The organism is Paenibacillus sp. JCM 10914, assembly GCF_001315105.1.
Classification (GTDB): domain Bacteria; phylum Bacillota; class Bacilli; order Paenibacillales; family Paenibacillaceae; genus Paenibacillus_AQ.
In genome coordinates, this window is the sequence record NZ_BAZR01000011.1 from 1 (window position 1) to 115,343 (window position 115,343).

Here is a 115,343-nt window from a genome sequence, read left to right on the forward strand (position 1 = left end):
ACCGGAATACTTTCAAGCCGTATGGAACGGAACGTCGCACCCTGTATGGGTGCGTGGATTGAAATTCTTTAACGTATGTACCTTGAGCGGTTTCTTGCTGTCGCACCCTGTATGGGTGCGTGGATTGAAATGTCTAAGTCTGGTCCGATTCAAGGAACGGTCGTAGTCGCACCCTGTATGGGTGCGTGGATTGAAATTCCAGAAATCCGTTGTAAGGCCTCATTACTGGCAGTCGCACCCTGTATGGGTGCGTGGATTGAAATCAGACTTCGTATTTGCCATTACCGCCACCCATGCCGCGTCGCACCCTGTATGGGTGCGTGGATTGAAATAGGAGGGGGCGAGGGTGAAGGGAAATCTAAAAAATGTCGCACCCTGTATGGGTGCGTGGATTGAAATGGGTAAAGTTTGCATACACCCAAGAGCAAGCTGCAGGTCGCACCCTGTATGGGTGCGTGGATTGAAATTTTGCGGCTGCTGCTGCTCAAGCAGAAACAACGGGTCGCACCCTGTATGGGTGCGTGGATTGAAATACATACTCACTTGAGTCACATATCAATCCGCGCTCGGTCGCACCCTGTATGGGTGCGTGGATTGAAATGTCAGGACTTACGAGACCAGAGAGACGGGAATCCTGTCGCACCCTGTATGGGTGCGTGGATTGAAATAGCATGTTCAGTAGTTTTTTCACTCACTTTTCTAAAGTCGCACCCTGTATGGGTGCGTGGATTGAAATCTCAACTGGAAATGTGAAATTCTCGTTGCCCTTGGTCGCACCCTGTATGGGTGCGTGGATTGAAATAAGCACGGCCTTACGGTTATGCAGTTCCCGGGCGGGTCGCACCCTGTATGGGTGCGTGGATTGAAATGATAAGACGGTCGCGGAACAATACGATTCCTTTGCGTCGCACCCTGTATGGGTGCGTGGATTGAAATTCCCCTGGTTTGTACCAATTTTCTGTGTGGATTTGGTCGCACCCTGTATGGGTGCGTGGATTGAAATCTTAAGTCGGTCATAGAGGGTCCGGTAATCGATAGTCGCACCCTGTATGGGTGCGTGGATTGAAATATGCCGATGAAACCACCGACAGCGACTCACCAGGAGTCGCACCCTGTATGGGTGCGTGGATTGAAATAAGTCGGGTGGTGATATGAATCATGTACGGAAGGTCGCACCCTGTATGGGTGCGTGGATTGAAATTTGGTCGGGCAGTTCCTGCGGGGAAAAGATCATCGTCGCACCCTGTATGGGTGCGTGGATTGAAATATCTGATTTCGCATGTCACCAAACTGTTGCTCAAGTCGCACCCTGTATGGGTGCGTGGATTGAAATATATCAACCTCTTGCTTATCAAGCCAACCGTAGGTCGCACCCTGTATGGGTGCGTGGATTGAAATAGTATGAGCAAGCGCAAAAGATATTGGGAGAAGCGGTCGCACCCTGTATGGGTGCGTGGATTGAAATTTTTGATCATACCACATAATGTTAAGTTAGAACAGTCGCACCCTGTATGGGTGCGTGGATTGAAATCTATGCACCCCTATAGTCATTAGATTCTCTATTCGTCGCACCCTGTATGGGTGCGTGGATTGAAATGAGATATCTTGGTTGACAGTGGCCTGGAATTCCGTCGCACCCTGTATGGGTGCGTGGATTGAAATTCACATTCATCGCTACCACCTCAATTTTCGGTAAGTCGCACCCTGTATGGGTGCGTGGATTGAAATATGTCATGAATAATTGTATTGATGGGTTTATAAACGTCGCACCCTGTATGGGTGCGTGGATTGAAATCACGGTTAGCCACGTAGAATGCAAGTGGAATCGTCGCACCCTGTATGGGTGCGTGGATTGAAATGTGCCATCTATACGTTCACCTCCGTTAGCATCGGCGTCGCACCCTGTATGGGTGCGTGGATTGAAATAGGAGCAGTATCTTGCGACCTTCTGACGCTGGATGTCGCACCCTGTATGGGTGCGTGGATTGAAATTTAATACGGGTAACGGTCCGATCCGGAGCAACTTGTCGCACCCTGTATGGGTGCGTGGATTGAAATAAGGATACCAGCCCGGCGACATGCGGGTAAAGCTCCAGTCGCACCCTGTATGGGTGCGTGGATTGAAATTCCCCTGGTTTGTACCAATTTTCTGTGTGGATTTGGTCGCACCCTGTATGGGTGCGTGGATTGAAATCTTAAGTCGGTCATAGAGGGTCCGGTAATCGATAGTCGCACCCTGTATGGGTGCGTGGATTGAAATACCCTCTGTCTGCTGCTCCTGTACCTTTGGCATAGGTCGCACCCTGTATGGGTGCGTGGATTGAAATATGCCGATGAAACCACCGACAGCGACTCACCAGGAGTCGCACCCTGTATGGGTGCGTGGATTGAAATTGCCCTCGGTCGTTTACATTAAACGGCTTGAGCGCGTCGCACCCTGTATGGGTGCGTGGATTGAAATAGTCCAAGATACTTAGCGATCCCAACAACGTGACCCGTCGCACCCTGTATGGGTGCGTGGATTGAAATGTTTGTTAATTTACCAGAGATATCAATTGTTTTTGCCAGTCGCACCCTGTATGGGTGCGTGGATTGAAATGTCTAATGCACTAGCCCAGCGTTCCAAATCACCAAGGTCGCACCCTGTATGGGTGCGTGGATTGAAATTGACGTATCAGCAATAACCTTTTCTTTGGAGTACGTCGCACCCTGTATGGGTGCGTGGATTGAAATAAAAGGTGATAGGAGATCCATCATGCTAAAAGGGGTCGCACCCTGTATGGGTGCGTGGATTGAAATGCATCAGGCACCAATATAAACACAAATGCAATTGAAGTCGCACCCTGTATGGGTGCGTGGATTGAAATATTTCAAACACACCACCGCCGAATACTTTCAGCGTTGTCGCACCCTGTATGGGTGCGTGGATTGAAATATCTAAAAGAGCGTATTGCTTTTCCTCACGTTCTCGTCGCACCCTGTATGGGTGCGTGGATTGAAATATTCGGCTCTCACCTCGTCTATGAACCGGTCAATGTCGCACCCTGTATGGGTGCGTGGATTGAAATTGCTGACCGGTTAAGACTGTCTTAGGTATCTGGGTCGCACCCTGTATGGGTGCGTGGATTGAAATTTGGAGATGACGGTAAGATTGTGGGGCTTGAAGAACGTCGCACCCTGTATGGGTGCGTGGATTGAAATATCTGCTATCTCTTTGGCAGTTTGCAAGAGATAAGTCGCACCCTGTATGGGTGCGTGGATTGAAATCTCCCACGGGAAAGAGAAGACAAAACGAATGATGTCGCACCCTGTATGGGTGCGTGGATTGAAATAAGCGATTGGTTTCGCAACTTGGCGAAGTCCTCTTCGTCGCACCCTGTATGGGTGCGTGGATTGAAATGTTGTAGCGCGTGACATATCCGACATGTCTAGGCGTCGCACCCTGTATGGGTGCGTGGATTGAAATAGTAGTATTGCAGGGTATATAAGGATTCGTATATAGTCGCACCCTGTATGGGTGCGTGGATTGAAATGCAGCATTAGCGTCGGCATAGAGGAGCGCACTCGTCGCACCCTGTATGGGTGCGTGGATTGAAATCCGATCCGAAAGCCGGGGGATACATCACAAGGAAGAGTCGCACCCTGTATGGGGTGCGTGGATTGAAATCAGTACATCGAGTAACAGAGGTAAAATGACGTAATCGTCGCACCTTGTATTGGTGCGTGGATTGAAATAAGCTTTGATATGGCGCTGCGTGACATATGTACCTTGTCGCACCCTGTATGGGTGCGTGGAATGTGCGTATGGTGATGCGTATGAACATTTCGTTTCATGAAGTGATCACCTTCGGGATTTCCCGTATGCATTACTGACCTACATTCATAAAATACGAAAATAATCCACTCCTAAGGTTTACCGTCTAAGTGGGTAATTTTTCTATGCTTATCATTCCCCTCTGTAGAGCTCAATAACGCAGCGAATATCATCCTTCATAACGATGGTTGTATTATTAGCATACAACCTCCTCAACAAAACACAACCCCAACCCAAAAAAACAAAGAGACCGCGCTGGCGTACCTTCTATAATGTAGGTTATTAGACATCGAGAGGGCGTGATGGGATGAAGCGCGACGAATGGATGGACGGTGCCGGACTTGAACAGGAACGGCCGGATGCATGGATACATGCTGAGAAGCGAGCGAACGATCATGTCCTGAACCGGCGATTGGCTTGGTGGCGAGAGGCTCGCTTGGGGTTATTCGTGCACTGGGGGCCTTATTCGATGATGGGCGGAATATGGAACGGAGCGCGCGTGGATGCGAATTATGCGGAGCATATCCAGCTGCGCGGGAAGATTCCGGTGTCGGAGTACGCGCAGGCGGCGGCCGGTATGAATCCGGAAGCTTTCGATGCGCGTGAGTGGGTGCTGCTGGCGAAGCGGGCGGGGGCGAAGTACCTCATCGTGACGGCGAAGCATCATGACGGGTTCGCAATGTACGACTCCAAGGTGAGTAATTATTCGCTGACCCGTCACGCAAATTTCCCGCGTGATCCGATCAAGGAACTGGCAGAGGCCTGTGAGGCCGAAGGAATCCGGCTCGGGATCTACTATTCCCATGCGATGGATTGGCACCACCCGGATTCGCAAGGGAACACGCTCGATTATCCGGATAACGTCGGTGCCTGGGATCTGCTGGAGGAATGGATCGGGGATGACGACAAGCGAGATCGCTTTGAGCGTTACCTGCAAGAGAAGGCACTTCCGCAGGTGGAAGAACTGCTGACGGAGTATGGCCCCATCGGGCTGATGTGGTTCGATTGTGGCCATAAGATCACTGACGAGCAGGCGATCTGGTTCCGAGATCGGGTTCGGCGACTGCAGCCGGATTGCCTGATCAACAAGCGGCTGCGGGATGATCGGTTTGCCGATTACGGCAATCCGCATGACAACCAGCTCCGGTTCCACCCGGTGCAGCCGGATTGGGAGTCGATTCACACCCTGAATGATTCGTGGGGATTTCGGTACGGCGATGAGAACTGGAAGCAACCCGAAGAACTAATCGACCAATTGCTGCGGGTCGCAGCGGACGGCGGCAACCTGGTGCTAAATGTGGGACCACTGGGGAGCGGAGCGATTGACGATACGTCTAGAAGCTTGTTTGAGACGATTGGCGCCTTCATGGAACGCAGCGGCGAGGCGATCTATGGCACGAGCGGAAGCCCGATCGGTACGCCGCAGTGGGGTTATTGTACGTGGAAACCGGAAGCAGATATCTTGTACCTGCTGGTCAGGGATTGGCCCCAGGACGGCATCCTGATATTACCTGGACTCGCCAGCGAAATTCGATATGCGCGCCCCCTGGGAATGAAGATGAACGAGTGGAATCTACCGATACAACGTTTGAACGAATGGGATTGGCAGATCGATGTGCGTTCGGTACATCCGGACGCTTATGCTACGGTGATAGAGCTGAAGCTGGACGGGGAATTGAGGACGTCCACAACACCGAGATTTATTTCTCAAATGCCGAATCTCTTCTGGGCATATGATGGGGCCATCGAGGGGGATGGACTGCGATACGACAACGGCAAGCGTGGTCATGATGCGTCAGTGATTGGACGAACCCCGACGCCGCGGTGGGCTGGACGTTTCGAACGGAAGAAGAAACGGCGATCCGATGTTATGTACGGGTCACCTATGCTGCCGCAGCGAATCAGGCCGGCGGGCAATTTGAGTTCTCGCTCGATCAACAGAAGCTGATATGTACCGTGGAGGATACCGGCCGGGACGACCAGTGGGGCGAGTTTGAAATAGGCTGCATCACAATCCCCGCAAGAGGTCTTCATGTTCTCCAGATTCAGGGAATCAGGCTGGCAACGGCCGATACCCTAATGAATTTACGTAAGGTTGCGCTCGTACCGATGGAAGGGAGTGAAGATGCGTGAAAATCGTATTTGATCCGGCACCGATAGCTGGCGGTTTTCGGATACCGGGTTATTGGGTTTGGTGCGGGAGCGTCGTTCACGGCGAAGATGGACGCTACCATATGTTCGCTTCGCGTTGGCCGACATCCTTGCCGATGCATCCCGGATGGCTTGCGGCTTCGGAGATCGTCCGGGCCGTCGCCGACCAGCCTGCCGGACCGTACCGCTATGAGGAGACGGTGCTGGGAAGCAGGTCACCGGCCTATTGGGACGGGTGCAGCGTGCATAACCCCCATATCGTCAAAATCGATGGTACATACGTGCTGTATTACATGGGCACCACCTTCCCTTTTCCTGTGCCGGACGAAGGGCAGGATCTGCGTCCTGATGATCCGCTCGCTATCGTAGCCAGAGCGAATAAACGGATCGGCATCGCCACGGCCCCTTCCGTAACCGGTCCTTGGACGCGCAGGAATGCCCCGGTCCTGCTGCCGCGCCCGGATCGGTTTGACAGCTTTTTTGTATCCAATCCGGCTCCTTACGTTCGGGAGGATGGGACGGTGCAGCTGATCTATAAATCGCGTCCTTATGTCGGCCGCTCCTATGGCAACATGCAGCTTGGCTTGGCCCGTGCGACATCCGCCGGCGGTCCGTACGTTCGTCAACCGGAGCCGCTCTTTCCTCCTGCCGTACATATCGAGGACCCCTTTATCTGGCGTACGCCCCGTGGGTACGAGATGATCGCCAAGGACATGGACGGCTCCATCTGCGGAGAGCGTTATGGGGGTATTCATGCTTGGTCTTCACACGGGGAGCGGTGGGAGATAACAACCACAACAGGCCATCCGGTATATTCGCGCCAGGTACAATGGGATGATGGACAGCTGCGGTTGATGGGGAATCTGGAGCGCCCGTTCCTGCTGATGGAGGGCGGACGTCCGACGTGGATGTTCGCCGCTACGTCCGACGGCAGTAACGGCTTCCATGATTGTACGGAGACATGGAACATGGCGATTCCGATAAGGGATATCATTTTTGAATGACAAATGAACCATCTACGAAGTCATATAGGGTGAAATTCTTATAGAAGCCTCTTGGTGTGGCGCGGCTAGTTACAGACGGCCGCGTACACAAGGAGCTCTTTTGTTAGCAATCGTAAAAAAACACATCGACAAACAAATGCCGCCATTGTTGGTACAGCCCTTCGCTTATACGATGAACAGGAAGGCAAACTTACAACGGGAGGTCCTTATGGCGAACATCAACCAAGCACGCGGCACGCATCTTCCGCTCGCAACCGGGAATGGTTATCCAGCTTTCGCAAATACAAGGCGATATACTTGATCTCGATTCCAGGCATCCTCTATTTTCTCGTATTCAAATACGTGCCGTTATTCGGCAGCGCGATGGCTTTTCAGGAGTACAACTTATTCAAGGGCATTTGGGAAAGTCCTTGGGTAGGACTGGATCAATTCTACCGCATGTTTCAGTACGATGAGTTCATTCGCATATTCTGGAATACGCTGCTGATCGGGATGTACAGCATCGTATTCGCGTTTCCGATCCCGATTATTCTGGCCCTGCTGCTCAATGAGATTCGAATCGTGTTATACAAGCGGGTGCTGCAGACGGTCATCTACATGCCGCATTTCCTGTCATGGGTCATTATCGGCGGGATCGCGGTAGGCATTCTGTCTCCCACCACGGGCATCATCAATCAGATTCTAATGTGGCTAGGCATGGAACCGATCTATTTCCTGGGTGAAGAAGGTTATATACGCAGCATTCTCATCGGTTCGGGTATCTGGAAGGAAGCCGGCTGGGGAACGATTATCTATTTGGCTGCACTGGCAGGCATAAATCCCGATTTATATGAAGCTGCACGCGTCGACGGTGCGAACCGGTGGCGACAGACCTTATCGATCACCATTCCGTCCATTCTGCCAACGATCATGATTCTGTTCCTGCTGAACATCGGTAATTTCCTCGATTTTGGATTTGAGCGGGTATTCGTATTCTTGAATGCGCTTAACGAGAGCAAGGGCGACATTCTGGATACGTACATTTATCGCGTAGGTCTGCTTGGACAGCAATACAGCTATACGACGGCCATCGGATTGTTCAAATCCCTCATTGGGCTGCTGCTCATTGTAGGCGGTAACGCGATCAGCCGCAAAACGACTGGAAATTCCTTATACTAGGCAGGTGACTGAAACCATGATAAAAAGATCGAAGAGTGAAGTCGTATTTGAAATGTTCAACTATATATTCCTTGCGGTTATATCGGGTGCCATGATCTTCCCGATCTTGCACGTAGCCGCGCAATCGCTGAGCAGTGATCTGGCGATATCCAGAGGGGACGTTGGGCTCTGGCCGGTGGAGTTCACCTGGTCCAATTATGCGGTCGTGTTGAATGATACGTCCGTATGGCGCTCCTTCATGATTAGCGTCCTTGTCACCGTGCTTGGGACGGCGATCAACCTGATCGCAACGGCTTCGCTGGCCTACCCACTGTCGCGCACTGAGTATAACGGGCGCAAAGCCATCCTGATGCTGGTGCTCATCACCTTCATCTTCAGCGCGCCACTCATCCCGAACTACTTGCTGATCAAATCGCTCAGTATGCTGGATACGGTATGGGCCTTGATGATTCCAGGCGCGATCAGTGCATATAACCTGTTCATCATGCGCTCGTTCTTCATGAATCTACCGAATGAAATCATCGATTCGGCCGGATCGACGGGTGCGGAGAGCTGCGGATTATCTCAAGCATCGTGCTGCCGTTATCGAAACCGGTCATGGCCACGATGGGATTGTTCTACGCGGTTGCGCATTGGAATTCCTACTCGTCCGCTCTATACTATATCAATGACCGAAAGCTGTTTCCGCTTCAGGTTCGGCTGCGTGAGATCGTGATTACCGATCAGATGGGAGAGATGGATACCACGTTCGATACTTTGGCCAACATGTCTCCGGAAGGGATCAAGATGGCGACGATTGTTATCGCCACGCTGCCGATCATTATGGTCTATCCGTTTTTACAGAAATATTTCATTAAAGGCATGCTCATCGGCTCGATCAAATCCTGATCGTAAAAGAACACAATCCATAATAAGAACGCCAATACGGAATATGGCCCTGATAAGCTAAGATGAAGTGGAAATTAAGAAAGCGCTTACGATAAATGAACCTGCTTGCTTATTTATTTCTGATAAAAAGGGGAGAGGTTGGATGAGGAAAGGTTTCACCGTAATGTTGATCGGCACGATGATCATGGCACTGCTTGCGGGCTGCGGCGGCAAGGAAGGGAGCACCGGGAACGACCATGCGACGAAACCGGGTTCCGTGGCTGCGTCCAACAAACTGGCATTCTCGATCTCCTTCTCCACCGGCGGTAACACCTACATCGAATCCTCACCCGACATTAACAAGGATAAATGGGTGCTCAAACTGGAGGAGATGACGAATACGGATCTCGATATCCGCTTGATGTCCCATAAGGAATTTGATCAGAAGATGAGCTTGATGTTTGCGGGCAACGATATTCCGGACGTCGTGGGGAACATGCGCGGGGGTCCGACCACAGGTTCTATGTCCGGCTCGGTGGAAGCCGGGGTATTCATGCCGCTGGACGATCTGCTTAAGGAGCATGCACCGAATCTGATGAACATGGTCACTCCGGCGGCATGGGAGGAAACATCGTATGACGGTAAAATCTACGGCATCCCGGCTTGGTTGGAGAATCCCTCACGCCGTGCGACGTTTATTCGCACGGATCTGATGGCGAAGGCCGGAATCAAGGAAGCGCCAAGGACGGTGGAGCAATACCTGGATATGCTTCGGGCGTTCAAGCAGCTGGGCGTGGAGCATCCGTTCCAATACCGGGAAGGCTTCAAGTATGCAGATACCTTCCTCGGGGCGTATGACGTGCTGCCCTTTCAGTTCATGGAGATGGACGGCGAGGTTGTGCCGAAGTTCTTCAACGTGGAGAACATGACCAAGGCCTTGGAGACTTATAAGACGCTGTATGATGAGGCTTGATTCCGAAGGATTTCGCCTCGCTCTCCCAAGAGGATTACGGCCGTAACATCAACTCAGGCAAAGCCGGCATGTGGGCCTCCAATGGCGAGGGGTTGATCGGATTCCGTGCGAAGCTGCTGGAAGTGGATCCTGAGATGAAGGTGGATATCTACCCGTCGCCTACCGGCCTGGATGGCAAGGGCGGTCTAGGTTTATACAGCTCGATCTCGACGGCGTACTACATCAATAACAAGGTTGGCGAGGAAAAAGCGATTGAGATTATCCAATTCCTCGATTGGATGTTGACGGAGGAAGCCGACATGTTCTTCTCCTTCGGCATCGAAGGCGAGAATTACACGCTGGACAACGGTGAGGTCAATTATCGGTGGCCGGTAAAGAAACAAGAAGTGGATGAAGCCGGCTTCCGAGCCAACCAGCTCTGGTTCGTGCATGAGTTGACCTACAATAAGAAGCAGACGGCACTGACCGAGGACGGCAGGAATGTGGTGACGGCTTTCAATGACGTATTAAGCAACGAGGGCCGTGGCGGCATTACGTTCACCACGAATCTGAACAGTTTCTCCAAGTTCCCGGACCTGGCCTCAACCGGCGATACTGGACCAAAATTCATTTTGGACAGCATGGTGAAGATGATTTACGGCAAGCAGCCGATCTCCGATTGGCCGAAGGTGCTGGAGGAATACCGAGCCAAGGGCGGGGATGAGATTATCAAGGAGGCGACCGAGCGTTGGAAGAACAAGGATAACGTCACGGATCGTACGCGGTAGCTTGATATTTTACAGTGAAGATAGGCTGCAAGACATCTCCTGCGAATCCGATTCTTCCTGTACAATAGGTCAATATGTAAGCGTTTAACTAAGTGAGTGATGTTGTAGAAAACTAAGGTATCCGCCGGTCGCGTCAGGTGTCCGCTGCGGATACCTTCTTGTTCAATTTCATGCACGCCTCATCTCTTAATCTTCTACATACAGGAGGCTACAATTATGCGGTTACTGATTGCTGATGATGAACCTGTCATTCGAAGAGGGCTGGTCAAGATGGCGGAGACGTATCGTATGCCGTTTGATGAGATTCATACGGCAGTGAACGGAGAACATGCGCTCTCCATGGTCAAGGAAACTGAGCCGGATGTATTGTTGACCGATATTCGCATGCCGAGAATGGGAGGCTTGGAGCTATGCCAGGAGCTGCACGAGCAGTACGGACATATCCAGATGATTGTCATCTCCGGTTACGGCGAGTTTCAGTATGCCCAGCAGTGCTTGGCATATGGCGTTAAGCATTATCTGCTAAAGCCGGTAACGGGTGTGATGCTGCACCAGACCTTTGATGCGATCATGAAGTATCGCAACAAAGGGATCGTATCCTTGGCTTCTTACGTGGATTGGATCGAGGATATGGGTCAAGAGATATGGATGCTGCAGACGGAGAGGCTCGATGAACTTCTGGTGGAGTGGAGGGTTCATCTGCAAGCCGCGGGTCTAAGTGTGCAGCAGCTTCAACAACTGCTGGACGATGCGGTGGGGATGATCTTTCGTCGACTCGTATCCAAAGGTTATATGGAAGTCTCGGTCATTGACCCGGTTGGCCATTATCCTACTCAGGAACAGTTGCTTCACGAGTATGAACTGCGAATCAAACAGATGACGGCGGATCTGGTGACCCAGCGTTGGGGAAATTTCAAAAATCCGCTGGATGAGGTGAAATCTTATATCGATACCCATCTGTCGGAAGAGATCACGCTGGATGAAGTGGCTGAAATGGCGGGTTACACGCCGACGTATTTCAGCGCGATGTTCAAGAAGATGACGGGCGAAACCTTTGTCAGGTACCGTATTCACCGCCGTATGGAGCGGGCGAAGGAACTGCTGGCGGTGCCTCATATGCGTATTATTGACGTAGCAGCGAACGTCGGTTATGAGGACTATCCCCATTTCACGAAAATGTTCAAGAAAGTGACGGGGCACACGCCGACGGAATATCGAACGATGCTGGGATTCAACGGATGAAAAACAAACTGTATCGGAGACTGTTCTTGTACTGCGTCTCCATTATCGTACTCTCTTCGCTATTAATCGGGGTCGTCACGTATTCTCGTTCCTCGGCTGAGCTTGACCGGCAGTTGGATCGCCATATGTCACAGATTGTGCAGAACGCGCTCAATCACACGGATCTGTACATCAAATCCTATGATCGGACGATGATTACGCTGTTGACGAATCGGGAGCTGAAGAAATTCGTCGACCTGCCGAATCCGGCGGATCATTACGATTATTATCAGATCAGCTCCACGATCAAAGACACGGTATTCCGGCCTTTAATGGATCGAGGACCGGAACTGCTGACGATGTACCTTATCTCAGGCAGCGGAAACGCGACGTACATCTTCGGCTCCGATTTCGCGACGCCAGTGTTCAGCGAGGAGGACCGATCGAAGCAATTAGCGGATCTTCGAGGTTATACCAAAGATGAAACCGGCCTTATGATCCATACCGAGAGCATCATTCCAGGTAGAAGCGGCAGCGTTGTGCGCATGACAAGAGAGATTCGAGGATTGTCCTCCACCGCCCTGAAGGGCGTGCTCGCCATGGAAGTCCGATCCGAGGAGTTATCGAGTCTCTGGCAAGGGATCGATCTGGGCGAGCGCGGTTACTTCTATATTGCCGATGTCAATGGCAACATGGTTTACCAGCCGGAGCATCTTCTGGATGATCCGGCTTCACCCGCCGAAGATCCGAAGCTGACCGCGGCTATCATGGGAGCCAGCGAGGAGTCCTTCAAATACACGACGGCCGATGGGGAGAACCGTGTATTCATGACGCGAATGTCTCCGTATTCCGGATGGCGTCTGGTTGCTTCAATACCGCTGGAAGAGTGGCGCGAGCCAATTGCCAATATTCGGACAACCGTCTGGACGATAGGCTTCATAAGCCTGGTCACCGCGTGTCTTCTTGCTTATCGGTTTACTCGTTCGATTACCCGGCCGATTCAGACAATCATTCGCGGGATGCGAGAGACGGAGCAGGGGCGATGGGTTCAGCTCAAGCTTCCGAAGCGAGATGATGAGCTGACGGAAATGATGCAGCGCTATAATCTGATGGTGACCCGCCTCTCAGAGTTGATTGAGCGCGTGTACGAGACGGAGTTGCAACAGCAGAAGATGGTGAACGAGCGGCAGAATGCAGAATTTCAAGCGCTGCAGCTTCAGATTAATCCGCACTTCATGTATAACACGCTGGAGACGATTGTCTGTTATGCCGAAGTGGAAGGCTCATCCGAGATTACCGAAATGGTGTCCTCGCTTGGTTTCATGATGCGCTATTCGCTGCTGACGTCGCTGGAGGAGATTACGGTCGCCAACGAACTGAAGCATGTCCTGAATTACATGACGATCATGAAGCACCGGCATGATATGGAGTTTGACCTTCGAGTCGAGGTTCCCCATGAGCTGCTATTATTCAAAATGGTACGCCTGACGCTGCAGCCGTTAATCGAAAATGCATTTCAACATGCATTTCCGGACGGAATTGAGGAATCGCAGCATATCACCATTTCGGCCGGCTGCAGCGAGGACGCCTTCTGGGTCAGCGTGACCGATAACGGAATCGGAATGTCCCCCCACCAGTTGAACGAGATCCGTGCACGATTATCTTATCAGGCGGACCATATCGATGTATCATCTGCGGCGTCTTCCCTAAACGTCAGTGGGACGGGGGGCATCGGGCTGTTGAATGTACACCGGCGAATTCAGCTCGTATTCGGCGACAGTTATGGACTTCGGGTCAGCTCGGAAGGAGAGGGTAGAGGAACCACGATCCGAATGCTCATGCCGCATCCGCGTCTCCATGTAAGGGGCTGATCTAGACTTTGGATCATTCTCGGTAACTCGGGCGAGCTTTCCATGGGCGCCCCTTTTCCAAGGAATCACACCTCCTCTGTCTGTGTTACGAAAAAGGATGCTTTTGTGCAGGCTTTTACATCGGAATTTATCCCTTTAGCAGAAAAAGATGCGTATATGCAGGTTTTGATCACCCATTTGACCGAATAAGCCCTTACTTGAGTTAAAAGCCTGCATATTTGCAGGCTTTTGTTAGAAAATTGCATTTTCGCCTCTAATTCCTGCATATTTGCAGGAATTTCTTTCTACTGGTGATCTATCGGGCATTCACGAAGTCTACTATCCGTAAGAAGTCGGCCCCTTAATTTATTTTGAATGCTAATCTGGTGTTACTTCATGCGTTAGATGGTGTGACAGGCGTCAGATGGATTGATACCCCACCGTATACCTTTAGGCGAACATGCAAGACATCTTCGGCACGAACGGATTGCGTATGAACTTCTAAGGGCGGGAGCTTGGACCGATATCGGTATTCATCGGGCTCCGCCTTCTCCGAATAAATCACGGCCTGATAAGTTCCCGTACCTTCAAGAAAGTCGAGCGGGATACTGGCATCCCGGCCGCCGGCCGCACAGATCGAGGCGATAAACCATTCGTCTCCTGACCTCCTTGCCAGGGTAACGAAGCGCCCCGGATACCCTTCCAGCAGGACGGTCTCGTCCCAGACAGCCGGGACGGCGGCCAGCAGCGGCTGCCCCGGATGATCAGCGTATACCGAGATAGCATCGGCATAATGCTGGATACCGGATTCGAAGAGGATGGATAGTGCCAGTTGGAGTCCTTGCGTCGTGCGCGTCTTCTTACTGAAGGTGACCGGCGTGAAATCCATCGAACCGATCACGTTCCGGGTGAACGGCAGCGTACACAGATGGACAGCGTTGGGTCCTTCGCTCTGTGCCCGGTAATATTCCGCGCCGTAGACGCCTTCTCGCGTCATGACATGTGGCCAGGTTCGATGCTCGCCGCCGGGCTTCGTAGAGCCATGGAAATTGACCATGAGCGGTGCCTGGCCGCTGATTCGGCAATGGCATCATAGATTTGAATCGTCTGCTGGTTATCGCTGTCGAAGAAATCCACCTTGATGCCAACCGCTCCCCAGGAAGCCCATAGGGCGAGCTTCTCCTCAAGCAATGCTTCGGTTGCAAGCCCCTTATAATGCGTCCATAGCCAGATGCCAACGCCGCGCTGCTTCACATAGGCGATGAGTTCAGGTACGTTCAGGACGCCTTCCCAGCCACCATCCACCACGCTGTATTCCCATCCCATCTCGGCAGCAAAATCCACATGCTGCCGCTGGGTCTTCATATCGCCGCATGTATCGCCTTCCGCATACCAGGACCATGCGGCTCTGCCCGGGGTAATCCAGGAGACATCTTCTATGATGGACGGAGCGCTCAGATGGGTAGTCAGGGAGGAAGCGACTAATGTTTCAAGCGTGCCAATGATCATGACGCGCCAAGGTGTAGTGAAGGGAAGTTGCGCCTGGACGGACGTAAACTGATCCGGCGCAAAAGCGGTTCGAAGGTGTCGGCCGTTATTAGCATCGACCACGAGGTGACTGGCACCATAATGGCCATGAACGGCAGCCTCCGTCAGGAGCATCCACTCATCTTCTCCAAGTTGAACGAGCAGCGGGAATCCATAGTGACCGCCCTTCAGATGCTCCGGCATGGCATGATCATAGGTTCGCTCGTAACAGCGCATGAACGGCTGTGCCCACACGTTGAGCAGCTGTGATGCGGGGAGATAGAATCCGGACTCTTCCCTTTCGATCTGCAGTTCTCCTTCCCCAAGCAGCTCATATCGGTAAGCGACGCATCCCGGAACATGCGAAAGCGAATGAGCATTTGTTGATTGTTGGCGGAAGCAAGAAGAACCAACTCGTTGGCTTCGTATGATTGCGAGGTTTGTTTACCGGTAATGAGCTCATAATCCTCGCTGATCGTGTTGTATTCGACGCTTGAATCCTCAAGCCGTGTTCGGAATGCCAGCGGTCTGTCGTAAGCCCGAGTGGGGAGCGGTCGAGAACGGGACGATTATGCTGCCATACCGAGTAATATAGAATGCCGCCGGACTCTTGTTCCAGCAAGAGCTGCAACAAACCGTCAGGCGATTGGAGCTGTATGTTGAACGGCTCCGATGGACTGCTTGATGGGTCATATACCATGAATGGGGCTCCTTTCCTGTTTGAAGGATGACGTATTTCTGAATCAGCCTCATTGCAACGACAAATAGATCCCGATGCATACGGCTTTGTTCGCTCTGGGTTGTGTTTTCTTAGGGTGCAAGAATCCATAAAAAAACACGTGCGCTCCGCAAGTTACGGCATGGTCCGGCAGGCAGCGGCTGGTTTAACATAGAAGCGATATCAGAAGCTATATGGAGGGGAGGCTGCCAGTTCATCACGGGTTGACCGTTATCACTACATAGTCAAAGGATGGGTGATCATAATGGATCAGTTGGGCAAGCGTGATAGACGAGTAAGGCGAGTTGGTGTCGTATTGCTGCTGAGTATGTTGCTGTTCTCGCTTGGGATGGTGCCGGTGCAAGGCGAGGATGCCGAGTTGGTTGAGGGAGAGCGGGTCAATCTCGCGTTAGGGCAACCGGCGACGGCGAGTTCTGAACTGAGCGGGCGCGAAGCCGGGAAAGCCGTTGACGGTAATCGCGATACCTACTGGCAGCCGCTGAGTACGGACCGTGAAGACATGTTGGTATTCGTTCAGGTGGATCTGGGTCACGAGCAGTCTTTGAATCAGGTCATTCTGGATTTGAACCGGGGTGACCATCTGGGAAGCATCGAGATCGACTACTCCATCGATGGTGAATCATGGAACCGTGCACATACGAAGGCTGGGGGGATCCGGTCGGACGGGCAAGAAAACATCATGTTTGATTCCGTAAGCGCTTCCCAGATTCGAGTAACGCTTCTGCTAAACCGGAATCTTAATGTTCAGCTTAAGGAGTTGGAGATCTATATGCAGGACGGAGACCAGGGGGTTCCTTCGGACGTAACCCAACTGGCTTTTGTAAGGCCGGATGGAACCGAGTATAACACCAATGATGAAATAACGCTGGGGGTTGGAGAACGATCCGCTTTGGAAGTGCGCGGTCAGCGGGCAGACGGGGAATGGGTTGCTTTGCCTGCGGGTCAAGTACAGTATCATGCGGTAGGGAACAGCGCTGCAGTCGATGCGGCTGGATCGGTAACCGGGGTCAAAGTAGGCGCGATTCGACTGTATGCGGACATCAACGTGAACGGGCAAAATCTCGCGACACCGGACTTCTGGGTCGTCGTACAAGATGAACACGAATTCGAGGATGCGAAGTACGTGGCATTCAGTTCCTTCACGCATCCTTCATTAGTCCAGAGAATCGGTGAGGCGGCCATACTAGAGGACGGGAAGACATTGCCGATGGTAACGATAAAGCCGAATATCTCAGGAACCGTCTCGGCCAGATGGTATAAAGATGGTCATGCCCGGGGCTCGCTTGGCAAGGTGAGGGCACTTCAGACGGGAATAGCACAGAACATCACGCTGCCCGGCGGCATGAAAGTACCGGGTACGTATGAGATTCGGATGACCTTGCACACGTTAGATGGCGAAACGTATTATGACAGCTTGTTCTATACGGTGATGCCTAAACAGGGTGTCCCGGAGGGGCAAAGCCAGATCGCCTATACGGGTCAAGACGGACGGATGATCTATGTGCCGGATTATAAAGGCAATCGCATCATCGATTTCTCGAACGTCGGTTATCAGGGCGGCGGGGTGAAGCTGCCCGACGTTCAGGCAAGAATCGCCGTCCAGCCAACCGGCGGGGACGACACGGCGATGCTGCAAGCGGCGATCGACGAGGTATCGCAGCTGCCGCGTGACGAGCAGGGCTTCCGGGGGGCGGTACTGCTGAAGCAGGGGACTTATCTCGTCGGCGGTTCGCTGAGCATTCAGGCGAGCGGGGTGGTGCTTCGCGGAGAAGGCAAGAGCGAGGACGGCACGATCATTCGCGGCACAGGTACGGCGGCCAGAAATTTGATCGTTGTGGGCGGTACGAATGGCCCGGCGATTGTGGACGGGACGGAGACGGATATTCAGGATCTGTACGTACCGGCAGGATCGCGTTCCTTCCATGTTCATGATCCTGCGAGTTACCAGGTCGGTGATTCCGTCATAGTCCGCCGAATCGGCAATGACCGCTGGATTCATGAGATTGGCATGGACCATATCTATATGCGGCCAGGGACCGGGGGGACGCAGCAGTGGTCCCCGTTTAATCTTGATTTTGACCGGGTCATTACAGCCATCGACGGTAATCGAATTACGGTGGATGCGCCGCTCGCCAATGCCATCGAGCGTCAATGGGGAGGCGGCAAGCTGTTCAAGGCAACGGATGAGTTGCGAATTGAACAGGTGGGCATCGAGAACATGCGGGCCATATCCGATTTTGACCCGAGCAAGACCGATACGCAGATGGATAACGATCAACTGGATACCCCGTATTATTCCGACGAGGCGCATGCCGAGCGCTTCATCATGATGAACAGCGTGAAGAACGCCTGGGTACGCGAGGTCGACGGCTACCATTTCTCCTACGCCTTGGTCCAGGTCGGGCGTCAGGCGAAGTGGGTCACCGTACAGGACAGCGAGATGTATGACATGGTAAGCATCATTACCGGCGGGCGTCGCTACAGCTTTTTCCTCCAGGGACAGCTGAACTTGGTGCAGCGCAATTACACCGAGACGTCCAGGCATGCTTATGTAATCGAGAGTCGCGTGCAAGGACCTAACGTGATGTATGACAATCGAGCGGCTCAGGAGTACAACACGAGCGAGCCGCATCATCGCTGGTCCACGGGCGGACTGTATGACAATGTCAGTGCGCGGATCAGCGTGCGCGACCGGGGCTGGCTGGGCAGTGGACATGGTTGGGCTGGGGCGAATTACGTCATGTGGAATACGGAAGGCGGACTGGTCGCGCAGAAGCCGCCAACCGCACAGAACTACGTCATCGGGCATATCCCGACCGAGGACGGGCTGAATGTGAAGCCGCTTGTACCGAATGCTTATGACGCAAGACCTCGTGAAGACGGCTATTGGGAGTACGCCGATCAACACGTAGCGCTGCCGAGTTTGTTCATCCAACAGCTCAAGGACCGGCTGGGCCAGCAAGGGGTAGACAATCTCGCCCGTATGCCTGTGGGCGGCGGCGTACTGGATATACCACAGCAGCCGTAGTTCAATCTAAATAGCGGGAAAAGGGGATATCAGGCATGACGCTGACCATCCCCTTTTCTAATGCAGAAGGAGTGTGTTGGACATGGAGAGGAAGACAGCAGCAGAGAGAACGGAGAAGCAGCAAGTCGGAGGAGGCATGCATGATCAAGACCGCGCAGACCAAGGCCTGCGCTTATGGTACACCTCCCCCGCGGCAGAGTGGAACGAGGCGCTGCCCATTGGAAATGGGCGACTGGGCGGGATGGTCTACGGCAAGACTTCGCTTGAACGGATTCAGCTCAACGAGGATACTCTCTGGTATGGGGGAGCGGGTCGAGGCAAGAACCCGAATGCTGCCCCGTACATCGACGACATCCGCCAGATGCTGCAGGAGGGGCGGCAGGCCGAAGCAGAGCACTTGGCCCGGATGGCGCTGACCTCTTCCCCGAAGTACGAGCAGCCGTATCAGCCGCTGGGTGATCTGCTGCTCAAGTTCTTGGATGCGGAAGAAACGGTAGAGGATTATCGGCGGGAACTGGATCTGGAACGCTCCATGGTTACCGTGACTTATGCTGCTCGAGGAGTTCAATATGGCCGGCAGTATTTCGTTAGTGCGCCAGATGGTGTGCTGGTGATCCGACTTTCGGCCGATCGGCCTGGTGCGTTGACGTTCGCAGCGAACCTGATGCGGCGTCCGTTCGATAACGGAACGGAATCGCTCGGTCATGACACCTTGCTCATGAAGGGAGAATGCGGTGCGGACGGCGTCAGCTTCTGTGCCGGGCTGCGGGCAGCAGCCGAGGGCGGAAAGGTGCGCACTATTGGTGATTTCATATCGGTTGATGGGGCAGACTCCGTAACTTTGTTGTTGTCCGCCCAGACCACATTTCGCGCCCGGCAGCCGGGGCAGGCGTGTATGGAACAACTGGATCATGCGGCAGGGATGACGTACGAGCAGCTCAAGAGCCGCCATCTGCAGGAGTACCGGGAGAAGTTTGATCGATTCTCGCTATCGCTTGGAAGTAGCGGCGACCCTGACTTATCATCTCTGCCGACGGATCAGCGCTTGAAGCAGTTACAGGAGAGGGTGAAGACCATGGGCGTTGAGGCGGAGGCGATCGATCCGGGTTTGATTGCCTTATACGTGCAGTATGGTCGCTACCTGCTGATTTCTTGCTCCAGACCGGGGTCGCTTGCAGCAAATTTGCAGGGTATATGGAACGATAGCTATACCCCGCCGTGGGAATCGAAGTACACGATTAACGTGAACGTTCAGATGAACTACTGGCCAGCGGAGCCGCTCGGCCTGGCGGAATGCCATGAGCCGCTGTTCGATCTGATCCACCGTATGCTTCCTAATGGCCGGGACACGGCACGGGAGATGTACCAATGCCGAGGCTTCACGGCACATCACAATACCAATCTATGGGGAGAGACGAGGCCCGAAGGCATATTGATCACATGCACTGTATGGCCGATGGGGGCTGCATGGCTGTGTCTCCATCTGTGGGAGCATTACCGGTTTGGCGGAGATGTGGCGTTCTTGCGTGAACGCGCATATCCCGTTATGAAGGAAGCGGCGGCATTTCTGCTCGATTATATGACGATAGATGAAGAGGGAAGACGGATAACGGGGCCATCGGTATCGCCGGAGAACCGATTCGTACTGCCGAACGGGGAAGTTGGAAGCCTGTGCATGGGGCCGGCGATGGACGCTCAGATCGCGATGGCTTTATTCGGGGCTTGCTTAACGGCAGGTCAGCTTCTGGGAGATGAAGAAAGCTTCCTTGACGAACTTCGTACGGCGATACAGGAGCTTCCGACGCCGCGCATCGGAAGGCATGGAGGGATTATGGAGTGGTTGGCAGACTACGAGGAAGCCGACCCTGGGCACCGGCATATCTCGCAGTTGTTCGCCTTGTATCCCGGAGAGCAGGTCGATCCTGTGCATACGCCGGAGCTGGCCGCGGCAGCTTATCGGACGATTGCGCGACGGCTTGGGCATGGCGGCGGCCACACCGGCTGGAGCCGGGCATGGATCATTAATTATTACGCCCGGTTGCAGCGAAGTGCCGAAGCACATGAGCATCTGGTAAACCTGTTGGCTTCTTCTACCTATCCGAATCTGCTCGATTGCCATCCGCCGTTTCAGATCGACGGGCAATTTTGGCGGGACCGCTGGCGTAGCGAGATGCTGCTGCAATCGCATTCAGGCGAAATCCGATTGCTCCCGGCGCTGCCCCGGCAATGGGACAGCGGCACAGCGAAAGGGCTGCGTGCCCGTGGCGGTTTCGTGGTCGATATGTGTTGGGAAACAGGCGAACTGAGCGAAGTGACGATTCGGGCTACGAGGGCTGGCCAATGCAGAATCTGGTCACGATCCACGCTTGTGCCTGCAGAGCAAGACATGCAAGGTATCAGCGACCACAACGCGAGTAAATCCCAAGCGGGGCATACCTACACGTTCTTCATGCAGCAAGATGCGCGCTGCAGCTTGCGGAAGTTGCGATAACGCCTCTCTATGAGGGCCGGCAGCTATGTTATAATGTGGGCTAATCGATTGAAATAAGTAGTGAATGGAGGGGAGGACCTTGAGTCCATCAGACGGCAAGGCACAGGTTGCAACATTTGCGGGCGGCTGCTTCTGGTGTATGGTCAAGCCGTTTGACGGGCTTCCGGGTATCCTTTCCGTGGTGCTGGGATATACGGGCGGCCACACGGAGAATCCGACTTATGAGGAAGTCGGCATGGAGACCACGGGCCATTATGAAGCGGTACAGGTTACGTTCGACCCCGCGTTGTTTCCTTACTCGCGGCTGCTGGATGTGTACTGGCGCTTGATTGATCCAATGGATGCGGGAGGCCAGTTCATGGACCGCGGGGGCTCGTACAGAGCAGCCATATTCGTACATGATGGGGAGCAGCGAGAACAGGCAGAAGCCTCCAGGCATGCCCTGAGTCTGAGCGGACGCTTTAAGGGTAAAGTCGTCACGCCGATTCTGCCGGCTGGCGCATTCTACCCGGCGGAGGATGTGCACCAGCAATATTATAATACCCATCGATATGACTATAATCGATATTATGAAGCTTCCGGTCGAGGCTCGTTCGCAGAACGGCACTGGAAGCAGTCGCAGGACAAGACGGCGCTGAGAAAGCGCCTCTCGGCCCTTCAATATGCGGTAACCCAAGAGGAGACGGATGAGCCGGCATATAACAATCCTTATTGGAATAACGCCAAGCAAGGTATTTACGTCGATGTCATTACGGGCGATCCCTTGTTTAGCTCTGCCGATCAATATGGTGCGGGAACGGGACTGCCGGCTTTCAGTAGACCTCTCCATGAAGGGTTTATTCGCAAAAAAGCGGATCTTCGCGGTGGGAAAGTACGCACGGCGCTTTATGGCAGGTTATCGGATGCGTATCTGGGCCACTTGTATCATAACGGTCCGCAGCCGGGCGGACTGCATTATCAGGTGAATTCGGCGTCGCTGCGCTTTGTGCCGAAGGAAGAATTAGTGCAAGCCGGCTATCAATCGTATCTGCCACACTTCGAATAGATTCGCACGAGCAGTAGCCCTTTTCGCTTCCATGAACAGCGGAAAGGGCTATTTCCTCTGCTGTTTATTTATCCGCATCCTCATACCAGTATCGAATCAATTCCCCGTCTGAACCGTACATCGCGGTGAGTCCCGGAATCGGCATAGGAAGCTCATCGTCCAGATAAGTCACCGGCAAATCCTTGACCTTCTCCCGATTCGCTTCGAAGATGGCGTCTTCGGCAGCTCTGCCTGCGAGATCAGGATCGTCGTTCTTGGTAACGCCTCGCTGTTGAATAAGGATGGTAAGATCTTTCTTGATCACAGGGTTTAAATCTTGATCATAGGACAGATAGGTGTTAGGGACCGAATATAGCGGCAGGATTTGCTGAATGTCTTCAGTCAGGCGGTCGTGGATCGCGGCAGGTCCAGCCTGTCGGCTGCCTGGTTCGCTGTTGTAATAGATCATGGCTGCAATCATAAGGGCTGCCAGAATGACAATGCCGCTAAGTTTTTGAAGTTTGGACATCTTTACCACCTTCTAAGTTGCTTTTGTTTTGTTGAATTAACGATTGAGGGAGGAAGATGGTTTTACAGGGGATAAAGAAATCATTTGATTTCTTTATCCCTTATAGGGTGATGTCATAGACAAAAACAACCGATATCATCATAGAGGCCATCTTTTTTTGTCGACAATTCAAATTTCCACCCGAAAATTACTACTGATTATCATAATTTAGTAGATTTTGGATTGTTGGCAACGAATGCATTTGCTATGATTTTCGTACTAGGCATAAAGAAATAGAACGATGGGGGTCAGTGATTAATGAATCGTAAATTTATCCTTACTACAGCCGCGTCATTATTGGTCGGTGTAGTTGCAGGCACAGGCATCATGATGAATGACCAGGCTTATCAGTCGGTGAAACAGGCTGTTGGCGGAAGCGCAACGAATAATTCATTGGGTCAAATCGATCTGTCCAGCTTGGACATTGAGTCCGCATTGATGGCTGTTCAGCAGCAGCGCACGCAGATGCTGGATGCTCAGCTGAATGACCAGATTCAAGCCGTGCAGAAGCGCAATGAGGAAATTGCTAAGAATAATGAGGTCATGGCAGGGATTAACGGTGCGCTTAGCAGCGAAGCAGTAGACGGAAAATATGTGATCTCGGATGAACTCGCCGGGAAGTTGGCAGCAGCAGGCGTTGCAGACGCTAGCAAGAAGGACTACACAGCTGACGAACTTAACCAAGCGACACAAAAGATTAAAGGAGATATTGATAGTTTATCCAATTCGCAGCAGATGGAGATGCTCCGATTGCAGTCCATGACCAACAAACGTAACGAGGCTTTTGATGTGATGAGCAATTTTATTAAGAAAATGGAAGAATCACGCAGCAGCATCATCGGAAATATGCGATAATAGAGTCGTTACATAATGAATAGAGAGGAATCTGCCGAATGGCGGATTCTTTTCGTCTATGGAGAGAATGTAGATGACGATGATGGCAATTGATTTTATGCGTAATCATACGCTGTTTCGCGGGGTGCCACTGCATGAGCTGGAAGGTGCTGTTCAATCCATGCATGAGGAGCACTTTCGCGATGGGGATCATCTGATTGTCGAGGGAAGCTACGGCAATTCCTGTTATTTCATCATGAGCGGACAGGTGCAGATCGTATCCCGTAATCTGATCGGCCATACGATCACCTTGGATGTTCTCGGCGAAGGCGCTTTGATCGGCGAGGTGTCTTTGTTTCTTGAGGAAAAAAGGACTTCCGGCGCGCAGGCCATCGGTGAGGTGAAGGCGCTTCGATTGGAGCAGAACGCGTTCAGTCGGTTAGCCGCCGCAAGCCCGATGTTTCACGAGAGCTTATCTTTCTCGGCCCGGATTCGCACGATGCATGCGATGTTAAGCAAAGCGACGATCTGGGCTGCGATTCCGAATGCAGAACTGCGCGGGCTGGCGGAAGTAACCGTCAGGCGCAAAGTGTATAAAGGGGACGTCATCGTAGCCGAAGGCACCATGGCAGACCGTTTCTATATGATCGCTGAAGGTCGGTTTGAGGTACGCAGCGGTCGGCGGAAGAAAGCGATTTATAAGCCTGGCGATTATTTCGGGGAGATGGACTTGCTGAGCGGTGAAGCTCATACGGGAACGGTGACCGCGCTTGAGAACGGCGAGCTGATGGTGATGGGACGGGATGAGTTTCATTTTGTCTTGCAGCAATACGAACCGGTCAGACGGCAATTCCATGAGGTGCTCCGCATTCGCAGACCCGACCTGTTGAAGGATGAGGTCATGGCGAAGCTGCACCACACCGCAACGGATGTTGAAATCCCGAACGTTCCGGTAGAAGCGGCGGCTACGGTAGAGACCGTCAGCCTGGCACCGCCGAAGAAAGACCGCTGGATAGATATTTTGCTGGCACTTGGCGGTATCTTCGTTGTATTCACGGTGCTGGCCATCTGGCTGAAGCAGCCTCTATGGATTTATGCAGCCTTGATCTCCGGCGGCTTGGTCGGACCGGTGTCGTTCGTCGCTTATTTGCGAAGCTCCCAATTGCTTGGTTTTAAGCCGATCAGACTTGTCACCGTGTTCGTTGCCTCTGGTATCATTGCGGTGCCGATTGCCTGGATACTGGAACGTTTATGGTCGATTGGCAGTGGACTGGAGACGACGACTACGGAGCATATTCAAGCCGCGCTCATGATCGGGGTCATCGAAGAGATCGTGAAGCTGATGGTATGCTTTCTGTTCCTTCGTGGACGCAAACAGCGGTTCCTGATGGATGCGGTCGTATTCGGAGCCGCAGCAGGCATGGGCTTTGCGGCGATCGAGAGCATGCTGTATGGCTTTATGTACCTGCAGCAGCAAGCGACCTCCGGCATGCTGGCTGTATTATGGGTCAGGGCCGTACTGTCCCCGTTCGGACATGGCACGTGGACGGCAATCGCGGCTGCCGGGTTGTGGTACGGCTTGCGAAGCGGGTCTTTCAAGCGATCCTCACGTACCAAACGAGCGGTGAATTCGATGCTGGTAATGACAGGTTTGCTGCTCCTCAGTATCCTGCTGCATGCGGCATGGGATTATCCGTATCCTTCCGGCTTATGGAAGATGACGGGAATGGTGCTCGTTGGAGGCATTGGCATTGCGCTGCTCTATCTTCTAATCCGGCAGGGTACGCAGGAGGAGAAGATGATGCATAGGGCCGTCAACCCGGCCCAGCAGGTGGAAGAACGGATTCGGCATGCCGTGGGCACCCGTTCTTCAATAAAGGATGCCAAGAAGCCAGGCACAGTTCAGTCGCTGACCTGCCAGGCTTGCGGCACGGTGTCGCCTGCAGGGACCAGGTACTGCGGCCGCTGCGGTCAGGCTTTGCAGCTGTAAATACAAAAGGGTTAGGCATATGCCTAACCCTTTTTCCATAACTTCACGTTCCGATATTACACTTGCTGAACCTTGATCAGATTCGTGTTGCCGGATTGACCGATTGGCACGCCGGCGGATAAGACGATAATGTCTCCTTGCTCGATATAACCAGTCTTGATCGCATTGCGGGTCGCGGACTCGAACATTTCATCCGTGGTTGTCACCTTGTCTCCTTTAACCGGGACGACGCCGGAGAGCAAACAGATCTTCGCTAGCACCTCTTTATGCTGCGTAACGGCAATGATCGGCGCCTTCGGACGGTATTTGGATATCATTCGTGCCGTAAACCCGCTCTCCGTCGCCGTAATGATGGCTTTGGCATTCAAGACAAGCGAAGAGCTGACGGCGCCCTGACTGATGACCTCCGTAATATCGGCCACCTGTTGTCTCGACTTGAAAGCGAATTGGTCTTTGTAATCAATCATAGTCTCGGCACGACGGGCAACTGCCGCCATCGTCCGTACGGATTCAACGGGATACTTGCCAGCCGCGGATTCTCCGGAGAGCATGACAACGTCGGCTCCCTGAATGACGGCATTCGCCACGTCGCTTACTTCCGAACGGGTCGGGCGGGGATTAACCTGCATCGATTCCAGCATATGTGTTGCTACGATAACCGGTTTGCCGGCCAGATTGCATTTATCGATCATCTCTTTTTGCATCATCGGTACTTCTTCAATAGGGACTTCGACGCCAAGGTCTCCACGGGCGACCATGATTCCGTCGGAGGCTTCAATAATGTCATCCAGATTATGCATGCCTTCTTCATTCTCGATCTTCGAGATAATCTGTACATGCTCCGCACCGCGTTCTTTCAGAATGCTGCGGATCTCACGAATGTTATCACCGCTGCGCACGAAGGAGGCGGCGATCATCTCGACGTCGTTCTCCAGGCCGAAGCCGATATGCATGATGTCACGTTCGGTGACGCCCGGCAGGGTGGTTCTGATTCCCGGCAGATTTACGCCTTTGCGCGGTTTGAGTATGCCGCCGCTTAGGATTTTGCAATGAATATCCTGGCCGTCGACATGCAGAACGTTCAGATCCACGAGTCCGTCGTCGATCAATATTCGATCCCCCGGTTTAACGACTTGATTCAACTCCGCATAATTGACGGAGATGCGCTTGGCGTCACCCAAAATTTCCTCCGTGGTCAGAATCAATTCCTGACCTTGCACCAGTTCGCAGGAAGCATCCCTCAGCTTGCCGATTCGTACTTCAGGGCCCTTTATGTCCATCATGATGGGTACATACGTATTTAATTCAGCCGCCGCTTGACGGATATTCCGGATACGAGTTACGTGATCTTCCAGCTCCCCGTGCGCCATATTCAAACGGGCAACCGTCATACCTTCCTGAATCATGCTCTTTAATAGATCAATAGAATCGCACGCAGGTCCCATGGTGCATATGATTTTTGTCTTTAACATGGTAGTTCCTCCTGTAATTTCGACATCTCTAATATCATATTGTAGCTTGACTTGTCGAATCATCATATGAACTATAGTACAATGATTGAAATATAGTATTGCCAAGGAGGCGGCGGATCATGATACCTTTGGAAGTACAGCGAGTGAGCGGGATTGATTGGTACGAGGAATCCGTGCTGGAGCAGGATGTCTGGCGCTTGAGTCTTGTAACATACGGTACATGCGTCTATTGGGTGAAAGGAGAGAAACAGATTATAGAGAAGGGCGAGGTGCTGCTGATCCCGGCAGGAGTGCCGTATTACGGCAAGAACATACCGACCATAACCCACACGCAAATGATGGTGTTATGGACGGAAGATAAGACAATGGGCTTATCGGTACTCGAACGAGGAGAGGCACTAAGATTAAAGCCTGGCTCCTACGAGTTAATTCATGAGCGAATGAAGGCGATCTTCCAACAGTGGAAGGAACGTCCGGCTTATTATGCCACTATGATCGGTGCATTATTGATCGAGGTGCTCATTTATCTCAGTCGCGAGTTCGACAGAGGCGTGATTCCACCAGAAACGCACCGACATGTTGAGCGGATGAAGCGATACATCGAGCGACATTACCAAGAGAAAGTAACAAAGGTCGAGCTGGGTGAGGAGATCGCCAAATCACCCAACTATGCGGCCTTGCTGTTCAAGCATGTCACGGGGCAGACGATCAGCCAGTATCTGCACGCACAGCGCATGAAACGGGCAACGTATCTGTTAACGGAATCGCAGCTGACCGTACAGGAGATTGCAGAATATCTCGGTTATCAGGACCTCTCGTACTTTTATAGAATTTATAAGCGTGAGATCGGGAGCGTGCCTTCGGATTTATTACAGGAACGACCGCGGATGATTTAGTCGAGCAAGTCCCTCGCGCGTGACTATTCGGCTTCAATTGTATTCGGACCGATATCGGATGCAGGTGCAGATCACTTTTCCAAGCTTATTTCCTTCCTTTGTACGTGGGACAAGGGAGGGCTTGCATACATATAGATAAAAACCGAAGGAGAGCGTTTAAATGGAAGATAACACGCTTGGAATCATCCTGACGCGCCGTCTGCAAGAATGTGGGATATCGATGCGCAAGCTGGCTTCCTTGACCCAAGTAGATCCTGCGACTATATCTCGTATCATTAACGGAAAAACGAAACCAAAAGAGCAGCTTCTGGATCAAATCGCCTACCACTTGGAGCTAGATCCCATCACCTTGTTTGTTGCTGCAGGGTACGGTCAAGATGAGCTTAACCAATTTTATAAGTCGATTGAGAAGATGGTCCGAGTGCTGCTGTCGTCAACGACCATCAATTGGGTGGCCACGACCGAGAAAATCGAAAGCACACTGGTCGAATACAGGGAGTTTGCCAAGACGCCGGAGGGCGAGAGGATCATTCAAACGGAGCTGAAGGCCAAGCTGCAGAGGATCAATGGTCAAGGACCGTTCATCGAGAAAATCGAGCAGATGCATGATCAATACCTCAACCGCTCCCTGTCGCCCGGGGCCTCCTCCATCATCGGTAGTGCGCTGCTTTATTTTATTCTAGAGAAGGACATTATCCCTGACAATTTATTTCCGCTTGGATTCATCGACGATGCCTTGGCCATTCAGCTGGCCCTGGACCAAGTCAATGCGATGGAATAGTGGAACCGTGGCTTGCCCATGCAACAAATAACATCATTTTATTTAGATTGTTGCACATTTCTGCAACACCTCTCATAAGATACAGGGAATCATAACAATTATGGGAGTGTGGTCGAAATATGACAGTATGGATTATCATTGCCCTGCTTACGTTGTCCTCCAGCATCGATAACTTGGGGGCTGGGCTTGCCTACGGAATTCGGAATATCCGGATTCCTGTCATGGCCAATTTGGGGATTGCGTTGATCGGCTTTATTTTCAGCATGGCTGGGATCTATTTTGGATTGTGGTTATCCTCGGTTCTTCCTGGGGTATTGCCGGCTGTATTAGGGGCTATCTTCTTGTTCCTGATCGGTCTGCGCATTGTATTGTTGGCCAAAAGCGCGAATGATCCCACTGTCATTTCCAAGATCGGCTTCGGTGAAGCATTATGCTCGGGATTGCGTTATCCGCCAATGCGTTAACTAACGGTGTTGGCGCTGGACTTCTCGGATTCCCACCGTTAGGCATATCACTGCTTGCTGCTGCGGGAAGCTTTATCTGTGTATGGGGAGGGGCCGCTCTGGGAATGCGCCTCAAAGAAATTCGCATTGGTTCCTATTCTCTTGGCCAGTTCGGAACCGTCATCAGCGGGGTGCTGCTGGTTGCTGTCGGAGTTTCGATATTTTTCTAGCCAATTCAAGCAGAAAAAGGGAGGGCATATGCCCTCCCTTTACTTGCAGTTTATTGTAGCGTGTCATTTTCGAATAACTGCTTCACATACGCTTGCAGTTTATGTTTATCGACGCCCAGCACCTGTGCGCGTCCGACCTTCTCGTTGGACAACAGTGAGAACGGAGGAAGCTGCTGCTCGTCGATTTTGTCCAGATTCACGTCAAAACCAAGCGCCATGAGCTTCAGCATCTCTTTCGGGCTCAGATCGGTTTCGATGTAAGGAGCGATCGCATCCAGGATGCCGGGAAGCTTGATAAGAGAGCCGGTGGTCTGCATTTTCTTCGCGATTTGGGTGATCAGAATCCGTTGTCGTTCCGTACGTCCAAAATCAGATTTCGCATCGTTCCGGAATCTTACGTATTGGAGTGCCATTTTACCGTCCAAATGCTGCAGTCCTTGCTTTAAATCGATGTCGTACATGTGTTTGTCAGCTTTGCTTGTATAGTACATATCTTTCTCCACATCGATGTCGACGCCGCCTAATGAATCGACGAGCGCTATGAATCCGACGAAATCCGTATAAACATATTTATGTATGGGCAAATCCAGCAAATCGCTGATGGTCTGCCTCGTTAATTCGATTCCGCCATAAGCGAATGCCGAGTTCAGCCTTCCTTTACCATGGCCGGGAATATCCACGTAAGTATCTCGCAAGAGCGAGAATAAATGAACTTTCTTGGAGACAGGATCGATGGAAGCGACCATCACCGTGTCGGATCTTCCGGCGTCGTCTCCCCGGGAATCTCCTCCGATCAGGAGAATATTAACCCGCTCTTTACCCTCCCACTTTGGAATTTCGATCACTTCATTCTGATCCGTATCGGTGTTCGTTGGTTCAGGCTTCGTAGCCGTGGAAATATGATTTGAGAATTGTATGATAGAGTAGGTATAGTAGGAGACGATCCCCAAGATTCCAATAGATAATAAGAGCATGGTATACTTTAACCATTTTCTTTTCATAATTTGTTTAACATCCTTTCTGTCTGCTTTTGCCCATTTGCCCATTCTAGCAAAATACCGAGGAAAAATCATTTTTTCTGATAGAGACGGTGAAGTCGTAAGGAATCGCGGTGATTTGGCATGATGGCCGTTCGGATATTTGTGTTGACAAAATATCTTGAAGCGATTACATTGTAATTGTAAACACGTGTTCACGATTCGGTGAGGTAACATGGTACAGTTATCACTGATATATGCTTACAGAACCTTGTTTACAAACTGCTATGGATGATACAGCGTTTATTACATACACGCTCGTTATTGAACACGTGTTAATGAGGTGGAGCCCGATTGAGAAAGTCTGAAATTAACAGCACGGAGATCGCCAGGATGGCCGGCGTTTCTCGCAGCACAGTAAGCAGGGTCATCAACAACTACCCGAATGTTCCCCAGGCTACGCGGGAGAAGGTCATGCAGGTGATCGAGCAGTATAACTATGCACCGAACTTCTCTGCCCGTATTATGTCGGGGAAGCGAACGTCGACAATCGGTTTGTTTATGGTTTCGCGTGAGGAAGTGTTTAACGATTCGCTTACTAACGCACTCATTACCCGCGTAATTGAGAGCGCATCCAAGAGAGGGTATTACGTGTTAACCTACATTATCCGCAATACGAAAGACGACGACATTATGCGAAATGTGAAGAATACGTTCTACCAGCAGCGGATCGACGGCGGTATCTTTATCGGTGCAGCGAATCACGAGCCTTTCATCGAGGAGCTGATTGCGGACGGCTTTGTGGTTGGTGTGGTCGATCAGCATTTGGAGGGGCGCAGGGAGCCTAACCGGGTGATCAGCAATTTCAACAACATGGAGGGTATGCGGCAAGGCGTAGACTATCTCTACAGTCTGGGGCACCGCCAGATCGCGCATATTGCCGGAGACCCGCTGCGCTGGTCCGGTCCAGAGAAGCTGGAAGGCTTTAGGCAGGCAATGGAGGCCCATGGCCTGCAAGTCCGTTCGGATTGGATCATTCCGTCGAACTTCTCGGAGCGAAGCGGCTATCAATCTGTACAGCATTGGCTTAATACGACCAAGGATTTACCCACGGCCATTTTTGCCTGCAATGACAGTGTGGCTTTCGGAGCGCTGCGCGCATTGCATGAGGCAGACATCCGCGTGCCCGGCGATATTTCGTTGATGGGCTTTGACGATCATTTGTTAAGTGCACGGATTCATCCTGCGCTGACCTCCATTCACGTGAATTTCTCCGACATGATGGATACGTTGACCGACAGATTGATTGAAACCATCGAGATCAGTTCAGCGGATTTCAAACGCTATGTGGGAACAACCGCACTTGTGATCCGAGATTCCTGTCAGCCGTTGCTGTGATGCAATGCTGTTATGATCGTGTATTTGCCGGAAAACCATCGATTCCTATTTGATCCAGGAGGCCGCTTACAGAGGTAAGCTGCTTTCTGATTCAAAATAAACACGTGTTCACAAAAAGGAGGGCAGCGTAATTCGCAACCAATAGAGATATAGGGAGACGAGAAACTTATCCTAAATGAAAAGAGGGATTGGCCAATGAAGAACAGGGGATGGGTCTTGCTGTTGACCGTCTTATGCTTCAGTCTCGTTTTTACTGCTTGCACAGGTGCTTCTGAAGAGCAGAATGCAGGCGGGAATCCATCGAATGGAGGTAAATTAACGTATTGGTACCCATGGGGCGGCGATTCGGAGAAATGGGATCAGTGGCGGATGGACGAATTCACGAAAGAATATCCGGACATCGAGTTTAACGCCACATATGTTCCGCCGGATGGCGGTATCTCGAACGGTAAGCTGCTGGCCGCCATTTCCGGGGGCAATCCGCCGGATGTGGTCATAACGAATGAATATGCAAGCGCATACGCGCTGGCTGCCCAAGGGGCATTGATGTCGATCGATGACCTGCTTGCTACTACTGATTTTAAAGAGGATGAAATTCTGGATGCCTATCGCGATCTGATGAAGGTGGATGGCACGACGTATCTGTTCCCCCAGGATTCCAACGTGAATCTGCTGTACTACAACGTGGAGCTGTTCAAGGAAGCGGGTCTTGATCCCGATCATCCACCACAAACAATTGCGGAACTGGATGCTGCGGCCGAGCAATTAACCAAGCTGAACGGTGATAAAATCGATCGGCTGGGCTTTATTCCTTGGCTGGATGCTGGGGACGAGTCATACATGTGGGGTTATATTTTCGGTGCAGATTATTATGATACCGCTTCCAAACAGGTTAAGCTGGACGACCCGCACCTGGTGGAGATGTACAACTGGTTGAATACGTATGCGAAGAAATACAATCCCGAGAAAATCAAATCGTTCTCTTCCGGTTTTGGCGGGGCCTTCTCCCCGGATCACCCGTTCTTCTCGGGCAAGGTTGCGATGACCATCAACGGCAACTGGTTCAGCAACGCGTTGAAACAATACGCTCCGAATGTGAATTATCGAGTTGCTGCTATTCCGGCACCGGAGGGAGGGCGGAAGAATTCGTCCAACTTCGGCACGAATATCTTTATGATTCCCAAAGGCGCGAAGAATCCCGAAGCGGCTATGAAATTCATTCTGTTCGGGGTGAAACCGGAAATCATGGCCGACAACATCAACCAGTGGCGTTCGCTCTCGATCTACAAAGAGCCGAATGACGCGATCAAGTGGGATAAAGAGGGCGATGAAATATATAAAATCGTGCGTGAAATCGCAAGCTCCCCGGACTCCGGTCATCCGGCGCTGACCGCGGTTGCCAAGGAGATGTCCAATGAGCTTACGCTGCTGCGTGACAGTGTGATTTACAACGACAACGATCCGCAGCCATTGCTCCAGGCTGCCCAGAAGAAGCTGCAGGAAGAAGTGGATAAGAAGAAGTAAGGCGGCTTGATCCGGTCGTTATGAAGTCGTAGGCACATGTCAGCCGGACATTCCGGTTAGAAGAAGTGTGAGGTGGTTCCGATCGGCACCAAATACAAAGGACAGTCTCTTGAAACCTATGTCATCTATATCATTCTGATCTTGGTTGCGCTTGCTTATATCATCCCATTTCTGTGGCTGATATCCGGGTCGCTGAAGAGCAATACGGAGCTCTTCGCGGACCCGCCGGTTTGGATCCCGTCCGAGCCGGTATGGTCCAACTATGCAACTGCCTTTCAGCAATTCCCGTTCTGGCTGTACTTCAAGAACACGCTCTACATCTGCGCGATGGCGATCCTTGGCGGAGTATTAGCCAATACGCTGGTTGCCTACGGCTTCTCCCGCATTGAATGGAAGGGCCGCGATGCGCTGTTCATCGTGGTGCTTATGACGATGATGCTGCCGTTCCAGGTGACGATGATCCCGCTGTTTGTACTGTTCCAGAAGTTTGGCTGGATCGGGACGTTCAAGCCGCTGGTGGTTCCTGCCTTCCTCGGTAACGCGTACTTTATCTTTTTGCTGCGGCAATTCTTTATGGGCATTCCGAAGGAGCTGTCCCAATCAGCGAAGGTGGACGGTGCATCGGAATTCCGGATCTACTGGCAGTTAACGCTGCCGTTATCGCTGCCCGTCATTATCACGGTGGCGATCTTCGCCTTCACGGGAGCTTGGGGAGACTTTATTGGTCCGCTGGTTTTCCTGAGCGATAACAAGCTGTATACGCTATCGCTCGGTATCCAGCAGATTATGTCCGTCAACGATCCGCGCTGGACGCTGCTGATGGCTGTAGGCGTGAGCATGACCCTGCCGGTCTTGGTGATCTTTTTCCTGCTGCAAAAATATTTCATCCAGGGAATTACCTTCTCGGGAATTAAAGGGTAGAGGGGAGATGGGGACATCATGTCTTCCAAGACAGACCGTAAAAATCTGAGGAATGGGCTGCTGTTCATTTCTCCTTGGATCATCGGGTTCCTGTTGTTTACGGCCTATCCGCTATTCAGTTCGCTATATTACTCGCTGACCGATTACAACATCATCAATGAGCCGGTGTGGGTGGGCCTGGACAATTACGTCAAGCTGTTTACGGGGGACTCCTTGTTCTACAAGGTGCTGTACAACACGCTGTTTATGATCGTGGTCGGCATCTCGGTGACGACGGTCGGGTCGGTATTTATCGCGATTCTGCTGAATAACCGGCGCATTCGGGGGTTGGCTTTCTTCCGGGTGGTGTTCTTTCTGCCGACACTGGTTCCACTTGTCGTACTGTCGATTCTCTGGATCTGGGTGCTGCAGCCGGACAACGGCGTGCTCAACACGATTCTCGGATTCTTCGGGATCGAGGGACCCGGCTGGTTCTCCAGCCCGTTCTGGGCCAAACCGGCGTTTGTGCTGATGGCACTCTGGGGCTCAGGGCAGATGATCATTATTTACCTGGCCGGACTCCAGGGCATCTCTGATTCCCTCTATGAAGCGGCTTCGATTGACGGAGCCGGCACATGGAGACAGGTGCTCAATATTACGATTCCGATGCTGAAGCCGGCGATCGTATTCAATGTTATTACGGGCATGATCGGGACGCTGCAGTCTTTTGCGGAATCCTTCATCATTACGAACGGTGGTCCAGACGGCTCCACGATGTTCTATTCCTTGTACCTGTATCAAAATGCCTTCCAGTATGCCAAGATGGGCTACGCCTCGGCCATGGCCTGGATCCTGCTCGTCATTGCGCTGCTGATCACTTTAGTTTTATTCAAATTATCCAACGGGTTTAAAGCGGAGGAGTGATGAAACCTGCCCCGCATTTATATACCAAGCCATCAAACTTTATCTTAGAAGGAGATCTGGAGAATATGGAGCATAGTATGCTGGGAACCAAAGTCATTACACAAATCGGAATTATCGTGAATGACATCGAGAAGGTGGGCGAGAGTTATGCCAAATTTTTCGGCATCGAGCCTCCGACATGGTTTTGGACCGATACCCGGGAAATCGCGCAGACCGAATATAATGGAGGTCCGTCGGAAGCCCGCGCGAAGCTGGCCTTCATCGACTGCGGCCAACTGCAGGTGGAGTTGATCGAGCCGGATGAGTTCCCGTCGACGTGGCGCGAATTTCTGGATACGCATGGTGAGGGGGTTCACCACGTTGCGTTTGTTATTGAGGGAATGAAGGAGAAGCTTGAAATCCTGAATGGCCATGGTATGCCCCTTATTCAGAAAGGGGAATATACAGGCGGTCGATACGCTTACGTGGATACGTCCAGCGAATTGAAGGTGCTGATCGAGCTGCTGGAGAACGATAAGTAATCTCGGGGGAGTGATGCAGCGTCATCTAAATCTAGTTATCTGCGATGAAGGAGAGAAGCCACATGAATCATATGGAGAACAACCACTTGCTCAAAATGGGAATTATCGTTAATGATATAGAAGTGGCAGCGCGGCACTATTGCGATATATTCGGCATGGAGATGCCGCATATATCCATACCCGATCCGGATGCTGCACCGGAGTCAACCGAGGATTCGTATACTTGGCAGCGGGGGGAGCTTCGCCCGACCCGAACGAAGATGTGTGTCCTGAAGATGGGACCGATGGTGCTGGAATTGCTGGAGCCGTATGATGAGCCGAGTCCATGGAATGAATACAAGCAATCCCGCGGGGAGGGCGTGCATTTTGTGATGTTCACCGTAAACGGTTTCAATCAGCATATCGATTTCCTTGAAGGAAAAGGGTACCCGCTGAATCATAAGGGCGAGTACGGGGCAGGGCGTTACTGCTATTTTGATTCCGAAGATAAACTCGGCGTGACGCTGGGACTGCAGGAGCTTGGTCCGAAACAGGACTGAATGAATTGGCAGTTGGCTGCACTCTTTAATATGAACAAGAAAGGTGGTGTCGTCCTAATGAATATAGTCATTACCGGCGCGAATAAGGGGCTGGGGCTTGAATTAACGAGAGAGGCCTTGAGGCAGGGCCATCAGGTGGCAGCAGGAGTGCGCAGCGTGGAGGGAGACCATCCTGAGCTTCGCGCACTGCAATCCGATCATCCTCATGCATTACATATCGTAGCGCTTGATGTTGATCAGGAAGCTGCGGTAGCCAAGTCGGCAGAGGTTATAAGCGAGCTATGGGGACAAATAGATGCGATCATCAATAATGCGGGGATTTTGCTAGGGCGCGATCAATCCATTGAAGAAGTCAGCTTCGAGGATGTTGAGCGGAGCATGATCACGAATCTGTACGGTCCGATGAAGGTGATCAAGCACCTGCTCCCGCAGCTTCGTAGAAGCTCAGAGCCTGCGATTATCAACGTGTCATCGGAGGCAGGCTGTTTCACCGGGGCTTATGGTGGCGACTATGCCTATGCGATATCCAAAAGCGGGCTAAATTTCTTCACCGCCCAGCTTCGCAAGCTCCTTGCGTCTGAAGGCTTCGCCGTCTATGCCGTTCATCCCGGCTGGATTCGTACGCCGATGGGCGGGGAGCAAGCCCCCGGCGATCCGGTCGAGTCTGCCAAGGGACTGCTCGATTTGGCGCAGCGGCGAATTATCCCGGAGAGGGATGCCTGGATGATCAACCATAAAGGCCAGCCGATGCCTATATAACAGCATGTCCTGGCGAGTGTAGATGAAGTAAACGGTGTAAGAAGGAGGAATGGAAGTTGTCTCAGCATATTTTGGCGGTTGTCGGTGACTATTATCATGATCGGGAACTTGCCCGGAGATCGCTGAATAAGATATTAGCCCCCTTTATTCAGGAGAAGAAGATCCATTTGTATTATGCGGATGTAACGGAATTAGCCGAACGACTGAAGCAGCGCCCCGATGCCGTGATTCTGTTCGCTGAGGATCGGCTTGATCCGCAGCATCAGCCCGAGAAACGCTGGATGACACCCGAGATCGAGCAGCAGATCGAATCCTATACGAGTGCAGGAGGGCTATGGCTGGCATGGCATTCAGGCTTGGCCTCCTATGCTGAGGATGGAGCGTATGTGACGATGCTGAGGGGATGCTTCGAGCATCATCCGGAGGTCCACCAAGAGGTGACATATTATCCGGTTCCCGGTACCCCGCTTGGAGAACTGGGACGTCATTTTTGTTTCTTGGATGAGCATTACTTCGTAAAGTGCAGAGAGGAGGAGACCGAAGTCTTTCTTCGTTCTGAATCGGTGAATGGCAAGTCCATCGCCGGCTGGTATCACGATTACGGCAATGGCAGCGTTATCTGTATTACGCCTGCTCATCTGGCGGAAGGGCTATTGAATGAGGAGTTTGTCCATCTGATGCGGCAGTTGTTCGCTACCGGATTACAATGGGCATAGCGGCATCTATCGGCGTGTATGGAGGCGAACAAAAATAGAGAGCACCCCCGATGTTCTCTTGGTTCAGGTTACGACAACCACAGACCACGAGAAGGAGCACTCCTTATAATGTATTCTATGACAGGGTCGATATTCCTTCCGATCAGAGCAGACATCATTTTTTTATATAACCTGGGGTATTCGCTCAGTGGAGGGATCCCCGGGTTTTTGGCCCGACATTCAATCTTGTAATTCGTGGCTTATCGTGATAGATTCATAGGAATCTATTGACATATAGGTCGGGGGTTTATCGATAATGACAGGCTTGGCACTTGCACTTGTCTTAGGCTCGGGTTTCCTTCATTCGGTGTGGAATTTGTACACCAAGAAGAGCATTAATAAGAACGTCTTTTTGTGGTTTACGCAGTTGATGGGTTTCCTGATATTTCTGCCGTGGACAATGATGGAGTGGGATAGCTCCAGGCTGTCCGGTCCGGGACTTTGGTTTCTGCTGGCTTCAGTGGTCTTGCACGGTCTGTATATCGTGTTGCTGGCGGCGGCTTACACAATCGGTGATCTGTCCCAGGTGTACCCAATTATGCGAGGAACGAGTCCGTTATTGGTTCCCCTACTTGCAGTAATTTTCCTTCATGAGCGGTTGTCTGCCGCCGGCTGGCTCGGAGTCATCGCGATTGTACTGGGGATTGTCTTCATGAGTGATATGAATTTTCGAAGATCCCGCCAAGCACCCGTCTCGTATAAAGCACCACTTATGGCCTTGGCAGTAGGGGGGTGCATAGCCAGTTACATCATTGTGGATAAGCTGGCTTTGAGTTATGTATCGCCTGTGGTATTGATTGAAGCCACGAATATCGGGAATATGCTGGCTCTTTCATGGCTCGTCCTGAAATCGGGTGGGATTAGACTTGAGTTGAATTCCAACTGGAAATCCATCACTTTGGGCGGACTAATCGCACCTGGCGGATATTTATTGTTCTTGTTCGCCTCGTCGCTTGCACCTGTAGCGCAGCTTGCCCCGATGCGGGAAATCGGGACGGTGTTCGGAACGTTCATGGGCATTTTTATATTGCGGGAGAAACAAGGGGTAAGGCGGATCTTCATCTCACTTTTGATAACGCTGGGTGTGATCGTCTTGGGTTTATGGGGATAAGCGTTTTGGTGAAAATTCAGAATAAGACCCATTCCAGCACATGGAATGGGTCTTGTTTGCATGGTCTTGAAGTTAGGTCCAGCGCGCAGCCCACAGCTTCATTTCCTTGCAGATGACATGCAGATCCATGCCTTTGGGGGTCAAGGTATACTCGACGGTCACGGGGACGGTTGGGAATACTTCCCGTTCCAGCACGCCTTGCTCTTCCAGATGGCGAAGCGTTGTGGTCAACGCCCGTGGACTGACGTTGGGGATTTGCCGCTGTAACTCGCCGAACCGTTTCGTGCCCCCGAAGAGCTCACGGATGACGAGAAATGCCCATTTTCCGCCTAAGACGAGCAACGTTTTTTCGATATTGCATTCGATATGTTCGGGTGTTTTTGGAATATAGCTGCTTGTTTTATTCCCCATTTGAAAGGCTCCCTCCGGTATTCTATTAACTATACTCAAGTATATTAGCTATCCTAATTATAATATAGTGAAGAACATTTCACTTCTTCCCTAGGCATAGGAACTATTTTAGAATAACAGATGTGGAAGCCAAAGTATCTCTTACGAAGGAGGAATTGCAATGAAATATAGAAAATTAGGACGTACCGGCCTTAAAGTCAGTGAGATCAGCCTAGGAAGCTGGCTTACCTATGGGGGTTACGTTGAGCGTGAGAATGCGGTGAACGCAATTAAGACCGCATATGATCTTGGCATCAACTTCTTTGATACAGCGAACGTATATGAAAAGGGTGCGGCCGAGGTGCTGGTCGGTGAAACGCTGAAGGCCTATCCGCGCGAATCCTATGTCCTAGCTACGAAAGCGTTCTGGCCGATGGGCGACGGTCCGAATGATCGTGGATTGTCCCGTAAACACATTATGGAGCAAGCGCATGCCAGCTTGAAGCGTCTGGGTCATGATTACGTCGACATCTTCTACTGTCACCGTCATGATCCGGAAACGCCGCTTGACGAAACGCTGCGCGCAATTGATGATCTTGTTCGCCAAGGGAAAGTGCTATATGTCGGTGTAAGCGAATGGCAGGCTTCACAAATTGCTGAGGCGTTGACGGTAGCGGACCGTTATCTGCTCGACCGCATCGTGGTCAATCAGCCGATCTACAATATGTTCGAACGTTACATCGAGAAGGAAATTATGCCGCTTAGTGAGCGCTCCGGCATCGGTCAAGTCGTATTCTCACCGCTGGCACAAGGGCTGTTGACAGGTAAATATACCTCCGCTTCCGATATTCCGGCAGATAGCCGTGCTGCGAAGCTGGAGTGGATGCGTAAAGGGATTACCGAGGAGAAAATCGCGAAGGTTCATGAGCTTGAGAAGATAGCTGGAGAACTGGATGTCTCTGTAGGGAATCTGGCGCTTGCTTGGATCCTGCGTAAACCGAACGTTGCCAGTGCACTTGTCGGTGCAAGCCGTCCAGAGCAGGTAACCGAGAATGCGAAGGCATCCGGGATTGAGCTCAGTGAGGATGTTCAGACTCGCATAGAGGATATCTTGAAATAGAGAGTGATGGACCATCCCATTATCATGATTGAATGACCATTTATATAAATTAAGACAGTCCGGACGCGAAGTCCAGGCTGTTTTTATTTGTTCTACCCGTCGGCGCTGCGTCCAAGCCCATGGGATGATCGTCCATTTATTATGGCCAACGAAGAACTGTACGAACTTGAACTTGGAGGGTAGAATTAGAGACTGGAGTTTATACATCAAGATGATCGTGTTCTTGAATGGAATCAAGGGGGAACTGATGGGAAAGATCATAAAGAAAATGGTCATAGTGACTGTAGGCATTCTATTGAGTTTACTAATCGTCATCATGACGATTAGCTTCATCAATCACAGAATTCAGCTTAGTCAGGAATCTGCACTGCTGCAGCCGGTCGGGACTATCGTGAATGTCAACGATCATTTAATGCATGTTTACGCCGAGGGTCATAACCAAAGTCCCGTGACACTCGTATTTATGTCAGGTGGAGGTACTTCCTCACCGGTCCTGGACTTTAAAGGGCTGTACTCTCAATTGTCGGATCAATATCGTATTGCAGTCGTAGAAAAAGCAGGCTATGGCAATAGTGAGACGGCCTCTGTGCCCCGTGATATCGATACGATTCTGGAAGAGACAAGGTCGGCTCTATCTTTAGCAGGTGAACAAGGGCCGTATATTCTGTTTCCGCATTCCATGTCGGGGATCGAGGCACTCCACTGGGCACAACAGTATCCGCATGAGGTGAAATCAATTATTGGACTTGACCCTGCCGTACCTGAAGCATATAAGGAGTATCCGCTTCCTTCCAATATGGTTATGAAATTAACGAGTTTTGCTGCCCGTATCGGGATAACGCGTTGGGTGCCAGCGATTGCGGATGCTTCTGCTGCCATTACTGAAGATCACCTGACCGATGATGAGAAGGATATCTACCGGGCCATGTTCTATAAGAATACGCAAACCTCCAACATGATCGAAGAGGTCCGCAAAATATCGAGCAATGCAGCAGTCGTATCCGAAGCGGGTATACCCGATGTACCCATGTATTTCTTTATATCGAACGGAGAGGAACTGCCTCTGAATGATTGGCCAAATATGTTAATCAGCTACGTCGAGGATTCCCCGGATGGGAAGTATATGCTTCTAGACAGTGGTCATTACATTCATAACTATGAAACTGAGACCATCGCGAACGAGAGTAAGATATTTATTAAGAGCATTTTGGAACAATAAATATCTGTGATAATAAGTCATTGTAATAAAGAAGAGGGTGTCGCAAAAGATCTTAGATCTAGCGAGATGCCCTTTTGCTGCTGGGAGACGCTCCACGTACGAATCGTTCCTCCCCTCGCTGTTTCTCTCCCATTTCTTGGAATGGTTCTAGGCAAGGATGAAATGTGAGAGCAAAGCATATGCTTCCGAAGTAGCTTTCCTGTGGAAAGCTTTTAGGCGACCGCTCTCGCTTGTCCGGAATCGATTCGCCCTCTCCGCTACGCCGTGCAGATGCCCTACTTATAAGACGCAAAGAAACGGTTCTTAGGCAAAATGGAGGTACCAATTAGATCAAATACACAAAATGACAGCGCAGGGATAGCATCCCGGCGCTGTCATTTATCAATAAAGCACTTTCTTCCACATCTAACTGTCTTAACCGAGACGATATGTAGCAAATGGCTTGCTATGAACGAAATTCACGCTGATTTCATCCAAGCTGGCATTCAGATCCTCGCCCATCTCAATCTCGAGGCTCTTCAAGTTATCGTCCAGCTGTTCCGTCTTCGTAGCGCCAACAATGACGGTGGAGACGGTGGGGCGGTTCATCAGCCAGGCAAGGGATAGTGAGCTTGGAGAATGTCCGTGCTCAGCGGCTAATTGACTGACTTGTTCGCCCAGCTTGATATTGTGGTCTTCGAGGAATCGTTGGAAGTTCGGATCCGTTTCCGCTCGTGAACCGGTAGGTACGCGGCTTCCTTGGTTGTATTTGCCTGTAAGGATACCTCCTGCGAGCGGGAAGTAGGGAATGATGCCAACACCTTGATCCAGACAGAGGGGTACGAGTTCTTGTTCTGGCGTGCGGTCTGCCAGTGAATAGCTGGTTTGTGTCGATACATACCGGACATATCCTTTCAGCTCGCTTATTCCAATCGCCTTCATAATTTCCCAGGCTGCATAGTTAGAGGCGCCAATATATCTGACTTTTCCGGATGACACCATATCATTCAGGGTGCGCAAGGTTTCCTCGAGAGGGGTCTCCGGATCAAAGGCATGAATTTGATACAGGTCCACATAGTCGGTCTTGAGTCGCTTCAAGCTGCCCTCCAGCTCTTGCTGCAGATGATAGCGGGAGGATCCCCGTTCGTTCGGTCCTTGACCTTTCGGCAGGCCGGCTTTCGTGGCCAGTACAACGTCTTGGCGTTTGCCTGCCAATGCCTGACCGATGATTCGCTCCGATTCGGTATTGGCATAGATGTTGGCGGTATCAATGAAATTGATGCCATGCTCCAGGGCATGGTCGATGATGCGTGTCGATGTCTCTTGATCGGCTCTTTTGCCAAAAGCATTCGTCCCTAGTCCGAGCTCCGAGACTTTAAGTCCGCTGTTACCTAAGCGGCGATAGTTCATAATGGCTCACTCCTTATAAGTAGGATCAGCTTCTAATATTATTTAAACATGCTTGGGAATTCCACACAAACAACGTCTAAAAAAGTAGAGCATCTGCACGGCGTAGCGGAGGGGACGAATCGATTACGGACAAGCGAGTGGTCGCCTTTGCTCTCACATTTCATCCTTTCCCAGAATCATTTCAAGAAATGCGAGAGCAACAGCGATGGGAGGAACGATTCGTACACGAAGCGTCTCCCAGTATTTCGCAAGATCCAAGGTCTTTTGAGACACCCTCTACTTTATTGGCTCTCATGCGCTAGGTAGAATCCTTGCGACAAGAGAAATATTACGTTACGATAGTTACGTTCAAATAGGAAGGGGAAATCACAACATGAATGAAGCATTATTGAATCAATTGGATTTTGCAAGAGCATCAACGGTTCGTACTATTCAAGATCTAACCGAGCAAGCAGCGGATATCATACCTGATGGGTTCATGAACAATATCCGTTGGAATCTGGGGCATATCTACACGGTACATGAGCAGTTCGCTTTTGCTACTGCTGGCGAGCTTGTCAAGTTGCCAGAAGGGTTCGAAGCATGGTTTGCAACAGGTACGAAGCCAGCTGATTGGACATCGGAGCCGCCTGCACTATCCGAACTGATTGAACTACTGCAAGAACAGGCCGCGCGCATTCGTGAAACCTTCTCGAATCGATTGGATCAGGCTTCGGCTCATCCGATGACGATCGGACCATTGACACTTCAAACCGTGGGAGAGTTTCTCGCGTTCAGCATGTATCATGAAGGCATGCATACCCAATCCATCAAATCATATAAGAAATTAATTCGATAATTAACACAAAACGATAGAGTAGTACCCGTAACGGTACGCTCTATCGTTTTGTGGTTTGTGGCTATGCCGATCGATCCTTATAATGGAGCTGTAGGATTGGATATAGGAATGGAGGAACTAACGATTATGGCCATGGAAATCGAACGAAAATACCTTCTGGACGAATACCCCGAAGCCTTGATTAATGATGGGATCATTATGATCGAGAAGGAGCAGTTCATCGAGCAGACGTATCTGGCACTCGACGGGGATCAGGAGCTCCGGGTTCGTAAAATAACGGATTCGGGTTCAGGAGAACTTACATTTACTCATACCTTCAAGCAGGGCTGGGGGATTGCCAGAGAAGAGGTGGAGATTAGCATTTCTGAAGGGCTTTACGATCAGGTGATCAAGGCACATGGTGCCATACCGTTGACCAAGAGAAGGGTAACGGCCAACTGGAACGACGTCATAATCGAAATTGATGATTACGCGCAGGTCCAGATGCTTGTGCTTGAAGTAGAGTTTCCTTCGATAGAAGCGGCAGATCGTTTTGTGCCGCCAGCCTGGTTCGGACAAGATATCAGTACGGAGAAACAATACAGCAACAAAAAGATATGGCATGATCTCCAAGAAGCTAAGCAAGCCTGATCGGCGTATGAACCAAGGACAGTAGGAGTTTACGATGGGGCTTGGTATATGACCCGGTGGTGTCTAACTCCTGGTCCCTTAAGCGGATACATCGCACGCTTGTAAAATGACATAACACTCGGGTTCCGCAGCATCTTTGAATAGGTTAAAGATGGATTGACATTGATTCCTTCCGCTCTTGTGGTAAATGACCACGTCCGGTTACGTTTCTCGTCTGATCCATCTAATTGATAATCGATCGATACCGTGTAGCAATGATCATATTGTAATATTTCCTTTGGGTACAAAAACAAGGTGTCCCGGGAAACCTCCGCAAAAAACGGAACGCCAGATCCGTTCTTATCTGTCATTTTGGCTTGGTGCCATTGGATCGAACCGGTCGCGGTAGCCGATATAATATAGCCGGACTGGGCTGCATTAAACTGGAGCAGTGGATTGGGATTCTCGAAGCCATAGAATCCGATCCCGACATTCTTCATGCCATCGTAAGGGTAGAGCGCAAGGCCGCCATCAATTGCTGAAGTGCCGCTGCCGGCAAGATTCACAACGGCTGTCCCATTAACAAGTGCGATGCCGATCTCCTGATAACGCGGGCTGAGAATGAGCTGTCGGTGGTAAGCCGTATCCAACCAGCCGTTCATGGCATCCATGCTATTCTTCTGTCGGAAATGCATGACTTCACCATAGCCATAACCATAAGGAGAAGGTGATACGTAACCTGCGGCAGCCAGCCGTTCTTTAACGGTAGTGCCACGAAAGCCCGGCAGGCCGGCCTGCTCGTGATGGGCACCCAGATTCGGCGCAATATGGTTGTTATTGAAATAGTGGGCATGTAGCTCGGCCGCTTTGGTTATTTGCGCATTCATAGAAACGGCAGGGAGCCCGGCTTTGATACGAATTGTATTCAGATAAACGAGTGCATCGAGTTGATCCTGTGTATAGGAGGGAAGTTCAAACCTTTCGGAAGGGCTGGCGTACGCCGATTGGACTCCCCACTGGAGAAGAAAAGCGTAAAGAATGGCAGTAAGGAGACCCAAGAGCAGGATTCGGCAGACTCTCTGCATGGGATGCTTCGTAAGATATGCTGGTTTACAACGGGTATGATCAAGGTAATGCATGCATGAATTCTCTCCTCTCAGCCAATGGATCATCGAGAATGGATTCGATGAGGATTCAACATATTCCTGCTAGATACAAAAAGCCTGTACTCTGGATTAGTACCAGAGTACAGGCTTTTTGAGTTGAAGCAACTATAACACTGGAACGTTCGGTTCCTGCTGCTGCTGACAAAACGTTTAAGATTACTTATTCAAATTAGTGATGAAGTCCTCCGCGATAGGTCTTATAATACGTTTACGCGTGTCCAATCAGAAAGGAGAGCCTTATGAAAGTTTTATCCCCCCTGCTCAGTAAGCTGCGACTGTCTAGATTTCTGTCCTTCCCCTCATCTTTAAAGTCACGCCTCTATTTGTTGATGTTAATTAGTTCCACGATACCGATTATATTAATTGGCAGCTTGTCCATCTATTCGATATCTTCGATTCTGGATAACAAAATTGATAGAGGGCTGTTGAATCATCTGGGGCAGGTTAGAAGCAGCCTGGTGACCATGCTGAACAATTTGGATTACTCATCCCAGCAATTTACGATCAACGGCTTGATTGGCAGTGATCTGGCCAAGTGGCTGGAAATCGATGATCTGCACGAATCATTGACGCTGGGAAGCGAAATACAAAAAAATATCAATCTGTTGAATTTCACCAATCCAACGGTTGGACTCACCATGTATTACGATCGGAGCAAAGGCGAGGCCTTGATGTCCAATCAGCTTGTCAAGCCATTTCATCCCGAGGAACTATCGCTGTTGACGAGTATTGACGGAGCTAATTACTACGGCCCTCATTATTCCAACTACAAATATAGCGATACGAATATGGTCTTTTCGATCATTCGCCGGTTTGATATCGGATCAAGCTCGAACGAAACATCGAATATCGATATTTATGTGGAGACTAACTTCAAGCTGTTTGAGAGAATACTCAATTCTGCGCAATACGGGATGGAGGCTTTCCATGTTCTTATTGACAAGCAGGGTAAGATCGCCTATTCTCAAAATTCTGATCTGCTGCCTGCAGGCAGTGTGTACCCGAGCGAGGAGCTAAGCCAATATATTGCCTTTGAGGATGCCGATCAAAAGGATCTACGCTTGGTTGTCTTCGTGGATCGCGGAGATTACAGCAAAGAGTTTGTGAAATGGATCTGGTCCTTTCTGCTGGTTATTATCCTTTCAATAACCGTCAGCATCATTCTCGCAATTATCATCCGCAATTATGTATATCGGCCGCTGCTCAATATTAAGAATGGCATCAGCCTCGTATCGGTCAACAATTTCAGTAAACGACTCCAGCGCCATGGATTATTGGAATTTGATTACATTATTGATCAATTCAATAATATGAGCGTCAAGATCCAGGAATTGATCGAGCAACTGGAAATCGAAGAGAAGATGAAGAGGGAGACGGAGGTCGCGAAGCTGATGGCCCAGATTAACCCGCATTTTCTGTACAATACACTGAACACGGTGCAGTGGCTGGCGAGAATGAAAGGGCAGACGGAGATTGATCATTTTATCGCGAGCTTTACGAAGGTACTGAGCTACAACCTGGGCAAGGACGGCATTATGGTCACCCTGCGTCAGGAAATGGAAGCGCTTAAGGACTACATTACACTTCAGCAGGTACGGTACGATTACCAATACGATATTCAGCTGCACATTGAGGAGGAAGTGATGGAGACGCCCGTTCCGCGGTTCCTGCTGCAGCCCTTAGTCGAAAATTCACTCTATCACGGTCTTGGTGATGTAGGCGGGACGATTGAGGTTATCATTGAACGAACGGATCAGAACAAACTGAATATTCTAGTCCGCGACAACGGCGCCGGAATTGACCAGGAGAAAATTGATCAGTTGCTCTCAGGCAGTATCAACCGGTCAGGCCTTGGAATAGGGCTTAACTATGTTTATAAGACGGTTAAAATTCATTACGGCCCGGAGGGCGAGCTTGTAATTACTAGTCAAAAGGGAAAAGGAACGTCGATTCAAGTTATTTTACCGATGAAAGGTGAGGGGAACGGCCATGATTAGAGCCTGTGTTGTAGATGATGAGAAGTTGGTTCGCAAAGGGATCATTACGATTATGCCGTGGGAGAAGTTCTCAATCAAGGTGGTGGCGGAGGCATCCAATGGACTGCGGGCGCTGGAGGCGATGGCTGAGCAACCGATCGATCTGCTGTTTACGGATTTGACGATGCCGGAAATGGATGGCATCCAACTTATCCATGCAGTCAAGGAGAAGTATCCGAATATGCAGTTTGTCATTCTTACCTGCCATCCGGAGTTTGAATATGTGCAGGAAGCACTGCGGTTGGGAGCTATTGACTATATTTTGAAAACGCAGTTGGAGAACGATTTGATGGAGGATGTGCTCAGCCAGATTGCAGCTCGTTATCATGCGCGGTTATCAGTCTCACAGCTGCAAAAACCGGTGAAAGAGCTTGAGCAGATTACCCAGGGCAGGTATCCCAATGATATCGTTCAGGCGATCAAAAGGGCGATAGCCTACATGCAAGAGCAGGAAGAGATGGCTTTTACCCAAGAAATGATCGCGAAGGTCGCTAATATGAGCAGAGGTTACTTCAGCCAATGCTTTAAAGACATCGTAGGCACTAGCTTTCATAAATACGTTAAAGATCTGCGTGTGGCGCGAGCAAAGGAATTGCTGCTTGCAACGAACCGGCCTATTTATGTGGTCGCTCAGCAGACGGGATTTAAGGATGAGAAATACTTTAGTCGGCTGTTTTTGATGGAAGTGGGCATGCTTCCCTCTGATTTTCGTCATCAGGGAACGAACCATAGTTGAAAAATGTTGCTGATACTATGAATTTTGTCTTCTCCATCTTGTATGCGGTTACAAAAACAAGACACTTTCCCGGCAGAAGTCTAAGCCGGGATTTGCTGTGATGGGGCTATACTTAACGGGAGCAAGGAAACAACAATTTAACAATGGGGGGAAGTCCTGATGATAGGAAAGAGAATGAAAGCGCTGCTATTGATCGTGCTCTGCACAACTTTGGCGGCATGTTCAAGCGGGGGAAGCGGAAAGGAGCCGGTTAATACCGAGAAGCCTGCAGCTGCTGTGCAGGATCCGTTTGGTCGCTTTGACGAGACGGTCACGATTAGTATGGGGAAAGGAATGTCTGTTGATATTGATCTCCCTCCCGGCGACTCGCAGGAAAATAATGAATACGTCCGTTACATTGAAAATGAACTGAACGTGAAATTTGATTATGCGTGGCAAACCGCTGATGGTGATCCTTACAAGCAAAAGATGGATTTGGTCATCGTCAGTGGAGCGGTACCGGATATGATGATTGTTGATGAAGCGCAGTTGAAGCTGCTTGTTGATGCCGATCTTGTTGCCGATCTTACGGAAGTATACGATGCTAACGTGTCCCCGGAACTGCGTGAAGTATTCGAATCCACGCAGGAGCTTAGCTTGGCCTCGGCAACTTTCGACGGCAAGCTGATGGCGATTCCCAACTCTTCGCCGGGCGCGGATGCAATGAACTCGCTGTTCATTCGCAAGGACTGGCTCGATGCGGTAGGCCTGCCGATTCCAAAGACATTGGAAGATATTGAAAATGCAGCCAAAGCGTTCATCGCCAACGATCTTGGCGGCAGCAATAATCAGACGATCGGCCTGATCGGCCAGCAGGATATCGTCAATGTAGGCAACAGTATCTTCGGCTTTGATACGATCTTCAGTTACTACGATGCTTATCCGGAGATGTGGATCAAAAATGATGAAGGTGTAGTCGAGTATGGCTCGATCCAGCCGGAGACCAAATTGGCGCTCGCCAAGCTGCGCGATATGTATGCCGACGGTATCATTCATAAGGAGTTTGTTGCTGAGACAGGTGGAACCAGTCGTGAGAAAGTCATTGCGGGCCGTGTCGGCATGTTTTTTGGTCCATTCTGGATGCCATCATGGTTGCTCATTGACAATCTGAAGCTTGATCCGAAGGCGGAATGGGTGACAGTCGCAGTGCCGCTCGATAAAGACGGAAAATTTAAGACACATACGATGTCGCCAACATCAAGATATTTGGCTGTTAGCAAAAAAATGGAAAATCCAGAGGCGATTATTCGTATCCTGAACCATGAGTACATTATTGACCAGACGCGCGGAGTGGAGTTCTATCTCGATCAAAACGTGAGATACAACCGAGTTAATCTGCCATTTGGCCATATGATGGCACCGTTCGATGAGAAGGAAATTGCCGTTACTAAAGTTGATGAAGTGCTGGCGGGGACGAGAGAATACGAGACGCTGCTGACGCATGAGAAGCTACAGTATGACCGTATCGTATACAACGACGAAAACCCGAAGAAAGACCCGATTGCTTGGGCGAGCATGATGTCGGTTGCAACCACCAGAGAGATGATTCAGGACAATGTCGTGAAAGTAACAGGGGCATTCTATGGCAAAACTCCGACGATGAATCGGAAATGGGTCAACCTGAAGAAGCTGGAAGATGAAACGTTTATCCAAATTATTATGGGCAGTAAACCAATCGATGCCTTTGACCAGTTCGTTGAGGATTGGACGAAGCAGGGCGGAGATGAAATTACGAAAGAGGTCAATGATGCAGTCAAGCAATAACCATTAACAAGGGGATTGGAGCGGCGATATGAGATCAACACGTCATGTATGGAGCTATTATTTAATGCTCGCGCCTCCGATATTGCTAGTGCTGATATATGAAGTATTTCCTTTGTTCGGCCTAATCATCGCGTTTCAGGATTTTGTGCCTGGCAAGGGCATGTTTGGCTCTGCTTTTATTGGATGGGATAACTTTAAGTATATGTTTCAATTGAAAGAAAGCTCGCAAATTTTCTACAATACGATATTTATCGCAATTTCCAAAATCGTGCTGAATTTGATTGTGCCGCTAATCTTTGCCCTCATGCTCAATGAGGTTGTCCAGGTTACATTGAAGCGCTGGATTCAGACGATTGTGTATTTGCCACATTTCATGTCATGGGTTATTCTGGCAGGCGTGCTGACCAATCTGCTGTCAACCGATGGCATTGTTAACAGCGTCGTTTCCGCATTCGGCTTCAACCCGATCTTTTTTCTGGGCAGCAACACGTGGTTCCCTGTCGTCATCATCGGCAGTGATGTATGGAAGGAATTCGGGTTTAACGCGGTCATCTTCCTGGCAGCTTTGACAGCGATCAATCCCAGCCTGTACGAAGCAGCCCAAATTGACGGCGCTTCCAAGTTTCAGCAGCTCAGAAATGTAACTTTGCCGGGAATCGCGCCGACGATTGTACTGCTCGCTTGTCTCGGCGTAGGTAAAATCATGAATGCGGGCTTTGAACAAATCTTCAATCTTTACAACCCATCGGTCTATGCATCGGGTGACATCATTGACACGTATGTGTACAGAATCGGTCTTACCCAGCATCAATATGGTTTGGCTACTGCCGTAGGCACCTTGAAGTCGGTTGTCGGCTTTATCCTGGTCGTACTTTCCTGGAAGCTTGCGGACAAATGGGCGAATTATAGGATCTTTTGATGAGGGGGTACGGCTATGTTTAGCAAGCAACAAACGTTTGGTGAGAAAGTAGGGTATGTGCTGCTGCTCACGATATTAATTTTAATTACACTCGCTTGTCTCGCTCCTATATGGCACATGGTAGCGCTGTCGCTCAGTGACAATTCCGCCGTATCTGCCGGGTTAGTGACGTTTTTCCCGGTTGATTTTACCTTAACGCCCTATGAGTACATCTTGAAGGATGAGCGGTTTTTCCAAGCCTTTGGCGTTTCGATTCAACGCGTATTATTGGGGGTTTCCATCAATTTTATTATGACGGTGCTGGCAGCCTACCCGTTGTCGAAGGAAACTTCGGAGTTCCCTGCGCGCAACAAACTGATGTGGATCTTTATTTTTACGATGATGTTTAACGGCGGACTCATTCCATGGTATATGACTGTGAAAATGACGGGGATCATGGACAGCATTTGGGCCTTGGTATTGCCGGGAGCGGTGCCGGTGTTTAACGTCGTGCTGCTGATGAACTTCTTTCGGGCGATACCGAAAGAGGTTGGAGAAGCGGCCAAAATCGACGGGGCTGGCGCCTTCACAACGATGTGGAAAGTGTATATTCCGATGTCTACGGCAGCGATTGCTACGGTGACACTCTTCAGTATTGTGAATCATTGGAATGCGTTCTTCGACGGCATGATTCTCATTAATTCGCCGTCGGGTCAACCGCTGCAAACGTACATTCGGTCATTAGTCGTACTGCCGGCTTTGTCGGACATGACTTCAGAAAGTTTAGAGGAGCTTATGAAGCTTTCAGAGAAGACTTTTAATGCAGCCAAAATTGTTGTTACCATGATTCCGGTATTAATCGTCTATCCATTTCTTCAGAAGTATTTTGTTTCCGGCATTACATTAGGGTCTGTGAAGGAATAAAAAATGAGTGGGAAAGGCGGAAACAGCCGTGACAAAAAAAGTACTTATAACCGGTGCAGACAGAGGATTAGGGTTTTCGTTCACCAAGCTGCTGCTTGAACAGCAGTATACAGTGTTTGCAGGCCAATTTATCGAGGATTGGCATTTCCTGAGCGAACTGAAGCAGCAATATCCGGATACATTGGAGATCGTGCCGATGGATATCGGAGATGATGCAAGCGTGAAGCGTGCTGCGCGTCACATTGCCTCCAAGACGCAGCATCTGGACATCATTATTAACAATGCCGGCATTGGCGGCCATGGGGATCATTCTACTTTTCTGGTTGACCTTGATTTCGAGCTGATGCAGTCGATCTTTAACGTCAATACGCTTGGGGCACTTCGGGTAACGAACAGTGTCATGGGGCTGCTGCTGCAAAGCGAAGATAAACTTGTTGTCAATATTTCATCGGAAGCGGGGAGCGTGGCCCGCAATCACCGGATTGCCGGATACGGCTATTGTATGTCCAAATCCGCGCTTAACATGCAATCTGCCATCGTTCATGAGCACTTAAGAAAACTGGGCGGTCAGGTGATGGTATTTTATCCGGGCTGGCTGCAATCGTATATGAGCGGGACACTGAACGAGAACGCGCCCACCCATCCGGACGAATCGGCCGCGAAAATGATCGGCTTGATTGGCCAGCGGGAACAGTACGCAGGCGAACATCCGATATTCCTGGATATGGATGGAACGGTGTGGCCCTGGTAAAATAGAAACGACTAAAACTAAACTAGAAACCGGTGGAGGGATTAGATATGCCGAAATTTAAAGCATTGGCGCTAGGTAATTATACGGAGGTTAAGTATCATCCGTTCGAGAAGGTAGACCGTGAGATCGAGACGAGTCTGGAGGAGGTTGCGGAGGTAACGAGTACGGGGGATTACAGCGTCCTTAATAAGGAGACGCTAAACGGCTATGAGCTGTTCATATCCTATACGGAGTTCTCGCAAGAGCCGCTGTCTCAGGAGCGTGTAGCGGCATTGCTGGAATATGTGGCAGGCGGTGGCGGACTGCTGGTCATTCACAACGGCATCTCTCTGCAAAGGAACAAGGAGCTAATGGCGATGATCGGTGCCAAGTTTACCGGTCATCCGGAATTCACCACGCTGCCTGTGAGAAGCACGCAGCCGGATCATCCGATTATGCAAGGTATCGAGCCCTATGCAATAGATGATGAGCCGTATCGCTTCGATATGCTGCCGCACTTCGAGACGACGATTCTTGCCGAGTATGAGCATGACGGTCAGCTGTGGCCTGCAGCCTGGGCACATGAACATGGATTGGGTAGAGTCGTCTACTTAATGAATGGCCACCAGTTGTCCTGTTTCGCGGTGCAGCCATTCCGTCAACTGATCAAGCAGGCTGGTCTATGGGCTGCTAAAGTAGAGTAGGGTAAGCCGTTGTCGACACTAGAGGGTACTAAACAACAGGCAAAGACCATCTATCCGATTCTGGGCCTTGTCAGCGCAGCCCATCTGCTTAACGACTCCTTGCAAGCGGTCATTACCGCTTCATATCCAGTATTGCAAGAGGCGCTGACTTTATCATTCACACAGCTGGGTTTTATCACATTTGTCCTTTATTTCTCATCATCCGTCATGCAGCCTTTCGTCGGCGCTATTGCCGATGCCAGACCGACGCCGTTCATCCTGCCTGCAGGAATGCTGATGGCCATGCTGGGCATGTTCGGCCTTGGATTGGCACCGGCCTATTGGGCAGTGCTGGCCGCGGTGCTGCTCGTCGGCGTAGCATCCGCGATGTTCCACCCTGAAGGGGCAAGAATTGCTTATATGGCCGCAGGTCCAAGGCGGGGTCTTGCCCAGTCGATCTTTCAGGTAGGCGGCAATATGGGTAGTGCGCTGGCACCGATCATGACCGCGTACATCTTCTATCCTTTTGGACAGAAAGGGGCGTATTGGTTCATCGCACTGGCGGCGGCGGGCTTCATGATTCAGATGTTTGTCGCACGCTGGTACAGCAGCCAACTGAGATTGATGCCTCCGCCTGCTCCGAAGACAATCAAGAAGCAGGGGGATGCAAGCCAGGACAAAGCCGTCAGAAAATCCATTCTCTACGTCATCGTATTGGTATTTGCCCGCTCCTGGTTCAGTGCAAGCATTGGCACTTACTTCGTCTTCTTCTTAATGGAGAAGTACGGACTGTCGATCCCCAATGCGCAGATGTACATCTTTACGTACATGGCCGCCGGCATTATCGGGACCTTCTTCGGGGGGCCGCTGTCCGACAAATACGGCAGAAGGAATGTTATTCTGCTCTCCTTGCTGGGGGCTGTTCCGTTTGCGATTGCCCTGCCGTTCTCCGGCCTGATCGCAGCTTATCCGCTGCTGTTCCTGCTCGGACTTATTAACCACAGCAGCTTCTCCGTGACGGTCGTCTACGTGCAGGAAATGGTGCCGGGCAAGGTCGGCATGGTATCGGGCCTGATTACCGGTCTCGCTTTCGGCATGGGAGCGCTCGGCTCCATGGTGCTCGGCATTGTCATTGACTTGACGAGTGTGACGACAGTGATCATCGCGTGTTCCTTCATGCCACTGCTTGGCTTGATCGGTTTTCTGCTCCCGCCTGACAAACTGAAGGGCAACAAAGCGGCATCGGTATAATATCACAATTCATTCAGGCACATAGGATCTTAAATGAACAGTACCCTATCGAATAGACATGATAAGAAAGTCTATCGATAGGGTACTTTTATTTGTTAGTGGACCGATATCTTCTTGAAAATTTCATGCAAGCCGAGCGTTGCGGCACCCATCGCGGAGCCGTATTTTTTCCAGTGTGAGGCCACGACAGGCGTCGGACCGTGCGGCGAGTTTTCACTACGGTGGATAGCTTGCACAAGCTTCTCGAAGAACAGACCGTTGTTCGTAATCCAGCCGCCGAGAATCAGTTTTTGCGGGTTTAGCATTTGCAGCATTTTGCCGCAGTAATCGGCGATAATGCCAATAATCCGCTCGGCCATATGGTCGAAAGGAGCCGTTCTCTCCAATGCCAGTTCGACGAAGTTCGAAATCGTTTCTTCCGGTGACAATTCACTAAAAATATCAGGGAAATCCTTTTTCAATTGGTCGGAGAAAGGGTGGATGCAGAGCGAATCAAAACTTTGAATCCGGCCGGCCGTACCCCGGGAGCCATGGTAAATTTGATTATTCAACACAAGCCCCGCTCCTGTGCCCCGTTCAATGACAATAAAAATGGTCGTATGATCTCCCTTTGCTGAACCGCTGAACCGTTCTGCAAAACCAGCGGCGTCAAGATCATTCGTCAGCAGCACGGGAATCGACATGGCTTCTTCCAGGTAAGAAAGCAGCGGAAACTCCCGGACTTTCAAATAGGAGGACGCGAGAATGACCCGCTGTACATCGTCCAGCCTTCCGGGAATTGAAATGCCGATCCGCTTGACCAGATGCCGAGGGATTTCCTGCTTCTCCATAAAGTCGGAGATATGTTCGGGCAGTTCGTAACGAAGCTGCTGCTCCCCAGTCAGCGGTTTCAGACCTTGGCTTGTAATGAATTCCCCGTTCAAGTTCAGGAGAACGCATCGCGCCGGGGAGGTGGAAAGGTCCAGGCCAATGACATAGCCTCCTTGCGCATTAATGGCAAGCATCATCATCTTCCTGCCGACTCCGGTGCCGGTTGTGCCAATTTCATGCACAATGCCTTCCTGAATCAATTCCTCGATTAATACAGAAACGGTTGTCGGACTAAGTTTGGTTTGCCGTGACAAGTCAACCCGTGAAATCGGGCCATTAAAAAACAGCGAGTTAAGCAGCGTCGATTTATTAAGTTCTCTGAGCATTTGTTGATTTCCGATTTTGTTCATCATTAATCTCCGGTTCCAAGGATGTTTAAGAATGTTGTACAACTCACGAGACGGACTGATCTTCACCGCGCATAGACGGTAAAGACCAATTAATTTTACTTACGGAATAATTAATATAAACCAATTATTTACTATTTCAATTATAGGCGGGTTTATCTATACTGTCAACGGCGTGCAATAGCAGTGAAGCAGCAGGGGATAGCGGTTTGAAATTTTATTTAGTGTAAACCAAGAAATAATTAAAATCCTTATATATCAAGGAATTATCAACATATATAGTTGATGATTAACTCGCGTGTGAGAAATCTTATAGAATTATCGTTGACAAATATTAGTACGCTAAATATAATGAACTTAATTTATTGAAAGCGCTATCTTTTATCCATTTAATTAATTTATCCGGCGGACAAATTAATTAAATATCAAGTGAATAACCTATTGAGGAGGTGGTGAGTGATAAGTGAAGGGGCAGCGCATTCTCAACTGTGAACCAGAAATCGAAAGATTCAAGCGCAAGATTGGAAAGGAGGAGCGCTATGACATCATGGTTTAAACAGGGTGTCTTTCAACAAATCAGAAAGTATAAAATGCTGTTCTTCATGATACTTCCAGGCGTAATTTACCTGCTGATCAACAATTATTTACCAATGTTCGGCGTGGTTATTGCGTTTAAGGAAATGAACTTCGCAAAAGGCATCCTTGGAAGTGATTGGGTGGGGTTTAAAAATTTCGAATATCTCTTCAAGACAGACGATGCCTATATTATCACTCGCAACACCATCTTGTATAATATCGTATTTATTACTTTGAATTTGGTCATCGCGGTTACCCTGGCTATTTTATTGAATGAACTGAAGAATCGGGTGTTCTCCAGAGTGTACCAAAGCGTGGTGCTCCTTCCGTATTTGATCTCCTCGGTCATTGTCGGCTATCTGGTGTTCTCGCTGCTCAGTATGGAAAGCGGATTTATGAACAAAAGCATTCTGCCTTTGCTGGGCATAGAGGAGATTATGTGGTACAACGAGCCGAAGTATTGGCCGTTTATTCTGACACTCGTCAAAATATGGAACAGCGTCGGGTATTTGTGCATTATTTACTTCGCAGCCGTGGTGGGGATTGATCCAGAATACTATGAGGCTGCAACCATCGACGGGGCGAATAAAATGCAGCAGATTATCAATATTACGATACCTACTATTACGCCCATTATTATCATTATGACACTGCTGCAGATCGGCCGCATTTTTTATGCCGACTTTGGCTTGTTTTATCAAGTGCCGCTGGATTCCGGTGCGCTGCAACCTACGACGAATGTTCTAGACACGTATGTATATCGCGCATTACTCAAAAACGGCGATTTCGGAATGTCCTCAGCAGCAGGGCTATATCAGTCGGCCGTCGGGTTCGTCCTCATCATCCTGTCCAATTACGTGGTCAAAAAAATCAATCCGGACAACGCATTGTTTTAAAGGAGTGCAGGTCAATGAAACCAAACAAATTGGAGCAAGGGATCATTCACTTTATCTTCGTTGTCGTTTGCAGTCTATGTCTCATCCTTTTGTGCTTCTCATCTCGGCCTCTTTGACTGATGAAATGGCCATTATTCAAGAGGGCTACGCATTTATTCCCAAGGAATTCAGCCTGGAGAGCTACAAGTTTTTGTTCAGCGATCCATTGATGATCATCAATGCCTATTCAATTTCTATCATTGTGACGCTGATCGGAACGTTTGCCAGCTTGCTGATTATGGCGTTATTGGCGTACCCGCTCTCGCGTAAAATCATGCCGATGCGTAACTCGCTTTCCTTCTTCATTTTCTTCACGATGCTGTTCAACGGCGGATTGGTCCCCACTTACTTGCTCTATACCAACTTTTTTGACGTGAAAAACTCGCTGCTCGCGCTTATTGTGCCTGGTTTGCTGGTGAATGCCTTTTATGTCATCCTGCTGAGGACGTTCTTTCATGTATCTATCCCTTCAGCAATCATTGAATCGGCTTATATCGATGGAGCTGGAGAGTTCAGAATTTTCTGTCAAATGGTACTGCCTTTATCCATGCCTGTACTTGCGACAGTCGGCCTGTTCCAGATTATTAATTATTGGAATGACTGGTTTAACGGACTGATCTATATTACGGACAGTTCATACTACAGCATTCAGATCTTGCTGAACACCATTTTGCTGAACGCGCAATATTTGATCGATAATGTGCAGTACTCCACCGAGATGGAGAATGCAGGGACCATACCGACGCAAGGCGTACGACTGGCGATTGCGGTCATCGGTGTTTTTCCGATCCTCGCAGCGTATCCCTTTTTTCAAAAGTATTTTGTCAAGGGGCTTACCATTGGTGCGGTAAAAGGATAGCGATGGTTCGAAGAAATCATTAAGGGAGGATATGGCAATGAACAAGGGGCGGTATCGAGTAGGGTTGGCTTTGATTGTGATCTTGGTAATGATCGTATCAGGCTGCGGCGCCGGATCGAGTGGTACGAAATCTGCTGGCGGCAAACCGCGCACAGAGACTGACGGCAAATTGCCGCCATATGAGGTTTCGATTTTGTTCTATGGCACAAATCAGAAAGATTTGAAGCTGGTGGAAGACGAGATTAGCAAAATCACGAAAGAAAAAATAAATGCTACCGTCAAATTGAATCGAATCGAGCCGGCGGCATGGCAGCAGCAGCGAACGCTTATGTTGGCCGGGAATGAAAAGGTGGATTTGATCTTTACTGGTGAAAATGAGTTTATCACCCAGGTCGCGCAGCGGCAATTGCTGCCACTTGACGAGCTGTTAACGCAGCACGGGCAAGGCGTAATTGACGCCTTTGAACCGGATGTGCTTGCAGCAACCAAAATCAATGGCCAAACGTACGGCTTGCCCAGCATTCGCGATTTCGGGGCTTATCCTACGATCATGATGCGTACCGATTTGCTGGAAAAGTACAAATTGGATGTAAGCAACATTAAGACGCTGGAGGAGCTTGGCCCGATTTTCAAAACCATCAAAGAAAATGAGCCCAACCTTAACCTATTAGGCAAGTCCGGTTCCTCTATCGCTTACAGCGTCATTGTATCGACGGTCGATACGCTGGGAGATTCGCTTGGCGTACTGGCCAGTCTTGATGAACTGAAGGTTGTTAACCTGTATGAAACACCGGAGTATATCCAACTGTTGAAGACCATCCGTGAATGGTATGAAGCCGGATATATTCCAAAGGATATCGCAACGACGACACAGACGGGGCGGGATTACATTCAGGCTAATGTCGGTTTCGCAACGATGAACAAAGGCAAGCCGGGGGCAATGACCCAAACCTCGCAGCGAATCGGAGTTCCGTTGACCGAGGTGAAATTCTTCGAACCCAAAACCGATACGATGTCGATTACGAATGCGATGTTTGCGATCGCATCCAATTCAAAGGATCCAGAGCGGGCGATGATGGTGCTTAATTTGATGTATTCGGATGAACAGATCGTCAATCTGTTGAACTGGGGCGTTGAAGGTAAGCACTATGAGGTGAGACCCAACAATACGGTTGGTTTCCCTGAAGGCGTTGATGCCACGAGTAGCGGCTATAACTTGCGCCAAGGCTGGATGTTCGGCAATCAGCTATTGTCTCATCCGTGGGAAACCGATGAACCGACCCTCTGGGAGCAGATGGCGGAATTTAATAAAAATTCGAAGAAGTCTGCAGCATTAGGGTTCTCGTACAATCCTGACCCGGTAAAAACCGAAATTGCGGCGCTTAATAATGTGGTGAAGCAGTACGCCGTTGGTCTGGAATCCGGAACCGCGGACCTGGATGAAACGCTGCCTAAATTCATTGCTGCATTAAAATCGGCCGGCATTGATCGTGTTGTCGCCGAGAAGCAGAAGCAGTTGGATGAATGGGCCGCGAACAATAATAAATAAAGGTATTGCAAAGGCCAACCGGTCGCAGTGAACCCAACGTCACAGTGGATCTGGTGAAAGGGGGCTCGGGTGGTAGAACGTGCAGCAGATTAAAGACAGGGAATATAAATTGTAATTTATGGAGGGATACCAAGTATGACCATGAAAATATGTATCGGCGGGTTCTCGTTTTTCAATACCATGAACACAGGAAAGATGGATACGTTCGGATATTTGGAAACGTCCAGATATCGATATAACTTGAAAGAAGTGGACCTGTGGAACGGTACGTTTGCAGGATGCCGTGAAGATATTTTCCGGCTGCCGGAAGAGGATTATATCCGCAAACTGCGGGAAGCGCTGGACGAGAAAGAGATGAAAGTCATTAACATTGCAGTCGACGGTGCTCACTTCTGGGATGAAGATCCGGATAAGCGCAAGATGCTGTACAATAATGCGCTCGCCTATTTGCAAGTGGCTAAGACACTCGGCGCGCAATCGCTTCGTGTCGATGCGGGAGACAAGAACTCGTCAACCGACAGTGAGGAGCAGTTTGAATACATTGTCACGCAGTTTCAAGATTATGCCAAGAAAGCGGCCGATCTCGGGCTTATTGTCGGACCTGAAAACCATATGGGAGCATCAAAAAGTCCGTATTTCCTGAAAAGGGTGGCGGAAGCGGTAGATCAGCCGAACTTTGGACTGCTGATTCATATGGGGCGCTGGTCTGAAGGGGAAGATGAGGGGGAACGGCTGCTTGCGCCATGGACGTATCATACCCATTTTGACGGACGCACGGTGGGGACGGCTCAAGGTTTGGAGCTTGTCCAAACGCTGCAGGATGCCGGTTATAGCGGCTATTGGGGCATTGAATACAATGCGCCTGAGAATCAGTACGCCGAGATGGAATGGGCGATTGCTTCCGCTAAACGCACACTATATGCTGCGAAAAACAAAAAATCTTAATTGGAGAGGGGTAGGGGAAACATGGGTAGAAAAGTGAGAATTGGTGTGATTGGTGCAGGGTTGATCGGTAAGGCGCACATGAGGAACTATGCACAAATTCCGGACGCGGAGATCGTCGCGATCTGTGATATCAATCAGCAGGAAGCGCGGCTGGTCGCAGAGCAATACAACATTCCCGACGTATATTCCGATTATACAGAGCTGCTGTCCCGGGATGATATCGAGGCCGTAGATGTCTGTCTCCATAACAATTTGCATGCGCCGATCACGCTTGCCGCACTGCGGGCAGGTAAGGATGTCTATTGTGAGAAACCGATTGCCGGTACCTATCATGATGGCAAGGTCATGGTGGATGCCGCCAAGGAAACGGGCCGGAAACTTCACATCCAATTGGGCACATTGTATCGCAAAGAGACGAAGGCAGCCAAAGCACTCATCGACGAAGGGATGCTCGGCAAGCTTTATCACGCCAGAGCAACCGGGCATCGTCGGAGAGGGCGTCCGTTCATCGACGGCTACGGGACCCCGGCTTTTCTGAACAAACAAATTGCCGCCGGCGGCGCCTTGATTGATATGGGGGTATATCACATTGCCCAGATGGTTTATCTGATGGATGTACCCAAAGTACAGCGAATTTCCGGCAGAGGTTACCGTGAGATGGAAGTAGATATCCGGCGCGCCGAGCAGGCGACGTTCGATGTGGAAGAGCTGGGGCTCGGCTTCGTGAAATTCGAAGGCGGCGCAACGCTGGATGTGTGCGAAGCGTGGAGCATTCATCTGGGCAGCATCGAAGGATGCAGCGTCGTCGGCACCAAAGGCGGAATCCGCATGCCCGCCTACTCTGACCAAGCCGTGCTTGCGCCATTCAGTTACCATACAACGGTGTGTGATATGGATCTGAACTGCACAGTAAACCTCGATGAAATGGACGGTCGCTGGGGTCATCTGAAGGAAAACTATGATGCCTATCAGTCTTCCCAGCATCATTGGGTTGCAGCGCTGCAAGGCAGAGTGGAACTGCTGCCGACTGCAGAGATTGCCCTGCAGACTATGCTGATCAGCGAAGGAATCTATCTGTCTGATCGCTTGGACACCGAAGTGAGTTTTGATGAGATCGTCGCTCACTCCCAGTCGACCGCCATTCCGATCTAGGCAATGGTCTTGAGAAGAAGCAATGAATAACGAGGAGGGGGTTTGCTTCACATGACAACTCCTGCAGCCAAACCAAGCGGCAAACCATTAGCAGTCCTGAAGCGATTCAACTTTTTTCTGTACGGTACGATAGCTATCTTAACGTCCTTCTTCCCGCTCTATTTTCAGGAAATCGGACTGAGCAAAATCGAAATTGGGATGATCATGGCCGGCGGTCCGTTTATCTCGATCTTTGCTAATCCGTTCTGGGGATACTGGAGTGATCGACTGCAGAATGTGAAGAAAATTCTTGTTTTCCTATTAATAGGAAATCTAATTATGACCGTGATTGTTTTTCAGATCAGGGAATATGCGATTATCTTTCTTCTGATGATGGTCTTTTTCTTCTTTAACAGCCCGACGTTCTCGCAGAGCAACAGCTTGATTCTGAATGCGATTGAAGGGACCAAATATAAGTTCGGCGCTTTCCGCCTCTGGGGATCGCTGGGCTGGGCGATTATTGCAGTTGCTGCAGGGCCGGTCATCAGCCGAACAGGCATTTTAAATCTGTGGGTGCTGTATGGCATTCTGATGGCGGTTACCTTGCTCTTTACGATCGGCTTGCCAAGAGGGAATATCAAGACCGTTAGTCCGAAGGGAGAGCGACAAAGTTATTGGAAGGTGATGTTCACCAGCAAAGTTTTCTTTATCTTTGTCGTACTGGGCGTGCTGATATCGGTGCCGAACTCGATCAATCAGACATTTGTCTCCTTATATATTACCAACTTGGGAGGCTCCAAAGAATTAATCGGCTGGTCGGTATTTCTATCAGCGATCTTCGAGATTCCGGTATTCCTGCTGTTTGACCGCTACTTGAAGAAATCGACCAAAGTGATGTTCGCATGTCTTGTTGTCATCAGTGTGCTGTTCACGCTGCGCTGGCTGCTGATGTCGATCGTCACCGGACCGGTGCAAATCGTCTTTATTCAAATTTTGCACTGCATCACTTTCGGCGGCTACTATTATGTAGGGACCAGCTTATCCGCCCACCTGATACCCGAGCAGTACCGAGCCACAGGACAGGCGATTTACGCGCTCACCTGGGGTGGCATTTCTGGTATTATTGCCGGACTGTTCGGCGGCTGGATGTTCGAATCGCTTGGACCGCGCATGATGTATGAAATTGGCGCCATGATCTCCATCGCCGGCGTAGTAGGATTCCTGGTGATGTGGTTATGGCTAAGAAACACGGACAAAACAAGCCGGAGCGATGCTGAAGCCCCAGAAGCCGGTTCCAAAGCAACATCTGCATCTTCCTAATCTCCGCGCGCGAAAATTAGGAATCAAGAGAAATAGCGGTGGGGAAGAGACTCCCACACCGCTATTTGTTATGCAGCCATGATTTATTTCGTTCTTCCGTATTGCTTGCCGTAAGCGACGGCGCGTTTGTATAAACTTTGATCTTTTAAATATTTGAGCGGATAGAATTGCGGACGGGTGTTGACCTCAAGAATCCATGGTCTGCCCTTGGAATCAATGGCCACATCCAAGCCGAGTTCCTTGAAACCTTTGTAATGACGGTCGAAGTTGTGTCCGGTGGCAACCCCCAATTCCTTCAATTCCGATTCCATCTGCTGGATGAAAGAGCGTCGAAGCCTGCTCTAGCCATGGTCCTATTAAATGTGCCGATGGTGCCGCCTTGATTATAGTTCGTAGCTACTTTGCTCGGATTGCCGATTTTGGTGAACAACACCGTGCTGACCCAATTTCCTTGCGTAGTCTTCTGCACCATCACCCGGGTGTCGAACGGTTTGCCGTTGCTTTTGGCTAAGCGGATTCCTTTTTGAAGCAGGTAAGGACGGGAACCCGCATGTCGGTTTAATTCTCGGAACAACTGATCGGTATTCTCGTAGGTGGTTTTCTTTGTATTCAACTGTTTTTGATAACCTTGGTCTGTTTTGCGAATACGAATAATGTTGTTACCGCCAGATCCGCCCGTCGGTTTGAAATAGACATTCGCGTAATCAGATAGCATGGATTTTAGGTTTTTCTTACTGAATGGTAGGGTCGCCGGTATATATTTCCGGAAGTAAGCTTCTTCCATGAGCCACTGGGTTTTCTTCCATTTGCTTTTAATAGAGCTGCTTTTGTATTTCATAGCAGAAAGGCTCACCTCTTCTTTTTTTGACAGCATATGCCGAAAAAGTAGACGGAGCCTCCACGATGGCCTTAAATGAAATTATTTGTTTGAAAACAATTTTTTATCGAAGAACAATATGATGATAAATAACACCGCAGCGATAAGCAGAATCGAAGCTGGAATGATAAAGCCTAGCAAGGTTGCTGTATTCTGCATTTGATAATAGAGCAGCATGCCGATTGGCATCAGTCCGCCACCGATCATGCTGGTCAAGAAGTGAAGGGAAGCCGTCTTCTTCATACTGAGCTTCTCTCTAAATACATAGTAGAACATACCGTAGGCGAACAAGGTCAGCCAGCCGACTACCAGAATATGGGCGTGTCCGGCTACCATGCTGTAACTGCTTCTGCCTGCCATGTCAGCTCCGATGAGAGCGCCCATTAGCATATATATAGCTGCGATACGCATCAGCCATTTACCGTAATTCAACATGTTTGAATCCCCCCTGTACATGAATCCACTTCAATATACAGGAGATATATGAACGGAGCATGAACAAACTTTGTACAGCAATTGAACAGGCGGATACCATTTACTATAATCAAGGTTGAGCCATATTAAGGAGTGAATGTGTTATGCGAAGTCCGCTCATTGCCTACTGCCTGTCGAAAAAAGCCGCTACCGAGGATTATCCTTTCGGACCCGAACCACTTGTGATGAAGGTAGCGAACAAGATGTTCGCGTTATTAGTGATAGCTAACGGAGAGGTCAGTCATATTTCCCTCAAATGCGATCCATTGATCGCAGAGAATTTGCGTGAGCAGCATGACGCGGTGCAGCCCGGGTATCACTTGAACAAAAAACATTGGAACACCGTGACGATCGATGGTTCATTAACCGAATCCGATTTGCACGATATGATTGATCATTCATACGATCTGGTCGTGAAGAGTCTGCCGAAAGCGAAGCAGTTGGCGATCAGCCAACGGTTAGTGTAGCCTAGGAGATTTACAAAGGCCTCATGCCAAGCGTGCCCACTCTATGAATCTATTCGGGTCTATCATTTCATAATATAGTTAAGCATTGAATTCTATCCGCGAAGAAGGTTAACTGACATGGGATTATGGGTACGTGAACGTGGTTTTTACAAACGCTTTTTCTGGTTGACACTTATAATCGGGATGCAGAACCTGATATCGGTCGGCGTGAATTTATCGGATAATGTGATGCTGGGAGGGTACAGTGAATCCGCGCTCTCGGGTGTAGCGCTGGCGACGCAAATCCAGTTCTTGCTGCATATGCTCGTCATGGGTGTGTGCGAGGGGCTCGTCATTATGTCGTCCAGATTCTGGGGAGCCAAGGACATGGATTCCATCAAAAAATCAGCCAGCATCGGCATGCGTCTCACCATTGCGCTTAGTTTGGTGATGTGGGCGGTTATTTTCTTTCTTCCGCACGAAGTGCTGTCCATCTTTACGAAGGATGCGAACGTGATCGCGGCCGGGGCTGAATACTTGAGCATCATCTGCTTCTCCTACGTGTTCTTTGCGATTACCAGTTCTCTGCTGGCCACCCTGCGAAGTGTCGAGACGGTCAAAATCGGCTTTGTTGTCTCGCTGTCCACGCTTATCATTAATATTATTCTGAATTATATTCTCATATACGGCTACTTGGGATTCCCGGAGCTCGGCGTGGCGGGCTCGGCGATTGCAACGCTGACGGCAAGAGTCATCGAATGCGTAATCGTCATACTGTACATCAAGCGGTTTGATCGGAAAATCATGTTGAAGCTGCAGGACTTCCTGCAGTTTGATGCTGCACTCTTCAAGCAGTACATCCGCGTCGCTCGCCGATTCTAATGTCCAATGCGATATGGGGGCTGGCGATGGGCGCCCAGACGGCGATCCTCGGGCATATGGGTGAATCCGCGATTGCCGCCAATAGCATCGCCAATACGATCTTTCAGATGGTGACGGTTATCGTGTATGCATCAGCCAGTGCAACCGCCGTCATTATAGGTAAGACCATTGGCGAGGGACGGATGGGTACGATCAAAACTTATGCCAAGACATTGCAGCTCCTGTATGTGCTGTTAGGCCTGGTTACGGGTGCGGTGTTGTTCTTCATCAAGGACTACGTCCTTGGACTGTACGCGATTTCCAGTGAGGCCAAGACTCTTGCGCTTCATTTCATGACCGTCCTGTCGATTACCGTTGTAGGTACGGCTTATCAGATGCCGGCGTTGACGGGCATCGTGCGCAGTGGGGGCGACACCCGATTCGTTCTATATAATGACCTGATCTTCATGTGGCTTATCGTACTGCCCTCTTCGGCCTTATGCGCTTTCGTGTTTGATCTGTCGCCTCTTACGGTGTTCATCTGCCTGAAATCGGATCAGATTCTGAAGTGCTTTGTGGCCATCGTGAAAGTGAATCGCTTCCGCTGGATTCGAGCGTTTGCTTCATAGGGATATAACATAATCAGGGGCTGTTGTCGGCACGGTGTCAATCACCCACCGAGAACAGCCCCTGTTCCGGCTTTATATGGAAGGCAACCATTCAAATCCGCTCAATGAGACTGATGTTTGCTCTGCTTCATCTAGAATCAGATAAGTCGCTTGATAACTGCTTTGCGCTGCGCAGAGCTTGCCGCCGTTATGATTCTACGCCTGTTGCAGGTGTCAGAAATGTTGGATTAGACAAGGTATATATTTTACGAGGTTGTTCCCTGAGAGAACGGATTCTCTCAGGGAACAGTTTTTTTAAATACAAGTAATTATATAGGAAATTACGTATTTTGTTGTTCGAGGATGATCGATCTGATACTAAAATGTTGACAATTTCCGAACATTATGGACTGAAATCAATCCTATTGTTCTGTGATATCTGCAGTTATCCCCCAAAATTTTGCTAAAAAACACATTAAACTACATAAAACGCTAAATTTTTTACTTTGACATATGCTCACGGATACCATACGATATGAGTATAAAAATAGTGTTTTTTATAGGAGGATAGGGTCAGGAAATGAAAAAGACATGGTCAATTCTATTAACACTCGCATTATCCGTAGGGCTGCTAGCAGGTTGCGGTGGCAACAATGATTCTACTGACAATGGTACAGCAACTGGCGGTACGGACGGATCTCAAGATAAGAAGAAACGCATTGCACTCGTACTCCCCGAGAAGATAGGTGTGAATCCATTTTTTGCTTTGATGGATGAAGGCATTCAAAGGGCGGCTAACGATTTTGACGTTGAAGTGAAGACGATTGAATCTACCGATCCAGCTTCGATTGAACAGAATTTGCGTACAGCGGTTGCCGAGAAGTATGATTTGATCATTACCTCGACTTTCCAGATGGAGGATGCACTCAGGAAGATCGCTCCGGAGAACCCGGATGTGCCATTCGCCATCATTGATACAGTAGTAGAACTGCCGAATGTCCGCAGTGTCGTGTTCCGTGAGCATGAAGCAGCTTATCTGCTGGGTGCGGCTGCAGGATTGGCAACACAAACCGACAAAGTAGGTAACGTCGTAGCTGACGATATTCCGATCATGCATAAATACATGACTGGTTTTGCTGAAGGTGCCAAATCGGTCAATCCTGACGTAGAAATCTTAGTCAACTTCGTAGGTGGATTTACAGATCCAGCCAAAGCAAAAGAGCTTGCGATTCTGCAAAACTCTAAAGGTGCTGACTTTGTAGCCGGTTTATCCGCAGTAGGTGACTTGGGGATCTTTGAAGCCGCGAAGGAGAACGGATTCTATTCTTCCGGACAAGACACGGACAACACCGGCATCGATCCTGATCACGTCGTTCTGGCCCAATTGAAAGGTGCGGACGCTGTCGTATACGAAACGGTAAAAGACTTCTCAGAGAACAACTACACATTCGATATTCGTGACTACGGCCTGAAGGAAGGCGGCGTGGGTCTCACTTATGTAACGCATGAGAGCGAGACGCCGCTGAATCCGTTCATTGGACAAGAGATCGTGGATCAGCTCAAGGTGATTTCCGAAGATATTATATCTGGCAAGATTAAGGTAACCAACGCTTTGGAACAGAATTAGTTCTCACTTGAGACCGGCTGCACATAGGCAGTCGGTCTTTCATTCAGAAGGGAAAGGAAGGCATGACGGTAATGCTACTCCAGATGGACAGTATCACGAAGAAATATGGCGAATTCAGCGCAAACCGCAGCATTGATTTTTCGCTTGCGGCCGGTGAAGTTCATGCGATTGTCGGAGAGAACGGAGCAGGCAAAACAACGTTGATGCGGATTTTGTACGGCATGGAGCAGCCTACATCCGGTACGATTCGGATCAATGGCAAGGAAGTATCGTTTGCGAGTCCGCTGGATGCAATTCGAGGCGGAATCGGGATGGTGCATCAGCATTTCATGCTCTTTCCTTCCTTTACCATCGCTGAGAATATCGTCATTGGCAACGAACCGGGCACGGGTGCAGCGTTCAATCGCAGGGAGGCTATTAAGACAGTAGAGGGACTGTGTGCCCAGTACGGAATGAAGGTCGACCCAAATGCCGTCGTAAGCAGCAGCGCACCTGGCGTTCAACAGCGGGTCGAGATCTTGAAAGTGCTCTATCAGGGCGCAGAAATCATCATTCTCGATGAACCGACCGGCGTGCTTACCCCAATTGAGGTTCAAGAGCTGCTCCAAGCGATAAAACAGCTCTCCAAGCAAGGTAAGAGCTTTATCCTGATCAGCCATAAACTGAGCGAGGTGCTGGATGTTGCGGATCGGATCACCGTTCTTCGGGACGGGGCCGTGACCGGTGTTGTCAATAAGCAAGAGACCGATGCACATCAATTGTCCCGGCTTATGGTCGGACGTGAACTCGCCGAGTTGGATCGCGTTCCGATTACGCCGGGCGAGAAGGTGCTGGAAGTATCGGATGTGACCATTAACGGCACTAAAGGCAAGCCAGTACTAGATGCCGTTAGTCTGGACGTGCGGGCAGGCGAGATCGTAGGCATTGCCGGTATTTCCGGTAACGGACAATCCGAATTGCTTCAGGTGATTTCGGGACTGGCTCAGGCGGACAGTGGCCGTCTCGCCGTTGCAGGCAAAGATGTCACGGGCATGTCAACAAAGGAGATTCGGGAGCAAGGTCTGGCTCATATTCCCGAGGATCGCTATGTATGGGGAGCTAACCGGACGGCAACCGTGATGGATACGGGTCTTATGGGTCACCAACGCCGATTGCAGCAGAACGGATTCTTGAAACTCAAGGATATTCGTAAGGTTGTATCGGGCTGGGTACAGAAGTTCTCGATCAAGACGGGGTCGCTGGAGACCAGCACGCAATATCTGTCCGGCGGTAATCTGCAGAAGCTGATCGTGGCCCGGGAGCTTGAGCAGGGAACGCCGTTTCTGATTGCGGCTGAACCGACGCGCGGTGTCGATATCGGTGCGATGGAGACGATTCACGGTGAATTGCTGAAACGGCGCGAATCGGGAACAGGTATTTTGCTGGTCTCATCTGAATTAACGGAAATATTAAAATTATCCGATCGGGTTCTTGTCATGTATGAAGGACGAATCGTTGGGGAGTTGCCAGCGAAGGAAGCGACAGAGGAACGCGTAGGACTGCTGATGGCGGGAGGAGCTTAATTCATGAACAGATGGACCAAACTAACGCTTCCGCTCTTGCAGCCGATTGCGGCGATTATTGTCGCTTGCTGGCCGGAGCGATTGCGATCGTTATTGCAGGCGGGGACATCCTGCAGACCTATGCTGAGATGTGGAAGGGCGCATTCGGTGGCATGTATTTCTTCACGAATACGCTTGCCCGCGCCACGCCGATTATTCTGATTGGTCTTGGTGCGGCACTCGCATTCCGTGCCGGTTTCTTCAATCTGGGTGCAGAGGGCCAAATGGTATTCGGTGCATTATCCGCTGCTTTGGTCGGGTTGTACATGCCGGGACCTGGCTGGCTGGTCTGCATTGTAGCCATCCTGGCCGGTATCATTGCTGGCGGATTATGGTCTGTGATGGCAGGCTACTTCGATTCGAGATTCGGGGTTAACCTGCTGATCTCTACACTCCTGCTCAATTATGTGGCTGTATTATTCGCAGGCTATCTCGTGGCTTATCCCCTTAAGGATCGCTCGGGCTCGGCGGCGATGGCACAGTCCGAAATGCTGGATAACAGCGTATGGCTGCCCAAGCTAATTGCAGGTATGCCGCTTCATATAGGTTTTGTTCTGGCTGTGTTGGCCGCCCTGATTATATTTATTCTCTTGAAGCGTTCGGTTGTTGGTTATGAGGTCCGGATGCTCGGAGGTAATCCGTTGTTCGCGCTGTTCGGCGGCGTGAAGCGCGGGCCGATGATGATTGGGGCCATGTTCGCTAGCGGAGGATTGGCTGGCCTTGGTGGTGCGGTCGAGATTCTGGGCAGCCAATATCGTTATATTGACGGGGCGCTGTCGAATGCAGATTATGCGTGGACAGGCATCATGGCCGCGCTTCTTGCCGGCTCACATCCCATCGGTACATTAATGGCGGCAATCTTCCTGGCCGCATTGCAGACAGGCGGCATGGGCGTGGAGCGCAACACCGAAGTCCCGCTGGAAGTGGGAGCTATTATTCAGGCTGTGTTGATTCTGTTCATTTCCGCCCGCTTCACCTACAGCTTCCTAAAGCGCAGAAAGGGGACCAAAACCGATGGAACAGCTGTTTGATCTTGCGTTAATCAATACGGCCCTCCGCGTAGTCACTCCGATATTGCTGGCGGCCCTCGGAGGAGCGCTCTGCGCACGCGTCGGTTTGTTCAACGTTGGTCTGGAAGGCTTCATGCTGCTCGGGGCGTTTTCCGCTGTGGTGGGCAATTTCTATTTTGGCAACGTGATTTATGCTATTTTGTTCGCTATCGTTATCGTGTCGATATTTTCCTTCATCTTTGCTTATCTTAGTATTAACCTGCAAGCGAACGTCATCGTCGTTGGTATCGCAATGAACGCTTTGGCTGCAGGTTTGACGACATTCAGTCTGCGGGCTATCTTTGACGTCAAAGGTGCGTTCTATGACAATACGATGGTTGGCTTGCCCAAATGGAACATTCCGATTATTGAGAACATTCCGGTTCTCGGACCGATTTTAGCTGGTTTGACGCCGCTCGTGTACTTGTCGTTTTTGATCGCCGGTCTGATGTGGTATTATTTCTATCGCACGAAGAATGGTTTCCGTTTCCTGGCTGCAGGCGAGAATCCATTAGCAGCCAAAAGTGTAGGGATACGCGTACGCCGTTATCAATATGGGGCGGTGCTGGCAAGCGGCGTGCTGTGCGCGCTTGCAGGCGCGCAGTTATCGCTGGGTCAAGTGACGATGTTTACGGAAGGCATGACCGCCGGACGCGGTTTCATTGCGCTGGTTGCTACGATGCTGGGACAATCGGGTCCACTTGGGGTTGCCGCGGCAAGTTTGCTCTTCGGGTTCATGGATGCGCTTAGCATCCGGTTCCAGGGCCTGGCCTTGCCGACGCATTTCACGCAGATGCTGCCTTATGTTGTGACCATTCTGGCCATGTTCTTCTTCAAAGATAAAACCTTTCAGAAGGATGCGCTGAAGCAAGGCTCAAGCTCCAGATAATAGGCGCCTATGCCGCGCCACTGGCTTCATGTGCATGTGAACACCATGACGTTAGGCGACAGGTGATAATCAAGCGTAGAGGAGATGAGTGATCAGATGCATAATAAAGCGGAACGATTGAAGAAAATGAAGCCGGTGTCTGCCGGCAATCTGACCGATGAGCAGCGTGCGAAACTGCCGCCGGGGCAGACGTTGACCGAGAAGTTTCCGATCTTGCATGAAGGGGAAGTCCCTCAATACGACATGTCGCAGTGGACGCTGCGCGTGTTCGGTGAGGTGGAAGAGGAGCAGACCTTTACCTATGATGCGTTAATGGAGATGCCGACCGTAACCGTGAATGCGGATATTCACTGCGTTACGCGCTGGTCCAAATTCGATACGGTCTGGGAAGGCATTTTGTTCCGGGATTTCCTCAAAGGTTTGAAGGTGAAGCCCGAAGCGAAATATGTGATGTTCCACGCCGATCCGGACTATGACACGAATGTACCGATTGAAGATTTGTTGAAGGATGACGTCCTGCTGGCATATCGTTTCAATGGAGAGCCGCTGACGGAGAAGCATGGCTGGCCGCTGCGCACGGTGGTTCCGCATCGTTACTTCTGGAAGAGCGCCAAATGGCTGCGTGGCATTGAATTTATGACGGAAGACCGACATGGCTTCTGGGAGCGTAATGGGTTCCATAACGAAGCGGATCCGTTCAAGGAACAGCGGTTTAGCGGTGAAGCGTTTGATATACCGGAAGACGAATGGACACGTAAGGAGTTTGATTGAAATGTTGATGCCTATTTTGCAAGTAAACTCAGAAGATATACCCGAGTTTGTTATCGTGTGCGGTGACCCGAAGCGGGCGGAAGTGATTTCTCGCAAGCTGGAGGGTGCACGGGAGCTCGCATTCAGCCGGGAGTATCGCACGTTTGTTGGAACGTATGAAGGCGTGGAGATGGCTGTAACGAGTCACGGCGTAGGTTGCCCCGGCGCTGCGGTCTGCTTCGAGGAACTGATTCGCGCTGGTGCGAAGACGTTGATTCGGGTAGGTACCGCCGGTTCTTACCACGCGGATATTCCCGCGGGCAGCCTCGTGGTTAGCACGTCCGCCATTCGGACGGACGGGTTAACGAAGCAGCTCGTGCCGGAAGGTTTCCCCGCTGTGGCTGATAGTGAAGTAGCCGAAGCATTGTACGCTTCCGCGTTATCGATGGGAGAAGGCGTCGTTCGTAAGGGAATGACGGTGACGCTGGATGTGTTCTTCAACGGCGTGGAAGAAGTGCCGCATGCGAAGTATAAGGTGCGGGCGCGCTCGGGGTGGAGATGGAAATCTCGGCACTGTACGTGGTTGCCGCGATTCGCGGCGTACGCGCAGGTGCGATTCTGGCGACGGACGGCTTCGCAGATGCGGACCTGGCGGCTGAGTACGATCCGAATACGAACGTCGTCTCGGACGCAGTGGAACGCGAAATCAATGCGGCCTTGAAAGCGATGGCAAGCTTGGCGAAGTAAGGTTAAAGTGAAAAAACCGGAAGTGCCTGTAATACAGGAACTTCCGGTTTTTTTTGTTGGGCGCAGCTTGGCGCCGAAATCGGCACGCGCAGCTCGAGCAAGTCCCTGAGAGGGACTTGTGTCGCTGAAAACGGCACGTGCAGCTCGAGCAAGTCCTCGAGAGGGACTTATGCCGCCAAAAACGGCGCGCGGAGCCCGAGCAAGTCCCTGAGAGGGACTTGTGTCGCCGAAAACGGCGCTCGCAGCTCGAGCAAGTCCTGAGAGGGACTTGTAGCGCCCAAAGTGGCGCCCCCTACTCTTTTGATGGCTGAACAATGAAGAAAGGTAGTTTACGGGCGCCAACGGAGCGAGCATAGGTAAATAGCTGCCCTTTATGGTGGATTTCATGGTCTATCATATTACTAAGCCATACTTTGCCTGGGGCAATAAAGCCATTAAAATCCAGTGGCTGCTCCAAATGCTTGTCGGACAGCTCGGCGAATACGGCCGTTCCGGATTCCGTAGATTGCTTCACAAGTTCCTTCAGGTCATCGATCGTTTCGTACGAACTGCCAAGGGCTGGCGGTGTAAAAGCTCCCTTCGTAATCGAGCGCAGAAACATATCCGATGAGGTTGCGATATGAACAACGAGCGCTCCTAACGAATAGGCGTCCGGCCAAGGTTTATAATCAAGCCGCCCGGGATCGAGCTCCTCCAGCAACTGTTGAACGACCCCACGATGCTGCAACCAACGATGGGATTGCTGCCCTGCTTCACTCATGATTTCTCCTCCTTTAATTCATGACCATCAAATGATAAGGTACACTTGAATCAATTCTGATAAGAACATGGAAATCCTGCCGGTACACGTAATTTTCAACGATCAGAAAAAAAATTTCAAGAAATCCATCAGTTTGGTTTCCTCAAACGTTATATAAACAAGAAAGACAAAACGACAGTGAGATGTGAGCGAGGTTGGCTATGGAAGTATGGGATCTTTATGAGAATCTGAAGGAAGATCTTCACCGCTATGCCAGATCGATAGCAAAGCAGACTTACGATGCGGACGATCTGGTGCAGGATGCATTCATGAAGGCAATGAAGGAACCTAACCTGGCAGAACTGCCGGTTCATAAGCAGAAGGCCTGGTTTTTCAGAGTGATCAAAAATCGCATGATCGATATAAGCCGACGTGACAAAAGGCTCGTATCGTGGGAGGAAGATCTGGAAGATGGCCTATTCCTTAGTCCCAGCCAACCCTTGGAGATGGCGGAATGGCTCGGGAGGCTGCCGCAGTCTCTAAGCGATATTGTGTTCAAGCGTTACTGGCTGGGCATGTCCAGCCAAGAGATTGGCGAACAGTTGGGCATGCCGGCAGCTACCGTCCGGTATAAATTGCAGTCCGCGATGAAGAAATTAAGAACCTTATGGGAGGAAGATATGATATGAGCAGAGTCATTGGAAATGTAGGCATGTTGGATTTGACGGAAGCAACGGAGGAACGTCTGAGAACGATTGAGCGGATCGGGAATATAGGCGTGGTTGTGTATCGAGCCGACACGGCGCATCTGCTGCCACTACTCCAGAATGCAGGCAATATCGGAACGACGATGGAAATTCCGGAGGGTTATCAATTTTACAACGGTACTTTGAACTTAAACGAGGCATATCTTACACAGCTCGAACAGCCGCAGCATATATATGTCAACGGTTCTGTGGTCATTGATAAGAGCGTAACACAGGAAACTTATAAGAATCATCAACTGAACCTGAAAGTGAATGGCGATGTCTATGCACCTGAGCATATCGCAGGTCTCGTGACGGCTTCACTCCTGCAATCGGGAGGATCGAATGGTCAGGTGCATGCGTATCGTTCCGAACCGCGTTTTGATACAGGCAAAGTCTTGTTGACCAACGCGTACCTGAACGCCATCAAAGAGCCGCTGAACCTCGTATTAAACGGCGTTCTGCAGCTTGAGAAAGATCTCGATATGGAGCTGTTCACAGCTCGGATCGAGGGCATTCGATTGAACGGCAAGGTTATTATTCAAGAAGAACAATCGGCGTACCTGAACGAGAAGCTGAAGACATTGAATGGTGTGATTGAAGTTATCCCAGCCGGATTTGATCATGTAACCAAAGTGCTCAAGCTGAACGGACGTCACATTCGCAGATTTCAAGCACAGCGCTTTTACACCAAGAAGCCGATCCTGATTGATGCTGATGTGACTCGCGAAGCTTTCAGTCAGGCCGTATCGGAGATCCGTTCCACCTCGTTTGTCGTGTGCAGCGAGGAGATTGAGGATTTGGTATGGGAACGCTGTCTGAATCTGAACACGGAAGTCGTTAGTTACGACCAGCAGTATGTATACATTGGCGGTGAAGAGACTTGGGGGGAAGATCAGTTATTGGCGATGGGGCCTCAGACAAACTTCATAGTGGAAGGAACCTGGAAGCTGGAAGACGATGTTACGGAGGAAACGCTCAAGCGAACGTTGAAGACGATCGATCTCTTCGGTGAGATCATCGTAGGGGAAAAAAGAATTAAAGGCATTTTATACCCTTACCTTAGAGTGAACAATGGCAGTATGATAGTGAAGGGGACGGAAGAGCAGCTTGCGGGTATTGGAAATGTCGGAATGTTATCGTTATAAAAGAAAAGAGGAATCAAACCATGAATCTAAACAATGAAGATATTGCCAAACTGCATGTTCTCGAACTCCACCGGGAAATGGAACGATGCAAGACGGCAACGAAATTACGCTCAGAGCATAACGCAGCAACACAAACAAAACCAGCTGTCGGCAAACTACGCAGACAATGGAAGTCGGTTCTTGACACCATCGCCATGATGGGCAGAAGAATGCTCTAATCTTGGTCACGTTGACCAGGAGAGCACATAACATTATTCATTCTCAAATCGCCGATGCGAACAAGCATCGGCGATTTTTATGCGCGGGGATGTTTGCTCTATTCTGATAGGATGGAATAAACGAGCATGGTGGCTTCTATAATCGGATGTGCTTAATGGATGTTGAATAATCCACGGTAATGATACGAGATTGCAATCATATATTGACATCAAAAAATGGAACATGTTTAAATAGAAGGAGTGTTAGCACTCTGACTAACAGAGTGCTAAAAGAAATTTCGTTCAGATCGGAAGGGAGATTAATTCATGGCGAAACAACAGTTTAAAGCGGAATCCAAGCGGCTGCTCGAGATGATGATCAACTCCATCTATACGCAGCGTGAAATTTTCTTGAGAGAGCTGATTTCGAATGCAAGCGACGCAATTGACAAAATCTACTACAAAGCGCTGACAGACGATAATCTTGTATTTAACAAGGAAGACTATTTCGTGAAGATTACCGCGGATAAAGAGAGCCGCACGCTCACGATTACCGATACAGGCATCGGGATGACGCAAGAGGATCTGGAGAACAATCTCGGCGTTATTGCCAAGAGCGGATCCTTGGCCTTCAAAAGCGAGAACGAAGCGAAGGATGGCCATAACATCATTGGCCAGTTCGGCGTAGGCTTTTACTCTGCCTTCATGGTTGCAGATGTCGTTACGGTCACAAGCCGGGCCCTCGGCAGCGACGAAGCATTCAAGTGGGAGTCCGAAGGTGCGGACGGATATTCCATTACTTCTGCCGATAAGGACTCGATCGGTACCGAAATCGTACTGAAGATTAAAGAAAATACCGAAGACGATCAGTATGACGAGTATTTGGAAGAATATCGCTTGAAAGCGATCGTGAAGAAGTATTCGGACTTTATTCGTTATCCGATTAAGATGGACGTTAAGACTCAGCGTCCGAAGGAAGATGCCGAGAATGAGTTCGAGGAAGTCCAAGAAGAGCAAACCATCAACAGCATGGTGCCGATCTGGCGCAAAAATAAAGGCGAGTTGACGGACGCCGACTACGAGAACTTCTACAACGAGAAGCGTTACGGTTTTGACAAGCCGCTCAAGCATGTCCACGTTAAAGCAGACGGAGCGGTTGTATACAACGCCATCCTGTTCATTCCAGAGAACACGCCGTTCGATTATTACAGCAAGGAATATGAGAAAGGTCTCGAACTGTACTCTAACGGTGTTCTAATCATGGATAAATGTGGTGATCTGCTGCCGGATTACTTCAGCTTTGTCAAGGGCATGGTTGATTCCGAGGATCTGTCGCTGAACATCTCCCGCGAGATGCTGCAGCATGACCGCCAGTTGACGCTGATCGCCAAGAACATCAAGAACAAAGTGAAAAGCGCGCTGCAGAGCATGCTGAAAGACGAGAGAGACAACTATGAGAAATTCTTCGAATCTTTTGGCAGAGGCCTGAAATTCGGCGTCTACAACGATTACGGCATGAACAAGGAAGATCTGCAGGAATTGCTTCTGTTCACCTCTTCCAAGGAGAAAAAGCTCGTCTCCCTGGATGAATACGTATCCAGAATGCCGGAAGACCAGAAGTACATCTACTATGCTTCAGGAGATTCCATCGATCGGATCGAGAAGCTGCCACAGACTGAAATGGTACTGGACAAAGGTTATGAAATTCTGTACTTTACCGATGACGTGGATGAGTTCGCGATCAAGATGCTGACGAAATACAAGGAGAAAGAATTTAAATCCGTATCCAGCGGTGATCTAGGGATTGAATCGGAGAGCGACAAGCAAGAGTCGGAAACGGAACAGAACGATAACAAGGAATTGTTCGAATCCATGGCAACCTTGCTGTCGGGCAAAGTAAAAGCAGTCAAAGCTTCCAAGCGACTGAAATCACATCCGGTGTGCCTGTCCACGGAAGGCGATGTCTCGATTGAAATGGAGAAAATCCTGAAGGCGATGCCAAATTCGCAGGATATCCAGGCCGATAAGGTGCTTGAGATCAACACGAACCATGATGTGTTCGCATCGCTGAAATCGCTGCAGGGCGATGAGGACAAACTGAAGCTCTATACGAACTTGCTGTACAATCAGGCGCTGTTGATCGAAGGTCTGCCGATTGCGGACCCGGTTGAATTCACGAACGATATTTGCAAGATCATGGTGTAACGTAACGCCAAGCTGCACTTCGAACGAAACCGGCCTGCTATAAGCAAGTTTCAGTTCATCGAGGTACCAGATACGCTGTGAAAATAAAGTCATAGCAGTGCTCAGGATGTGATTACGGGACGACAGTCCCTTCCTGAGTTGCTATGGCTTTTTTGTGGTTTATTTAATTACATGTCCGGTCTGTGTGCAGGGACGGAGGGGGCTTTTACAAAAGGATGCATATGTGCAGGCTTTTTGGTTGGAAATTCCCCTTTCAGAGGAAAAAGATGCGTATATGCAGGTTTTTAACACCTGTTTCTGCGAATCTCCCTGAACGGGGCTGAAAAGACTGCACTTTTGCAGCCTTTTCGAAATTAAGGCAATTTAGGCATGCAAATTCCTGCATATTTGCATGAATTTCTTATCCGAGAAACTCTTGCGAGGTTTCATAGCTCTGTAATGCGAGCAGTGCCTTGGGTTCCCGCCTTGCGCCCACTTTGTTCCAGTTAACCGGCCGGGCGTACAAGCCCCGATCAATGTCTCGCTCGCTCCAGCGCGAACTAGCATTTATCAAAGCAGACCGCCGCACTAAAGAGGTTACGCGATATTCGCCGACAATAACGATATAGGCCCGTTCTCGGTGGCGATGTCTTGCAGGTCATACACCGAGATCGGGAACATGGGGATGCCGACGTAGTACGGGGTAATTGCGTACAAAGGATAGAAGATCACGAGCGCTTTGTCAGCGAGATAGAAATCCTGGTCCGAGGACACGGTGGCATCGCTGTCTTCCAGAACAGGGAGGTTACGCTCCTGGAGTTGACGCTGTACCTCGGCCGTGAGCACGGCTGGTAATTTGAGCCCGGGCGGAATAGCTCATGCAAGGCATAAGCGTGGCCGTTAGCTATGTTAAACGTGAGGCCCTTCGCTATGGTATAGCCATGAGCCATGTGCTCGGAGTAGGTATAATTGGTCAACACGAGACTGAGAATGCCCCGTTCGTTGGTTTTGATCTCGAACGTGACGGTGGTCTGTGGGTTCGTCCCCGTCTGAACTTGCTGCTGCATGCGCTCCATTTCATGAAGCTGCAGCAGAATTCGCTGGTTTATGGCTTCCTGGGCTCTGGGATTGGCGAGACCGGACACCTGCGGATAATGAATAACGACGCCGGGAGTCGTGTAGGTAAGCGTGCGGATATTTGCCGGCGGAACGTATTGTGCCATGCTTGATTCGCCCCAATCTGACATTAGATACAACAGCCTATTCGGAAGGGGCGAAGGATGTTACGGGGTGCCGGAGCGTATCTGGGGCACGTAGGAAGCGCTCCTTGTCTCATGGTGATTTTCTATAGCTCTTCACTTAATGGGATGTATTTGTTCTATCAGACGTCACTCGGAGCAAGCGGCGGACAAATAACGTGAAGATGAGAAACGATACCAAGACCGAAATGGCCGTGACCGTGAATAACACGGAATAGCTCGAGAATTCCGATACCCATCCGAGTCCGATTGCGCCAAGTCCGATGCCAAGATCAAATGCGGTCATGAAGGAAGCGTTGGCAGCACCCCGTCGATCGTCAGGGGCAATGCGCAATGTGGCGGCTTGGAGTGCAGGCTGGGCCGAGCCGAAGCCGACGCCGTAGAGAATCGCGGCTGTAATGAGCCCGAACCATCCGTTAGACAAGCTGAGAATTAGGAGTGCCGCAGCCGTTAGGATAAGCGATGGCATAATGACCTTGGCTTCTCCGAATCGATCGGACAACTTGCCGGCCAACGGCCTAACCAGTGTCAGGGCAATGGCGTATACAAGAAAGAAAGCGCCGGGATTGACGTGGATGGAGGATGCGAATAAGGGCAGGAAGGTCGTGATTCCTCCATAGGCTACGGCTAAGAAGAATAAGGCAACGGTAACCGGCAGCACCGATTTCTCCAATAACTGGATTCGTCCGGTTGACGATTTGGCTTGGAAGGGTGCCTTGGTGATGTAGGCTAGGATGAGGGCTACCATGGATAACAGGAATGCTACAAGAAAAAGGGTGTGGAAAGAATATCCCTCCAGGAGCGAGGTGCCTACCAGGGGACCGATAGCCATCGCAACCGTCATGGCCATGCCGTACCATCCCATGCCTTCTCCACGCCGGGAGGCGGGGATCAAATCCGTAATGACGGTGCCAACCGCTGTGGTGGAGAAAGCCCAACTGACGCCATGAAGCATGCGCAGGGCAAGTAGCAGGAAGATACCGGTCGCCCAGGTATAGGAGTACATACAGATCACGAACGCAATCAATCCCCAAACGTAGAAGATTCGTCGTCCATGCCGATCCAGCATGGCGCCGACAAAGGGACGAAAGACGACAGCCGCTAGCGTAAATGCGCCGGCCGCCAGGCCGACTTGAGATTCGGTGCCGCCTAGTTCCTTGATGTATAGCGGCATGGTCGGCAGCAATAAATAAAAGCCTGTGAACAGAAATAACATACTAACCGTCATCTGGATAAACGGCTTGGTCCATAAACGTTCCATCTCATTGACCTCCTGTGCTGATTGTGATGCATGAGGTGCTATTCATGTTCAGATTGGACATGGTTGATTTCTCGTTTGATCCACTCGATGTTGGCCATTCCCATGATCTTTCGATGATCCAGCACTCTTATCAACTGAATGCGTTGTGGTTCCGGCTCCGGCTTGTAGAACATGATCTCCGCTTCCAAATCCGTCACATGCTTCAAGCCCGTCTCCAAGTACGTCAAGTATTGATGGAGACAGGCAAGGCGAACTTCTTTGCGCACATAACGGAAGTACACCATCTTGAAATGGAAGAGATGTTCGGTATCTGGGTTGTATTCGAGCGGTGCCTCCATCAATTCATGAAACTGCGACCGTCCGCTATCGGTAATCCGATATCTCTTACGCGGCCTCTTACTAGCGGCATGATCGTCCAGTTGGAGAATCCATTCTTTATCGACCATACGGGAGAGCAGAGGGTAAAGGGTGCCTGAACTGATTTGCCGGTAAGGTCCGCCTGCATTTTTCAATATTTCCTGCAGCATGTAGCCATGCTTATCACCCGTCAAGAGCTCGCCAAGCACAAATAATTCGTACATAAGCACCTCCATTATATGTCGTATCGATATAAATATATGCCGTAACGATATATTAGTCAATCGTTTTCATGAATATGTAAGCACGTCGAAGAGGGATAGAAGGGGATATCCCTTCCATCCCTCATGATGGTGCTAGGAATGCTGGTTGGCTGACGCTGGTTCCAATTTCAATTCATCTACGTATTTCATATGGCCAAATCCCCATGTGCACATCGCTTCTAACACCGAGCCGAGCGTTTTGCCATGATCCGATATGGAGTACTCGACCTTAGGGGGAATTTCCCGATAGATGGTACGAATGATCAGTTCATCCCTTTCCAGTTCACGAAGCTGATTCGTCAGCATACCCTGCGTGATGCCCGGGAGTAAACGCCGTAATTCGCCGAATCGCTTCGTTCCGTCCTCAAGCAGAATAAATAAGATCAGCGGTTTCCACTTACCGCCGATGAGCTGCAATGTTGTTAGAATTCCACCGGTCTGCACGAAACCCTGATGATGATCCTGCATAATCTCAACTCCTCGTTATCGATAGATCAGGAACTGGGGGAAAGTTAATGTAACTGTAGCACAGTATCGGGATGAATTATAGAACGCTTCTAAATCATACTTAGTACGATTTATCGTACTATGCAGCATAGCAATGGGTACTATGGGAAGAACTATGTACTTTAAAACTGCGTACTGTTCAAATGCTTGGATCTCGCAGCATAATGGGGGGGATTCAACAAACCAATGGAGAACAGGAGAGATACGTATATGAAAACCATGATTATCATTGCCCATCCCGATCTGGAGTCCTCTCGTGCCAATCGGATTCTGATGCAGCCCTACAAAGATAAGGAGGATGTCGTTATCCGGGATTTGTACAAAGAATACCCGGATTGGAATATCGACGTGCAGCGGGAACATGCACTGTTGGACGAACATGAGCGGGTGGTGCTTCAGTTTCCGTTCTATTGGTACAGCAGTCCGCCGCTGCTTAAGAAATGGTTCGATGATGTTTTCACTTATGGATGGGCGTTCGGAAGCGGAGGCCATCACCTGCGGGACAAAGAGTTCATGCTGGCTACAACCGTGGCAGGTTCGGAGCATGAGTATCGTGCCGGTGGCGGGAACTTGTATACGATGAGCGAACTGCTGCGACCGATACAAAGGACCATTACCCGCTGTGGTGGTACATTTCTGCCCTTTTATGCTATTCATGATGTCGATAAGGCCGGTGTCAGTGATGAGGTCTTACAGCAAGAAGCTGTGCGGTATGCAGAAATAGTAGCAGCTCCAGCCATTCCACTTGCTCATTAATGGTTGCTATCATCGTCGATACAGGGCATGATGATATCAAATCATAAGGTATATGGGGGTGGCAGCATGATCGATGAAACCACTCATCTCGAATCCTACAATGCACATTGGCGCGAATGGTTCCAGGACGAACGACAGAGACTTATTCAACGAATAGGCGAGCATACGGATAAAATCGAGCATTTTGGCAGCACCTCCGTACCGGGCATGACAGCCAAGCCCATAATTGACTTGCTCGTTGGCGTGAGTGCCATGCACACAGCAGAAGACATCATTCCATTGCTGGAGTCCGCCGGATATGAATATTTGGGGGAGGCCGGGATACCTGGTCGGCGCTATCTTCGCCGAAGAGGGGAGTATGACTTCAACGTTCATATTATGCAGCATGAAGGAAACCTGTGGAATGATAATCTGCTGCTTCGGGATTCCGATGAGAAGCATGAGTTCGTCAGACAATTGCTGGACCGGGCCAAGGACCGGGCCAAGGTCTGGTCGGGCAAGGAAAGAGATGAAACTAAAGATAGTTGAGGATTAGCGTCCGTCACTTCATGGCCTTACTCTGCTTTCGGAAATCCGAAGGAGTAAGGCCATGAAATTTCTTGAACGTTTTGCTGAAGTGGACATAATCGGCGAAGCCTACGCTGTACGCGGTCTCTTGTGCACTCATGTTGGTGTCCGCCAGTAATTCCTTTGCTTTTTCCATCCGAATCCGTACCAGATATTTCACGAAGTTCGTACTCGTCTCGCTCTTAAAAGTCCGGCTTAAAGAAGTTACCGACATCCCGAGCGAATCGGCCACTTCTTGCAAGGACAAGTCCTCCCTTACGTAATGTTCCTCGATATACCTCTTTGCTTTCTGGACATTGTGTAATGCGCCATAATTCCGCATGCTCTTGATAACTTCCATCAATTCCGAAATCCTGCATAGTAGCAGATGGTAGCAAGATGGCTCATCCGCAGGCCATTCCTGCTCGTGAAGATCCTCAGGCGGTGTAAGCCCGCGCGTTTCCAGCTCTTGCAGCAAGTCTTGCATCAGCATGTCGGATAAGCTGGCGCAGCCAATCTCCGCAGGCCGATTCGCTTCGAAGTGGCCGATGATCTCCTGGGCCTTAGCTAGCGCCTCCGCTTCTTGAAGCGCCCAGATGTGCTCGAACAGCTTTTTACGGTCGCGTTCTTGCGCCAAAGTCCACTTTACCTGCTTCGAGAAGCGCTCGGTTCGGTGATCGAGCTCCCTGCAAGCATTTGCTAGTGTCTGCTGAAACTGCTTCGGATCCAGCGGCTTCAATAAAAAATCAGAGACCCCATAGCGCAAAGCCTGACGGGCAAACTCGAAATTGTCGTGCCCTGACAGAATAATAAAGTGAATATGACGATGAAGTTCTCTAACCTGTCGAATAAACTCCAATCCATCCATTTCGGGCATGCAGATATCCGTCACGATGATATCGGGAACCGCGTCTTGCACCATGTCCATCGCTTCTGCGCCATCTTCCGCTTCTCCAATAATCTCGAGCGCTAGGCCTGAGGACTCTATCAGGGTTCTCATGCTTAGATGGATGGCATATTCATCGTCAATCATCATCAATCGGTACATACCGTAGCCTCCTCCATTGTGTGATTCGGTAGACGAATCTCGAAAGTCGTTCCTTGGTCAGGCTCAGAATCGAGCAGATACAATCCGTACTCCGTCCCGAAGGTGAGCTGAAGCCGTTCGTGAACGTTCAGCAGTCCGATTCCGCTAGTGTATTCATCCGGCTCCGGCTGTGCCGAGGAATCGGACAGGGGCACCGACATTTCGAGCATCGTCCGGATGCGATGCCGGGTTTCGGATGTCATGCCGACGCCTTCATCCATGATTCGGATGGCCGTGTAATCCGGAGTTCGGTATGCACGAATGCCGAGATACCGCGGTTTCTTCCCGCGATAACCGTGTACGAACACGTTCTCTACAATCGGCTGCAGCGTAAGCCGGATCGCACGAACGCGGTCGAGATCGATATCCTCGACGTCCATGTCGATCGCCAGCTTCCGGAAGCGGGCACTTTGCAGCTCCAGGTAGGCGCTCACGTGAGACATCTCTTCCCGAAGGGGTACGACGGAGTCGGCGTTGCTGATGTTGTAGCGGAACATATGGGCAAGGGCGCGCGTAATTCGGCTAATGTCCATATGATTGTCCTTGATCGCATATGAATTAATAATCTCCAGCGAATTGTATAAGAAATGAGGATTGATGTGGGATTGCATCGAACGCAGCGCGGATTCCTTCTGTTTAATCATGAGCTCGCGTTCTTTCAACTGGGAAGTGTGGACCTCCTTAATGAGTCGTTTTAATTTATCCGTCATCTCATAGAAGCTCTGAAACACGGAGCTCATCTCCGCGTTGCGGAATTTATGCATGTTCATGGGGAGGACGAAATCCCCCTGCTCGACCCTGGCCATCAGCTTTTGGAGCATAGACAACGGCCGCGTCAAGGACAGGGAGAATCCGCCGACCAGCACCAGTGCGATCAGAATAAGCAGCGCAGCGGCGGCGAGCGAAATATTACGCTGCATAAGCAGGTCGCCAATGAGGTTCTCCAGCGGCAGATCCGCAACGATGGTCCAGCCGGTTAGCGCGGACAACTCGTGCAGTACGATTTTCTCAGGAGCCGACGATTCTTGATGACGGAAATAGGACGATTCCTGTGCCTGGAGCCGAGACAAGAGGCTTTCTTCGACGCCTGTGCCAATAAGCGGGGTATCGGGATGATATACCACCCGTCCATTCGTGCCCATGATCCAGACATTGAAGCCGCCCAGCGAATCATTGCTGCAGATCGCGCCAATCTGCTGCAGGCTCAAATCGACGATGAGCATTCCCCTGTAATCGAAGGTGGAGTTGTCATATAGTTTTCTGGCAACGGTAATGGCAGGCCGGTTAGCAACCTCGCTCATGCCGAGTATCTGAAAATCCCTGAGCTGATCACGCTTGGATTGATAAGAGAAATTCCGTTTGCGAATCGCGTTCATATCTACGATCTCGTTGGTAATGCTGAAATCGTTGATCTGTCGCTTGTTATCTCCCAGCAGCGAGATGCCGATGATGTCCGAGCGGCCATACATCATCGGGGCGAAGAGATCCTCTTCGATTTTGACGTTTAATTTGAAATAGGAATAGTCGGACAGGGGCGCGGGAGACAGGAATTGACCGATTTGCGGATTGTGAATAAATGGATAGGTGGTGTTCTCCAGATTGGAAATATAGGTATCGAGCGAGAGTCGGGTCTGCTCAATGATCCTGCGGTTGGTATCCACGGCAAAGTCTTCGATCGCTTCCGTGGACGATTGATACCAGTAGCCGCCAAGCAGTAAGAAGGGAAGTCCAATAAATAGAATGATCAGCACGAACAGGCGCTGATTAATCGTCAATCGGCCAAAGGATAACCTCTGCAATCTCATGGATTTACGCCCTCTTTCTGATAAGGAGTGAGGAATGTAAGGAACATTTTAGCAAAAAAACACAAGTGCGCCAAGAAAGTACATGGGCCTAGGAGATTGTATTCATTACAATGTAAATCATACATTTACCATTATATCTATGGGGGGCGAGCATTGTGGGAAGACGAAAAGCAATATATCCATGGTTGTCGGTGCTGTTGCTGTTAGCTGTGTTTGCAAGCGGATGCAACGGCGGAGGTAACGGGAGCGCTCCTGCCGCAGGGGGGAATGGGGAAGAGAAGGTGGAGATTCTGCTCGGATACTATTCGGCGGATAACTCCGATGCCAAGATGAAGGAATTAATCGCGCAGTTTGAAGAGAAACATCCGAATATCAAGGTGAAGACGCAAAGCGCGCCATACGGGCAATTCTTCCAGAAGCTCGATACGCAGATTGCCGCTGGGCAAGCTCCGGACGTATGGCTGTCCGATGGTGTATATGTCATGAAGTATGCGCAGCGCGGGGCTGCGAAGGATCTGACGGAATGGATATCGCGAGATTTGAAGGCGGACGAATATTACGGGCTGGACTTTAATAAGGACGACGAGGGGCGATATTGGGCAGTTCCGCAAGGCATCCAGGTCGGCGTTCTGTTCTACAACAAAGATATGTTTGATAAGGCGGGCGAGCCTTACCCAACGGAGGATTGGACCTGGGAGGACCTGAAGGAAAGCGCAGCCAGACTGACGCTGGATGCAGGCGGCAAGAACGCGACGGAGAGCGGCTTTGACCCTGCAGGGGTGAATCAGTTCGGACTTACCTTCTTCAGCATTACCGAAGGCTGGTTCTCGGTGCTGAAGTCGTATGGCGGCGGAGTGCTGGATGAGAAAGCGCAGAATTCGATCATCAATACGCCGGAGAACAAGCAAGCGTTCGAATGGATGGTGGACGGAATGAAGCGTGGAATTATTACCGATCCGGTCGATCTGAAGAGCTTCCAGAGCAATGCGGCCGTATTCATCAGCAATTCTGCAGCGCTGCGGATCGGCATCTATGCCCGCGTGCAGGCGGCTAACGATGCGGGCATCAACTATGATGTAACGCTGCTGCCGAAAGGGCCGGACGGTAAGCGGGTGGCACCGGTGATCGCCAACTCGTGGGTCATCAATCAGAAGTCCAGCGACGCCAAGGCACAAGCGGCTTGGGAGTGGATTAAATATTGGGCCACCGAAGATGAGGTGCAGAAGCAATGGACCGAGCTTGGCGAAGCCGTGCCGGTGAAGAAATCGGTAGCGAATTCGGACGTATTCCTGAAAGCGGGGGATAAGCCGGCCAATCGCCAGGCCTTCCTTGACAGCCTGGAATTTGCCGAGACGCTCCATAGCAATGCGGTTTGGGAGGAGTGGCTGGGCAAGTTCAGTGAGCATGTGGACCGGGCATTCCTCGGTGATGTCAGCATCGATCAAGCTCTTCAGGATGCGGATACGGCCGTACAGAGCGTGCTGGATGCTTTCTATAAAAAATAAAGTAATGCAAGAAAGGCGGGATCGGGATGCAGAGTATGCCAAGTCAACCAACCCATGTTCAAGCAGAACCGTCGTTACCGAAGAAGAAGCCCGCCGGCAAAGGTCGACTCAGCCATGAAGGGAGATGGGGGCTGCTCATGGCCTCCCCCTATCTTCTGCACTTCATCATCTTTATGGCGGGCCCTCTTGCCGCCTCGCTCTATTTCAGCTTCTCCGATTATGACATGCTGAACCCTCCGCAGTGGAGCGGGTTAGAGAATTTCAGCCGCTTGATGGGCGACTCCATGTTCTGGAACGCGCTCTGGAACACATTATATTTTGCGATATTGTTCGTGCCGTTACAGACGTTTCTTGCGCTGGTGCTGGCCGTCGCCTTGAATCAGAAGCTGAGGGGACTGAAGTGGTTCCGGATGGCGCACTTCATTCCGGTCATCTCTTCATGGACGGTCATCCTGTATGTGGCCGATGCGATCTTCAATCCGCGGTTCGGATTTGCGAACAGTCTGCTCGCCAAGCTAGGTTTAAACCCGCAGAGCTGGCTGCAGGATTCAAACCTGGTCATACCGCTGCTCGTGTTCATCGCGGTATGGAAGGGAATCGGATATATCATGGTTATTTATTTGGCAGGACTGCAGAGCGTGCCAGGCGACCTGTATGAGGCAGCGGAGATGGATGGAGCAGGGGCGCTGCGCAAATTCCGCTTTATTACGATACCTCTGATTTCACCGACCACATTTCTCGTGCTCATCTTGAGTACGATCTCAACTTTTCAAGCATTTGAGCAAATCTTCGTGCTGACGGGCAAAGGGGATATCGGTTCGGCCGGTGGACCGAACAATTCCTCGATGGTACTCATGCTCTATCTGTACCGGGAAGGATTCACCTACATGCGGATGGGATATGCCTCAGCGATTGCGTGGGTATTGTTCATGATTCTGTTCCTGTTAACCCTGCTTCAGCTCAGGGGACAGAAGAAATGGGTCCATTATGAATGACCGTCACCATTGGAGAGGAGGAGCTTGTCGTGCAGAGGAAGTGGATGGGTAGAACGATCGGATACGTATTAATCGGAATCAGCTCTCTTATCATGATCGTGCCGTTTCTAACGGCGCTCTTGAATTCATTGAAGACCTACAAGGAATACACGACGGTACCGCCCCAGTGGATACCGGACGTGATGCAGTGGTCCAACTATGCCGCCGTATTTAAGCTTGGCAACATCGGGGTTTATACGATGAACAGTATGATCGTAGCCGTCTTGTCCGTATTGGGGGCGTTAATCTCCTGCTCTATGGTCGGGTTTGCATTCGCGCGCTTGAGGTTCCCGCTGAAGAATGCATTGTTTGTGATGGTGCTCGGGACGATGATGATTCCGGCGGTGGTGATCATCATTCCGCACTTTATTATCTTCAATCGGCTGAACATGCTGGACACGCTGACGCCGCTCTGGATTATTGAATGGCTGGCACAGCCGTTCGGGATATTCCTGATGCGCCAAGCCTTCCTCAACATTCCGCGGGAGTACGAGGAGGCCGCCAAGATGGAGGGCTGTAATCCGTTCCAGGTGTATATGCGCATCTTCATTCCCATGACGAAGCCGACATTGGCAACTTTGGCGATCTTTACATTCATGGGCAAGTGGAACGAGATTCTGACTCCCGTCATTTACTTGACGACCAATGAGAAATATACGCTGCCGATCGGGGTCTTGTCTCTATCGGGACAATGGAGCGGGAATGAGCAGCTGTTAATCGCGGCGGCACTGGTAAGCTTGGTTCCCATTCTGCTCGTCTTCCTGTTTGCGGAAAAATACTTTGTGCAGAATCACAGTATGGCGGGGATCAAATAACCCTGGCTCACGGCCGAAGAAAGGATGGATGCCAAGATGTTGAGATTAGCGGCGTTCAGCGGCGCATTGATCGATTACAGTATTCACGAAGCGATGGCGATCACGGCGGATCTAGGCTTTGATGGCATCGAAATCGCTTGCCGGGAGCCCCATCTAAGTCCGGCGTCGTCGCTGGAACGTGTACGCGAGATGAGAAATATAGCGGAAGGATACGGGCTTGAGATTCCCGTATTGGCAGGGTATATGGGACATTTTTCTACAATCAGCGATGCGGAATGTGAGGTCGCGTATGATCAATTTCAGGCCTTGCTCGAGCGAGCTGAGATTCTGGAATCGAATATGGTCAGGGTATTCCCTGGCGGACCGAACGCTTTCCTTGCAGCCGATTACCATTATGAGAAGGCGGCCTTCTGGATACGGAAATGTGCGGAACAGGCCAGCGCCGCCGGCAAGCGAATCGTGTTAGAGATTCATAATATAAGCTTGATCGAGACGGAAGTCAGTGCACGGAGATTGATCCAGATGATCGATCACGACAGCGTGGGATTGATCCACGATGCTGGCAATATGTACATTACGGATACGGAGTTCGGCGAAGAATCGGTGCGTGGGCTCGGGCGAGATCTGCTTCATGTGCATATCAAAGACGAGAAGCGAATCCGTGAAGGAGGTGCGCCAGGTTCCTTCAAGAACGTGACGCGGCACGGGAATGAATTCTTCATGCAGTGTCGCCTTGGCGAGGGAGATGTAGATCATAGCGGACTCCTGAGAGAGTTGAAGGCGCAAGCGTATGATGGCTGGTTGACGCTGGAATGTGCGGCTCCTTATCCGCCCAAGGAACGACTCGCTTATGACATGAAGATTATCCGGGAGTGGCTGCAGGCTGTGGAGGTGAATGAAGGGTGACCATACGGAAGTTTGGCATTATCGGCTGCCAGCATGCTCACATCGGACTATTTATCGAGGAGATGTTGGCACTTGGTTATGAATGCACCGGAATCTATGAGCCGGATAACATGAAGCTCGCCCGAGCGATGGCAGATCAATACGGATTGCGCATACTCTCGGATGTAAAGCTGCTACTAAGTGATGAAGAGGTGTCCGTGATTGGTTGTGCCTCTATTAATAACAAGAAGATCGACGTAATTGAACTGTGCGAGACGCATGGCAAGCACATTATGGTCGATAAACCGGCGGTGACGAATCGGGAGGGCTTGGAGCGATTACGCGCCGTCTTGGAGAGAGGTGCCATCGAAATCGGAATGATGTTGACCGAGCGCTTCCGGCCCTCCCTTCATACGGTTCGGCGGCTGATCGAGGCTGGCGGCCTTGGCGATATTGTTCATATTTCACTGCGTAAGCCGCATCGATTAAATCCGCAGTCGCGTCCGGCCTGGCATTTTGACAAACAGCAATCGGGCGGGATTATCAATGATCTGTTCGTTCATGATTTCGATCTGCTTCGCTGGTTGACGGGGCGCGAAGTAGAGTGCGCTTCGGGGTATCTTGCCAAAAACATCCTGCCACAGCATCCTAGCTTTTACGATACGGGCGGCGCCAGGTGGTTATGGCAGACGGTATCACGGCCCAGCTCTATGCAGACTGGCACACCCCCACAGGCAGCTGGACTTGGGGGGACGGACGAATCTTCATTACGGGCACAGCAGGGATGGTCGAAATTCGTCTGGAAGGGGATCCCCTGTTGGAACAAGACGAGGTGGCCTTGCTTGTGACGCACGATCAGGAGTTGAACATGATTCCTTTAGAAGAGCCACCGGTTTCTCTGGCCCAGGATTTCTTGAACCGGATGGCGGGCAGGGGGGCGCATATCGCCCATACGGATATTTATAAAGCTTCAGAGGCTACTGTCATGCTGGATGAGCAAGCTAGAGTCATCGTACGGAATCGAGAGAGTCGGCACATTGCAGACATGAAATGAAGAGGGGTGCGAACATGGCGAAGGACAGCTCACCAGTCCGGTTCGGTATCATCGGCTGCGGCATCATTGCGGATATCCACGCGCAAAGTATAGCGCACATACCGGAAGCGGTGCTTGCAGCCGCATATGATACGAAGCAGGAGGCCGCGGTTAGACTTACAGAGCAATACGGCGGAGAGGTATGCGACAGCATGGAGGCACTGCTGGGCAGGGCGGATGTGGATGTCGTCTGCATCTGTACGCCCAGCGGCATGCATATCGATCAGACGGTGCTGGCTGCCCAGGCAGGCAAGCATGTGTTGGTCGAGAAACCGATGGCGATCCGGCTTGAAGACGTGGAGCGGATGATTGAAGTCTGCAAGGATCACAACGTATTGCTCGCTACCGTCTTCCCTAGACGGATGTCGCCGCAAGCCCAGTATGCGCGGAAGCTTATTCAGGAAGGCAGGCTGGGCAAGCTTAGCCTCTGCTCGGCGTATGTCATGCTCTATCGCGATCAAGCCTATTACGATAGTGCTGGCTGGCGGGGAACATGGGCGATGGATGGCGGCGGGGCATGATGAATCAAGGCATTCATACGGTGGATATGCTGCAATGGCTTGCCGGGCCCGTCACATCCTTATCTGCCAAGGCCAAGGCGGTATTGCGGAACATCGAGGTAGAGGATACGGTCACGGCCGCGCTGGAGTTCGCCAGCGGCGCGCTTGGTATTCTTGAGATCACAACCACGGCGCTCGACGGGAAGGGACAACGGCTCGTGTTCCATGGAGAGAAGGGCAAGTTGGTTATAGAGGAAGATACGATTGTAGCCTTGCAAATCAATGGCGAAGATGTGGAACTGCCTTCCTTCGAGCCGTTTAAGGTCATTCCGGACGGCCATCGGCTGCAGATACAGGATATGGCGGTCGCCGTACGGGATGGTCGCGACCCGGTGATCACCGGCGCTGACGGTCGCCATTCGCTGGAGATTATCCTCGGGGCTTATGAGGCTTCGAGGCAGCGTAAAGAGATCGAGCTGCAGGTATAAGAAGGATGAGGTTCATCTCGTCGTTATACGCAGGAAGAGCAAGGGACTATCCAATATTAAGGTTTAACGTGCTTGAAAACAGCTCGATGTGGAAAAAAGTGATTATTTGAACAATGACGGCGCTATGGGATGCTATCTCAGCACCGTCATTTTGTGTATTTGTCCATCATCTCTATCAGAAGTCCTCTCATGCAGTCAACGAGCTCCTTGGGTTCGGTCACGGTGGCTTCATTACCCAAGCCGATAAAAAACTTGGCGAAGTAAGGGATTTCTTTGGTGGGTATGTCTTGATTGAGTATTCCAGTTCCATCATGATCCATGTCAATGTGGGGGGCGTGCCATAATTCGGATTCGCACCGCTGAACCCCTTCTCGGCTAAGTTCGACGGACATTCGGACATAGACGAGTGATTCCGAGCCGAAATCTTCCCAGTTTCCGAGGTGGATATGACGGTGATCCAGTGGCTCGATTCCTGTATGATTATTGGATATGGACAGGATGCGATCACAACGGAACAGTCGAAAGTCTTCACGAAGAAAACAATAGGCCGGACAATACCAGAACCCATTGCTGGCATAGATGCCGACAGGCTGAATATCCCGATTCGAAGAACCGTTCTTCGTTTCATAAGCAATGGTCACGACTTGCTGCTGCACGGAAGCATCCAGAAGATCGCCCAGAAACTCGGATTTTTGCTGCCGGGTATGGGTCAGGAAATCCACTCGATTCTTCATCTGGTCAATCCGGTCTCGAACGTCGCCGGGCATATAATAATAAAATTTCTGAAGTGCCGCAGATGATTCGGCTTCAAAGGGAAGAAATAAGTAGTGACGCAGGGCATGACTGGCAAAAAACATAGCGACCGCTTCTTCCTCACTGAAGGCGATCGGTGGAAGGATCCGTTCCTTGAGTACCTGATACCCGCCGTGGGGACCAACCTCGGAATATAGAGGGACCCCGAGCTCGCTTAGCTCCTGCAGGTCACGCAATATCGTACGTGAAGAAACGCCGAATTCATCAGCTAGTTCCTTCACCGTGAATTTTCGCATCCGGTTAACGGTCATCATCAGTTCCATAAGACGTTTGGATTTGGACATAGGATCAGCTCCATTTCGTATGATGACTATGACAATAGTTGTCACTATTATAGACTATACTATCTTTAGAACCTAGATACACCTCTCAACCACATATTCGAGAAATGGAGTGAATGAACATGAATGATTTGAATGGGCTGAAGCAGCTGTTATTTGAGGAGCTTGAACTTATCGTGAGGACAACGACGAATCTGATCCATAAAATTCAGGACGAGCATTGGGGATACCGGCCAGCCGAGAACATGAGGACGCTGCAGGAGCTAGTCCACCATCTTGTTTCCGTACCAGCTACGGATTTGCTTATTCTACAGGAGAAGAGTGAGGCGGAGATCCGGGAGCTTGAAGCAAGCATTAACGCTGACGGCGTTGAGAAGGACAAGCTGATCAACTGGATGACAAGCGGACTCGCAGATGTAAAGTCTTATATGAGTAGCCTGACAGATGAAGAGTTTATGCAGAAGAAAACGAAGCCCTTCTACTTGGAGCACGGATCATCCCAAGCCAAGTGGCTGATTGAGATCGTTACGCATGCTCAGCATCACCGGGCGCAGATGTTTAATTATCTCAAAGAGCAGGGCTATGAAGTAAATATGTTTGATTTATACTAGAACAGAATAGGTACGGGGAATGTAGCGAGAAGGAGGGAAAAAGATGCAGCGGAATGCACGGATGAAATCGCCGAAGCTCCCGTTAACGGATGAAGAGCGGGCACAGCTACGGCTGAACAGATTAAAGCTAAGTGATATTGCGCGTATGGATATACAACAATTATCCAGCGTGCTTGATATCGCCGATAGCCGTGCCGAATATATTCGCGGACTGGCACAGTTTCAGACCGTTCCATCGATTGGTCCCAAAGTCGCTGAACGTGTAGTCAAGATGGGGTACTACGCGTTGGATGAAATCAAGGATGAAGATGGCGCCGAGTTAACTGATCGGATGGAGGCAAGCCTTGGAACATGGGAGGATCCATGCGTGGAGGATTCGTTCCGCTGTATCATTCATCATGCCAATCATCCGGATAGCGAAAAGCTGTGGCACGACTTCACCGAGGAGCGTAAGAGATTCCGGGAGAAGCACGGCTACCCTTCAACCCGTCCTACCTTATCCTGGTACGACAAAACATCCCCTCATATGTCCGGTTGCAAGAGTTCTCCAGACAATTAGGGGATGTTCACCAGCTATATTCGGTTAATGAATAATCAAGAAGGATAACAGCATTCTATTCAACTGGCATATTCTCGGATGAAGCGGAGGATCTCATATACTGTGGCGGACTTACGTCATCAATAAGTAGAATGCCATCGTATTGGTCACGGGCGACTAAGCTTTCCGGTATCATGCCCCAGCTGTAGGCAAAGCGCGGCTCGAACATCCAGGAGTTGCCGGACTCACGGTTTTGGTAACGAAGATCCATGAATGTATACGGTGCACCTGCAGCGGAAAGAATCGATTCAATCGATCCGGGTTCCAGTGGCAGAACATCATGTACATTGCCCAAGTTATCTGCGGTTTGCCCGCTGGCCGGATACAGGCCTAGTATATAGCTGTATTTTTTCATCTCGTCCGACAGCATTTCCCCCAGTAATGGAACTGGATATGGGGAGCCCATCACTTCGGTTTGAGCTTTGCGAATGTGGTCGTTGTGTCCCCAAACGATGAATTTCTCCGTGGGGTATACGTCGGTAGCCAGCCACATGAGATTATCATGCATCGCCTGATCCCGCCATTCCATCGATTCAAGGAATGGGGCATAATCTCCGTTTTCCATGCCGAGGGTCGACTTGATGGAGATCTCGACAAACTCCTGGGCTACCCGAATTCGGTCGTTCAGACTTCGCTCCAGCAGCATGGATAGCTTAGGGTTGTCCGGGTATAGCTGTTTTACATGAGCCTTGTTTGCCTCGGTTTTGATAGATTTCAGAGCATCTTTATATACTTGAATCAGTTGCTTCTTCTCTTTGCGATAAGCCTCAAGATCCGTACCGATGGAGTATTCGGATAATTTCTGCTCGGCTTCCGCCAGACGCTTAGCCATGGCCTCATCCTTCAACCACTGTCCGTCGAACAGCGGATACTGCAATTGCATGTCAAAACCGGTCAATATGAGCGGCTGCTTACTTTTTTGAGCTGTTTTTAAGTATTCGAATAATGGCATGATTTCCTTGGACCACCAGACACCGAAGATGGAATCCTTCATGGTCTGTTCCGCGCTCTGTTGCCCTGCTTTGCCGTAAGCCAAGGATGTATTCCCAAGGCCGCTCTCAAAAGCCAGTACATTGTATCCCATCTCCTGATGCAGGAATTGGATCAATCGGGTTTTGGCCAGATTGAACTCGGCCACGCCGTGGGAGCTCTCACCCAGGAATACAATGCGCTTGTCATGCAGCAAGGGCTTCAGCATGGCCAGATCCTTATATTGGCTAGTTCCGTTGCCGGGATTGGAGGGTTGAATCGTATCCAATCGGTACACATGGTCTTTGGCCCAGTTCTCCCATTCGGCAATTTTTTCATCGGATGTTCGAGCGGTCTTAACTTCAGTCACCTGGCCTTGAATGGCATCTGGACTGGAAGCGTATGCTTTTCCGTCAGGGATAAGCGTGCTCCCCAGAATGGAAGCGGTGAGCAGGAATGCGGTGAATGCTTTTCTTGTTTGATGTGCTGGCATGATAGAATCGATCACTCCTTAAAAGGTACACTGTTGTGCATGAACCGGAATTTAATGAACATGCGTGCAAGAATTTCGTTGGAAGCTTCCGTACCTGGAATCGGTGGTATCACCTCCTTCACATCGTCACGGTAATGGTCTAGTTAAACTGAGAACAATCTTACCAGCCTAGTCTTCGTCCCAGAACAGATCATTGAGAGTACGTGATAGTGCCTTGCAAATGGCCACGCACAAGCTGAGGGACGGATTATATTTGCCAAGCTCGATCAGGCCGATGGTTTGCCTGGAGACACCGACAATCTGAGCCAATTCTTCCTGTGACAGATCCTTCTCGACCCGGGCCATCTTCAATTTGATGTTTTTCATGCAGGTTCACCTTCATATCCCTTTCTAAGAATCCAACTGATCGTTCTGTGACATTTTCTGACTTACTCTGTTGGCACCATGGTGGATCACCAAATTCACGCCAACGAAGAGCGGGATATAGAGGATCAGTGAAACGAAGAAAACCATGAAGAAATATTTGATTTCGGTTGAACTGTTGTCATTTCCGAACAACACGGCACTGCGGATACCGAAATAAAGAGCGAGTATGATCCCGATAGCCAACCCCCAGAGCGCAGTACGCTTACTGAATGACATTTTATTCCTCTGGTCATGGACCTCCACCTCATCCGAATAAATTCCCAGCGCCACGCTGCGGATGCCAAAATATATGCTCCCGCTAAGCATAATCAGTAGTTCCAGCCATACGGATTCCGTTGGGTGCAGCGCAAAAGATTTAATGATCACAGAGATGCTGCAGATGATCATGATCAAGATATAAACCTCTTTATATATTTTGTTCTTCAAATTGACGATGCGCTCATCCTCAGCAGAGTGCTTCTTAAACCATTTCATGATAATCACTCCTTCCATTTGATTAAGGATTCATACCAGATGCTTCCTATTTGTATTGTAATATTATATACGACACTTTGCAATATATATATGTCATTAAGATTTTTATATACGTCTTTTTTAATGAATAAAGGCGTGATTTTCAGCTCTAGCAACATCATATCGCAGGAGAACCATTTATTCTTGATCCGTTTTGCTACGGCGGGGCAGTAGGGCGGGCGGTGTTACAACTCGTGCCCGTGTGCTAGAATGGGTATAGGGCATCTTGTCCGAGTTGATAGCAGGAGCGTGTTGTCTCGTGATCCATTTCATTCGTTTACGTTAATGGAAGGTACAGAATCAGGTAGGCTCGGCCCTTTTTTTAACACGGCGGCTTGAGTTTATTTATCTGTGCCTTTTTCATTGCGCATATCGAATGAAAGGGTGATTTTTGCTGTGTCCAATAATGAAAAGTTATTAATAAAAGCACGATTGCTATCGAGGTATGAGAAAATGTTTAACTGCCCGATCTGTGGCAACTCCATGAAAGTTGAGCAGTCTGTCAGCTTGGTATGCGAGAAACAGCATTGTTATGATATATCGAAGCAGGGATATGTGAATATGTTGTTCCACACCACCAAAACGAAGTATGACAGGGCTCTGTTCGAATCACGAAACATCATTAGCCGCAGTGGATTTTTCGATCCGATGCTTGAGGGAATTTCGAATCGAATCCTTCAAGCACAGGGAGCAGATAGAGGCGGCGAGCTTAAGATACTGGATGCTGGCTGTGGAGAGGGCTCCCATCTGATGGAAGTCGTCAGCCAACTCGAGGAGCGGCAATCGTCACATAAAGTGCTTGGCGTAGGCGTGGACATTGCCAAGGAAGGCATTGTTATGGCTTCCAAGGCGGGAGCTGACCAAGTCTGGTGCGTGGCAGATTTGGCGCACAGCCCATTTGCCGACAGACAGTTTGATTTCATCATGAACATTCTATCTCCTTCCAATTATGCGGAGTTTAGGCGACTGCTTGCCGATGATGGAATGGTCATCAAGGTGATCCCGGGGGACGATTATTTACAGGAGTTACGGAAGATGTTCTACAGTCAGACAAGTAAAGAGAGTTATTCCAATGACCACACGATGGAACTGTTTAGTCGCCACTATGAGCGAATCGATTCCGAGCGGATTCAGTACCGTGTCGTATTGGATTCTAAACGGATGAACCATTTGATCAACATGACGCCGTTATCCTGGGGCGCGTCCCCTGAGACCTGCGAGCAGACGATGGGTGATGAGATGGAGGTTACGGTGGACTTCACGGTTTTATATGGTTGGAATTAAATAAAATAAGTCTAGCGTTCGAATTAAATACCAGAAGCCCTGCCGGATTTACTGTCAGGGCTTCTGGTATTTACTGTTGGATCGAAAATTCAGGCTCTCGTCGTGTTAAGCACGAGCGACGTCGCACCATTATAAATCTGAACATGCCCCGCCGGGCTTGCTACAAGTGGGTCGATAACAAGCGTCGTGCCGCTTACCTTAACCTCGATCACTTTTTTGCTCTGCTCGGCTGAATCCAACGGGGCAAGGAAATAAGAGTCCACCTGGAATTCATACAGATTAAGCAGTTCGATTAACATGCATTTTTTGACTTCAAACAGCATTTAAAATATCATTATGTCAGTAACCTAACAAATACTAACATAAATAACGCGCTGTAACAGCATTACAAATTCGCACTTAAGTAGGTTGATACAATATGAAAACAAAGGTAACAATTCAGGAAATCGCGGATTTCACGGGCGTGTCCAAGTTTGCAGTATCCCGGGCACTGTCGGGAAAGTCCGGAGTAAGCCCGCAGACAAGAGATATGATCTTAAAGGCGGCTGGACAATTGGGATACTTCAGGGATCAACCGGAGGCCAACTCCAGGGTAAGAATCAGCAGCTGCAAGAGCCGGAGAACCGAAAATGGTCCGGAGCTGTGTTAGTGCTCTTCCCGAATGTCCGGTATCAGAATCATGAATCTTTATACTGGGGTCCCGTATTCGATGGAATATCCGCCCGTCTTAACCAGAAAGGGTTGGACATCTTAACGTTGACCGAGCCCTCCAATGACCACATGTTCTCTCTTCTGAATCCGCAGGGGATTCTCGGAATTATCACGGTTGGATCTGTATCCACGCAGAATTTAATGGATATAAAGAAACTGAATATCCCGGTCGTCATGGTGGATCATATGGATCCGGCATTTCAGTCCGATATGGTATTCACCGATAACATATACGGCATGAGACAGATTATGACCAAGCTAATCAGCAAAGGATTTAAGAGATATCAATTCATTGGGAATATTGAGGATGCCCAGAGCTTCTATGAACGCTGGATCGGTTTTATTTCTGCTCTTAATGATTACAAGATTGGACATCAACAGCTTCCCGCTCTGAACGGACCTGAAGTTGAGAATTTAAGGGATACTTTAACCGCATCCGTAAATGAACACGGTCTGCCCGAAGTGTATGTGTGCGCGAACGATACAACAGCCATGTTCGCCATCGACATACTTAAGGAGCAGGGAATCGAGGTTCCGAGAGGAGTCCACGTGACGGGGTTCGATAACATGTATGACAACCTGCCGATCTTGGCAACGGTTAATATCGATAAGGAATTACTCGGAATGAGAGCAGTCGATCAATTGCTGTGGAGAATCTTGAACCCTGGTTCCAATTATGAGAAATTACTAATTCAAGCCGATATTATTGTTAGGGAGTTAGGTAACCGGGATAGTGAAATGAAATAACGAGTCTGGATGAAATGGAATAAGCCTTGATGTTTTTTTACATCAAGGGCTTATTTTATCATAACATAAACTAACAAATTTCATTTGGTTCGCCAATCGGGTCACGGCGTTATAATGTTATGATTACAGCAAAAAAAAAAGTTGATATTGAACATCGTGCAACATTAAGACCTAAGCGATATCACTAATAACATTTGATTATATGAACAATATTGTTATGTTATTTGTTATTATTATAATAATTAATATTGACGTGTGTAGAATGTGGTGTTATATTTTTTGGCAAAATACTAGAGATGGCAAGGAGACTATCATGGACAGAAACTTATTGACACTAAGAGAATGGAAATTCAAAGCCTGCAACGAAGCGGAATGGCTGCCGGCCGTGGTACCTGGTTGTGTACATACGGATCTGATCAAGAATAACAAAATTCCAGATCCCTTCTATGGAACGAATGAACATGATTTGCAGTGGATCGATAAGCAGGATTGGGAGTATGAGACGTCATTTGATCTGAATCCAAGCTGGATGAATGAATCTAGGCTCGAGCTCGTGTTTGACGGGTTGGACACGTACGCGGATGTATCGATTAACGGGACGAAAGTATTGTCTGCGGATAATATGTTCCGCTCGTGGCGCGTAGATGTAAAGGCTTTGCTTCAGACACGCGGCAATGTCATCAACATTCGCTTCCGTTCTCCGATCCAGGAGGATCTGCCGAAACTTGCGGCATTGGGATATCCATTACCTGCTTCCAACGATCAATCCGAGGTGGGCGGCATGGGCGATCAGAAAGTCAGCATTTTTGCCCGTAAAGCTCCTTATCACTATGGTTGGGATTGGGGTCCGCGCTTTGTCACCAGCGGCATCTGGCGGGAGGTACGCATCGAGGCCTGGTCCGAGGTACGTATGAGCGACTTGTTTATCCGTCAGGATGAAGTAACAAGCAAGTCGGCAAGGTTAACGGCTGTCGTTGCGGTGGAAACGGAGCGAGCATGGCAAGGTGTAATGCGTCTGAAAGCAGCAGGCGATGTGTGGGTGCAGGATGTTCGGGTCGAGGCAGGAGGCAGCACGCTGGAGTTAGCGTTTACGATTACGAATCCAAGGCTATGGTGGTGTCGGGGTTTGGGTGAAGCCCATCTATATGATTTTCATGCAGAACTGGTGGAAGCTGGGGAGGGCTCGGAGAGTGGGAGTATAGTCACCACGAAAAAGGTTAGAACAGGTCTTCGCAGCGCACGGCTCGTGCGGGAACGTGATGATCGGGGCACGTCGTTCTACATCGAGCTCAACGGCACGCCGGTATTCGCCAAAGGCGCGAACCATATTCCGAACGACAGCTTTATTACGGAAGTGACGACAGCGCGTTATCGTCATGAGATCGCTTCGGCGGCAGAGTCGAACATGAATATGCTGCGCGTATGGGGCGGCGGCATCTATGAGCAGGACGTATTCTATGAGCTGTGCGATGAATACGGCATCATGGTATGGCAGGACTTCATGTTTGCGTGCAGTATGTACCCGGGCGACGAAGCGTTTCTTGAGAGTGTGAGGCTGGAAGCCGAGGAGAATATCGTGCGTCTTCGCAATCATCCAAGTATTGTGCTCTGGTGCGGCAATAACGAGATCGATTCGGCGTGGGCTCATTTTGACGAGAACGGGGGCTGGGGCTGGAAGCGTCAGTATACGCAGGAGCAGCGTGAGAAGATCTGGGACGATTACAAAAAAATCTTCCACCAGGTGCTGCCCGGTGCCGTTGAGGCCTATGCACCCGGAGCCGATTACTGGCCGTCATCGCCGATGGTGTCGCTCAGCGACGATATCCATCAGCATGCCAGCTCATCGACCACAAGCGGTGATATCCACTACTGGGGCGTATGGCACAATACGGAACCGTTCGATAACTATAACGTGTACGTTGGACGTTTCATGAGCGAGTACGGATTCCAATCCTTCCCGGAACCGAAGACGGTGCGCACGTATGCGGCCGAGTCGGAGATGGAGCTCGAATCCAAGGTTATGCTGGCTCACCAGAAGAACGGAGCCGGCAATCGCCTGATCAAGACGTATATGGATCAGTATTATAGTGAACCGAAGGATTTCGAGGCCTTCCTGCATATGAGTCAGATCCAGCAAGCGGAAGCCATGAAGATGGCGATTGAAGCCCATCGCCGCAACAAGCCATACTGTATGGGCACGCTGTACTGGCAGATGAACGATTGTTGGCCAGTCGCTTCCTGGGCGGGTATGGATTACCTCGGGCGTTGGAAGGCGCTGCAATACGTGGCCAAGCGCAGCTTCCGTCATGTGAGCCTGTCGGTGGAGTCGAGGGAAGAACAGATTCGCGTTCATCTCATCTCCGACGTGTCCGAAGTCGTGGATGGCACGCTGAAGGTACAATTGTTTGATTTTAGCGGGACCGAGTTGTTTGTGCATGAACAAGAGGTCCATGCCGAGGCGCAAGGCGCGGTTGTCGTGTACGAGGCTACCGCCGATGAATTGTTGGCGGGACGGGCTGCTGCCCAAGTCGTGCTGCAAGCGCAATTGGAGCGGGCGGGTCAGATCGTAGACAGTAAGACGTTCTACTTCGTGAATGACAGGGATCTGGCTCTGCAAAGCCCGACCATCAGCTTGAAGGAAGTTGAAGGTGAGGGTAATGGCGCTACAACCTATGTGGTGGAGAGCAATGTGCTCGCCCGTCATGTGTGGCTGTCCGCGGAAGCCGAAGGCTTCTATAGCGATAATTACTTTGATCTGATCCCTGGTCAGCCGGTAACCGTGACGTTCCAGCGCAGGGATGCGGGAGATCAGCCGTTCGTGGCTGGACATCCGGGCTCGGTGGACGTGTTGTCGATGGCGGATTGGCTGGATCCTGCCAAGGTCGTAAGTGTTTAAATGAAGTTGAACCGCTTCTCGCTAGGTGCGAGGGGCGGTTTTTTTGTTGGTAAAATAAACATATACTGACCACTAAAAATATATTTTTTTCGACAGCGTAATCTGACAGCTTACGCCTCAATGCCTAATATATTTTGATTTATAGGAATATATTGGGTGGTGGTGTCGGGATTCGAACCTTTCATGTAACAGAAATGCAAAAACAAGAGGTGAAAGCTTTGATTGTGTATTGAGATATTTAAATAGGTCAAAATTAATAATAGTAGATGAAGAGGAGATTGAATATGTTTAAATATTCTAAAAGCTTACATTGGATAGGATATTTAAGGAATAGAGCTACTGTGTATTTTTTTGTCGTTATATTTTTTTTTATTATCAATAATGTAGCTGATGCTAGTTCTGAAGGGACAATGAAGAGGTTAATTAATGATTTTTCGAATTCTAAGGTTGAAACCACTTCAAATACTAACAAAGGACAAGAATTAATACTAGAGAGGGATGCATTTAGTAAAACATTCCAGAATCCAGATAAGACTTTCACCACAACAATTTCTAATGGAGCTATGCATTATAAAGTAGGTGAAAAATGGGAAAATATCGATACTAGAATTGTTAATGATCAGTCCGAAGCAGGTTTTGATCTAGGAGTAAGTAAGAATATTTTTAAGGTGAAACTCAATAAAAATAGTAGTAAGCCAATAAGAATAGCCTATGACAACGCGGCTATATCTTATCAAGCATTAGGAACAAACTCAGTCGTAGGCAGGTTATTCGACAATAGTGTTATTTATGAGAATATGTGGAATTATACAGATGTATCCTACACTGTAAATTCTTCAGGTGTGAAGATGCTCATTCATTTGAAAAATGTACATAGTCCTAAAGAGTTTCAATTTCAGATTAGTCATCAAAATTTAAGCAGTAGACTTAATGATGACGGTTCCGTAGATTTCACTAGTGTAAAAGGAGACATACAGTATTCTATACCTCCCATGTGGGTTAGGGATGATTCTAGTGAGAATGTACGTTATGAACCAATAAAACTGGAGTTAGGCTCTACTAAACAGGGCAGCATTCTAACTATCAAGTTGGATGATTCTGGCCTTGAATACCCTATTCTTATCGATCCTACCACGGATGTCAGTAAAAATATGCCCCATAGAGGAGGTCAAACTCGAAACTTGTCCACGGGTTTTCGTTACGGCATACCGTCAAGTCATATTCACCAAATTAAAATTGACACACATTTAACCTGTAAGGTTGATACTGGTGGAGAGTTTGATACGTGGCCATCTCGTTCTAGTTGCAACACGGGCCTATATGTAGCTGATCTTGATATGCAGGAGCGTCACGTTCGTACATATTCAGCTATGGCAGGACTAATATCATTTAGAATATTTGGAGATGAAATACGTGCAATTAATCCTATAGTTTCCAATGTGGTAAGTGTAGGAGTTAGGGATATGGAGGGAGATACACATAATGGGATGGAAATTAAAACACACATTACGGGGCAATTAACTGTTAGTATAACCTATGACAGAGAAAACGAAGATACTATTCCTCCCAGTTCCCCAACAGGATTAATCGCTAGAAATTTCACTTCAAAAACTGTTAACCTCACTTGGAATCCTTCTACAGATAATCTTGGGGTCATTCAATATAAAATTTACAATAACGAAATTGAAATAGGTTCCACCGTTTCCAATACTCCTGAATTTGAAGTTAAAGATTTACAGGGTGGGGCTACATATAAATTTACTGTCAGAGCTATAGACGGCGCAGGGAATTTATCGTATAACAGTAACACCTTAACATTTACTCCAGATGATATCCCACCAACTAAACCCGGCAATTTATCAGTTGAGTCTTTGAATTCTAATACTGTTACACTTTCCTGGAATTCTTCCACTGATAATATTGGAATTAAGAACTACAGGATTTATAAAGACGGTATGCTGCTGGGCTACACTCTCTCTACCAATTATATCGTATTAGGATTAGAAGATAACAAATTTTACAGGTTTTCTGTAGTTGCTGTAGATACTTCAGATAATACCTCAGAGGAAACCTACATAGATGTAAAGACATCTGGTAAATATAGCTATTATTATGAGAATGGAAGATTGTCATTCATTTTGAATGGTGCAGGCAAAAAAATTAGAGAGTTTCATTATGATAGGAATGGTAATCTCATTAAAGTTTTCATATACCATAATATGTGTTTTATCAAAAAATATTAGAAATGGGGAAGGGTTTATTTGTTTAATCTGAGGTCATTGCCAAAAAAATTACTAGTAATTCTACTTATGATCACATTATTATGCGAGACATTCATTTTCTACCCAGTTGCGATAGCATCTGAGGTCCACCCTATAGACAATGAACGTGTTCAAATAATCGCTGACCAATTCTCCGTATCAACCGATTGGATCCAGGAGCATCTGGATGAAGGTTACAATCTTAATCACATCCATGCTGCCTTATACAAAACACAATTAAAAAATATTAGTTTTGAAGAGGCAATTAACAGTTTGTTTCCTGCTGAAGTGAATATGTCTGCTAATCCAATGATGACTTCCTCGGTTCACGAGCTGCCGGAGACGGTTACCTCAGATGTATACGGGGAGCCTGATCAAGATATTTTACGCGATATTACATTTGTGGAATATGGCGAATCTAGTATTGTAAAACGATTTGATCATTTTACTGTTACAGAGGAAGTCTATGGCCCTGAACATAATCTTGACAATGAGGCACAAGAAGATACGGAGAACGAAGCAATCACAGATCCCGACATAGTCACAGAGCAAGACCCCGACTCAGACACTGAACAACAAGAACAACAAGAACAACAAGAACAACAAGAACAACAAGGAGAAGAGAAGACATCCCCTATAAATAGTGACCTTTCAGATGATCAGAAAAAAAATAATGAAGAATTAAATTCTGCACTTAACAAGGTGTTGTCGACAGGTGAACAGAATCCCATTTTAGAAAAGGCTCCTGTCTATAATGCCTCATCTTTTAATAACGCCCCTTATTCAGTTGGCTCGACTGGAGAATCTATCTCTAATGCAACTGGAGGGCTCTTTCTAGAACAGACAGACGCTACACTGCCTGGGAGAAACGGTCAATCCTTTTCTCTTACTCGACAGTACAGCTCCAGCGATTCGCAATTTCATGAAATGGAATATGGCTCCAATACTTACGAGTATAACTTATATTTATATTTTGTAAGGTTCAATGCAATACGTAAGCAATTAATACCGAAATACCATGTTAATTATCGTGAAAACATGTGGGTTCAACACGACAATAATGGGGACGGTATCGTCGATTATGAGACAGCAATAATAGATACATACGTGGTGAAGAAAGGTGAATACAACACGGAGAGCGAAGCGAGGCAGGTTGCCAGTCAACGTATTAGTTATACCATTCCTGAAGAACGAAAGACTGTGTCTGAAAATCGTAGCAGTGGAACTAACAGTTTTCCTAACGTAGTCCACTATATACAAGGCGGATTCAGAGGGGAGCTATACAAGGACGGAAGCTCTTACGTTACCTCAGGTACATACGTTCCTGAACAATCGCGAACTGAAACTTCGACGTGCATCAATGAGATTCCTGGTAAATATAATGCTTCTGGACAATGGGTAGCAACTGGTACTGGTAGTGATTGTCCGACTTCTAAAGCCTACAATAGTGGGGGGTTCAGTGGTACGTTAAACCGAACGAGTACTGATACTTTAAAGGCTTGTCCTTCACCAGGTACCCCGAATTACGTATGTACCAAGAGATTTCAAGCAAACTACTCAGGTACTGTAAGAAAACCTGGCTCAGATACAAGGGTATGGGGGCAAAGATATTCAGGCACTGTGATAAAACCGGCTGAAACATCTGACCGCCGATATGGTGGTTGGCTTGGAAGTAACCCACGTTATCGGTATGCTTATAACATAGCTGAGCAACCCTGGGTAGAAACCTTTATAACCGAAGGGCAGAGCAGTCCAGTAGTACTAACGAGTGATAATTTTGGGAATTGGTCACAGGCCGAAGAGTATAGGAGGATCGTTAATGCTTCCCCAACTGCATTTCTAGGATTCGATAATCAGTATAGTTACTATCTAGCTCCCAACCCAAATGCAACTGTAGAAGCTTTTGTGGCTGGCGTAGGCACAGGAGCTACTTATTATAATAAGACATCACCGAAATACAATGAACAATTGAATCCACTAGGGAAAGGTTGGTCATGGAAACTACCTTCAATTCAAACGAAAGAAGGTAAACAATACGTGCATCTTGGGGATGGCTCATCCTATGAAGTTGCTGGAAACAAGCTTAAAGGATATGACTGGGAAGGAATTAGTTTAACAACGGATAACACCGTAATGGTGGGCAGCGAGTTATCCAAATATAAACTAGCCACAGCAGATGGTAAAATGCGTCAATATTTTTCTGCGGATGGACGTATCTTACAGATTACCGATGCTTATAACAACTCAACCCAATTTTTGTATACCCACCAGGCTGGGTATGGACGGAAGTTGCTTTCTCAGGTCCGAGATGCCATAGGAAATACACTCGAAATTGAGTATAGCAACTCTCATGTAGCGATTAGACAAGGTGCTAAAACAATCACATATGAGAAACAAACACGAAATGGAGCCGAATTGTTAAGTGGAATCGTGGATGAACTAGGAAGAAGGACTACTTTTTCTTATAATATCGCACAAGCACGTTTTAATCTGTTCACAGCAAGTCCAGAACGAGCGGTTTCAAATCCGTATGCGCTTCTAACTTCTGTGCTTCATCCGACGGGAGCCATTACGGAATACAGCTATGACGAACAGCCAATCAAGCGATATATTGGGGAAAGTTCGCAGAATGAGAGTTATCGGATTAAATCACGAAAAGACAAAATTCTCTACGAGAATGGGACTAGTGAGGATTACAATCGTAAAAGTTATTTCTACTCTGGTGATATTGGTAGTTCTTATGGGCAAACTCAGACATTCTCATCTAGCCTGGACGACGGGTTAACCACATCCAACTATCAATACACAAAGAGACATATCGATAACGATACAAGCCCTCAGATCTATCTGGATCAAATCAAGATGAGTGCAGAAGGTACTGAAAGAACGACCCGTTATACCTATGATAAAAAAGTAGGCGGCCGTAACTATCCCGTTTCTGTACCGACGTCTGAGGTAATTACTAATAACCGTAATAGCGATAGACTATTAATTTCGAGGCAATACGATGATTATGCTAGCATCATACAAGGCACTAACGAACGTGGCGCCACCGTAAACAATACTTACGATGTCTCTCGTCATTGGTTATTACAGTCGGTGGAACGTGTGGCAACAGGTGTGAGCCTTTATACCAACTATACTCGAAACACACAGGGAGATATTACTGAACTTACGGTACGGCAAGACAATGCAAATGGACCGATCTTGACACACTTGCAATATGGATATGATACGTACGGTAATGTGGTAAGTGAAACGACGATACAGGGTGAGAAGAGAAGTACCATCACGACCAGTTACACGGCTGATCATGATTTTGCATATCCAACAAGACAAAGCGTGAACGTGAAGGATGCAGATGGAAATGTATCGGAAGTTGCAGTGACATCTACTTATGACAGAACATCGGGCCTTGTGACCTCGTTTACAGATTCTCGGCAACAGACGACCTCTTATCGTTATGATGCTCTGGGACGCGTGGTAGGCATAACCTATCCTGACTCGCACACAATTGCAGCGGAATATAATGATATTGATAATACGTTGACGGTGACTAATGAACTCGGGCAAAGAACGAAAACACGTTGGAATGCGCTTGGTTGGAATGTAGAACAGGGAACTTTCACTGACCAGGGGTATTTGACTAAGTCCAGAGCTGGCTTTGATCCTTACGGCCGAAATGTCTGGACAGAAGACGCGCTAGGACAGCGCACTCAAACCAGTTATGATCGTTGGAGTCGCCAGACGACGACTGTTTTTGCGGATGCTACCCAATCCAGGACAGAGTATGATGATGTTAATCGCACGATCACCAGCCGGGATGCTGAAGGAAATATCCAGCGCGAATTCTATGATATGTTTGGCCAGAAAACGAAGTCTGAAGAGCAAACGGTGCTGGATGCGGCAAGTCGTTTGATTGCAGAGCAGAGTTTCGATTCCGTCAGCGGTAATCTTAAAACGCAAACAGATGGCAAGGGGAACGTAACGCAGTATGGCTACACGGCGTTAGGACAATTAAATGATGTAAAGGATGCATTGTCTCAGATCACGCAATACAAATACGATTTACGCGGGAATTTAATTACGGTTACGGATCCAGATGGCCGTGAAACGCATAAAAGCTATGATGAATTGGATCGAGTGATCCTCACTCGAGATAAGTCGGGTCAACAAACCAAACTTTTTTATGATGGAAACAGTAATCTGGTTAGGAAAGTTGATCGTAATGGAGGTACCACAAACAGCGTATATGATTCGCGTGACCGTCTGGTGCAACAAACTAGTACGGATGAGACGATTGCCTTTACCTATGATGCGGCTGGCAAAAGGCTGACTATGTCGGATCGGACTGGTGTAACGAGCTATGAATATTCCGCACAGGGATATTTAACTCGTCTTCAGTACTCAGATGGCCAGGAACTGCATATGAAATATGATGATAATGGCAACCGAACAGAAGCAACTGGGCCTTTTGGTGGCAAGAGATATTTTAGTTATGATGCAATGAATCGACTGGACGCGATGGGGACGTCAATTGGAGCTGATGAATTCAGGTACAGCTATTACGCGAATGGCTTACCTAATCAATTTATCGCCAATGATCATCTGACAACCAAACATCGGTTTAATGGCACTAGGCTGTTGGAGAAAGAGCAAACGATGGGGCAATTGCCGATCAATCTTTATCAATACGAGTACGACGCCAATCATAATATCCAGAAACGCATTCAAAACCATGTAACGGATACGTTCAGCTACGATGTTCTAAATCGGATCGCAACGTCAAGTGTGTTTAATGAAGCGTATACCTATGATAAGTTAGGGAATCGTTTAACAATGCAGTCAGAACAGTGGCTAGCAACTCCGTCTATGACAAATACCTACGACGCACAGAACCGACTGACACAAGTAACGATCGAGGGTAAGACAGTCCAGTATGTATACAATGGGGACGGTCTATTAGTCGAACGGGTGGAGGACGGCGTGAAACGTCGTTATTACTATGATGGTAGCCAGATCATAGCTGAGGCCGAGGTGGTTAACGGTCAGCCTGTGCATAAGGCAACGTATATTCGAGGTAACGCATTAGAAGCCATTGAATATGCGGATGGTACCAGAGCGTATGTGTTAACGAACGGGCATGGGGACATTACAGAGCTTAAGGACGCGTCAGGTCAGACGTTGAACCAGTATGCCTATGATCTTTGGGGCAATATTCTTTCACAAACAGAACAAGTGCATAATCCATTCCGTTATGCTGGGGAGTACTGGGACGATACGACACAGCTGCAATATTTACGAGCAAGATGGTATGATCCAAGTATTGGACGCTTTTTGAATGAGGATACGTATGAAGGGGAGCTGGCGAATCCGCTGAGTCAGAACCTGTATACGTATGTGGAGAATAATCCGTTAATTTATGTTGATCCGACGGGGAATAAGGCATGGGTCATCCATGGAACATTTTCAAATCCAGAGGTTACAGGAAGAAATTCGTTTACTGATGATTTTATGAACTATTTGAGAAAACTGATTAACGAACCAGTTGAACGTGCAGATTGGTCCGGTGGTAATTCAAATGGTGCTCGTGCAGAAGCAGCTAAACTAACTGCTAATATAATTTATCAATATTCTTTAAATCATCCTAACGAACCCATAAGGTTGGTTGGGCATAGTCATGGTGGAAATGTCGCTATTATGACTGCTAATATTTTGGCAGAGAAAGGAGTAGCTGTAGAAAGTCTAATTACTATTGCCACTCCAGTTAGGGGATATCGTCTAAAGGGCGATGTAGGACAACATATCCATGTTTATACAGTTGTAGATGCAGTCCAAGAGAATGGTGGTAGTATGTGGATGCTAGGCCACACATTTAAGCGTACATTTACAGGAGCCAAGAATGTTGAAGTTGGCAAAAAAGATGTTGGAGCCATTGGTTCAAAATCAATTGGAGCTCATTCAAGAATGCATAGTAATCTCGAAATTTGGAAGAAATATATCGCACCAATCATAAAGATAAATAACAATGACTAGTGGGATTTTGAATATTTTTAGGGAGGTGGTGTGTAAGAATGCCGTTTTGGTGCAAATTACTTTGGATAGGTGCAGCTATTTTTGGTGTTTATTCATTAATATGGTTTGTAATGGGAGCAACTTCGAACTTTCAAAGGCAAATGGATTTACCGGAGACTGTAAAATTGATGTTTTTAGGAGGTCCAACTCTTTTCTTGTTAGTATTATCTTTCTGGCTATTCATTGTAAAGTGGAATATATCTAGTAAGGTATCTCACTTTTTCTTTATTGTTGGGTTATTAGTGCTTATAACATTTTCGATAATCTTAATTAAAAACACAACCACTGAGGGATGGTTGGAGGAAAGAGTAAAAAGCGATTCAATTAAGATAACTTCAGATCAATTGTATGAATACAGAATTGATTTGGTGAATGCTTTCCAGAAAAACAGTTATGCGAGGTTGTATGTAAGAGATGTTAGTACGAACGAAGAAAAGAACATCGCTCTTGATATTGAGACAAGAAATATAGTGGTATTATTCAGTGGTGTAGATAAAACAGATTGGGTTTATATGGAACCTACAGATATATCAGGTAATTACATTCTAAACACAACGGAAGAACTGGGGATACCGGAAGAAAGATTTAAAATAGATATGGAATTAGCGATTTCAAAAAAGTTAAATTGAATTATATTAAAATTGATAACCTAATAACTCAACTTTCGCAGCTGATATTGGCAAATAAGCCCCGATAGGCAGACCGGGCCAGGCCACTGCTTCAGTTGAAGTAGAATCATAGCGGAGATTTTCTCTCCTGTCTTTGTGGAAATTATGTGAATCCATATCCACCAATTGCTTGAGCACCATCACCCAGTTGATGGTGCTCATTTCCTCGCAGAGTAAATATATTAGTTCGCCGACTGACCGCGAGTCCTGCCAAGCGGGCAGGATGTAGCGTGAAAACACAATGGTGGTATGGCTAACGAACAGATCATAGGAACCGCCTTGGAGCTCCTTCTGTAAGCGCAAATGCGATTTGGTGTACTTGAAGGAGACCTTAATATCCCACCGGGAAGATATCGAAGCAGAGAGGGGCAGATCGGTTGAGAGGAGGGAATGCCTTTCGTTTATTTTGGAACGATGGCGGACAAAGAGGACATGAACCAGGATACTGGGAACAAGCTCAGCTTGGATCTGGCCAAAGACCGGCACGGCTCAACAAAATATACGGAGACACCAGCTTGTATGGCACGGTCAAGATACCGGCGATGACGTGTAGTGCGCTGCAATTCGTTTTTTACCGAAGTTTGTTTATTGCTGTGTATTCTCACTTGTCCAGCCCCTCTGACGTGCCGGTAATGTCTGACTTCACAGAACTCAGCAGCGCAAAGTCCATCGGGATAAACGAATGGCTATCCAATCAGCCCTTCGTCAGCATGCGGTATCTTTTGTAGAACGTACCGGTTGCATGATCGTTGAACCGTGCCAGCAGTTCTACTGCTTTGCTGCGGTTGCGCTCAAACATGGAATCATCGAAAATGAAGACCGTTTTCTGTTTGCCGACGTGAGTAACTAAGCCTGACCAATCGTCTCCGCGCTTAGCGACAACTGAAACCGCCTTCAAGCTGCCAAGATTAATAAATCGGCAGACGGCATCCTTTTCGGAACACGGTGAGCCATTTAAACCGATTCTTTTGGTAAAGTAGGATGAACACGATCCGGAAAAGATGGATACAGGTGAATACGAATGTATTCCTGAAACCCGCTTGTTCAAAGGTAGGTTTAATTTCGTGTGGAAGCTGATCGCTGGTGCCGTTTGCTCCTATCATAGAGAAGACACCTCTTCTGTTTGGTAGTGATTGTTGATACTCTCACTTTTCCAAGGGGTGTTTTTTATTTCGTCAAGCTGATAATTTGGGAACTTTCAAACTGAAGTATTGCAAGCTTTCGTCACGATTTTGTCTCTACGAAAGTTGAGTTAATAGTTATAGAGGAGAGATGATGAAAATGTTGCGAAAGAACAAGTCGACGTTAAGTTTTATACTTATCGTAGGAATGTTATTCGGACAAAACAATTTTTCTGATATAAGTGTGGCTTCTGCACGGGAAATGGATCAGCAGATGATTAAAGAGGAAGAAATCCTGGAACTACGAACGGAGAATACAAAAACTTTCCGAACGAGTCAGTCAGGGGTTTATGTACAAAAAGTATTTAGTGATCAGGTACATTATCAAGGTGAAGGAGGTCAATTTATAATATTACAACCGAGTTAACAGATGAGAACTCACTTGATTCATTTAACGATAGGACGATTTCAAAAAATAGTTTGGAAAAAATTATAGAACTGAAAAAAAGTAAAGACTTAACAGGAAAGAAAGCTAAAAATAAAACTGATATTCAAGGTACAGATGGTTCGTATTACGCGTTGCAAGTCCCTTACCATGCAGAATTGCCTAAGAATATTACCTCAGGCTACTCAATCGGTGAAGGAGCGAATTTTCTTTCATTTATTCCACAGAACGCTAAATCATCAATAGGAAAAAAAGACCCGTATGCTCCAAGCACTTTGTTGTATGAAAATGTGTGGGAGTATACCAATATTAAACTTTCCATAACTCCTACGGGCATAAAGGAAGACATTGTGTTATTGAGTACGAAGGCACCTAATTTGTTTACTTTTGAAGTTGTGGGCAATCTGGACAAAGACATGAAGTCTGGTAATCTGACTCTGCTTCCAACTTGGCTTGAAGATAGTAGAGGGCAGCAACGAACTGTGAATATGACTAAGCGCATATCGGGAGGTAAAACATTCTTAGATCTGACATGGGATGATAACGGCCTAGTTTATCCAGTTACGATAGATCCGAGCGTCAAGATTCAAAGAGCACGTGTTTATCATACCTGTTCCAATAATCCTACTATGTTAAATGTTGGACTTGTTGTAGGATCGGATCAAAATACAAGAACTTGTATGTCGTTTATCCAATTCTCTGGTTTTCAGCTTCCTAAATCAGCTCATGTAACCAAGGTTGATTTAGTTGTTTACGGATACAACAACGGTGGTTCGTTTCCTGTCAGAGTTCGGCAAATTGCATCACCTATAACGATGCAATTTAAATTATAATAACCCTCCAAATTTGCTCAATTCCAAATCTGTAACTACAAACGTTGCATACTCGCCTAAATATGAATACTACAGATGGAACGATATTGAGGTTGATTCTGCATATTTTAGAACAGGGTTAGTTCAACTTGGAATGTACTATGGGGATAATTCTAGAGGTATGCTATATGAAGGCTCAAGCAACTATGGTGGAGAGACAGAACTTGAAATCACTTACAAAGACAATCGGAATATGTATCATTATGATTTGAGTGGAAAACTATCTTCTATACGTACGAAATCAGGCCATTTGGTGAATGGAACTGTCTATGACAAAAATGGAAATACCCTTAGAAAGCGGTCGCCCTATTATACGCTGCTAGAAAACCATGATTTTCGTGAGGGAGGAGGGATGTGGCAACTTGGTTCGAATATGAGTATTGCAAGTGAAAACTCTGTTGATGGTAACGGTAGTCTGAAGTTTTCTTCTCAAACCGCCATCTCCAGCAATTCCATAGCACAAGCTTATTCCATATCCGCTGCTAATATGAGTGACTACGTGCTGACCGCAAATATATTAGATAATACCTCAAACGGAAGAGTATATGTTACTTGGAAAGAGTATAATTATTACTATGGAGAGGTGGGTTCGGGGATTCAGCTTTATTCGTCCGAGCCAGGACATTGGTCAAGAAGCTCGACTTCCTTTAGAACAAGTACTATGACGGAATGGATCACGGTACAAATCATAGCTGAGGCAGGAACGGTAGGTACTGCTTATGTTGATTTCGTAGATTTACATCCAGGGGTCGTTGTCGAAGGGTTTGAAGGCGATAATGAGAGGTGGGGAATACCTCGGGCTAACCTTACGACAGTTTCGACAAAAGCCAAGGAAGGTGCCAAAAGTCTTAGATTTAATAATAGTGGAAGTCCAATTACCACTTCGATTAGTTAC

102 protein-coding genes, 6 pseudogenes and 1 CRISPR repeat array (1 of these 109 running past the window's edge) are annotated in these 115,343 nt (G+C 49.1%); of the genes and pseudogenes, 79 read left to right on the top strand and 29 right to left on the bottom strand.

Annotated features, from left to right (window positions below; all coding sequences use genetic code 11):
* The first annotated feature begins 33 nt into the window (after positions 1–33).
* Positions 34–3,802: a CRISPR direct-repeat array (repeat unit 32 nt; unit sequence GTCGCACCCTGTATGGGTGCGTGGATTGAAAT).
* A gap of 319 nt (positions 3,803–4,121) precedes the next feature.
* From JCM10914_RS14085 to JCM10914_RS14120, 8 genes and pseudogenes are all read left to right on the top strand, one after another.
* A complete protein-coding gene (locus JCM10914_RS14085; RefSeq protein WP_023961974.1) occupies positions 4,122–5,762 on the top strand; it encodes an alpha-L-fucosidase in 1,641 nt (546 codons plus the stop codon).
* 8 nt (positions 5,763–5,770) lie between these two features.
* Positions 5,771–5,947, top strand: a complete 177-nt coding sequence (locus tag JCM10914_RS30335; RefSeq protein ID WP_023961975.1) for a hypothetical protein — start codon at positions 5,771–5,773, stop codon at positions 5,945–5,947.
* Positions 5,944–6,969, top strand: coding sequence for a glycoside hydrolase family protein (locus JCM10914_RS14090; protein WP_023961976.1), 1,026 nt, complete (start codon positions 5,944–5,946; stop codon positions 6,967–6,969). Before JCM10914_RS30335 ends, JCM10914_RS14090 begins: the two co-directional genes overlap by 4 nt.
* Positions 6,970–7,113: 144 nt before the next feature.
* Complete coding sequence (locus tag JCM10914_RS14100) at positions 7,114–8,127, top strand: sugar ABC transporter permease (protein WP_081739796.1); 1,014 nt, start codon at positions 7,114–7,116, stop codon at positions 8,125–8,127.
* A 16-nt stretch (positions 8,128–8,143) separates the two neighbouring features.
* Positions 8,144–9,015: pseudogene (locus tag JCM10914_RS14105) on the top strand (carbohydrate ABC transporter permease).
* A gap of 142 nt (positions 9,016–9,157) precedes the next feature.
* Positions 9,158–10,734, top strand: a pseudogene (locus JCM10914_RS14110) (extracellular solute-binding protein).
* Positions 10,735–10,950: 216 nt separating this feature from the next.
* The gene (locus JCM10914_RS14115; protein WP_023961986.1) at positions 10,951–11,976 is read left to right on the top strand and encodes a helix-turn-helix domain-containing protein; all 1,026 of its coding nucleotides are present in this window, start codon (positions 10,951–10,953) and stop codon (positions 11,974–11,976) included.
* Positions 11,973–13,826, top strand: a complete 1,854-nt coding sequence (locus tag JCM10914_RS14120; protein ID WP_023961988.1) for a sensor histidine kinase — start codon at positions 11,973–11,975, stop codon at positions 13,824–13,826. The genes JCM10914_RS14115 and JCM10914_RS14120 overlap by 4 nt, the downstream gene beginning before the upstream one ends.
* A gap of 373 nt (positions 13,827–14,199) precedes the next feature.
* On the opposite strand, the gene JCM10914_RS14125 is transcribed toward JCM10914_RS14120, so the two are convergent.
* From JCM10914_RS14125 to JCM10914_RS31395, 3 genes and pseudogenes are all read right to left on the bottom strand, one after another.
* Positions 14,200–14,637 (bottom strand): glycoside hydrolase family 97 C-terminal domain-containing protein, encoded by a 438-nt coding sequence (locus tag JCM10914_RS14125; protein ID WP_370570253.1) that lies wholly within the window; start codon positions 14,635–14,637, stop codon positions 14,200–14,202.
* Positions 14,623–15,764 (bottom strand): annotated as a pseudogene (locus JCM10914_RS31390) (glycoside hydrolase family 97 catalytic domain-containing protein); the annotation flags it as partial. The pseudogene JCM10914_RS31390 and the gene JCM10914_RS14125, both read right to left, overlap by 15 nt.
* Positions 15,664–16,032: a glycoside hydrolase family 97 N-terminal domain-containing protein gene (locus tag JCM10914_RS31395; RefSeq protein ID WP_052019798.1), complete on the bottom strand. Its 369-nt coding sequence runs from the start codon at positions 16,030–16,032 to the stop codon at positions 15,664–15,666. The pseudogene JCM10914_RS31390 and the gene JCM10914_RS31395, both read right to left, overlap by 101 nt.
* A gap of 283 nt (positions 16,033–16,315) precedes the next feature.
* Here JCM10914_RS31395 and JCM10914_RS14140 point away from each other — a divergent pair, with 283 nt between their 5' ends.
* From JCM10914_RS14140 to msrA, 3 genes are all read left to right on the top strand, one after another.
* Complete coding sequence (locus tag JCM10914_RS14140) at positions 16,316–19,099, top strand: discoidin domain-containing protein (protein ID WP_023961994.1); 2,784 nt, start codon at positions 16,316–16,318, stop codon at positions 19,097–19,099.
* 82 nt (positions 19,100–19,181) lie between these two features.
* Entirely contained in the window at positions 19,182–21,590 is a 2,409-nt protein-coding gene (locus JCM10914_RS14145) for a glycoside hydrolase N-terminal domain-containing protein (protein ID WP_023961996.1), read from the top strand.
* Between the two features lie 64 nt (positions 21,591–21,654).
* Positions 21,655–22,635 carry a peptide-methionine (S)-S-oxide reductase MsrA gene (msrA, locus tag JCM10914_RS14150; RefSeq protein WP_036718277.1) on the top strand — a complete coding sequence of 327 codons (981 nt, stop codon included), beginning with the start codon at positions 21,655–21,657 and terminating at the stop codon, positions 22,633–22,635.
* A gap of 64 nt (positions 22,636–22,699) precedes the next feature.
* Here msrA and JCM10914_RS14155 read toward each other — a convergent pair whose 3' ends face one another.
* Positions 22,700–23,143 (bottom strand): hypothetical protein, encoded by a 444-nt coding sequence (locus tag JCM10914_RS14155; protein WP_023962000.1) that lies wholly within the window; start codon positions 23,141–23,143, stop codon positions 22,700–22,702.
* 297 nt (positions 23,144–23,440) lie between these two features.
* On the opposite strand from JCM10914_RS14155, the gene JCM10914_RS14160 reads away from it, so the two are divergent.
* Both JCM10914_RS14160 and JCM10914_RS14165 read left to right on the top strand, forming a co-directional pair.
* Positions 23,441–24,037, top strand: coding sequence for a hypothetical protein (locus JCM10914_RS14160; RefSeq protein WP_023962002.1), 597 nt, complete (start codon positions 23,441–23,443; stop codon positions 24,035–24,037).
* Positions 24,038–24,110: 73 nt separating this feature from the next.
* The gene (locus tag JCM10914_RS14165) at positions 24,111–26,006 is read left to right on the top strand and encodes a cyclic nucleotide-binding domain-containing protein (RefSeq protein WP_023962004.1); all 1,896 of its coding nucleotides are present in this window, start codon (positions 24,111–24,113) and stop codon (positions 26,004–26,006) included.
* A gap of 56 nt (positions 26,007–26,062) precedes the next feature.
* Here the strand turns inward: JCM10914_RS14165 and pyk are convergent, their stop codons facing one another.
* Positions 26,063–27,478, bottom strand: coding sequence for a pyruvate kinase (pyk, locus tag JCM10914_RS14170; protein WP_023962006.1), 1,416 nt, complete (start codon positions 27,476–27,478; stop codon positions 26,063–26,065).
* A gap of 116 nt (positions 27,479–27,594) precedes the next feature.
* Between pyk and JCM10914_RS14175 the strand changes: the two genes are divergently transcribed.
* The 3 genes and pseudogenes from JCM10914_RS14175 (at position 27,595) to JCM10914_RS14185 (ending at position 29,828) form a co-directional block, all read left to right on the top strand.
* On the top strand, positions 27,595–28,374 hold the full coding sequence (locus JCM10914_RS14175) for a helix-turn-helix domain-containing protein (protein WP_036718318.1): 780 nt from the start codon (positions 27,595–27,597) through the stop codon (positions 28,372–28,374).
* Between the two features lie 160 nt (positions 28,375–28,534).
* Positions 28,535–29,155 carry a DUF1232 domain-containing protein gene (locus JCM10914_RS14180; protein ID WP_023962010.1) on the top strand — a complete coding sequence of 207 codons (621 nt, stop codon included), beginning with the start codon at positions 28,535–28,537 and terminating at the stop codon, positions 29,153–29,155.
* A 119-nt stretch (positions 29,156–29,274) separates the two neighbouring features.
* A pseudogene (locus JCM10914_RS14185) lies at positions 29,275–29,828 on the top strand (manganese efflux pump).
* A 50-nt stretch (positions 29,829–29,878) separates the two neighbouring features.
* Here JCM10914_RS14185 and JCM10914_RS14190 read toward each other — a convergent pair.
* Complete coding sequence (locus tag JCM10914_RS14190; RefSeq protein ID WP_023962016.1) at positions 29,879–30,829, bottom strand: LCP family protein; 951 nt, start codon at positions 30,827–30,829, stop codon at positions 29,879–29,881.
* Between the two features lie 330 nt (positions 30,830–31,159).
* Here JCM10914_RS14190 and JCM10914_RS14195 point away from each other — a divergent pair, with 330 nt between their 5' ends.
* The 9 genes from JCM10914_RS14195 (at position 31,160) to JCM10914_RS14235 (ending at position 39,236) form a co-directional block, all read left to right on the top strand.
* Complete coding sequence (locus JCM10914_RS14195) at positions 31,160–32,203, top strand: LacI family DNA-binding transcriptional regulator (protein WP_052019799.1); 1,044 nt, start codon at positions 31,160–31,162, stop codon at positions 32,201–32,203.
* Positions 32,204–32,398: 195 nt separating this feature from the next.
* Positions 32,399–33,727, top strand: a complete 1,329-nt coding sequence (locus JCM10914_RS14200; RefSeq protein ID WP_023962020.1) for an ABC transporter substrate-binding protein — start codon at positions 32,399–32,401, stop codon at positions 33,725–33,727.
* Between the two features lie 72 nt (positions 33,728–33,799).
* Complete coding sequence (locus JCM10914_RS14205) at positions 33,800–34,648, top strand: carbohydrate ABC transporter permease (RefSeq protein ID WP_023962022.1); 849 nt, start codon at positions 33,800–33,802, stop codon at positions 34,646–34,648.
* Between the two features lie 18 nt (positions 34,649–34,666).
* Complete coding sequence (locus JCM10914_RS14210) at positions 34,667–35,551, top strand: carbohydrate ABC transporter permease (RefSeq protein WP_023962025.1); 885 nt, start codon at positions 34,667–34,669, stop codon at positions 35,549–35,551.
* A gap of 65 nt (positions 35,552–35,616) precedes the next feature.
* A complete protein-coding gene (locus JCM10914_RS14215; protein ID WP_023962027.1) occupies positions 35,617–36,072 on the top strand; it encodes a VOC family protein in 456 nt (151 codons plus the stop codon).
* Positions 36,073–36,134: 62 nt separating this feature from the next.
* Positions 36,135–36,611, top strand: coding sequence for a VOC family protein (locus JCM10914_RS14220; RefSeq protein ID WP_023962029.1), 477 nt, complete (start codon positions 36,135–36,137; stop codon positions 36,609–36,611).
* Between the two features lie 57 nt (positions 36,612–36,668).
* On the top strand, positions 36,669–37,370 hold the full coding sequence (locus JCM10914_RS14225; RefSeq protein ID WP_023962031.1) for an SDR family oxidoreductase: 702 nt from the start codon (positions 36,669–36,671) through the stop codon (positions 37,368–37,370).
* Positions 37,371–37,426: 56 nt separating this feature from the next.
* Positions 37,427–38,086, top strand: a complete 660-nt coding sequence (locus JCM10914_RS14230) for a ThuA domain-containing protein (protein WP_023962033.1) — start codon at positions 37,427–37,429, stop codon at positions 38,084–38,086.
* A gap of 295 nt (positions 38,087–38,381) precedes the next feature.
* Positions 38,382–39,236: a DMT family transporter gene (locus JCM10914_RS14235; protein WP_023962035.1), complete on the top strand. Its 855-nt coding sequence runs from the start codon at positions 38,382–38,384 to the stop codon at positions 39,234–39,236.
* 72 nt (positions 39,237–39,308) lie between these two features.
* Here JCM10914_RS14235 and JCM10914_RS14240 read toward each other — a convergent pair whose 3' ends face one another.
* Complete coding sequence (locus tag JCM10914_RS14240; RefSeq protein WP_023962037.1) at positions 39,309–39,647, bottom strand: helix-turn-helix domain-containing protein; 339 nt, start codon at positions 39,645–39,647, stop codon at positions 39,309–39,311.
* 160 nt (positions 39,648–39,807) lie between these two features.
* Here JCM10914_RS14240 and JCM10914_RS14245 point away from each other — a divergent pair, with 160 nt between their 5' ends.
* Entirely contained in the window at positions 39,808–40,746 is a 939-nt protein-coding gene (locus JCM10914_RS14245; protein ID WP_023962039.1) for an aldo/keto reductase family protein, read from the top strand.
* 247 nt (positions 40,747–40,993) lie between these two features.
* Entirely contained in the window at positions 40,994–41,965 is a 972-nt protein-coding gene (locus tag JCM10914_RS14250; protein ID WP_052019809.1) for an alpha/beta fold hydrolase, read from the top strand.
* 414 nt (positions 41,966–42,379) lie between these two features.
* On the opposite strand, the gene JCM10914_RS14255 is transcribed toward JCM10914_RS14250, so the two are convergent.
* Positions 42,380–43,354 (bottom strand): aldo/keto reductase, encoded by a 975-nt coding sequence (locus tag JCM10914_RS14255; protein ID WP_023962043.1) that lies wholly within the window; start codon positions 43,352–43,354, stop codon positions 42,380–42,382.
* Positions 43,355–43,727: 373 nt separating this feature from the next.
* On the opposite strand from JCM10914_RS14255, the gene JCM10914_RS14260 reads away from it, so the two are divergent.
* Together JCM10914_RS14260 and JCM10914_RS14265 are read left to right on the top strand one after the other, a co-directional pair.
* Positions 43,728–44,192 (top strand): DinB family protein, encoded by a 465-nt coding sequence (locus JCM10914_RS14260; RefSeq protein WP_023962045.1) that lies wholly within the window; start codon positions 43,728–43,730, stop codon positions 44,190–44,192.
* Between the two features lie 126 nt (positions 44,193–44,318).
* Positions 44,319–44,822, top strand: a complete 504-nt coding sequence (locus tag JCM10914_RS14265; protein ID WP_036718324.1) for a CYTH domain-containing protein — start codon at positions 44,319–44,321, stop codon at positions 44,820–44,822.
* Between the two features lie 29 nt (positions 44,823–44,851).
* Here JCM10914_RS14265 and JCM10914_RS14270 read toward each other — a convergent pair whose 3' ends face one another.
* On the bottom strand, positions 44,852–45,940 hold the full coding sequence (locus JCM10914_RS14270) for a CAP domain-containing protein (RefSeq protein WP_023962049.1): 1,089 nt from the start codon (positions 45,938–45,940) through the stop codon (positions 44,852–44,854).
* 266 nt (positions 45,941–46,206) lie between these two features.
* Here JCM10914_RS14270 and JCM10914_RS14275 point away from each other — a divergent pair, with 266 nt between their 5' ends.
* From JCM10914_RS14275 to JCM10914_RS14310, 8 genes are all read left to right on the top strand, one after another.
* Entirely contained in the window at positions 46,207–47,964 is a 1,758-nt protein-coding gene (locus JCM10914_RS14275; protein WP_036718281.1) for a sensor histidine kinase, read from the top strand.
* Positions 47,957–48,739, top strand: coding sequence for a response regulator (locus JCM10914_RS14280; protein WP_023962053.1), 783 nt, complete (start codon positions 47,957–47,959; stop codon positions 48,737–48,739). The genes JCM10914_RS14275 and JCM10914_RS14280 overlap by 8 nt, the downstream gene beginning before the upstream one ends.
* A 159-nt stretch (positions 48,740–48,898) precedes the next feature.
* The gene (locus JCM10914_RS14285; protein ID WP_023962055.1) at positions 48,899–50,542 is read left to right on the top strand and encodes an extracellular solute-binding protein; all 1,644 of its coding nucleotides are present in this window, start codon (positions 48,899–48,901) and stop codon (positions 50,540–50,542) included.
* A gap of 28 nt (positions 50,543–50,570) precedes the next feature.
* A complete protein-coding gene (locus JCM10914_RS14290; protein WP_036718285.1) occupies positions 50,571–51,461 on the top strand; it encodes a sugar ABC transporter permease in 891 nt (296 codons plus the stop codon).
* 15 nt (positions 51,462–51,476) lie between these two features.
* Positions 51,477–52,364, top strand: coding sequence for a carbohydrate ABC transporter permease (locus JCM10914_RS14295; RefSeq protein WP_023962059.1), 888 nt, complete (start codon positions 51,477–51,479; stop codon positions 52,362–52,364).
* Positions 52,365–52,392: 28 nt separating this feature from the next.
* Positions 52,393–53,115, top strand: coding sequence for an SDR family NAD(P)-dependent oxidoreductase (locus tag JCM10914_RS14300; RefSeq protein WP_023962061.1), 723 nt, complete (start codon positions 52,393–52,395; stop codon positions 53,113–53,115).
* Positions 53,116–53,162: 47 nt separating this feature from the next.
* Entirely contained in the window at positions 53,163–53,798 is a 636-nt protein-coding gene (locus tag JCM10914_RS14305) for a ThuA domain-containing protein (RefSeq protein WP_023962063.1), read from the top strand.
* 9 nt (positions 53,799–53,807) lie between these two features.
* Entirely contained in the window at positions 53,808–55,028 is a 1,221-nt protein-coding gene (locus tag JCM10914_RS14310) for an MFS transporter (RefSeq protein WP_023962065.1), read from the top strand.
* Positions 55,029–55,123: 95 nt separating this feature from the next.
* Here the strand turns inward: JCM10914_RS14310 and JCM10914_RS14315 are convergent, their stop codons facing one another.
* On the bottom strand, positions 55,124–56,248 hold the full coding sequence (locus tag JCM10914_RS14315; RefSeq protein WP_036718288.1) for an ROK family transcriptional regulator: 1,125 nt from the start codon (positions 56,246–56,248) through the stop codon (positions 55,124–55,126).
* Between the two features lie 536 nt (positions 56,249–56,784).
* On the opposite strand from JCM10914_RS14315, the gene JCM10914_RS14320 reads away from it, so the two are divergent.
* The 6 genes from JCM10914_RS14320 to JCM10914_RS14345 all read left to right on the top strand — a co-directional run bounded on the left by JCM10914_RS14320 (position 56,785) and on the right by JCM10914_RS14345 (position 63,560).
* The gene (locus tag JCM10914_RS14320; RefSeq protein ID WP_023962069.1) at positions 56,785–57,717 is read left to right on the top strand and encodes a sugar ABC transporter permease; all 933 of its coding nucleotides are present in this window, start codon (positions 56,785–56,787) and stop codon (positions 57,715–57,717) included.
* A gap of 76 nt (positions 57,718–57,793) precedes the next feature.
* On the top strand, positions 57,794–58,615 hold the full coding sequence (locus tag JCM10914_RS14325; RefSeq protein WP_023962071.1) for a carbohydrate ABC transporter permease: 822 nt from the start codon (positions 57,794–57,796) through the stop codon (positions 58,613–58,615).
* A gap of 37 nt (positions 58,616–58,652) precedes the next feature.
* The gene (locus tag JCM10914_RS14330) at positions 58,653–60,164 is read left to right on the top strand and encodes an ABC transporter substrate-binding protein (protein WP_023962073.1); all 1,512 of its coding nucleotides are present in this window, start codon (positions 58,653–58,655) and stop codon (positions 60,162–60,164) included.
* Between the two features lie 135 nt (positions 60,165–60,299).
* Positions 60,300–61,109, top strand: a complete 810-nt coding sequence (locus tag JCM10914_RS14335; protein WP_023962075.1) for a sugar phosphate isomerase/epimerase — start codon at positions 60,300–60,302, stop codon at positions 61,107–61,109.
* A gap of 21 nt (positions 61,110–61,130) precedes the next feature.
* Positions 61,131–62,261: a Gfo/Idh/MocA family protein gene (locus JCM10914_RS14340; RefSeq protein WP_036718292.1), complete on the top strand. Its 1,131-nt coding sequence runs from the start codon at positions 61,131–61,133 to the stop codon at positions 62,259–62,261.
* A 51-nt stretch (positions 62,262–62,312) separates the two neighbouring features.
* On the top strand, positions 62,313–63,560 hold the full coding sequence (locus JCM10914_RS14345) for an MFS transporter (protein WP_052019801.1): 1,248 nt from the start codon (positions 62,313–62,315) through the stop codon (positions 63,558–63,560).
* An 83-nt stretch (positions 63,561–63,643) separates the two neighbouring features.
* Here the strand turns inward: JCM10914_RS14345 and JCM10914_RS30345 are convergent, their stop codons facing one another.
* The 3 genes from JCM10914_RS30345 to JCM10914_RS14355 form a co-directional block, all read right to left on the bottom strand.
* Positions 63,644–63,859, bottom strand: a complete 216-nt coding sequence (locus JCM10914_RS30345; RefSeq protein ID WP_231638652.1) for a YheC/YheD family protein — start codon at positions 63,857–63,859, stop codon at positions 63,644–63,646.
* Positions 63,856–64,398: a YheC/YheD family protein gene (locus tag JCM10914_RS14350; protein ID WP_023962083.1), complete on the bottom strand. Its 543-nt coding sequence runs from the start codon at positions 64,396–64,398 to the stop codon at positions 63,856–63,858. The genes JCM10914_RS30345 and JCM10914_RS14350 overlap by 4 nt, the downstream gene beginning before the upstream one ends.
* An 81-nt stretch (positions 64,399–64,479) precedes the next feature.
* The gene (locus tag JCM10914_RS14355; RefSeq protein WP_023962085.1) at positions 64,480–64,872 is read right to left on the bottom strand and encodes a hypothetical protein; all 393 of its coding nucleotides are present in this window, start codon (positions 64,870–64,872) and stop codon (positions 64,480–64,482) included.
* A 143-nt stretch (positions 64,873–65,015) separates the two neighbouring features.
* Between JCM10914_RS14355 and JCM10914_RS14360 the strand changes: the two genes are divergently transcribed.
* From JCM10914_RS14360 to JCM10914_RS14395, 9 genes and pseudogenes are all read left to right on the top strand, one after another.
* Positions 65,016–65,378: an MmcQ/YjbR family DNA-binding protein gene (locus tag JCM10914_RS14360; protein WP_023962087.1), complete on the top strand. Its 363-nt coding sequence runs from the start codon at positions 65,016–65,018 to the stop codon at positions 65,376–65,378.
* Between the two features lie 117 nt (positions 65,379–65,495).
* Positions 65,496–66,239, top strand: a complete 744-nt coding sequence (locus tag JCM10914_RS30350) for an MATE family efflux transporter (protein WP_023962089.1) — start codon at positions 65,496–65,498, stop codon at positions 66,237–66,239.
* Between the two features lie 26 nt (positions 66,240–66,265).
* On the top strand, positions 66,266–66,847 hold the full coding sequence (locus tag JCM10914_RS30355) for an MATE family efflux transporter (RefSeq protein WP_231638653.1): 582 nt from the start codon (positions 66,266–66,268) through the stop codon (positions 66,845–66,847).
* Positions 66,848–67,406: 559 nt separating this feature from the next.
* Positions 67,407–68,453, top strand: coding sequence for a BMP family protein (locus JCM10914_RS14370; protein WP_023962095.1), 1,047 nt, complete (start codon positions 67,407–67,409; stop codon positions 68,451–68,453).
* 71 nt (positions 68,454–68,524) lie between these two features.
* Entirely contained in the window at positions 68,525–70,015 is a 1,491-nt protein-coding gene (locus JCM10914_RS14375; RefSeq protein ID WP_036718336.1) for an ABC transporter ATP-binding protein, read from the top strand.
* Positions 70,016–70,018: 3 nt separating this feature from the next.
* Positions 70,019–71,085: pseudogene (locus JCM10914_RS14380) on the top strand (ABC transporter permease).
* On the top strand, positions 71,069–71,992 hold the full coding sequence (locus JCM10914_RS14385; protein WP_023962100.1) for an ABC transporter permease: 924 nt from the start codon (positions 71,069–71,071) through the stop codon (positions 71,990–71,992). Before JCM10914_RS14380 ends, JCM10914_RS14385 begins: the two are co-directional and overlap by 17 nt.
* Before the next feature lie 96 nt (positions 71,993–72,088).
* Positions 72,089–72,763, top strand: coding sequence for a sulfite oxidase-like oxidoreductase (locus tag JCM10914_RS14390; protein ID WP_023962102.1), 675 nt, complete (start codon positions 72,089–72,091; stop codon positions 72,761–72,763).
* A 1-nt stretch (position 72,764) separates the two neighbouring features.
* A pseudogene (locus JCM10914_RS14395) lies at positions 72,765–73,489 on the top strand (nucleoside phosphorylase).
* Positions 73,490–73,781: 292 nt separating this feature from the next.
* On the opposite strand, the gene JCM10914_RS14400 reads toward JCM10914_RS14395, so the two are convergent.
* Positions 73,782–74,249, bottom strand: a complete 468-nt coding sequence (locus JCM10914_RS14400; RefSeq protein WP_023962106.1) for a DinB family protein — start codon at positions 74,247–74,249, stop codon at positions 73,782–73,784.
* Positions 74,250–74,449: 200 nt separating this feature from the next.
* On the opposite strand from JCM10914_RS14400, the gene JCM10914_RS14405 reads away from it, so the two are divergent.
* The 4 genes from JCM10914_RS14405 (at position 74,450) to htpG (ending at position 78,524) form a co-directional block, all read left to right on the top strand.
* A complete protein-coding gene (locus JCM10914_RS14405; protein WP_023962108.1) occupies positions 74,450–74,917 on the top strand; it encodes an RNA polymerase sigma factor in 468 nt (155 codons plus the stop codon).
* Positions 74,914–76,122 carry a hypothetical protein gene (locus tag JCM10914_RS14410; RefSeq protein ID WP_023962110.1) on the top strand — a complete coding sequence of 403 codons (1,209 nt, stop codon included), beginning with the start codon at positions 74,914–74,916 and terminating at the stop codon, positions 76,120–76,122. Before JCM10914_RS14405 ends, JCM10914_RS14410 begins: the two co-directional genes overlap by 4 nt.
* A gap of 20 nt (positions 76,123–76,142) precedes the next feature.
* On the top strand, positions 76,143–76,340 hold the full coding sequence (locus tag JCM10914_RS14415) for a hypothetical protein (RefSeq protein ID WP_023962113.1): 198 nt from the start codon (positions 76,143–76,145) through the stop codon (positions 76,338–76,340).
* Positions 76,341–76,646: 306 nt separating this feature from the next.
* Positions 76,647–78,524, top strand: a complete 1,878-nt coding sequence (gene htpG / locus JCM10914_RS14420; protein WP_023962115.1) for a molecular chaperone HtpG — start codon at positions 76,647–76,649, stop codon at positions 78,522–78,524.
* A gap of 400 nt (positions 78,525–78,924) precedes the next feature.
* On the opposite strand, the gene JCM10914_RS28880 is transcribed toward htpG, so the two are convergent.
* From JCM10914_RS28880 to JCM10914_RS14440, 6 genes are all read right to left on the bottom strand, one after another.
* Positions 78,925–79,077, bottom strand: coding sequence for a hypothetical protein (locus tag JCM10914_RS28880; protein ID WP_156332321.1), 153 nt, complete (start codon positions 79,075–79,077; stop codon positions 78,925–78,927).
* 23 nt (positions 79,078–79,100) lie between these two features.
* On the bottom strand, positions 79,101–79,349 hold the full coding sequence (locus JCM10914_RS30360; RefSeq protein WP_023962117.1) for an RsiV family protein: 249 nt from the start codon (positions 79,347–79,349) through the stop codon (positions 79,101–79,103).
* A complete protein-coding gene (locus tag JCM10914_RS14425) occupies positions 79,232–79,750 on the bottom strand; it encodes a DUF4163 domain-containing protein (RefSeq protein ID WP_370570252.1) in 519 nt (172 codons plus the stop codon). The genes JCM10914_RS30360 and JCM10914_RS14425 overlap by 118 nt, the downstream gene beginning before the upstream one ends.
* Positions 79,751–79,862: 112 nt before the next feature.
* Positions 79,863–81,023: an MFS transporter gene (locus tag JCM10914_RS14430; RefSeq protein ID WP_023962119.1), complete on the bottom strand. Its 1,161-nt coding sequence runs from the start codon at positions 81,021–81,023 to the stop codon at positions 79,863–79,865.
* Positions 81,024–81,061: 38 nt separating this feature from the next.
* Entirely contained in the window at positions 81,062–81,604 is a 543-nt protein-coding gene (locus tag JCM10914_RS14435) for a PadR family transcriptional regulator (RefSeq protein WP_023962121.1), read from the bottom strand.
* 132 nt (positions 81,605–81,736) lie between these two features.
* On the bottom strand, positions 81,737–82,111 hold the full coding sequence (locus JCM10914_RS14440; protein ID WP_023962123.1) for a helix-turn-helix domain-containing protein: 375 nt from the start codon (positions 82,109–82,111) through the stop codon (positions 81,737–81,739).
* A gap of 249 nt (positions 82,112–82,360) precedes the next feature.
* Between JCM10914_RS14440 and JCM10914_RS14445 the strand changes: the two genes are divergently transcribed.
* Together JCM10914_RS14445 and JCM10914_RS14450 are read left to right on the top strand one after the other, a co-directional pair.
* Positions 82,361–82,906 carry an NAD(P)H-dependent oxidoreductase gene (locus JCM10914_RS14445; protein WP_023962127.1) on the top strand — a complete coding sequence of 182 codons (546 nt, stop codon included), beginning with the start codon at positions 82,361–82,363 and terminating at the stop codon, positions 82,904–82,906.
* A 66-nt stretch (positions 82,907–82,972) separates the two neighbouring features.
* Positions 82,973–83,434, top strand: a complete 462-nt coding sequence (locus tag JCM10914_RS14450; RefSeq protein WP_023962129.1) for a GrpB family protein — start codon at positions 82,973–82,975, stop codon at positions 83,432–83,434.
* A gap of 13 nt (positions 83,435–83,447) precedes the next feature.
* Here JCM10914_RS14450 and JCM10914_RS14455 read toward each other — a convergent pair whose 3' ends face one another.
* Together JCM10914_RS14455 and JCM10914_RS14460 are read right to left on the bottom strand one after the other, a co-directional pair.
* Positions 83,448–84,500: a response regulator gene (locus JCM10914_RS14455; protein ID WP_023962131.1), complete on the bottom strand. Its 1,053-nt coding sequence runs from the start codon at positions 84,498–84,500 to the stop codon at positions 83,448–83,450.
* Positions 84,488–86,344, bottom strand: coding sequence for a sensor histidine kinase (locus JCM10914_RS14460; protein ID WP_023962133.1), 1,857 nt, complete (start codon positions 86,342–86,344; stop codon positions 84,488–84,490). Before JCM10914_RS14460 ends, JCM10914_RS14455 begins: the two co-directional genes overlap by 13 nt.
* 155 nt (positions 86,345–86,499) lie before the next feature.
* Between JCM10914_RS14460 and JCM10914_RS14465 the strand changes: the two genes are divergently transcribed.
* From JCM10914_RS14465 to JCM10914_RS30375, 8 genes are read left to right on the top strand one after another with little or no spacing between them, the layout of a single operon-like run.
* Positions 86,500–87,849, top strand: a complete 1,350-nt coding sequence (locus JCM10914_RS14465; protein WP_023962135.1) for a sugar ABC transporter substrate-binding protein — start codon at positions 86,500–86,502, stop codon at positions 87,847–87,849.
* Positions 87,850–87,884: 35 nt separating this feature from the next.
* Positions 87,885–88,844 (top strand): carbohydrate ABC transporter permease, encoded by a 960-nt coding sequence (locus JCM10914_RS14470; protein WP_036718338.1) that lies wholly within the window; start codon positions 87,885–87,887, stop codon positions 88,842–88,844.
* A gap of 44 nt (positions 88,845–88,888) precedes the next feature.
* The gene (locus JCM10914_RS14475; RefSeq protein WP_370570254.1) at positions 88,889–89,698 is read left to right on the top strand and encodes a carbohydrate ABC transporter permease; all 810 of its coding nucleotides are present in this window, start codon (positions 88,889–88,891) and stop codon (positions 89,696–89,698) included.
* 39 nt (positions 89,699–89,737) lie between these two features.
* Positions 89,738–90,604: a sugar phosphate isomerase/epimerase gene (locus tag JCM10914_RS14480; RefSeq protein WP_036718342.1), complete on the top strand. Its 867-nt coding sequence runs from the start codon at positions 89,738–89,740 to the stop codon at positions 90,602–90,604.
* Positions 90,601–91,431, top strand: a complete 831-nt coding sequence (locus JCM10914_RS14485) for a Gfo/Idh/MocA family protein (protein ID WP_023962144.1) — start codon at positions 90,601–90,603, stop codon at positions 91,429–91,431. Before JCM10914_RS14480 ends, JCM10914_RS14485 begins: the two co-directional genes overlap by 4 nt.
* Complete coding sequence (locus JCM10914_RS30365) at positions 91,401–91,637, top strand: hypothetical protein (protein ID WP_231638655.1); 237 nt, start codon at positions 91,401–91,403, stop codon at positions 91,635–91,637. The genes JCM10914_RS14485 and JCM10914_RS30365 overlap by 31 nt, the downstream gene beginning before the upstream one ends.
* 14 nt (positions 91,638–91,651) lie before the next feature.
* Entirely contained in the window at positions 91,652–92,197 is a 546-nt protein-coding gene (locus tag JCM10914_RS30370; RefSeq protein ID WP_023962148.1) for a Gfo/Idh/MocA family protein, read from the top strand.
* Positions 92,194–92,664 carry a Gfo/Idh/MocA family protein gene (locus JCM10914_RS30375; protein WP_023962150.1) on the top strand — a complete coding sequence of 157 codons (471 nt, stop codon included), beginning with the start codon at positions 92,194–92,196 and terminating at the stop codon, positions 92,662–92,664. Before JCM10914_RS30370 ends, JCM10914_RS30375 begins: the two co-directional genes overlap by 4 nt.
* 146 nt (positions 92,665–92,810) lie before the next feature.
* Here JCM10914_RS30375 and JCM10914_RS14495 read toward each other — a convergent pair whose 3' ends face one another.
* Positions 92,811–93,761 carry a YafY family protein gene (locus tag JCM10914_RS14495; RefSeq protein ID WP_023962152.1) on the bottom strand — a complete coding sequence of 317 codons (951 nt, stop codon included), beginning with the start codon at positions 93,759–93,761 and terminating at the stop codon, positions 92,811–92,813.
* Between the two features lie 119 nt (positions 93,762–93,880).
* Between JCM10914_RS14495 and JCM10914_RS14500 the strand changes: the two genes are divergently transcribed.
* On the top strand, positions 93,881–94,369 hold the full coding sequence (locus JCM10914_RS14500) for a DinB family protein (RefSeq protein ID WP_023962154.1): 489 nt from the start codon (positions 93,881–93,883) through the stop codon (positions 94,367–94,369).
* 43 nt (positions 94,370–94,412) lie between these two features.
* A complete protein-coding gene (locus JCM10914_RS14505) occupies positions 94,413–94,928 on the top strand; it encodes a helix-hairpin-helix domain-containing protein (protein WP_023962156.1) in 516 nt (171 codons plus the stop codon).
* A gap of 55 nt (positions 94,929–94,983) precedes the next feature.
* Here the strand turns inward: JCM10914_RS14505 and JCM10914_RS14510 are convergent, their stop codons facing one another.
* The 3 genes from JCM10914_RS14510 to JCM10914_RS14520 all read right to left on the bottom strand — a co-directional run bounded on the left by JCM10914_RS14510 (position 94,984) and on the right by JCM10914_RS14520 (position 97,329).
* Positions 94,984–96,429, bottom strand: coding sequence for an erythromycin esterase family protein (locus JCM10914_RS14510; protein WP_023962158.1), 1,446 nt, complete (start codon positions 96,427–96,429; stop codon positions 94,984–94,986).
* A gap of 168 nt (positions 96,430–96,597) precedes the next feature.
* Positions 96,598–96,795 (bottom strand): helix-turn-helix transcriptional regulator, encoded by a 198-nt coding sequence (locus tag JCM10914_RS14515; RefSeq protein WP_006208504.1) that lies wholly within the window; start codon positions 96,793–96,795, stop codon positions 96,598–96,600.
* 24 nt (positions 96,796–96,819) lie between these two features.
* Positions 96,820–97,329, bottom strand: coding sequence for a DUF6773 family protein (locus JCM10914_RS14520; protein ID WP_023962160.1), 510 nt, complete (start codon positions 97,327–97,329; stop codon positions 96,820–96,822).
* A gap of 435 nt (positions 97,330–97,764) precedes the next feature.
* Between JCM10914_RS14520 and JCM10914_RS14525 the strand changes: the two genes are divergently transcribed.
* Positions 97,765–98,652 (top strand): putative RNA methyltransferase, encoded by an 888-nt coding sequence (locus JCM10914_RS14525; RefSeq protein WP_023962162.1) that lies wholly within the window; start codon positions 97,765–97,767, stop codon positions 98,650–98,652.
* Between the two features lie 89 nt (positions 98,653–98,741).
* Here the strand turns inward: JCM10914_RS14525 and JCM10914_RS14530 are convergent, their stop codons facing one another.
* Positions 98,742–98,951: a hypothetical protein gene (locus tag JCM10914_RS14530; RefSeq protein ID WP_036718297.1), complete on the bottom strand. Its 210-nt coding sequence runs from the start codon at positions 98,949–98,951 to the stop codon at positions 98,742–98,744.
* A 119-nt stretch (positions 98,952–99,070) separates the two neighbouring features.
* Here JCM10914_RS14530 and JCM10914_RS30380 point away from each other — a divergent pair, with 119 nt between their 5' ends.
* The 6 genes from JCM10914_RS30380 to JCM10914_RS14555 all read left to right on the top strand — a co-directional run bounded on the left by JCM10914_RS30380 (position 99,071) and on the right by JCM10914_RS14555 (position 111,971).
* Entirely contained in the window at positions 99,071–99,301 is a 231-nt protein-coding gene (locus JCM10914_RS30380; RefSeq protein ID WP_231638656.1) for a LacI family DNA-binding transcriptional regulator, read from the top strand.
* Positions 99,301–100,110 carry a substrate-binding domain-containing protein gene (locus tag JCM10914_RS14535; RefSeq protein WP_023962166.1) on the top strand — a complete coding sequence of 270 codons (810 nt, stop codon included), beginning with the start codon at positions 99,301–99,303 and terminating at the stop codon, positions 100,108–100,110. Before JCM10914_RS30380 ends, JCM10914_RS14535 begins: the two co-directional genes overlap by 1 nt.
* A gap of 313 nt (positions 100,111–100,423) precedes the next feature.
* Complete coding sequence (locus JCM10914_RS14540; RefSeq protein ID WP_023962168.1) at positions 100,424–103,006, top strand: glycoside hydrolase family 2 protein; 2,583 nt, start codon at positions 100,424–100,426, stop codon at positions 103,004–103,006.
* A 284-nt stretch (positions 103,007–103,290) separates the two neighbouring features.
* A complete protein-coding gene (locus tag JCM10914_RS14545; RefSeq protein ID WP_023962170.1) occupies positions 103,291–105,249 on the top strand; it encodes a fibronectin type III domain-containing protein in 1,959 nt (652 codons plus the stop codon).
* 18 nt (positions 105,250–105,267) lie between these two features.
* Positions 105,268–111,303, top strand: coding sequence for an RHS repeat-associated core domain-containing protein (locus JCM10914_RS14550; protein ID WP_023962172.1), 6,036 nt, complete (start codon positions 105,268–105,270; stop codon positions 111,301–111,303).
* Positions 111,304–111,341: 38 nt separating this feature from the next.
* Positions 111,342–111,971 (top strand): hypothetical protein, encoded by a 630-nt coding sequence (locus JCM10914_RS14555; protein ID WP_036718299.1) that lies wholly within the window; start codon positions 111,342–111,344, stop codon positions 111,969–111,971.
* A 6-nt stretch (positions 111,972–111,977) separates the two neighbouring features.
* Here JCM10914_RS14555 and JCM10914_RS30385 read toward each other — a convergent pair whose 3' ends face one another.
* Positions 111,978–112,172, bottom strand: a complete 195-nt coding sequence (locus JCM10914_RS30385) for a hypothetical protein (protein WP_023962173.1) — start codon at positions 112,170–112,172, stop codon at positions 111,978–111,980.
* A 228-nt stretch (positions 112,173–112,400) separates the two neighbouring features.
* On the opposite strand from JCM10914_RS30385, the gene JCM10914_RS30390 reads away from it, so the two are divergent.
* A complete protein-coding gene (locus JCM10914_RS30390; protein WP_231638657.1) occupies positions 112,401–112,556 on the top strand; it encodes a hypothetical protein in 156 nt (51 codons plus the stop codon).
* Between the two features lie 148 nt (positions 112,557–112,704).
* On the opposite strand, the gene JCM10914_RS30395 is transcribed toward JCM10914_RS30390, so the two are convergent.
* A complete protein-coding gene (locus JCM10914_RS30395) occupies positions 112,705–112,908 on the bottom strand; it encodes a hypothetical protein (RefSeq protein WP_052019805.1) in 204 nt (67 codons plus the stop codon).
* 383 nt (positions 112,909–113,291) lie between these two features.
* On the opposite strand from JCM10914_RS30395, the gene JCM10914_RS14575 reads away from it, so the two are divergent.
* The 3 genes from JCM10914_RS14575 to JCM10914_RS14585 form a co-directional block, all read left to right on the top strand.
* Entirely contained in the window at positions 113,292–113,558 is a 267-nt protein-coding gene (locus JCM10914_RS14575) for a hypothetical protein (RefSeq protein ID WP_036718301.1), read from the top strand.
* A 53-nt stretch (positions 113,559–113,611) separates the two neighbouring features.
* Positions 113,612–114,409, top strand: a complete 798-nt coding sequence (locus tag JCM10914_RS14580) for a hypothetical protein (RefSeq protein ID WP_023962177.1) — start codon at positions 113,612–113,614, stop codon at positions 114,407–114,409.
* A gap of 160 nt (positions 114,410–114,569) precedes the next feature.
* Positions 114,570–115,343: the 5' portion of a hypothetical protein gene (locus JCM10914_RS14585; protein WP_036718304.1), read on the top strand. 351 nt of this gene lie beyond the right edge of the window; only the first 774 of its 1,125 coding nucleotides appear in the window; it begins with the start codon at positions 114,570–114,572; the stop codon falls past the right edge of the window.

Coding starts and splice junctions, on each gene's coding strand:
- JCM10914_RS14085 (WP_023961974.1), top strand. CDS start 4,122: ATGAAGCGCGACGAATGGATGGACGGTGCCGGACTTGAACAGGAACGG.
- JCM10914_RS14115 (WP_023961986.1), top strand. CDS start 10,951: ATGCGGTTACTGATTGCTGATGATGAACCTGTCATTCGAAGAGGGCTG.
- JCM10914_RS14120 (WP_023961988.1), top strand. CDS start 11,973: ATGAAAAACAAACTGTATCGGAGACTGTTCTTGTACTGCGTCTCCATT.
- JCM10914_RS31395 (WP_052019798.1), bottom strand. CDS start 16,032: ATGGTATATGACCCATCAAGCAGTCCATCGGAGCCGTTCAACATACAG.
- JCM10914_RS14140 (WP_023961994.1), top strand. CDS start 16,316: ATGGATCAGTTGGGCAAGCGTGATAGACGAGTAAGGCGAGTTGGTGTC.
- JCM10914_RS14145 (WP_023961996.1), top strand. CDS start 19,182: ATGGAGAGGAAGACAGCAGCAGAGAGAACGGAGAAGCAGCAAGTCGGA.
- msrA (WP_036718277.1), top strand. CDS start 21,655: ATGGAGGGGAGGACCTTGAGTCCATCAGACGGCAAGGCACAGGTTGCA.
- JCM10914_RS14155 (WP_023962000.1), bottom strand. CDS start 23,143: ATGTCCAAACTTCAAAAACTTAGCGGCATTGTCATTCTGGCAGCCCTT.
- JCM10914_RS14160 (WP_023962002.1), top strand. CDS start 23,441: ATGAATCGTAAATTTATCCTTACTACAGCCGCGTCATTATTGGTCGGT.
- JCM10914_RS14165 (WP_023962004.1), top strand. CDS start 24,111: ATGACGATGATGGCAATTGATTTTATGCGTAATCATACGCTGTTTCGC.
- pyk (WP_023962006.1), bottom strand. CDS start 27,478: ATGTTAAAGACAAAAATCATATGCACCATGGGACCTGCGTGCGATTCT.
- JCM10914_RS14180 (WP_023962010.1), top strand. CDS start 28,535: ATGGAAGATAACACGCTTGGAATCATCCTGACGCGCCGTCTGCAAGAA.
- JCM10914_RS14190 (WP_023962016.1), bottom strand. CDS start 30,829: ATGAAAAGAAAATGGTTAAAGTATACCATGCTCTTATTATCTATTGGA.
- JCM10914_RS14200 (WP_023962020.1), top strand. CDS start 32,399: ATGAAGAACAGGGGATGGGTCTTGCTGTTGACCGTCTTATGCTTCAGT.
- JCM10914_RS14210 (WP_023962025.1), top strand. CDS start 34,667: ATGTCTTCCAAGACAGACCGTAAAAATCTGAGGAATGGGCTGCTGTTC.
- JCM10914_RS14215 (WP_023962027.1), top strand. CDS start 35,617: ATGGAGCATAGTATGCTGGGAACCAAAGTCATTACACAAATCGGAATT.
- JCM10914_RS14220 (WP_023962029.1), top strand. CDS start 36,135: ATGAATCATATGGAGAACAACCACTTGCTCAAAATGGGAATTATCGTT.
- JCM10914_RS14225 (WP_023962031.1), top strand. CDS start 36,669: ATGAATATAGTCATTACCGGCGCGAATAAGGGGCTGGGGCTTGAATTA.
- JCM10914_RS14235 (WP_023962035.1), top strand. CDS start 38,382: ATGACAGGCTTGGCACTTGCACTTGTCTTAGGCTCGGGTTTCCTTCAT.
- JCM10914_RS14240 (WP_023962037.1), bottom strand. CDS start 39,647: ATGGGGAATAAAACAAGCAGCTATATTCCAAAAACACCCGAACATATC.
- JCM10914_RS14245 (WP_023962039.1), top strand. CDS start 39,808: ATGAAATATAGAAAATTAGGACGTACCGGCCTTAAAGTCAGTGAGATC.
- JCM10914_RS14250 (WP_052019809.1), top strand. CDS start 40,994: ATGGGAAAGATCATAAAGAAAATGGTCATAGTGACTGTAGGCATTCTA.
- JCM10914_RS14255 (WP_023962043.1), bottom strand. CDS start 43,354: ATGAACTATCGCCGCTTAGGTAACAGCGGACTTAAAGTCTCGGAGCTC.
- JCM10914_RS14260 (WP_023962045.1), top strand. CDS start 43,728: ATGAATGAAGCATTATTGAATCAATTGGATTTTGCAAGAGCATCAACG.
- JCM10914_RS14265 (WP_036718324.1), top strand. CDS start 44,319: ATGGCCATGGAAATCGAACGAAAATACCTTCTGGACGAATACCCCGAA.
- JCM10914_RS14270 (WP_023962049.1), bottom strand. CDS start 45,940: ATGCATTACCTTGATCATACCCGTTGTAAACCAGCATATCTTACGAAG.
- JCM10914_RS14275 (WP_036718281.1), top strand. CDS start 46,207: ATGAAAGTTTTATCCCCCCTGCTCAGTAAGCTGCGACTGTCTAGATTT.
- JCM10914_RS14280 (WP_023962053.1), top strand. CDS start 47,957: ATGATTAGAGCCTGTGTTGTAGATGATGAGAAGTTGGTTCGCAAAGGG.
- JCM10914_RS14285 (WP_023962055.1), top strand. CDS start 48,899: ATGATAGGAAAGAGAATGAAAGCGCTGCTATTGATCGTGCTCTGCACA.
- JCM10914_RS14290 (WP_036718285.1), top strand. CDS start 50,571: ATGAGATCAACACGTCATGTATGGAGCTATTATTTAATGCTCGCGCCT.
- JCM10914_RS14295 (WP_023962059.1), top strand. CDS start 51,477: ATGTTTAGCAAGCAACAAACGTTTGGTGAGAAAGTAGGGTATGTGCTG.
- JCM10914_RS14305 (WP_023962063.1), top strand. CDS start 53,163: ATGCCGAAATTTAAAGCATTGGCGCTAGGTAATTATACGGAGGTTAAG.
- JCM10914_RS14315 (WP_036718288.1), bottom strand. CDS start 56,248: ATGAACAAAATCGGAAATCAACAAATGCTCAGAGAACTTAATAAATCG.
- JCM10914_RS14320 (WP_023962069.1), top strand. CDS start 56,785: ATGACATCATGGTTTAAACAGGGTGTCTTTCAACAAATCAGAAAGTAT.
- JCM10914_RS14325 (WP_023962071.1), top strand. CDS start 57,794: ATGTCTCATCCTTTTGTGCTTCTCATCTCGGCCTCTTTGACTGATGAA.
- JCM10914_RS14330 (WP_023962073.1), top strand. CDS start 58,653: ATGAACAAGGGGCGGTATCGAGTAGGGTTGGCTTTGATTGTGATCTTG.
- JCM10914_RS14335 (WP_023962075.1), top strand. CDS start 60,300: ATGACCATGAAAATATGTATCGGCGGGTTCTCGTTTTTCAATACCATG.
- JCM10914_RS14340 (WP_036718292.1), top strand. CDS start 61,131: ATGGGTAGAAAAGTGAGAATTGGTGTGATTGGTGCAGGGTTGATCGGT.
- JCM10914_RS14345 (WP_052019801.1), top strand. CDS start 62,313: ATGACAACTCCTGCAGCCAAACCAAGCGGCAAACCATTAGCAGTCCTG.
- JCM10914_RS14350 (WP_023962083.1), bottom strand. CDS start 64,398: ATGAAATACAAAAGCAGCTCTATTAAAAGCAAATGGAAGAAAACCCAG.
- JCM10914_RS14355 (WP_023962085.1), bottom strand. CDS start 64,872: ATGTTGAATTACGGTAAATGGCTGATGCGTATCGCAGCTATATATATG.
- JCM10914_RS14360 (WP_023962087.1), top strand. CDS start 65,016: ATGCGAAGTCCGCTCATTGCCTACTGCCTGTCGAAAAAAGCCGCTACC.
- JCM10914_RS30350 (WP_023962089.1), top strand. CDS start 65,496: ATGGGATTATGGGTACGTGAACGTGGTTTTTACAAACGCTTTTTCTGG.
- JCM10914_RS30355 (WP_231638653.1), top strand. CDS start 66,266: ATGGGCGCCCAGACGGCGATCCTCGGGCATATGGGTGAATCCGCGATT.
- JCM10914_RS14370 (WP_023962095.1), top strand. CDS start 67,407: ATGAAAAAGACATGGTCAATTCTATTAACACTCGCATTATCCGTAGGG.
- JCM10914_RS14375 (WP_036718336.1), top strand. CDS start 68,525: ATGCTACTCCAGATGGACAGTATCACGAAGAAATATGGCGAATTCAGC.
- JCM10914_RS14385 (WP_023962100.1), top strand. CDS start 71,069: ATGGAACAGCTGTTTGATCTTGCGTTAATCAATACGGCCCTCCGCGTA.
- JCM10914_RS14390 (WP_023962102.1), top strand. CDS start 72,089: ATGCATAATAAAGCGGAACGATTGAAGAAAATGAAGCCGGTGTCTGCC.
- JCM10914_RS14400 (WP_023962106.1), bottom strand. CDS start 74,249: ATGAGTGAAGCAGGGCAGCAATCCCATCGTTGGTTGCAGCATCGTGGG.
- JCM10914_RS14405 (WP_023962108.1), top strand. CDS start 74,450: ATGGAAGTATGGGATCTTTATGAGAATCTGAAGGAAGATCTTCACCGC.
- JCM10914_RS14410 (WP_023962110.1), top strand. CDS start 74,914: ATGAGCAGAGTCATTGGAAATGTAGGCATGTTGGATTTGACGGAAGCA.
- JCM10914_RS14415 (WP_023962113.1), top strand. CDS start 76,143: ATGAATCTAAACAATGAAGATATTGCCAAACTGCATGTTCTCGAACTC.
- htpG (WP_023962115.1), top strand. CDS start 76,647: ATGGCGAAACAACAGTTTAAAGCGGAATCCAAGCGGCTGCTCGAGATG.
- JCM10914_RS14425 (WP_370570252.1), bottom strand. CDS start 79,750: ATGTCAGATTGGGGCGAATCAAGCATGGCACAATACGTTCCGCCGGCA.
- JCM10914_RS14430 (WP_023962119.1), bottom strand. CDS start 81,023: ATGGAACGTTTATGGACCAAGCCGTTTATCCAGATGACGGTTAGTATG.
- JCM10914_RS14435 (WP_023962121.1), bottom strand. CDS start 81,604: ATGTACGAATTATTTGTGCTTGGCGAGCTCTTGACGGGTGATAAGCAT.
- JCM10914_RS14440 (WP_023962123.1), bottom strand. CDS start 82,111: ATGCAGGATCATCATCAGGGTTTCGTGCAGACCGGTGGAATTCTAACA.
- JCM10914_RS14445 (WP_023962127.1), top strand. CDS start 82,361: ATGAAAACCATGATTATCATTGCCCATCCCGATCTGGAGTCCTCTCGT.
- JCM10914_RS14450 (WP_023962129.1), top strand. CDS start 82,973: ATGATCGATGAAACCACTCATCTCGAATCCTACAATGCACATTGGCGC.
- JCM10914_RS14455 (WP_023962131.1), bottom strand. CDS start 84,500: ATGTACCGATTGATGATGATTGACGATGAATATGCCATCCATCTAAGC.
- JCM10914_RS14460 (WP_023962133.1), bottom strand. CDS start 86,344: ATGAGATTGCAGAGGTTATCCTTTGGCCGATTGACGATTAATCAGCGC.
- JCM10914_RS14470 (WP_036718338.1), top strand. CDS start 87,885: ATGCCAAGTCAACCAACCCATGTTCAAGCAGAACCGTCGTTACCGAAG.
- JCM10914_RS14475 (WP_370570254.1), top strand. CDS start 88,889: ATGGGTAGAACGATCGGATACGTATTAATCGGAATCAGCTCTCTTATC.
- JCM10914_RS30370 (WP_023962148.1), top strand. CDS start 91,652: ATGGCGAAGGACAGCTCACCAGTCCGGTTCGGTATCATCGGCTGCGGC.
- JCM10914_RS30375 (WP_023962150.1), top strand. CDS start 92,194: ATGATGAATCAAGGCATTCATACGGTGGATATGCTGCAATGGCTTGCC.
- JCM10914_RS14495 (WP_023962152.1), bottom strand. CDS start 93,761: ATGTCCAAATCCAAACGTCTTATGGAACTGATGATGACCGTTAACCGG.
- JCM10914_RS14500 (WP_023962154.1), top strand. CDS start 93,881: ATGAATGATTTGAATGGGCTGAAGCAGCTGTTATTTGAGGAGCTTGAA.
- JCM10914_RS14505 (WP_023962156.1), top strand. CDS start 94,413: ATGCAGCGGAATGCACGGATGAAATCGCCGAAGCTCCCGTTAACGGAT.
- JCM10914_RS14510 (WP_023962158.1), bottom strand. CDS start 96,429: ATGCCAGCACATCAAACAAGAAAAGCATTCACCGCATTCCTGCTCACC.
- JCM10914_RS14515 (WP_006208504.1), bottom strand. CDS start 96,795: ATGAAAAACATCAAATTGAAGATGGCCCGGGTCGAGAAGGATCTGTCA.
- JCM10914_RS14520 (WP_023962160.1), bottom strand. CDS start 97,329: ATGAAATGGTTTAAGAAGCACTCTGCTGAGGATGAGCGCATCGTCAAT.
- JCM10914_RS14530 (WP_036718297.1), bottom strand. CDS start 98,951: ATGTTAATCGAACTGCTTAATCTGTATGAATTCCAGGTGGACTCTTAT.
- JCM10914_RS30380 (WP_231638656.1), top strand. CDS start 99,071: ATGAAAACAAAGGTAACAATTCAGGAAATCGCGGATTTCACGGGCGTG.
- JCM10914_RS14540 (WP_023962168.1), top strand. CDS start 100,424: ATGGACAGAAACTTATTGACACTAAGAGAATGGAAATTCAAAGCCTGC.
- JCM10914_RS14545 (WP_023962170.1), top strand. CDS start 103,291: ATGTTTAAATATTCTAAAAGCTTACATTGGATAGGATATTTAAGGAAT.
- JCM10914_RS14555 (WP_036718299.1), top strand. CDS start 111,342: ATGCCGTTTTGGTGCAAATTACTTTGGATAGGTGCAGCTATTTTTGGT.
- JCM10914_RS30385 (WP_023962173.1), bottom strand. CDS start 112,172: ATGAGCACCATCAACTGGGTGATGGTGCTCAAGCAATTGGTGGATATG.
- JCM10914_RS30390 (WP_231638657.1), top strand. CDS start 112,401: ATGCCTTTCGTTTATTTTGGAACGATGGCGGACAAAGAGGACATGAAC.
- JCM10914_RS14575 (WP_036718301.1), top strand. CDS start 113,292: ATGTTGCGAAAGAACAAGTCGACGTTAAGTTTTATACTTATCGTAGGA.